The 115,343-nt window shown below is 61.0% G+C and carries 92 protein-coding genes and 1 riboswitch (1 of these 93 running past the window's edge); of the genes, 30 read left to right on the plus strand and 62 right to left on the minus strand.

Annotated features, from left to right (window positions below; genetic code table 11):
* The 3 genes from BTIS_RS03030 to BTIS_RS03040 form a co-directional block, all read left to right on the plus strand.
* Positions 1 to 963 (plus strand): glutamate ligase domain-containing protein (locus tag BTIS_RS03030; protein WP_245819240.1); only part of this gene is annotated, 963 nt, incomplete at its 5' end.
* 16 nt (positions 964 to 979) lie between these two features.
* Positions 980 to 2,218, plus strand: a complete 1,239-nt coding sequence (locus tag BTIS_RS03035; protein ID WP_094662535.1) for a carboxylate--amine ligase — start codon at positions 980 to 982, stop codon at positions 2,216 to 2,218.
* A gap of 192 nt (positions 2,219 to 2,410) precedes the next feature.
* On the plus strand, positions 2,411 to 3,127 hold the full coding sequence (locus BTIS_RS03040) for an aspartate/glutamate racemase family protein (RefSeq protein WP_094662537.1): 717 nt from the start codon (positions 2,411 to 2,413) through the stop codon (positions 3,125 to 3,127).
* Positions 3,128 to 3,225: 98 nt separating this feature from the next.
* Here BTIS_RS03040 and smc read toward each other — a convergent pair whose 3' ends face one another.
* Both smc and BTIS_RS03050 read right to left on the minus strand, forming a co-directional pair.
* Positions 3,226 to 6,783 (minus strand): chromosome segregation protein SMC, encoded by a 3,558-nt coding sequence (gene smc, locus BTIS_RS03045; protein WP_094662539.1) that lies wholly within the window; start codon positions 6,781 to 6,783, stop codon positions 3,226 to 3,228.
* Positions 6,783 to 8,198: a bifunctional folylpolyglutamate synthase/dihydrofolate synthase gene (locus BTIS_RS03050; RefSeq protein WP_094663058.1), complete on the minus strand. Its 1,416-nt coding sequence runs from the start codon at positions 8,196 to 8,198 to the stop codon at positions 6,783 to 6,785. The genes smc and BTIS_RS03050 overlap by 1 nt, the downstream gene beginning before the upstream one ends.
* Positions 8,199 to 8,441: 243 nt before the next feature.
* Between BTIS_RS03050 and BTIS_RS03055 the strand changes: the two genes are divergently transcribed.
* The 3 genes from BTIS_RS03055 to BTIS_RS03065 all read left to right on the plus strand — a co-directional run bounded on the left by BTIS_RS03055 (position 8,442) and on the right by BTIS_RS03065 (position 10,939).
* The gene (locus BTIS_RS03055; protein WP_094662541.1) at positions 8,442 to 10,055 is read left to right on the plus strand and encodes an aminopeptidase P family protein; all 1,614 of its coding nucleotides are present in this window, start codon (positions 8,442 to 8,444) and stop codon (positions 10,053 to 10,055) included.
* 2 nt (positions 10,056 to 10,057) lie between these two features.
* Positions 10,058 to 10,555, plus strand: coding sequence for an NUDIX hydrolase (locus BTIS_RS03060; protein ID WP_094662543.1), 498 nt, complete (start codon positions 10,058 to 10,060; stop codon positions 10,553 to 10,555).
* A gap of 102 nt (positions 10,556 to 10,657) precedes the next feature.
* The gene (locus tag BTIS_RS03065) at positions 10,658 to 10,939 is read left to right on the plus strand and encodes a hypothetical protein (RefSeq protein ID WP_094662545.1); all 282 of its coding nucleotides are present in this window, start codon (positions 10,658 to 10,660) and stop codon (positions 10,937 to 10,939) included.
* A 54-nt stretch (positions 10,940 to 10,993) separates the two neighbouring features.
* Here BTIS_RS03065 and BTIS_RS03070 read toward each other — a convergent pair whose 3' ends face one another.
* Entirely contained in the window at positions 10,994 to 12,292 is a 1,299-nt protein-coding gene (locus BTIS_RS03070) for an ROK family protein (RefSeq protein WP_094662547.1), read from the minus strand.
* 274 nt (positions 12,293 to 12,566) lie between these two features.
* Between BTIS_RS03070 and BTIS_RS03075 the strand changes: the two genes are divergently transcribed.
* Positions 12,567 to 14,093 (plus strand): xylulokinase, encoded by a 1,527-nt coding sequence (locus BTIS_RS03075; RefSeq protein ID WP_094662549.1) that lies wholly within the window; start codon positions 12,567 to 12,569, stop codon positions 14,091 to 14,093.
* A 170-nt stretch (positions 14,094 to 14,263) separates the two neighbouring features.
* Here the strand turns inward: BTIS_RS03075 and xylA are convergent, their stop codons facing one another.
* The 16 genes from xylA to BTIS_RS03155 form a co-directional block, all read right to left on the minus strand.
* Positions 14,264 to 15,610, minus strand: coding sequence for a xylose isomerase (xylA, locus tag BTIS_RS03080; RefSeq protein WP_094662551.1), 1,347 nt, complete (start codon positions 15,608 to 15,610; stop codon positions 14,264 to 14,266).
* A gap of 189 nt (positions 15,611 to 15,799) precedes the next feature.
* Positions 15,800 to 17,491, minus strand: coding sequence for an ABC transporter substrate-binding protein (locus tag BTIS_RS03085; protein ID WP_094662553.1), 1,692 nt, complete (start codon positions 17,489 to 17,491; stop codon positions 15,800 to 15,802).
* 281 nt (positions 17,492 to 17,772) lie between these two features.
* Entirely contained in the window at positions 17,773 to 19,404 is a 1,632-nt protein-coding gene (locus BTIS_RS03090) for an ABC transporter substrate-binding protein (RefSeq protein WP_094662555.1), read from the minus strand.
* A 286-nt stretch (positions 19,405 to 19,690) separates the two neighbouring features.
* Positions 19,691 to 21,430 (minus strand): dipeptide ABC transporter ATP-binding protein, encoded by a 1,740-nt coding sequence (locus BTIS_RS03095; protein WP_094663060.1) that lies wholly within the window; start codon positions 21,428 to 21,430, stop codon positions 19,691 to 19,693.
* Between the two features lie 2 nt (positions 21,431 to 21,432).
* A complete protein-coding gene (locus BTIS_RS03100) occupies positions 21,433 to 22,560 on the minus strand; it encodes an ABC transporter permease (RefSeq protein WP_094662557.1) in 1,128 nt (375 codons plus the stop codon).
* A 1-nt stretch (position 22,561) separates the two neighbouring features.
* Positions 22,562 to 23,668 (minus strand): ABC transporter permease, encoded by a 1,107-nt coding sequence (locus BTIS_RS03105; RefSeq protein WP_094662559.1) that lies wholly within the window; start codon positions 23,666 to 23,668, stop codon positions 22,562 to 22,564.
* A gap of 198 nt (positions 23,669 to 23,866) precedes the next feature.
* Positions 23,867 to 25,495, minus strand: coding sequence for an ABC transporter substrate-binding protein (locus BTIS_RS03110; protein ID WP_094662561.1), 1,629 nt, complete (start codon positions 25,493 to 25,495; stop codon positions 23,867 to 23,869).
* A 316-nt stretch (positions 25,496 to 25,811) separates the two neighbouring features.
* Entirely contained in the window at positions 25,812 to 26,630 is an 819-nt protein-coding gene (locus BTIS_RS03115) for a YhjD/YihY/BrkB family envelope integrity protein (RefSeq protein ID WP_169713050.1), read from the minus strand.
* A 74-nt stretch (positions 26,631 to 26,704) separates the two neighbouring features.
* Positions 26,705 to 27,487 carry a TlyA family RNA methyltransferase gene (locus BTIS_RS03120; protein ID WP_094662565.1) on the minus strand — a complete coding sequence of 261 codons (783 nt, stop codon included), beginning with the start codon at positions 27,485 to 27,487 and terminating at the stop codon, positions 26,705 to 26,707.
* The gene (locus BTIS_RS03125; protein ID WP_094662567.1) at positions 27,484 to 27,717 is read right to left on the minus strand and encodes a hypothetical protein; all 234 of its coding nucleotides are present in this window, start codon (positions 27,715 to 27,717) and stop codon (positions 27,484 to 27,486) included. Before BTIS_RS03125 ends, BTIS_RS03120 begins: the two co-directional genes overlap by 4 nt.
* A gap of 10 nt (positions 27,718 to 27,727) precedes the next feature.
* Positions 27,728 to 28,804: an HAD-IIA family hydrolase gene (locus tag BTIS_RS03130; protein ID WP_094662569.1), complete on the minus strand. Its 1,077-nt coding sequence runs from the start codon at positions 28,802 to 28,804 to the stop codon at positions 27,728 to 27,730.
* A 36-nt stretch (positions 28,805 to 28,840) separates the two neighbouring features.
* Positions 28,841 to 30,838 carry a tetratricopeptide repeat protein gene (locus BTIS_RS03135; RefSeq protein WP_094662571.1) on the minus strand — a complete coding sequence of 666 codons (1,998 nt, stop codon included), beginning with the start codon at positions 30,836 to 30,838 and terminating at the stop codon, positions 28,841 to 28,843.
* A complete protein-coding gene (tyrS, locus tag BTIS_RS03140) occupies positions 30,835 to 32,145 on the minus strand; it encodes a tyrosine--tRNA ligase (RefSeq protein ID WP_094662573.1) in 1,311 nt (436 codons plus the stop codon). Before tyrS ends, BTIS_RS03135 begins: the two co-directional genes overlap by 4 nt.
* A 129-nt stretch (positions 32,146 to 32,274) precedes the next feature.
* The gene (locus BTIS_RS03145) at positions 32,275 to 32,607 is read right to left on the minus strand and encodes a rhodanese-like domain-containing protein (protein ID WP_094662575.1); all 333 of its coding nucleotides are present in this window, start codon (positions 32,605 to 32,607) and stop codon (positions 32,275 to 32,277) included.
* A gap of 130 nt (positions 32,608 to 32,737) precedes the next feature.
* Complete coding sequence (locus BTIS_RS03150; protein ID WP_094663062.1) at positions 32,738 to 33,547, minus strand: molybdopterin-synthase adenylyltransferase MoeB; 810 nt, start codon at positions 33,545 to 33,547, stop codon at positions 32,738 to 32,740.
* 155 nt (positions 33,548 to 33,702) lie between these two features.
* Positions 33,703 to 34,032, minus strand: coding sequence for a putative heavy metal-binding protein (locus BTIS_RS03155; RefSeq protein WP_094663064.1), 330 nt, complete (start codon positions 34,030 to 34,032; stop codon positions 33,703 to 33,705).
* A gap of 92 nt (positions 34,033 to 34,124) precedes the next feature.
* Positions 34,125 to 34,224: riboswitch (TPP riboswitch) on the plus strand.
* Between the two features lie 191 nt (positions 34,225 to 34,415).
* Here BTIS_RS03155 and thiS point away from each other — a divergent pair.
* The gene (gene thiS, locus BTIS_RS03160) at positions 34,416 to 34,610 is read left to right on the plus strand and encodes a sulfur carrier protein ThiS (RefSeq protein ID WP_094662577.1); all 195 of its coding nucleotides are present in this window, start codon (positions 34,416 to 34,418) and stop codon (positions 34,608 to 34,610) included.
* A gap of 84 nt (positions 34,611 to 34,694) precedes the next feature.
* Positions 34,695 to 35,561, plus strand: a complete 867-nt coding sequence (locus tag BTIS_RS03165) for a thiazole synthase (RefSeq protein WP_375137726.1) — start codon at positions 34,695 to 34,697, stop codon at positions 35,559 to 35,561.
* 37 nt (positions 35,562 to 35,598) lie between these two features.
* Here the strand turns inward: BTIS_RS03165 and BTIS_RS03170 are convergent, their stop codons facing one another.
* The 16 genes from BTIS_RS03170 to BTIS_RS03245 form a co-directional block, all read right to left on the minus strand.
* Complete coding sequence (locus BTIS_RS03170; RefSeq protein WP_420807005.1) at positions 35,599 to 36,558, minus strand: putative ABC transporter permease; 960 nt, start codon at positions 36,556 to 36,558, stop codon at positions 35,599 to 35,601.
* Positions 36,555 to 37,160 (minus strand): HD domain-containing protein, encoded by a 606-nt coding sequence (locus tag BTIS_RS03175; RefSeq protein WP_094662581.1) that lies wholly within the window; start codon positions 37,158 to 37,160, stop codon positions 36,555 to 36,557. Before BTIS_RS03175 ends, BTIS_RS03170 begins: the two co-directional genes overlap by 4 nt.
* A 242-nt stretch (positions 37,161 to 37,402) precedes the next feature.
* Complete coding sequence (locus BTIS_RS03180; protein WP_094662583.1) at positions 37,403 to 39,133, minus strand: FAD-dependent oxidoreductase; 1,731 nt, start codon at positions 39,131 to 39,133, stop codon at positions 37,403 to 37,405.
* A 149-nt stretch (positions 39,134 to 39,282) separates the two neighbouring features.
* Positions 39,283 to 39,849, minus strand: coding sequence for an alkyl hydroperoxide reductase subunit C (ahpC, locus tag BTIS_RS03185; RefSeq protein WP_094662585.1), 567 nt, complete (start codon positions 39,847 to 39,849; stop codon positions 39,283 to 39,285).
* A 142-nt stretch (positions 39,850 to 39,991) separates the two neighbouring features.
* The gene (gene argH / locus BTIS_RS03190; RefSeq protein WP_094662587.1) at positions 39,992 to 41,470 is read right to left on the minus strand and encodes an argininosuccinate lyase; all 1,479 of its coding nucleotides are present in this window, start codon (positions 41,468 to 41,470) and stop codon (positions 39,992 to 39,994) included.
* Positions 41,471 to 42,167: 697 nt separating this feature from the next.
* The gene (locus BTIS_RS03195; RefSeq protein ID WP_094662589.1) at positions 42,168 to 43,406 is read right to left on the minus strand and encodes an argininosuccinate synthase; all 1,239 of its coding nucleotides are present in this window, start codon (positions 43,404 to 43,406) and stop codon (positions 42,168 to 42,170) included.
* An 84-nt stretch (positions 43,407 to 43,490) separates the two neighbouring features.
* Positions 43,491 to 44,063: an arginine repressor gene (locus BTIS_RS03200; protein ID WP_094663068.1), complete on the minus strand. Its 573-nt coding sequence runs from the start codon at positions 44,061 to 44,063 to the stop codon at positions 43,491 to 43,493.
* A gap of 10 nt (positions 44,064 to 44,073) precedes the next feature.
* Positions 44,074 to 45,048, minus strand: a complete 975-nt coding sequence (gene argF, locus BTIS_RS03205; protein WP_094662591.1) for an ornithine carbamoyltransferase — start codon at positions 45,046 to 45,048, stop codon at positions 44,074 to 44,076.
* A gap of 120 nt (positions 45,049 to 45,168) precedes the next feature.
* Positions 45,169 to 46,458, minus strand: coding sequence for an acetylornithine transaminase (locus tag BTIS_RS03210; RefSeq protein ID WP_094662593.1), 1,290 nt, complete (start codon positions 46,456 to 46,458; stop codon positions 45,169 to 45,171).
* A complete protein-coding gene (gene argB, locus BTIS_RS03215; protein WP_476565253.1) occupies positions 46,451 to 47,371 on the minus strand; it encodes an acetylglutamate kinase in 921 nt (306 codons plus the stop codon). The genes BTIS_RS03210 and argB overlap by 8 nt, the downstream gene beginning before the upstream one ends.
* A gap of 138 nt (positions 47,372 to 47,509) precedes the next feature.
* A complete protein-coding gene (gene argJ, locus BTIS_RS03220; protein ID WP_094662597.1) occupies positions 47,510 to 48,679 on the minus strand; it encodes a bifunctional glutamate N-acetyltransferase/amino-acid acetyltransferase ArgJ in 1,170 nt (389 codons plus the stop codon).
* Positions 48,676 to 49,770, minus strand: coding sequence for an N-acetyl-gamma-glutamyl-phosphate reductase (gene argC / locus BTIS_RS03225; protein ID WP_094662599.1), 1,095 nt, complete (start codon positions 49,768 to 49,770; stop codon positions 48,676 to 48,678). Before argC ends, argJ begins: the two co-directional genes overlap by 4 nt.
* A gap of 142 nt (positions 49,771 to 49,912) precedes the next feature.
* A complete protein-coding gene (locus BTIS_RS03230; protein WP_094662601.1) occupies positions 49,913 to 50,623 on the minus strand; it encodes a DUF4190 domain-containing protein in 711 nt (236 codons plus the stop codon).
* A 103-nt stretch (positions 50,624 to 50,726) separates the two neighbouring features.
* Positions 50,727 to 53,345 carry a phenylalanine--tRNA ligase subunit beta gene (gene pheT, locus BTIS_RS03235; protein WP_094662603.1) on the minus strand — a complete coding sequence of 873 codons (2,619 nt, stop codon included), beginning with the start codon at positions 53,343 to 53,345 and terminating at the stop codon, positions 50,727 to 50,729.
* A 6-nt stretch (positions 53,346 to 53,351) separates the two neighbouring features.
* A complete protein-coding gene (gene pheS / locus BTIS_RS03240; RefSeq protein ID WP_094662605.1) occupies positions 53,352 to 54,419 on the minus strand; it encodes a phenylalanine--tRNA ligase subunit alpha in 1,068 nt (355 codons plus the stop codon).
* Positions 54,420 to 54,497: 78 nt separating this feature from the next.
* Positions 54,498 to 55,400, minus strand: a complete 903-nt coding sequence (locus BTIS_RS03245; RefSeq protein WP_094662607.1) for a TrmH family RNA methyltransferase — start codon at positions 55,398 to 55,400, stop codon at positions 54,498 to 54,500.
* Between the two features lie 194 nt (positions 55,401 to 55,594).
* Here BTIS_RS03245 and BTIS_RS03250 point away from each other — a divergent pair, with 194 nt between their 5' ends.
* The 3 genes from BTIS_RS03250 (at position 55,595) to BTIS_RS03260 (ending at position 59,178) form a co-directional block, all read left to right on the plus strand.
* Positions 55,595 to 57,280, plus strand: coding sequence for an FtsX-like permease family protein (locus BTIS_RS03250; protein WP_094662609.1), 1,686 nt, complete (start codon positions 55,595 to 55,597; stop codon positions 57,278 to 57,280).
* Between the two features lie 180 nt (positions 57,281 to 57,460).
* Positions 57,461 to 58,111: an ABC transporter ATP-binding protein gene (locus BTIS_RS03255; RefSeq protein WP_245819289.1), complete on the plus strand. Its 651-nt coding sequence runs from the start codon at positions 57,461 to 57,463 to the stop codon at positions 58,109 to 58,111.
* Between the two features lie 212 nt (positions 58,112 to 58,323).
* A complete protein-coding gene (locus BTIS_RS03260) occupies positions 58,324 to 59,178 on the plus strand; it encodes a MurR/RpiR family transcriptional regulator (RefSeq protein ID WP_094662613.1) in 855 nt (284 codons plus the stop codon).
* A gap of 190 nt (positions 59,179 to 59,368) precedes the next feature.
* Here BTIS_RS03260 and phnX read toward each other — a convergent pair whose 3' ends face one another.
* The 9 genes from phnX to BTIS_RS03305 all read right to left on the minus strand — a co-directional run bounded on the left by phnX (position 59,369) and on the right by BTIS_RS03305 (position 71,420).
* Positions 59,369 to 60,151 carry a phosphonoacetaldehyde hydrolase gene (gene phnX / locus BTIS_RS03265; protein ID WP_094662615.1) on the minus strand — a complete coding sequence of 261 codons (783 nt, stop codon included), beginning with the start codon at positions 60,149 to 60,151 and terminating at the stop codon, positions 59,369 to 59,371.
* Between the two features lie 426 nt (positions 60,152 to 60,577).
* Entirely contained in the window at positions 60,578 to 61,783 is a 1,206-nt protein-coding gene (locus BTIS_RS03270) for a 2-aminoethylphosphonate--pyruvate transaminase (protein WP_094662617.1), read from the minus strand.
* A gap of 182 nt (positions 61,784 to 61,965) precedes the next feature.
* Positions 61,966 to 64,800: an extracellular solute-binding protein gene (locus BTIS_RS03275; protein ID WP_211279418.1), complete on the minus strand. Its 2,835-nt coding sequence runs from the start codon at positions 64,798 to 64,800 to the stop codon at positions 61,966 to 61,968.
* A gap of 3 nt (positions 64,801 to 64,803) precedes the next feature.
* On the minus strand, positions 64,804 to 65,604 hold the full coding sequence (locus tag BTIS_RS03280) for an ABC transporter ATP-binding protein (RefSeq protein ID WP_094662619.1): 801 nt from the start codon (positions 65,602 to 65,604) through the stop codon (positions 64,804 to 64,806).
* A gap of 390 nt (positions 65,605 to 65,994) precedes the next feature.
* Positions 65,995 to 66,705: a TenA family protein gene (locus BTIS_RS03285; protein WP_094662621.1), complete on the minus strand. Its 711-nt coding sequence runs from the start codon at positions 66,703 to 66,705 to the stop codon at positions 65,995 to 65,997.
* Between the two features lie 23 nt (positions 66,706 to 66,728).
* Complete coding sequence (locus BTIS_RS03290) at positions 66,729 to 67,574, minus strand: energy-coupling factor transporter transmembrane component T family protein (protein WP_245819247.1); 846 nt, start codon at positions 67,572 to 67,574, stop codon at positions 66,729 to 66,731.
* Positions 67,571 to 69,121, minus strand: coding sequence for an ABC transporter ATP-binding protein (locus BTIS_RS03295; protein ID WP_245819248.1), 1,551 nt, complete (start codon positions 69,119 to 69,121; stop codon positions 67,571 to 67,573). Before BTIS_RS03295 ends, BTIS_RS03290 begins: the two co-directional genes overlap by 4 nt.
* A 3-nt stretch (positions 69,122 to 69,124) precedes the next feature.
* On the minus strand, positions 69,125 to 69,745 hold the full coding sequence (locus BTIS_RS03300; protein WP_094662623.1) for an ECF transporter S component: 621 nt from the start codon (positions 69,743 to 69,745) through the stop codon (positions 69,125 to 69,127).
* Positions 69,746 to 70,049: 304 nt separating this feature from the next.
* Positions 70,050 to 71,420, minus strand: coding sequence for a dipeptidase (locus BTIS_RS03305; protein ID WP_094662625.1), 1,371 nt, complete (start codon positions 71,418 to 71,420; stop codon positions 70,050 to 70,052).
* A gap of 78 nt (positions 71,421 to 71,498) precedes the next feature.
* Here BTIS_RS03305 and BTIS_RS03310 point away from each other — a divergent pair, with 78 nt between their 5' ends.
* From BTIS_RS03310 to glnA, 4 genes are all read left to right on the plus strand, one after another.
* Complete coding sequence (locus BTIS_RS03310; protein WP_094662627.1) at positions 71,499 to 72,110, plus strand: DUF3043 domain-containing protein; 612 nt, start codon at positions 71,499 to 71,501, stop codon at positions 72,108 to 72,110.
* 200 nt (positions 72,111 to 72,310) lie between these two features.
* Positions 72,311 to 73,762 (plus strand): dihydrolipoyl dehydrogenase, encoded by a 1,452-nt coding sequence (gene lpdA / locus BTIS_RS03315; RefSeq protein ID WP_094663076.1) that lies wholly within the window; start codon positions 72,311 to 72,313, stop codon positions 73,760 to 73,762.
* Between the two features lie 183 nt (positions 73,763 to 73,945).
* The gene (locus tag BTIS_RS03320) at positions 73,946 to 74,674 is read left to right on the plus strand and encodes a DUF4191 domain-containing protein (RefSeq protein WP_094662629.1); all 729 of its coding nucleotides are present in this window, start codon (positions 73,946 to 73,948) and stop codon (positions 74,672 to 74,674) included.
* A gap of 273 nt (positions 74,675 to 74,947) precedes the next feature.
* Entirely contained in the window at positions 74,948 to 76,396 is a 1,449-nt protein-coding gene (gene glnA / locus BTIS_RS03325) for a type I glutamate--ammonia ligase (protein ID WP_094662631.1), read from the plus strand.
* A gap of 115 nt (positions 76,397 to 76,511) precedes the next feature.
* Here glnA and BTIS_RS03330 read toward each other — a convergent pair whose 3' ends face one another.
* The 5 genes from BTIS_RS03330 to BTIS_RS03350 form a co-directional block, all read right to left on the minus strand.
* Positions 76,512 to 76,730: a helix-turn-helix domain-containing protein gene (locus tag BTIS_RS03330; protein WP_094663078.1), complete on the minus strand. Its 219-nt coding sequence runs from the start codon at positions 76,728 to 76,730 to the stop codon at positions 76,512 to 76,514.
* 5 nt (positions 76,731 to 76,735) lie between these two features.
* Positions 76,736 to 77,734, minus strand: a complete 999-nt coding sequence (locus tag BTIS_RS03335) for a rolling circle replication-associated protein (RefSeq protein ID WP_143248853.1) — start codon at positions 77,732 to 77,734, stop codon at positions 76,736 to 76,738.
* 213 nt (positions 77,735 to 77,947) lie between these two features.
* A complete protein-coding gene (locus BTIS_RS03340; protein ID WP_094662635.1) occupies positions 77,948 to 79,318 on the minus strand; it encodes a zonular occludens toxin domain-containing protein in 1,371 nt (456 codons plus the stop codon).
* Positions 79,318 to 79,572, minus strand: coding sequence for a hypothetical protein (locus BTIS_RS11825; protein ID WP_094662637.1), 255 nt, complete (start codon positions 79,570 to 79,572; stop codon positions 79,318 to 79,320). Before BTIS_RS11825 ends, BTIS_RS03340 begins: the two co-directional genes overlap by 1 nt.
* A 101-nt stretch (positions 79,573 to 79,673) precedes the next feature.
* Positions 79,674 to 79,991: a hypothetical protein gene (locus BTIS_RS03350; RefSeq protein WP_094662639.1), complete on the minus strand. Its 318-nt coding sequence runs from the start codon at positions 79,989 to 79,991 to the stop codon at positions 79,674 to 79,676.
* Positions 79,992 to 80,758: 767 nt separating this feature from the next.
* Here BTIS_RS03350 and BTIS_RS03355 point away from each other — a divergent pair.
* A complete protein-coding gene (locus tag BTIS_RS03355; protein ID WP_143248855.1) occupies positions 80,759 to 81,412 on the plus strand; it encodes a hypothetical protein in 654 nt (217 codons plus the stop codon).
* A gap of 62 nt (positions 81,413 to 81,474) precedes the next feature.
* Here BTIS_RS03355 and BTIS_RS03360 read toward each other — a convergent pair whose 3' ends face one another.
* The 5 genes from BTIS_RS03360 to BTIS_RS03380 form a co-directional block, all read right to left on the minus strand.
* Complete coding sequence (locus BTIS_RS03360; protein ID WP_245819249.1) at positions 81,475 to 82,536, minus strand: tyrosine-type recombinase/integrase; 1,062 nt, start codon at positions 82,534 to 82,536, stop codon at positions 81,475 to 81,477.
* A gap of 904 nt (positions 82,537 to 83,440) precedes the next feature.
* A complete protein-coding gene (locus BTIS_RS03365; protein WP_094662645.1) occupies positions 83,441 to 85,498 on the minus strand; it encodes a cation:proton antiporter in 2,058 nt (685 codons plus the stop codon).
* A gap of 253 nt (positions 85,499 to 85,751) precedes the next feature.
* A complete protein-coding gene (locus BTIS_RS03370) occupies positions 85,752 to 86,786 on the minus strand; it encodes a universal stress protein (RefSeq protein ID WP_158216819.1) in 1,035 nt (344 codons plus the stop codon).
* Between the two features lie 325 nt (positions 86,787 to 87,111).
* Positions 87,112 to 88,590 carry an amino acid permease gene (locus tag BTIS_RS03375; RefSeq protein ID WP_094662649.1) on the minus strand — a complete coding sequence of 493 codons (1,479 nt, stop codon included), beginning with the start codon at positions 88,588 to 88,590 and terminating at the stop codon, positions 87,112 to 87,114.
* Positions 88,591 to 89,398: 808 nt separating this feature from the next.
* Positions 89,399 to 90,814 carry an MFS transporter gene (locus BTIS_RS03380; protein WP_094662651.1) on the minus strand — a complete coding sequence of 472 codons (1,416 nt, stop codon included), beginning with the start codon at positions 90,812 to 90,814 and terminating at the stop codon, positions 89,399 to 89,401.
* Positions 90,815 to 91,205: 391 nt separating this feature from the next.
* Here BTIS_RS03380 and bglB point away from each other — a divergent pair, with 391 nt between their 5' ends.
* The 9 genes from bglB (at position 91,206) to BTIS_RS03430 (ending at position 102,692) form a co-directional block, all read left to right on the plus strand.
* Positions 91,206 to 92,312, plus strand: coding sequence for a beta-galactosidase BglB (gene bglB, locus BTIS_RS03385; protein WP_094662653.1), 1,107 nt, complete (start codon positions 91,206 to 91,208; stop codon positions 92,310 to 92,312).
* 196 nt (positions 92,313 to 92,508) lie between these two features.
* Positions 92,509 to 93,318, plus strand: coding sequence for a gluconate 5-dehydrogenase (locus tag BTIS_RS03390; protein ID WP_094662655.1), 810 nt, complete (start codon positions 92,509 to 92,511; stop codon positions 93,316 to 93,318).
* A 281-nt stretch (positions 93,319 to 93,599) separates the two neighbouring features.
* Complete coding sequence (locus BTIS_RS03395; protein ID WP_094662657.1) at positions 93,600 to 94,238, plus strand: RpiB/LacA/LacB family sugar-phosphate isomerase; 639 nt, start codon at positions 93,600 to 93,602, stop codon at positions 94,236 to 94,238.
* A gap of 483 nt (positions 94,239 to 94,721) precedes the next feature.
* On the plus strand, positions 94,722 to 96,362 hold the full coding sequence (locus tag BTIS_RS03400) for a glycoside hydrolase family 28 protein (RefSeq protein ID WP_094662659.1): 1,641 nt from the start codon (positions 94,722 to 94,724) through the stop codon (positions 96,360 to 96,362).
* A gap of 258 nt (positions 96,363 to 96,620) precedes the next feature.
* On the plus strand, positions 96,621 to 98,177 hold the full coding sequence (locus BTIS_RS03405) for an MFS transporter (protein ID WP_140556249.1): 1,557 nt from the start codon (positions 96,621 to 96,623) through the stop codon (positions 98,175 to 98,177).
* A gap of 266 nt (positions 98,178 to 98,443) precedes the next feature.
* A complete protein-coding gene (locus tag BTIS_RS03415; protein WP_094662665.1) occupies positions 98,444 to 99,400 on the plus strand; it encodes an alpha/beta hydrolase in 957 nt (318 codons plus the stop codon).
* 126 nt (positions 99,401 to 99,526) lie between these two features.
* On the plus strand, positions 99,527 to 100,666 hold the full coding sequence (locus BTIS_RS03420) for a pectinesterase family protein (protein WP_211279419.1): 1,140 nt from the start codon (positions 99,527 to 99,529) through the stop codon (positions 100,664 to 100,666).
* Positions 100,656 to 101,927, plus strand: coding sequence for an alpha/beta hydrolase family protein (locus BTIS_RS03425; protein ID WP_094662667.1), 1,272 nt, complete (start codon positions 100,656 to 100,658; stop codon positions 101,925 to 101,927). The genes BTIS_RS03420 and BTIS_RS03425 overlap by 11 nt, the downstream gene beginning before the upstream one ends.
* 51 nt (positions 101,928 to 101,978) lie before the next feature.
* Positions 101,979 to 102,692: an SGNH/GDSL hydrolase family protein gene (locus BTIS_RS03430; RefSeq protein WP_094662669.1), complete on the plus strand. Its 714-nt coding sequence runs from the start codon at positions 101,979 to 101,981 to the stop codon at positions 102,690 to 102,692.
* Positions 102,693 to 102,709: 17 nt separating this feature from the next.
* Here the strand turns inward: BTIS_RS03430 and BTIS_RS03435 are convergent, their stop codons facing one another.
* Positions 102,710 to 103,768, minus strand: coding sequence for an endonuclease domain-containing protein (locus tag BTIS_RS03435; protein WP_143248856.1), 1,059 nt, complete (start codon positions 103,766 to 103,768; stop codon positions 102,710 to 102,712).
* Positions 103,769 to 104,154: 386 nt separating this feature from the next.
* Positions 104,155 to 104,997, minus strand: coding sequence for a sugar phosphate isomerase/epimerase family protein (locus tag BTIS_RS03445; RefSeq protein ID WP_094662674.1), 843 nt, complete (start codon positions 104,995 to 104,997; stop codon positions 104,155 to 104,157).
* A 210-nt stretch (positions 104,998 to 105,207) separates the two neighbouring features.
* Here BTIS_RS03445 and BTIS_RS03450 point away from each other — a divergent pair, with 210 nt between their 5' ends.
* The gene (locus BTIS_RS03450) at positions 105,208 to 106,098 is read left to right on the plus strand and encodes an AraC family transcriptional regulator (protein WP_094662676.1); all 891 of its coding nucleotides are present in this window, start codon (positions 105,208 to 105,210) and stop codon (positions 106,096 to 106,098) included.
* 78 nt (positions 106,099 to 106,176) lie between these two features.
* Here BTIS_RS03450 and BTIS_RS03455 read toward each other — a convergent pair whose 3' ends face one another.
* Positions 106,177 to 107,322, minus strand: a complete 1,146-nt coding sequence (locus BTIS_RS03455) for a glycoside hydrolase family 88/105 protein (protein WP_094662678.1) — start codon at positions 107,320 to 107,322, stop codon at positions 106,177 to 106,179.
* A 36-nt stretch (positions 107,323 to 107,358) separates the two neighbouring features.
* Between BTIS_RS03455 and BTIS_RS11830 the strand changes: the two genes are divergently transcribed.
* Positions 107,359 to 107,496: a hypothetical protein gene (locus BTIS_RS11830; RefSeq protein WP_158216820.1), complete on the plus strand. Its 138-nt coding sequence runs from the start codon at positions 107,359 to 107,361 to the stop codon at positions 107,494 to 107,496.
* 16 nt (positions 107,497 to 107,512) lie between these two features.
* Here BTIS_RS11830 and BTIS_RS03460 read toward each other — a convergent pair whose 3' ends face one another.
* Positions 107,513 to 109,141, minus strand: coding sequence for an MFS transporter (locus BTIS_RS03460; RefSeq protein WP_094662680.1), 1,629 nt, complete (start codon positions 109,139 to 109,141; stop codon positions 107,513 to 107,515).
* Positions 109,142 to 109,576: 435 nt separating this feature from the next.
* Complete coding sequence (locus tag BTIS_RS03465) at positions 109,577 to 110,149, minus strand: TetR/AcrR family transcriptional regulator (RefSeq protein ID WP_158216821.1); 573 nt, start codon at positions 110,147 to 110,149, stop codon at positions 109,577 to 109,579.
* A gap of 183 nt (positions 110,150 to 110,332) precedes the next feature.
* On the opposite strand from BTIS_RS03465, the gene BTIS_RS03470 reads away from it, so the two are divergent.
* The gene (locus tag BTIS_RS03470; RefSeq protein ID WP_094662684.1) at positions 110,333 to 111,619 is read left to right on the plus strand and encodes an NADH:flavin oxidoreductase/NADH oxidase family protein; all 1,287 of its coding nucleotides are present in this window, start codon (positions 110,333 to 110,335) and stop codon (positions 111,617 to 111,619) included.
* A 30-nt stretch (positions 111,620 to 111,649) separates the two neighbouring features.
* On the opposite strand, the gene BTIS_RS03475 is transcribed toward BTIS_RS03470, so the two are convergent.
* Positions 111,650 to 112,501, minus strand: coding sequence for a substrate-binding domain-containing protein (locus BTIS_RS03475; RefSeq protein WP_094662686.1), 852 nt, complete (start codon positions 112,499 to 112,501; stop codon positions 111,650 to 111,652).
* A 5-nt stretch (positions 112,502 to 112,506) separates the two neighbouring features.
* Positions 112,507 to 113,523: a LacI family DNA-binding transcriptional regulator gene (locus BTIS_RS03480; RefSeq protein WP_094662688.1), complete on the minus strand. Its 1,017-nt coding sequence runs from the start codon at positions 113,521 to 113,523 to the stop codon at positions 112,507 to 112,509.
* Positions 113,524 to 113,776: 253 nt separating this feature from the next.
* Here BTIS_RS03480 and rhaM point away from each other — a divergent pair, with 253 nt between their 5' ends.
* Entirely contained in the window at positions 113,777 to 114,091 is a 315-nt protein-coding gene (gene rhaM / locus BTIS_RS03485; protein WP_094662690.1) for an L-rhamnose mutarotase, read from the plus strand.
* 5 nt (positions 114,092 to 114,096) lie between these two features.
* Here rhaM and BTIS_RS03490 read toward each other — a convergent pair whose 3' ends face one another.
* On the minus strand, positions 114,097 to 115,343 hold the 3' portion of the coding sequence (locus BTIS_RS03490) for an MFS transporter (protein WP_094662692.1). 322 nt of this gene lie beyond the right edge of the window; the window shows 1,247 of its 1,569 coding nt (coding positions 323-1,569); its start codon lies off the right edge, out of view; the stop codon is at positions 114,097 to 114,099.

Raw genomic sequence — 115,343 nt, forward strand, 5'->3', positions numbered from 1 at the left:
GCCTACAAGGTCCACCGCGTGCACGGACTGACCTTCGACGTCGGCGCCTTCCTCAACATCAGCCCCGACCACATCAGCCCCATCGAACACCCCACCTTCGAGGACTACTTCCACTGCAAACGCCAGATCATCGCCAACAGCCGCGCCATGGTGATCGGCGCGGACAGCGACCATCTCGGTCTGCTGCTGCAGGCGGCCGAACAGCACGACGCGCCGACGACGACGTTCGGCATCGACGCCGCGGACGGCGGCCATGAATCGCAAACCCACGTCGACATGATCATGACGCCCGATCCGAGCCGCAAGACCGGATTCGACATCACCTTCCACGACGATACGCAGTCGTTCGAACTGGACATGCTCGGCGAATTCAACTTCCTCAACGCCGCGGCGGCCGTGGCGATCGCACACCGCGCCGGCGTACCGTTCGACGATCCCGCGATGCACGCGATCGAACGCGTGCAGGTCCCCGGCCGCATGGAACGGTTCGTGGGGGACGACGGACTGCACGTGTACGTGGACTTCGCGCACAACTACATGTCCACCAAGGCACTGGTCGACGAGATGCTGCGCGTGTACGGCGAGCGCCATCCGCGCATCACACTGGTGGCCGGCACGACTGGCGGCAAGGCGATCGACCGGCGTGAGGGAATCGTCAAGGGCGCGCTCGGCCGTGCGGAATCGTTCATCTTCACGCTGGATGATCCGAACTTCGAGGACCCGCGCAAGATCTGCGAGGAGATGGCCTCGTTCGTCAGCGACGAATCGGCCGAGGTGCAGATCATCGTGGATCGAGAACAGGCGATCGTCACCGCGATCCGCGAAGCCCGCGAACACGCGGAACGATTCAACATCGTGCTGGTGATCGGCAAGGGGCATGAGACCCGCAACATCATCGATGGCAAGGCCGTCTACTGGCCCGGCGACGCCACGATCGTGCGCCGCGAGCTCGGACTGAACTAAGGAGAGAACAACCACCATGGCGAAGAAATTCCAGCCGATTCTGCTGGGCAGCGACATCAATGTGTACGGCATGGCCCGTGCATTCCACGAGGAGTACGGCATCGTATCCGATGCGTACGCGTACTTCCAGCTGAGCCCGACCAAATTCAGCAGGATCGTCAACGTGCACATTGTGGATGACTTCAATAATTTCGTGAAGTTCCGCGATTTCATGCTTGATCTGGGCAAGCGCATGAAGGCCGAGGACCCGGACCGTACGCTGCTGCTCATCCCCTGCGGCGACGTGTATGCGAATCTGCTCAGCCAGTGCGGCGACGATCTGCGCAAGTACTTCGTCTACAACACGCTCGATATCCGCCTGTCCCGACGTCTCGCCTACAAGACCACGTTCTACGAGATCTGCGAGCAGTACGATCTGCCGCATCCGAAGACCCGTTCCCTGACCGCCGACGAGGTGCGCGCCGGGGAATACCGCAACCTGCCGTTCGACTATCCGGTGGCCATGAAGCCGGCGAATAGCGTGGAATGGCTGGGCATTGACTTCGAGGGCCGTCGCAAGGCCTACATCTTCAAGGACCCCGCCGAGTTGGAGACGATCATCACGCGGGCCTACGATGCCGGCTATACGTCCGAAATGGTGATCCAGGACTTCATCCCCGGTGACGACAGCCGCATGCGTGTGCTCAACGCCTACGTGGACAGGCATCACCGCGTGCGCATGATGTTCCTCGGCCATCCGCTGCTCGAGGACCCCTCCCCCGTCGCGGCGGGCAACTACGCGGCCATCATCCCCGACTACAACGAGGAGGTGTTCCGCACCATCAAGGCGTTCCTCGAGGACATCAAGTACGAGGGCGTGGCCAACTTCGACATGAAGTACGACGAGCGCGACGGCAAGTACAAGCTGTTCGAGATCAATCTGCGCCAGGGCCGATCCAGCTACTTCGTGACGCTCAACGGGTTCAATCTGGCCAAGTACTTCGTGGATGATCTGGTCGAGGATACGCCGTTCGACGGCGATACTGTGTTCGGCCGCGGCTCCAAGCTGTGGCTGGAGATTCCGCGCTCCATCTTCACCGGCTACGTGGCTGAAGGCGATGACAAGCGTCGTGGCGAGGCCATGCTCAAGTCCGGCGACTGGGGCACCACGCTCGAATACTCCAAGGACATGAATCCGCTGCGATGGCTCATGATCCGTCACATGTTCTCCATCTACAAGAAGAGCTACGCCAAGTACTTCACGGTCAAGCAGTGACGCGATCACGCAGTGTCCCGCATGCCGCGTGATCGTTTCGTAACGGGATCCGGCCGGTGACCGGAAGGTTGCCGGCTCGTGATCATGCCACTGCTATCATTGCTTCTCAGGCAAATTCGAATCAACGCGCGACTGCAACATCTCGAATCGTCCCGATGCCGCAGGAAGCAGACAAAGGCAAGTGGAGCATACATGAAACGACCGTTTTTCGCTGTTCTGGGCGGCATGGGATCCCTGGCTACCGAAAGCTACGTCCGTCTGGTCAATCAGGCCACGCACGCACACCGCGATCAGGACTTCCTCGACTACGTGGTATTCAACGACGCCAGTGTGCCGGATCGCACCGACTTCATTCTCGGCCGCAGCGACGAGGATCCCTTCCCCGTGATCGCGGATGACATCGAGAAGGCGACCGCCATGGGTGCCAGTTTCATCGTGCTCACCTGCAATACCGCCCACTACTTCTTCGACCGGTTCCAGGCACTCACCGATGTGCCGATCATGCACATGCCGCGTGGCGCGGTGAAGCGCATGAGCCGCCTGTACCCGGCCGGTGAGTACCGCCGCGTGGGCTTCATGGGTACCGAAGGCTCCCGTGCCTCGGGCGTATACCGCAAGGCCGTTGAAGAGGCCGGATACGAGTTCGTGGAACCGGATGACAGTCTGCAGCACCGCGTGGATTATCTGATTTACCACGATGTGAAGGGCACCGGAGATCTCAATCGGGAACGCTACGAGGCCGCCATCACCACCATGCTCGACTATTACCAGTGCGATACGGTGATCCTCGGGTGCACCGAGCTGTCCGTGCTCAACGAGGCGTTCCCGATGCCTGACAAGCCGATCATCGACGCGCAGGCCATTCTGGTGGATGACACGGTCGCCCGTGCCAAGAAGCTGCGCGGATAGGAATGAACAGGGGCCGCGTTCAGCACTCATGCCACTGACGAAAAAATGGTAGGACGCTCACTTCCGAGCGTCCTACCATTGTTGTTTTCGGCTATTCCCTACTGATCGAGGTGTTGATCGAGCTTCTGGCTCACCACGGCGGTGACGCCGTCGGCGCGCATCGTCACGCCATACAACGCATCGGCAATGCCCATCGTGCGCTGCTGATGCGTGATGACGATCAGCTGGGCGTGCTCACGCAGCTTCTCGAACGCCTCAAGCAGACGCGTCAAATTCACATCGTCGAGCGCCGCCTCCACCTCGTCCATCACATAGAACGGACTGGGACGCGCGGTGAAGATCGCGAAGAGGAACGCCAACGCGGTCAGCGAGCGCTCGCCGCCGGACAGCAGACTCAGCTGACGGACACGCTTGCCCGCCGGACGAGCCTGCACGATCACTCCTGAATTCAGCGGGTCGTTCGGATTGTCCAGCTTCAGCGTGCCATGACCGCCGGGGAACAGTACCCCGAACATGCTGGTGAACGCCTCGGCGGTGTCGTCGAACGCCTTGCGGAACACGTCGACCATGGTGGTGTCCAGCTGCTGGATCAGGGACATCAGATCGTCACGGGAACGGGACACGTCGTTGCGCTGATCGTTGAGGTACTGGTTGCGTGCCTTGAGCGCATCGTATTCCTCGGTGGCGAGAGGATTCACCTTGCCGAGTTTGATGAGATCGCGTTTGGCCCGTTCCAGCCGCTGCACCTGCTCGTCACGCACGTAGTCGGTCTCGCCGTCCGGGTTGCCTGTCTCGTCCAATACCGGTACCGGTTTGTCGGGACCATAGTCGCGCACCGCTTCCTCGAGTGTCATGCCCAGACTCTCGCCGATGCGTGACTCCAGCTGCTCGTAGTCGGACGCCATGCGCTCGCGGTTCATATCAAGACCGTGTTCCCGACTGCGTAGTTCGGCCACGCGGGGCTCCAGCCGTCCGCGACGTTCCCGAAGCTCGGCGAGCTCGTCGTCGTTTCGTGCCGCGGTCCGTTGCTCGGCCACGCGGCGCTCCTCCACCTGTGCGATGCGCAGGGCCAGATCCGCGGCCACGGCCTTGGCACGATCGGCGACACGCGCCGCCTGAGCGGCCTGCGACCGGCGTTTGTCGTTGAGCGCCTCGAGTCTGGCACGACGCTGCTCGGCCTGACGGGCATTGTCCCGCAACAGATCCGCCTGACGGACAAGGGACTGGACCTGACGCGACGTCTCGTTCCAGGCCATGGTGGCGGCAAGCTCGTCGTTGCGGGCGACGGTCAGTGCCTGTTCCAGTTCATGTTCGCGTACGCTCAGTTCATCGATATCCGAGTGTGCGTCCTGAGGGGAGTCCATGGATGCCAGTGCACGGTTGAGATCATCGAGCCTCAGTGCATGCGACCGCTGTCGCTCGTCGATGGTGGCGGCCTTGTCGTCCAACGCCGTCAGTCGGGAACGTAGTCCAGACGTTCGTTCCACCGCTGTCTGCAATCGCTGACGGGACTGCTGGATCTGCAGACGACGTTCGGCGAGACGATTCTGTTCGGCCTGCACACGGTCGGACGCCTGCCGTTCCTGCTCACGGGCCTTCGCCAGATCAGTGTCCAGTGAGGCAAGCTCGTCGGACAGTCCGTCCGCCTCGGTCAGGGCGCGATTGCGACGGGCCGCCAGACTCAGTTCGCTCTGGGCAAGCACCGTACCGCCCATCGCCGCCACATCGTCACGGAACAGCTCCCCGTCCATGGTGACCGCCGCACGCCAGCCGTGTCGTACGGCTTGCATTGCCTCGTCATGTGAGCGAACGGCCGCCACGTCGACGAGGAGTCGTCGTACGGCACGGACCGTGCCATGGGCGGTGTCGGCATCCGCATTCGGATTGGTGTGAATGAGATCAGCGGCACTGGTGATGGCGTCGACGGCGTCATCGACGAGATCGTCATCATCACCATCGAGTGTTCTCAGTAGGACGGCCCTGCCCAGTCTGTCCGACTTCGCACGGGTCAGCGCATGCTCCATATTTGTCTCATCGGCCACCACGATCGCACCGGCGAATACGTCGAGTGCATGGGACACGGCCTCCTCCCAGCCGTCTTTCACCTGAATGAAGTCGGTGAGGCGTCCCAGTGCACCCGTCTGCGGGTCCTGCTCCAGAGCACCGGCCGCATTACGCCCGTCGAGCGTGTCGGCGAGTGCATCGGCCTTGGCCTTGAGCGAGACGATGCGGGTCTCCACCGTGCGATGCCGGTCCTCAAGTTCCCGAACCTTCGCCTGGGTCTGGCCAAGTACGGTACGGGCCGCGGTGAGCGCGGTGCCGTCGGGTTCGTCGTTCTCGGGCGTCTGGCGTTCAAGCTCGTTCTGTTCGGCGAGCGCGGCGTCCAGCTGAACGATCATGGCATCCCGTTGACCGGCGATGTCGTTGCGCTGGGCTGCGGCGGACTGCATCAGGGCTTCCTCACGGGCGATGAGCTCGCGCAGCTGCGCGATACGTCCTTCCTTCTCGCGGGTGCTGTTGCGCAGTTCCGTCATGGTCTGCCTCAGTGAGGCAAGCTGCCGTTCCAGATCGGCACGATGCTCCTGCGCATGGGTGAGGGTCTGCTGCTCGGCATCCGCCTTGGTGCGCTGCTCGTTGGCCTGAGTGGTGAGTTCGTCGGCTCGACGGTCAAGCAGTTCCGGGTCCTCGCCCATGTTCTCGGTGATTTGTCCAAGCAGTGATCCGCGACGTTCCTCGGCCAGCGAGGCGAGTGATTCCAGTCGTTCATGAATCTGACTCATCTCATGCCATGCGGTGGTAAGGCTGGCGATGGTCGGCGAGGAGGCTCGGGAGGCGGCCTCCATCTGCTCGATACGGATTTTGACTTCGGCCAGCGTTCGCTGTTCGTCGGCGAGTTCGCCTCGAACACGGGTGAGCTCCTCACGATTGGCAGCTCTGCGTGCGATCAGCTGCGTGGCGTCGTCAGCCATGATTCGGCTTTGCGCGTCACGTATGGACACCTGAATGGCATCGGCCTTGCGCGAAATGCGCGCCTGGCGTCCGAGTGGTCCCATCTGGCGTCTGAGCTCGCCCAACAGATCGTCGAGTCGGGCCAGATTCGCCTCGGTGGCGGTGAGCTTGCGTAGCGCGCGCTCCTTGCGCTTGCGATGCTTGAGGATACCTGCCGCCTCTTCGATGAATGCGCGATGCCCGGCGGGGTCGGCGTGCAGGATACGGTCGAGCCGTCCCTGACCGACGATCACGTGCATGTGTGAGCCGAGCCCGGTGTCGCTGAGCAGCTCCTGGATGTCGAGCAGACGACACGGGGTGCCATTGATCTCATATGCGGAGCCGCCGCCGCGGAACATGGTGCGGGAGATCGTCACTTCCGTATAGTCGATGTCGAGCACGCGATCGGTGTTGTCGATGGTGAGCGACACCTGTGCACGGCCGAGTGCCGGACGGGAGGAAGTGCCGGCGAAGATGACGTCCTCCATGGAGGTGCCGCGTAGATTCTTCGCCCCCTGCTCTCCCATGACCCAGGTCAGTGCGTCGACGATATTCGACTTGCCGGAACCGTTGGGACCCACCACCGCGGTGATGCCGGGCTCGAAACGCAGCGTGGTGGCGGATGCGAAGGATTTGAAGCCCTTGAGCGTGAGTTCCTTAAGATACACTAGGCGCGCTCCGACTTCGGTTTGGCGAGGTCGGCGTTCGGCTGTTCCTTCAGCAGATGACGGGCGTCACCGGCGGTGACGAAGCTGCCGCAGACGAGAACGCCCTGACCGTAGCCGATGCCGGTCTCGTCCGATTCATCGGCGAGATCGACGGCAGCCTGAATGGCGTCGGGCAGAAAGTCCTTGCGGATGACACGATCGGGACCGAACACGTCGATGGCGATCTTCTCAAGGTCCTCGGCGGGCATGACACGGCTCGTCCACGAGTTCTGGGTGACGACGATGGTGTCGAGCATCGGTTCGAGTATGCCGAGCACGGACTCCACTTCCTTGTCGGCCATCATGGAGACCACACCGATGAGGTGCTGGAAGGAGAAGTTCTCCTCGATTGCCCCGCGCAGCGCGGTGACCGCCTGAATGTTATGACCGCCATCCACGATGATCGTGGGTGAGGTACGAACCACTTCGATGCGGCCGGGCACCTTTACACTGCCCAGCGCCTCGGCCACCACGTCGCCGTCCAGAGGGCCGTTGACGGGGATCACCACTTCGGCCGCGGCGAGCGCGGACAGGGCGTTGTGCGCCTGGTGCTCGCCGAACATGGCGATCGGAACCTGTTCGTATACACCGTTGGGAGTGCGCAGCGTCGCCACCTGTCCTCCGACGGCGGGCTGCCGGGAGACGACCTCCATCTCCTGTCCGTCGCGAACCAGCCCCTGGGCGCCCTGTTCGCGTACGGCGTCCTCGATGATCGGCAGTACGGTCTCGTGGGTTTGCGGTCCGACGATCACGGTGGAGTTGGGCTTGACGATGCCGGCCTTCTCTCCGGCGATCTGCTCGACGGTGTCGCCCAGCCACTGCATGTGGTCCATATCCACTGGGCCGATGATCGACGCGTCCCCATCGAGCACATTGGTGGCGTCCCATCGGCCGCCCATGCCGACTTCGACGACGGCCACGTCCACAGGGGCGTCGGCGAACGCCCAGATCGCCATGGCGGTGAGCACCTCGAAGAAGCTCATCTTCGGTCCGCCCTGTTCAACGGATCTGGCGTCGACAAGGTCCACGAAATCCTTGATCTGATCCCAGATGTCAACGAACTCATCGTCGGACAGACGCTGTCCGTCGATGCAGATGCGTTCGGTGATCGACTCCACATGCGGCGACGTGTACAGGCCGGTGCGCAGACCATAATGGCGGCAGATCGATTCGACCATGCGAGCCGTGGATCCCTTGCCGTTCGTGCCGGTGATGTGCACCACGCGGAACGACTGCTCCGGGTGTCCCAGCAGGTCCATCATCATCGCCATGCGATCGAGTGTGGGGTCGAAATCGTGCTCCGGTGCCCGCTTCATGATCGTACGATACACCTCGTTGAGGCTTGTTCCTGCAGTGTTCGGATGTTCGAAAGACATACCCTGTGCCTTCATGCCCTTTCCGCGTGTCACGTCTGAATGATCCGATGCGCGAACCATCGCCGCACATCGATGCTCGATGTATTCTAGGCAATCGCTGTGACCACGATCACACATACGCGACGGGCGTACATCGTCAAACGGCAACACCATGATATTTGGCGGCATTCGCATGAGGCATCTTCTAAGATGAACGGTAGCAATGCAGGATCTGCATAGGCATTCATCGAAAGGAGCGGCGTGATGTCGGCAAGCGACGAGGCGCGGAACGCACAGGCGGCGAAACGATACGAGCAGGACGAGGAGGAGCTGAACGCACAGGCGGTAGGCGAGCGTGTGACCAACCGAACCCTCTCCCCCCGATCGGCGTCGTTCCGCCAGTTCATGACCGAAGGCTGGGGTGCGGTGGATCCCGGTGTCACCTCGCTCGAATCCAGCTCCTATATTCCGGCGCGTCTCGAGGCGCTGGGCAAGCGTTTCCCGGGCAGCCGCATCATCATTCCGGCGGGCCAGCCCAAGACGCGCAACAACGACTGTGACTACGCGTTCCGTCCGGACACCACGTTCGCCTATTACACGGGTCTGGGCGAGGATTATGAGGCGGGTGCCGTGCTGGTGCTCGACCCGGTGGACCCGAACGGCGAGGAGGCCAAGGAGGGCAGGACGCACACCGCCACGCTGTTCCTCAAGCCACGCGCCGATCAGACAACCGAAGACTACTACCGTTCCGGCTATGGCGAGTACTGGGTGGGCGCCCGCCCGGGCCTCAAGGAGTTCACCACGATGACCGGTCTGGCCACGCGTGACATTTCGCAGCTCGAGGACGCCCTGTCCAAGGACGTCGGTCCGGAGGACGGTGCCGTGCAGCTGCGCGTGGTGCGCGAGGCCGATCCGCAGCTTACCTCCGAGGTGGAGCGCATCCGCGAGCAGAACGGCTGGTCCGATCCGGATCGCAACCGTGCCGCCGATGATCGTCTGCACGAGTACGCGGCCGAGGCCCGCATGGTCAAGGACGAGTATGAGGTGGGTGAGATCCGCAAGGCCGTGGCCGCCACCAAGCGCGGATTCGACCGTATGCTCACCGCGCTGCCCGGCGCGCTTGACAAGCCGCGCAGCGAACGCATCCTTGAGGGCGCGTTCAACGCCAACGCGCGCGAGGAGGGCAACGACGAGGGCTACGAGACGATCGTGGCATCCGGAGCCCACGCGGCCACACTGCACTGGATGCGCAACACCGGCAGCATCGCCAACGGCGACCTGCTACTCATCGACGCCGGCGTGGAGGTCAACAGCCTGTATACCGCCGACATCACCCGCACCTTCCCCACCAACGGCAGGTTCACGCCGTTCCAGCGTCGCCTGTACGAAGCCGTGCTCAAGGCGCAGCAGGCCGGTTTCGATGCAGCCGTGCCGGGCGTGACCTACCGGCACATCCATGACGCAGTGATGCGGTCGATCGCCGAGTCGCTCCATGAGTTCGGCATCCTGCCGGTGAGTGTGGAGGAGTCCCTCTCCCCCGAAGGCCAACAGCATCGTCGATGGCTTGCCTGCGGCGTGGCGCATCATCTGGGCCTTGACGTGCATGACTGCGCGCAGGCGCGGTTCGAGTCGTATCAGGAGCGTCCGATCACGCCGGGAATCACGTTCACCATCGAACCGGGACTGTACTTCAAGGAGAACGACCTGCTCGTCCCGCCGGAGTACCGTGGCATCGGCATCCGCATCGAGGACGACGTGCTCATGACGGAGAACGGCCCCGAATGGATCAGCCACGATATTCCGAAGCAGCCCGACGACGTCGAGGCATGGATGGCCGAGCGCGCCGCGGCCACTGATTCCACCGGCAAGGAGCACTGATCATGGCGACGCCTAAGTTCATTCTCGAACTGCGCAAGAAAATCGGCCATGACCCGCTGTGGCTGATCGGCGTATCGGCCTATGTGGAGGATGCCGATGGTCGCGCACTGCTCGGTCGTCGCAGCGACACCGGCGAGTGGGCCATGGTGTACGGCATCAACGAGCCCGGCGAGGAGCCCGCCGTCACCGTGGTGCGCGAGGTGAAGGAGGAGACCGGCGTGGACTGTGTGCCCACCGATCTGGTATCCGTCAAGTCGTCCACGCAGATGATTGCCTACGGCAACGGGGACCAGGCCATGTACATGGATCATCTGTTCGTCTGCAGACTGGCCGATGACGGCAACACCGATCCGTTTGTGGGCGATGACGAAAGTCTGAACGTCGGCTGGTTCGACGTCAACGATCTGCCGTCCCCTCTGGCCGCCACCACGGTGGAACGCATGGGCTATGTGCGTCAGTGGAAGGCCGGAGACGGCCGGGCCCTGTTCTCGCTGCAGTAGTCGACGGTCTCACCAGTCACGATATTCAATTCCGTGTCCGTCTGATCATTCATTGAACGACGGACACGCATATTTCCCGGGACATCCCCAAGAAAGGAACCCATGTCCGTTCTCACCATCATCTTCGGCATACTCACGTTCGTGATCGGCGTGCTGTACGCATCGCTGCCGACCAACGTACGCATGATGGACCGCTCCCAGATGATCTTCTCGATGGCGCTGGTGACCCTGCTCATCGGCATGTTGGTCTGCATGTATTTCGTCGGTTCGGATTCCGAATCCTGGATCGTGCTGATCGCCGCCGTGGTGGGATACGTGGTCGGTCATCTGCGTCCGATCAACGATTTCCTCGCCTCGCACTGGGACATCTTCGATTTCCGCTGATCACGTTGCCGTCGGTCGAACCCTCGACCGACGGCAACGTGATCGGATATCCATTCAGATATCCAAATAATCCATCGGCCGTTCGATAAGCCGACGTAGGCCGAAGGCGGCCGCACCTCGCAAGGCCGGGCGCTCCAGGGAGGAGCATGACAGCACCCGCAGATTGAACGCATGTCGGGCGAGCACCCATGGTATGACCCGTTCACGCAGGCGGGCGGCGAGATCGTCGCCGAACACGGACCAGAATCCACCGAGCACGATCGTGTCCACATCCAGCATGTTGATGGCCGACGATGCGGCCGACGCCATGGCGCTGAGTGCCTGATCAATGGCGTACACCGCACGGTCGTCGTCGGCACGCCACCGGTCGTGCAGCTCCTTCACGTAGCGTCCCTGCACGGCCTCGTCGCCATCGGCTATGCCGGCGTTACGCACCAGTTCCCGTCGACCGGCGTACATCTCCAGACAGCCACGACGCCCGCACCGGCATTCGGGGCCGTTCATATCCACGGACACATGGCCGATCTCTCCGGCGAATCCGTGGTCGCCACGGACCAGCGACCCCGCACGTACGAACGCCCCGCCCACGCCGACGTCGGTGGAGATGTACAGGAACGAATCCTCCGGGGACAGCGTCTCGTCGGGCCGGGACTCGGTCGAGGAACGATCGGCATGCGTCATCTCCGCCACATCCTTGACCTGTGCCGTCGGACGGCATGAGGCATATCCGGGGATCTGCGCAATGGCGGCAAGATTCGCTTCATTGTCGGATACCGCCTCCAGTCGGCGCATCACCTCGAAACGATGCAGGTCCAGATTCTCCCAGCCGAGATTCGGTGCCATAAGCAACCGCTGATCACCGTCTTCCAGTTCCGCGATCAGACCGGGAAGCGCCAGCCCGGCACCCACGATCCGATAGTTGCGGCGTTTGAGGGTGGCCTCCACCGGACGCAACAGCTCGTCGAGCGCAGCGAATGCGTCATCGGGCGTCGTGCCGGTCATCGATTTGTCGATCCACTCCTCCATCACGGTCTCGCCGGCGATATCAGTGACGGTATAGCCGTAGCCGTCGGTGTTGATCTGCATGCCGATCCCCACCCAGCATCCGGGACGGAACGCCAGCGGAGTGCTGGGGCGGCCGTTCCCCGTTTTCTGCTGCGGGTCCAGCTCCTCCACCACCTCGTTGGTGAGCAGGATGTCGGATAGCAGCGACATGGTGGCCTTGGTCAGTCCGGTGGACTTGGCCAGTTGCGCACGACTCATCGGCGAGACCGATTGCAGCAGCGTGGTGAGCACCACCGACAGATTGTGGTTGCGCAGGTCGTCCTGATTGATGCTTCTCGATCGTGGCATGGCTGTCCTCTTCGGCTCCTCGGTATATGGATAGCGGCATGGACCTTTCCGCCGCCTATGTGTCCGGCGCACCACTGGATGCTGCGGTATTGAATGCTGTCGAACAACGTACTTCACATACCCTACAACATGTTCGTCCTGTTGTCCTCCACGCACGTGCGCTGTGCATCGCCCCACCCCATTATTTAGTTTTTTCGTCTAATTAATTGGTATACTAGAGGTCGATATCCAATGTCAACGCATTGGGGACGGCATACACGATTTAGGAGCGGTTATGACGACAAGGATTCTGGTAGCCGGAGTCGACACATCCACGCAATCATGCAAGGTACGCGTCACCGACGCGGCGACAGGCGAACTCGTACGATTCGGCTCGGCGAAACACCCCGACGGCACCAGCGTGGACCCCGAGGCATGGTGGCACGCATTCCTCGAAGCCGCGGAACAGGCCGGCGGGCTCGACGACGTATCTGCGATCGCCGTCGGCGGACAGCAGCACGGCATGGTCCTGCTCGATGAGCACGGTGCGGTGATCCGAGACGCGCTGCTCTGGAACGACACCCGTTCGGCACCGCAGGCGGAAGCGCTGATCCGTCGCCTCGGAGAACCCGACGCACAGGACGACGAACCGGCAGGCAACGACGATGAATCGATTCATGCACGCGGCGTACAGCGCTGGGTGAAGGCCGTGGGCTCCTCCCCCGTCGCCTCGTACACGCTGACCAAGGTGGCGTGGGTCGCCGAACACGAACCGGAGAACGCCGCGCACATCGCCGCGATCTGTCTGCCGCACGACTGGCTGAGCTGGCGCATCGCCGGCTATGGACCGGTCGCCGATGGCGAGGACGCCCATCTCGACGCGCTGTTCACCGACCGCTCCGACGCTTCGGGTACCAGCTATTTCGACGCCGCGACCAACGAATACCGTCTCGACCTGCTCGACATGGCCCTTGGACGCCATGACGTGATTCTGCCCCGAGTGCTCGGCCCGACCGAAGCCGCACCGGTCAAGGCTTCTTCACAGGTCGCCGGCAGCGAAGTCAATGGAGGATGTCTGCTCGGCCCGGGCGGCGGCGACAACGCCATGGCATCGTTCGGCCTGTCGATGAGCGTCGGCGACGTATCGGTGTCGCTCGGCACGTCCGGCGTTGCCGCGGCGATCGCCGAACGACCGGTCTACGATCTCACGGGTGCGATCAGCGGATTCGCCGACTGCACCGGCCACTTCCTGCCATTGGCCTGCACGATCAACGGATCGCGTATTCTTGACGCCGGACGTCATGCCCTCGGCGTGGACTACGACGAACTTGCCACGTTGGCGTTCGCATCCAAGCCCGGTGCTGGCGGCATCACGCTGATCCCCTACTTCGACGGCGAGCGCACACCAAACCGCCCTGGCGACACAGCGCGCCTTGAGGGCCTGACGTTGGCGAATACCACTCGCGAGAATCTGGCGAGGGCGTTCGTGGAGGGACTGCTGTGCTCGCAGCGCGACTGCATCGAGCTGGTGCGCGCGCTCGGCGCCCGCATCGACCGCATCCTCCTCATCGGAGGAGGCGCGAAATCACCTGCCGTACGCACACTTGCCCCGGCCGTGTTCGGCATGGACGTGACGCTGCCCGCCACTGACGAATACGTCGCCATCGGCGCAGCCCGCCAGGCGGCCTGGGTACTGTCCTGTGCCGGCACGAATTCGAAGGCGACGACCGAGCCACCGGCATGGAAGACGATGATCGAAGGCATCGAATCCGCCGAGCCGACCCCGCAGGTCTACGAATCCTACGCGCGCCATCGCGGCTAGGACCCTGCCCGCTCGCACAATGCCCGGAAACGTCTCCTTCAATGGAGGGCCGGTTCCGGGCATTCCCATATCACCAAACATGTGCCCAAAACATGAAAAGCCCGGTACGTGCCACAATGGACGCATACCGGGCTTCCCTTATGGGACAACGGTTTTCAGACGGTCAGACATCACGCTTCGGCGAGCGCGTCGATGATGTAGTTGTTGATCGTTGCCTTGACCTGCTCGAGGTGGTCGGACTTGGTGGCGGCGCGCAGTTCGGCCTGGGTCTTGTCGAGGCTGTACTCCTCGAGGGAGGCCAGCGTCACCTTGCCGGATTCGATGTCGGCACCGATGCCGGACTCGTAGGAGCTGTAGCGGTCGGCCTGCAGGTCCTCAATGTAGTGGTCCTCGTGCATCTTGGCGGCGACAAGCAGACCGGCGGCGTAGGAGTCCATGCCGACGATGTGGGCGCGGAACAGGTCATCCGGGGCGAAGGACGTACGACGCGGCTTGGCGTCGAAGTTCAGGCCACCGTGGGGGCCGATGGAGCCGTTGGCAAGCACCTCCCACATCACGGCGACGCAATCGTAGAGGTCCGACGGGAACTCATCCATGTCCCAGCCGATGAGCTTGTCACCCTGGTTGGCGTCCAGCGAGCCCAGAATGCCGTTCTCGCGGGCGAATCGCACTTCGTGCTGGTAGGAGTGGCCTGCCAGATTGGCGTGGTTGCCTTCGAGGTTCAGCTTGAACACGTCGTCCAGATCGAAGGTCTTGAGGAACGCGAGCGCGGCGGCGGCGTCGAAGTCGTACTGGTGGCTCGTCGGCTCCTTCGGCTTCGGCTCGATGAGGAACTGGCCATCGAAGCCGATCTCCTTGGCGTAGTCGGCGGCGAGGTGGAAGAGCTGCGCCATGTGGGCCTGTTCGCGATGCATCTGCGTGTTCCACAGGTTCTCGTAGCCTTCGCGGCCGCCCCAGAACACGTAGTTCTCGGCACCGAGGCGCTTGGCGATCTCCAGGCTCTTCTTGACCTGTGCACCGGAGTAGGCGAAGATGTCTGCGAACGGCGAGGTGGCGGCACCGGAGACGAAGCGCGGGTTGGTAAACAGGTTCTGGGTGTTCCACAGTAGCTTGACGCCGGTGGACTTCATGTTTTGCTCGATCTTGTCGACGACCTTGTCAAGGTTGTCGTTGGTCTCGCGCAGCGTGTCGCCTTCGGGGGCGACGTCGCGATCGTGGAAGCAGAAGTACTCCACGCCGAGCTTGGTGTAAAACTCGAAGGCGTAGTCCACCTTGGCGAGCGCCAGATCCATCGGATCGGTGTACCTGTCATACGGACGCTCGGCAGTGCCATCGCCGAAGGGGTCGACCAGACGCTGATCGAAGGTGTGCCAGTAGGCGACCGCGAAACGCAGCCAGTCCTTCATCTTCTTGCCGGCAACCATCTTGTCGGCGTCGTAGTAGCGGAAGCCAAGCCCCTCCTTGGCGCCGCCCTTGCGTCCGACGTACGGGATCTTGTCGATGTTCCACAGTGCCATGAGAACTCCTTTGCTCTTGTCGTCTCTTGCCGTCGGGATCTGACCCGAATCACGGCAATACGTCTGCGACGGTAGGTCTGCGTACCTTCCATCAGGAACATTCATATAGTAAAACCATCGAATAATGTTTGTCAAATCAAAAAACTTATTGCCGGCTGGAGTCGTCCACACTCAGGGCAATCCTTGGGACTACTGCTTCGTCACTGACGCGTAGCGGAATCGGAACGAGGCGTCGAGCGTCACGCCGGAAACGTTCGTGCCGGTCACGGCCACCTGAGCACCCTGCAACAGCGGAATCGTCGACAGATCACCGGTCTCCAGCTCCTGGATCCGCTTGAGCAACGCCTCGCGCTTGGCGGAATCCTGCTCGCCGGCCTGCCGTGCCAGCAGATCATCCATCTGCGCATTGTGATAACCGTTGCTGGGATAGTTGTCGCTTCTGAAGAACGGGGACAGGTAGTTGTCCGGATCCGAATAATCCGGGAACCAACCCAACTGATAGATCGGGTACGAACCATCCGAGGTCTTGCTGACCACACGATCCTTGGTGTACTGGGTCCACTCGGTCTGCTGCAGATCCACCTTGAACAGACCGCCGTTCTCCAGCTGCGTCTTCACCGCCGCATACTCATCGGTCGATGTCGCACCGTAATGATCGGTGTTGTACTGCAGCTTCAGATCGACCGGGGTATCGACGCCGGCCGCCTCCAACACCTGCTTCGCCTTCTCCACACTCGGCTTGCCATTGCCATCACCATAGGCAGCCTTCAACGTATCATCATGACCGGCAAGACCATCCGGAATGAACGAATACAACGGCGTATACGTACCCTTGTACACGCCGTTCGCCAAGGCGGTGCGGTCCACCAAGTGTGCGACCGCGCGGCGCACGGCCAGGGCCTTGTTCGCATCGGCGTTCGGCTGCGACTCGCCATACGGCATGATCTTCATATTGAAGACCAGATACCGTTCCTCGCCACCGGGCCCGGTGACGACTCGTACATTGGCATCCTTGCGCAGGTCGGCGATATCGGTCGGGGTGAGCGTTCGATACGCCACATCCACCTGACCCTGCTGAACGGCGAGTTTGAGATTGGCGGGGTCGGCGAAGTACTTCACCTGGACGCCACTATTCTTCGCCGGGGTGAGGCCACGGTAGGTGGTATTGCGTCGGTAGATCGCCGACTCGTTGAGTTTGAAATCGGTCAATGCATACGGTCCGGCGAAGGCGTTGGATGCGACGATGATCGAATCCTCCGTGAGCTTGCCTGCGCTGAACGTCTGCTCGTCCACGATCGGACCGGCCGGCGATCCCAGCACCTGTTTCAGCGTCACGTCATTCTTCACGGCATCCCTGATCACCACGGTGGTATCGTCCGGCGTTTCGACCGACTGGATATTCGCCAGCAACGGCAACGGACCGTTGGCGCTGCCGATCGTACGGATGCGGTCGAGCGAGAACTTCACGTCGGAGGAGGTCAGATCATGACCGTTGGCGAACTTCAACCCGGACTTGAGCTTCACCGTGAACTCACTGCCATCCGCACTCCACGAACCATCATCGGCGGCGATATCCGGACTCATATCGGACTTGCCATAGTTCGGCGAGAACAGGAACGGATAGATCTGCATGAACACGGCATACGATCCGGTCTCATACGTGCCTGCGGGATCAAGCATGTTCACCTTGTCGGTGGTGCCAATGGATACGACGTCACCCGAAAGGGCGGCATCGTCCCGCACTCCCCCACAGCCCGACAGCACCAGCAGAACCGTGGTCAGCAATGCCACAACCGCGATATGCGACCGGGTGGATCCTTTCCACTGATTCTCCCGCCCCCGTTTCGAGGCGCCCTGTTCCACCACCAACTGTCTTGACATTCCGCATCCCCCATGTACACGTCGTCATCCCTGTGACGGCCAAACATCATTATCACGCATTCGAATGGCGCCGAAGGTCATATCGATATACGGAAAACCGATATCGCCGTATAACGCCCAAATGCCGACTCAGAACATGAGAGATGTCCCACATGGCGGGGATACGTGGTCGGTGCATCATCACAACAATGGGTGTGGCTGATCCCACGAGATACCACCCGTGGGATCAGCCACACCCATTGTTGTGATGATGTGCCGAGGAAAAACCGGTTTCGGTTTCGTCAGCTCTTGGTCACCGACGCGTAGCGGAAGCGGAACGAGGCGTCGAGCGTCACGCCGGAAACGTTCGTGCCGGTCACGGCCACCTGAGCACCCTGCAGCAACGGGATCGTCGACAGATCACCGGTCTCCAGCTCCTGAATCTGCTTGAGCAACGCCTCACGCTTGGCGGAATCCTGCTCGCCGGCCTGCTGGATGATCAGATCGTTCACCTGCTGGTTGGAGTAGCCGTTGTTGACAAAGTTGCCGTCACGGAAGAACGGGGACAGATAGTTGTCCGGATCGGAATAATCCGGGAACCAGCCAAGCTGATAGGCGGGGTATGAACCGTCCGAGGTCTCGGTGACCACGCGTTCCTTCTGGTACTGGGTCCACTCGGTCTGCTGCAGATCCACCTTGAACAGGCCGCCGTTCTCCAGCTGGGACTTGATGGCCGCGTACTCGTCGGCGGAGCTCGCACCATAGTGCTCGGCGTTGTACTGCAGTTTCAGATCGACCGGGGTGTCGACTCCAGCCGCCTCCAGCACCTGCTTCGCCTTCTCCACACTCGGCTTGCCATTGCCGTCGCCATAAGTCGCCTTCAACGTATCATCATGACCGGCAAGACCATCCGGAATAAACGAATACAACGGGGTGTAGGTGCCCTTGTACACGTTCTCCGACAACGCCTCACGGTCGATCAGATTGGCGGCGGCCTGGCGCACGGCCTTGGCCTTGTTCGCATCGGCGTTCGGCTGCGACTCGCCATACGGCATCACCTTCATGTTGAAGGTGATGAAACGCTCCTCACCACCAGGGCCATTGACCACCTTGACCTTGCTGTCCTTCTTGAGGTCGGCGATATCGGTCGGCGTGAGCTGGCGGTAGGCGACATCCACCTGACCCTGCTGGATGGCAAGCTTCAGGTTGGAGGCATCGGCGAAGTACTTCACCTGCACGGTGCTGCTCTTGGCGGGGGTAAGCCCCTTGTAGGAATCGTTCTTGGCGTAGGCAAGCGCCTCGTTGAGCTTGAACGAGGTCAGCTTGAACGGACCGGCGAAGGCGTTGCCCTTCACAATGGTGTCGGCGTCAGTCACCTTGTCGGCGCTGAAGACCTGCTCGTCCACGATCGGGCCGGCCGGAGACCCCAGCACCTGCTTCAGCGTCACGTCGTTCTTCACGGAGTCCTTGATCACCACGGTGGTGTCGTCCGGGGTGTCGACGGACTCGATGTTGGCAAGCAGCGAGGACGGACCGTTCTCATCGTTGATCGTCTTGATGCGGTCGAGCGAGAACTTCACATCGGAGGAGGTCAGATCATGACCGTTGGCGAACTTCAACCCGGACTTGAGCTTCACCGTGAACTCACTGCCATCCGCACTCCACGAACCATCATCGGCGGCGATATCCGGACTCATATCGGACTTGCCATAGTCCTGTGCGAACAGGAACGGGAACACCTGGATCTGCACGGCATAGGAGCCGTTGTCGTAGGAGGCGGCCGGGTCGAGGCTCACGATCTTGTCGGTGGTGCCAATGGTCACTGTGTCGCCGGACGACGATGTTGACGATCCGTTGTCCTTGACGCCGCACGCGGTCAGCGACGCCACAGCGGCCACGGATACCACAGCCGCTCCGATCTTCTTGATATTCATAGGGTTCGTCTTCCTCCTGACGTTCCCGCTGGGGATGTGCGGGATTGCCTTGACTATCCGCTTCCCATGTTGCGTCTTGGTTTCTCCTTCGTTAGGGGAAGCGACCGAACAGATGACGATTGTTTCCGATGGGAACGATAGACATAAGGAATGGCATCATACGAGAAAGGCCCTCGTCCACGATGGGACGAGGGCCTTGTCCACGGTCAGAATTCGGGATCCGTCGTGAGCCATCCGGAATGCATCACGCGAATCGAGGACCACCCCGGTGGTAATCCGCTGGTATCTACTTGTTCTCCTCGGCGAGCAGCGCGTGCAGCTGGGCACGATGCTCGGCCTGCTCACGCGGATCCGGGATCGGCAGCGAGGCAAGCAGCTTCTTGGTGTACGGATTCTGCGGGTTGCTCAGGATCTGATCGGTGTCGCCGTGCTCCACGATCTCGCCCTGATGCATCACCATCACACGATCGGCGAGCATGTCGACCACTGCAAGATCATGGGTGATGAACAGGCACGCGAAGCCGATCTCCACCTGCAGGCGCTTGAACAGCTCAAGCACCTTGGCCTGCACGGACACGTCCAATGCGGAAGTGGGCTCGTCGGCGATCAGCAGCGGCGGCTTGAGCGCCAGGGCGCGGGCCAGCGAGGCCCTCTGACGCTGACCGCCGGACAGCTCGTGCGGGAAGCGGTCCATGTACGCCTTGGGCAGCTGCACCATCTCGAGCAGCTCCTCCACGTACTTGCGGGCGGCGGCGAGCGAATCGTACTTCTTGTGTACGAGCAGCGGTTCGGCCACGTTCTGCGCGATAGTCATCAGCGGATTGAACGAGCTGCCCGGGTCCTGGAACACGAAACCGATATCGGCGCGCTTCGGCTTGAAATCGCGCTCCTTGAAGCCCCTCATCTCCATGCCGAGCACGTTGAGCGAACCGCCGGAGATGCGCTGCAGGCCGGCGATGGCACGACCGGTGGTGGACTTGCCGGAGCCGGATTCACCCACAAGACCCACCACTTCGGAGCGGTGAATGTCGAAGTCGATGCCCTTGACGGCCTTGAAATCGGGCTGCATCAGGTGACCCGGATAAGTGATCTCCAGTCCGCGGGCCTTGACGGCGATGGGCTGGGTGCGCCAGTCGACCTTGCGGTCGACCACATTGCCGTTCTCATCCTTCACGACGAGCTTCTGACCGATGCGAGGCACGGCGGCCAGCAGTCGCTTGGTGTAGTCATGCTGCGGAGAGTAGAAGATCTGCTCCACGCTGCCCTGCTCCACCACATGGCCGCGGTACATCACGATCACGTCGTCGGCCACGTCGGCGATCACACCCATGTTGTGGGTGATGATCAGCACGGAGGCGTCGAATTCGTCACGGGCCATGCGGAGCAGATCGAGGATCTCGGCCTGCACAGTCACGTCGAGTGCGGTGGTCGGCTCGTCGGCAAGGATCAGTCCAGCGTTGAGCACGAGCGCCATGGCGATGACGATACGCTGCTTCTGACCGCCGGAGAACTGATGCGGGTAGTAGTCGATGCGGGTCTCGGCGTCGGGGATGCCCACCTTCTTGAGGATGTCGATGGACTTGGCGCGCTGCTCGTTCTTGTCGGTGATGCCGTGGGCGCGCAGGCCCTCGGCGATCTGCCAGCCGATGGTGTACACGGGGTTGAGCACCGAGTTGGGCTCCTGGAACACCATGGCCGCCTCTTCGCCGCGCATTTCACGCAGCTGCTCGCCGGAGAGCGAAAGCACGTCCATCTCCTTGGAGCCGTCACGGCTCTTGAGGTAAATGGCACCGGAGGTGGATGCCGTCTCGGGCAGCAGCTTGAGGATCGAGCGGGCGGTTACGGACTTGCCGGAGCCGGATTCGCCCACGATGCCCACGATGGACTTGCGCGGGATGGTGAGGTTCACCTTGTCCACGGCCTTGATCGGACCGGCGTCGGTCACGAAGGAGACGCTCAGGTCCTTGATCGACGCGAGATCGCCGTCGTTCACGGCGTCGGCGTTCTTCTTCACGGAATCAGCCATGATCATTCTCCCTTGCTCGCGTTGGACGTGGATTCGGACTGGGTGTCGGCGGCCTTCGTCTTCGGATCGGTGAAGACGACCTCGGCGGCATCCTTCTGCGTGGAAGGATCGACGGACGTGTCCTCGATACTGCCGATGACCTCACCGGCGGACTTGCGGGCACGCAGTCGCGGATCGGCGAGATCGTTGAGGGACTCGCCCACCAGCGTGATGCCGAGCACGATGAGCACGATCGCCACGCCCGGGAACACGGCGGTCCACCAGATGCCGGCGGTCACGTCGGAGACGGAGCGGTTGAGGTCGTAGCCCCATTCGGCGGCGGCCGTCGGCTCGATGCCGAAGCCGAGGAAGCCCAGACCGGCGAGGGTCAGGATGGCTTCGGAGGAGTTCAGCGTGAGGATGACCGGCAGCGTACGGGTGGAGTTCTTCAGCAGGTGCTTGGTCATGATGCGCCAGGTGGGGGCACCGATCACACGGGCGGATTCGATGAACGCGGATTCCTTCATACGCACGACCTCGGCACGGATGGTGCGGAAGTACTGCGGAATGTAGACCACGGTGATCGACAGACCCGACGACAGTATGCCCGCCCACAGGCCGGACTGGCCGCCGGAGATCATGATGGCCATGAGGATGGCAAGCAGCAGGGACGGGAAGGAGTAGATGGCGTCGGCGATGACCACGAGCACGCGGTCGACCCAACCGCCGAAGTAGCCGGAGACGAGACCGAGGATCACGCCGATGAAGATCGAGCAGACCACGGCCACGAGGATGGCGATGACGGCGGTACGCGTACCCCACACGGTACGGCTGAACACGTCGAAACCACCGACGGTGGTTCCCCAGATGTGCTCGGCGCGCGGTGCGGACTGCGTCGGGAAGGACTTGCCACTGGCATCCTTGATCTGCGAGTAGCCGTAGGGCGCGATCAGCGGGGCGAAGATGGCGACCAGCAGGAAGAACGCGCACAGCACCAGACCGGTGATGAGCATACCCTTCTGCCAGCCGACGGCGATGCGCAGCTGCTTGACGATGGGCAGCTTGGCGAAGAACGACTGCTGGTTCTTGGCCTTGAGTTCGGCGAGGCGATCGTCGCCGGGAACGGTGGGCGCGGAATTGGCGGCGGTCATGTCAGTACCTCACTCTCGGGTCGATCAGGGCGCTGATCACGTCGACGATGAAGTTCACCACCGACACGATGATCGCGATAAGGATCACGATGCCCTGCACGGCGGTAAAGTCACGCGCCTTCAGATACGTGGACAGCATGAATCCGAGACCCTTCCACTCGAAGGTGGTCTCGGTGAGCACGGCACCGGCGAGCATCAGGGCGATCTGCATGCCCATCACGGTGATGATCGGGATCAGGGCCGGCTTCCAGGCGTGCTTGCTCAGCAGACGCTTCTCGGAGACGCCGCGGGAACGGGCGGCCTCAACGTAGCCGGAGGTGTAGGTGCTGATCACGTTGGTGCGCACCAGACGGATGAACACGCCTGCGGTCAGCAGACCCAGGGCCAGTGCTGGCAGCACGGCATGCTGGAGCACGTCGAGCAGCACGGTCATGTCACCCAGCTGCAGGGCGTCCACGATGTACAGGCCGGTGGGCGAGACCAGACGGCTGAACTGCATTTCGGAGGCCAGCGAGGACCGTCCGGAGCTCGGCAGCCAGCCCAGCCACACGGAGAAGATGAGCTTGAGCAGCAGACCCAGGAAGAACACGGGGGTCGCGTAGCACAGGATGGCGAAGGTGCGGATGCCGGCGTCGACGGCGCGATCACGGCGGCGGGCGGCGATACGGCCCAGGCCGATACCGACGATCAGCGCGATGATGAGGGCCAGAATGGCCAGTTCGAAAGTGGCGGCACCATAGCGGGTGAGAACGGAGATCACCGGCTGGTTATCGGTCAGCGTGGTGCCGAGGTCACCGTGGAGCAGTCCACCGAGATAGTCGATGTACTGCACGATGAGGGGCCGGTCGTATCCGGCCGCGTGGATTCTGGCCTGCAGTTCCTGCGGGGTCAGTCGTCCGCCGAGGGCGGCGGTGATGGGGTCACCGGTGGCTCGCATCACGAAGAACACGATGGTGACCAGAATGAAGATGGTGGGGATGATCAGCAGGAATCGGACGATGACGAATCGGAAGAACCCGCCGGATATCCTGTTTTTCTTGGGTTTCTCAGGAGTGTCAGCCGCTGCGTTCTGCGACTGATCGTTGAGAGCTTGGGCTTTCGACGCCACTCGTTTCTCCTTGGGTCGGTGCCCCGATTGTCACGGGGCCTTTACTGGGTAAAGGGGGATGTCCGGCACGCGCCTTGATGGGCGGCGTCGGGCATCCCCCTTGCAATATATGTGCAACATCGTAGTCCCGCTATGTTTCACGAACATGATGCTCTCGTGATCATGACGGCGGGACCTCGACGTTCACATGGGTCAGCCTCAGGACTTGGTCACGGAGGCGTAGCGGAAGCGGAACGAAGCGTCGAGCGTCACGCCCGAGATGTTCGTACCGGTCACGGCCACCTGCGCACCCTGCAGCAGCGGCAGGGTGGAGATGTCCTCGGTTTCCAGCTGCTGGATCTGCTTGAGGAGCTCCACGCGCTTGGCGGAGTCCTGCTCGCCGGCCTGCTGGACGATCAGGTCGTTGATCTGGCTGTTGGAGTAGCCGTTGTTGACGAAGTTGCCGTCACGGAAGAACGGGGACAGGTAGTTGTCCGGATCGGAGTAGTCCGGGTACCAGCCCAGCTGGTAGGCCGGGTAGGCGCCATCGGAGCTGTCGGTGACCACGCGTTCCTTCTGGTACTGGGTCCACTCGGTCTGCTGCAGATCCACCTTGAACAGGCCGCCCTGCTCGAGCTGGGACTTGATGGCCGCGTACTCGTCGGCGGAGCTCGAGCCATAGTGCTCGGCGTTGTACTGCAGCTTCAGATCGACCGGGGTGTCGACGCCGGCGTCGGAGAGGATCTTCTTGGCGTTGTCCACGCTCGGACCGCCCTTGCCGTCGCCGTAAGCGGACTTGAAGGTGTCCTCGTGACCGGTCAGGCCATCGGGGATGTAGGAGTACATCGGGGTGTAGGTGCCCTTGTACACGGTGTTGGCCAGATCCTCGCGGTCGATCAGGCTGGCAACGGCCTGACGCACGGCCTTGGCCTTGTTCGCATCGGCGTTCGGCTGCGACTCGCCGTACGGCATCACCTTCATGTTGAAGGTGATGAAGCGCTCCTCACCACCGGGGCCGGTGATGACCTTGACCTTGTCGTTCTTCTTGAGGTCGGAGATGTCGGTCGGGGTGAGCGTACGGTATGCCACATCGACCTGTCCCTGCTCGATGGCCATCTTCAGGTTGGAGGCATCGGAGAAGTACTTCACCTGCACGGCGTTGTTCTTGGCCGGGGTCAGACCCTGGTAGGCGTCGTTCTTGGCGTAGGCCACAGCCTCGTTGAGCTTGAACGAGGTCAGCTTGTACGGACCGGCGAAGGCGTTGCCCTTGATGATGGTGTCGGCGTCGGTCAGCTTGTCGGCGCTGAAGACCTCTTCATCGACGATCGGGCCGGCCGGGGAGCCGAGAACCTGCTTGAGGGTCACGTCGTTCTTCACGGCGGAGTGGAACACCACGGTGGTGTCGTCCGGGGTATCGATGGATTCGATGTTGGCGAGCAGCGAGGACGGGCCGTTCTCGTCATTGATGTTCTTCACACGGTCGAACGAGAACTTGACGTCGGAGGAGGTCAGGTCATGACCGTTGGCGAACTTCAGACCGGACTTGAGCTTCACCGTGAACTCCGTGCCGTCCGCGTTCCAGCTGCCTTCGTCGGCGGCGATGTCCGGGCTCATCTCAGACTCATTGTAGTTCTGGGAGAACAGGAACGGGAACACGTTGATGATCACGGCAAAGGAGCCGTTATCATACTGGCCAGCCGGGTCGAGGCTGACGATCTTGTCGGTGGTGCCGATGGTGATGGCATTGGAATCCGCGGAGGACGCGTCATCCTTGACGCCGCCGCAGCCTGCGAGCGACGCGATCGCGGCGACGGACACGAGCGCCGCGAGAATCTTTTTACTCTGCACGAGTACCTCTCTTCGTTTGTTTCCTTCCGCCGTCTCCGGCGGCCTGAACGTCACAGACCATGGACGGCGGCGCGATACGCACATCGACCAGGCCATATCAGGGTACAAAAGTACAAATAAGTGTTATAGCGAATGCCTAGGATATTTATAGGTAACATCTCACCATACGGTAGGGTTGACGGAATATTGCGGCACGGTGAACTCGGCGATGATCGCGACTCCGCGATCCGCTACGCCCACAGCGGAAACTGGGACGGGCAGACGGACACGAGCGACCAATGCGCGGCCGATATCGCTGTTCCGTATCGGTTTGCAGTCACCGCGTCCCCATCAGGGTGGGATCGTTCCGGCATTCGGCGATGAACGCCGCACAGATCATGATCACCTGTGCCACCAGATTGAACCAGATGAGCACGCCGATGATGGCGGCGAACGGCGCGAGCAACGGATTCCGTGACGCACCTCCCAGCAGTCTGGTGCCGAACAGCTGCATCACCGTGAGCGTCACCGCCCCGAGCACGCAGGCGGCGATCATGAACCGACCGGCGTGAATATGCGAAACCACGCGGAGCAATAGTATGAACAACAGGAAATTCAATACCAGACCGGAGCACAGACCCACAAGATCCAAGGCAAGCGAGCCGGCGAACGAATCTCCCGGAATACCCAGCCATGTCAGCAGTGTGCGCATCAGACCGCTGGAGACGGTACCGGCAACAGTGGAAAGAATGAACAGCAGTGCAACCATCATGATGGCGGCGGTGTCACGCAGTCGCGCCTTGACCAGATCGACGTCATCCTGATAGTCGTCGAACATGGACTGCACGGCGGTGCGTAACGAATCCATCCACCCGGTGACCGTCCACCAGAAGATCGCGACGGTGACCAGACCGGTCCACGTGAACGTGTTCGATGCCTTGGACAACGCCGACGCGGACATGAAGGTATCGGCACTACCGGGAATTACCGTGTCCACCGTCTCGATCAGCAACCGCTGCAGCTGCTCGTTGCCGATGACGATCACACCGGCAAGAGACAATACCATCCATACACCGGCGAAGAACGCGAACAGCAGACCGTAGGCCAGACCGTTGCCCATTAGCGAACCGCGATGTGACAGATATCGGTCGACAATACGACCGGGCAGTGATCGTTTCCACCAACGTACTACTGGTTCAATCCGCTCCCCCGGCGATGCATTCACGTCAATCACGCTGCCGCCGAGTTCGTGTCCGCCATGTCCTCGTTCGCGGTTGTTCCGCCCCGCAGCCACAGCAGGTACTCGTGGTTGCCATGCGTGCCCTCGATGGGTGAATCGGCCGTGGCCATGACTCGCAGACCATGCTCACGAGCGCAGGCGACGACCCGGTCCAACGCGCCTCGTCGCAGCGACTCGTCTTCCACGATGCCGTTCTTGCCGAGATTGCCGCGCCCCACCTCGAACTGCGGTTTGACCAGCAGCACGATATCGGTCTCCGGCCCGACGATGGTCGATATCACCGGGATCACATACGTCAGCGAGATGAATGAGACATCGGAGACAATCATGCGCGGCGTGAATGGCAGATCCTCCGGATGCACGTCACGAATATTCACGCCGCTCATCTCGATCACTCTGGGATCGGACGCGATACGGGGGTCGAGCTGACCGTGACCCACGTCAAGCGCCACAACATGCGCGGCGCCGAAGCGCAGCAGCACGTCGGTGAACCCACCGGTGGATGCGCCGACGTCAAGGCAGTCGGCCCCGTCGGGGCGGGACAGCCCCTGAGGGCCGAATGCCTCGAACGCCCCCACCAGCTTGTAGGCGCCCCTGGAGACGTAATCATCGTCGGGTGCGATGGCAATCGTCGACGTATTGCCGACCGTCGTCGACGGCTTGACCGTGATCACGCCATCGACGGTCACGGAACCCTGTCGGATCAGACGCTGCGCCTTGGATCGGGACAACGCCAGACCTCGTTCGACCAGTTCCTGATCAAGTCGGCTCATGATACGGTCCGGAGCCCGTCAAGCTCCGCCTTCAGCTGGTCAAGCGTGGAACGGTACGCGGCGATCTGCTCATCAAGCGAACGATCGTTAAGATCGGCCAGACGAGGAAACACCGTCACGACGTCGATGCGGCCGTCGGTTGGCTCGGCGACCGCATCGGTCACGGCATGATCACGCATATCATCACGCATGTCACGGGAATCGGTTGATGTCATATCGGTTGATGTCATGAAGGCACCCTCAGATATGGAATTCGGGAATGGTCAGAGCGTCCGGCTCCACACCGGAATCAAGCACCTGCCAGACCGCGCAGCATGCGGCACGCAGCGCATCCAGCGACGACAGCGCCGCATCGGCGTCACCGTTCTCCCGCACCTGCAGGACACCGTCCACGACATGGGCCACAGCATCACGGCACACCCAGAAACCATCATCCTGCCGCAGCACCTGCGGATGCGGCTCGTTCAGACCGCGCAGATCCTTGGCGATGAACGTGGGACGCAGCACCGGATCGGCAAGCACGATCTCGTTCGGCTTGGACACGCCCGTGAGCACCACCAGCGAATCATAGCCGCCACGGTTTCCTGCCTCGATATCCGTGTCCAGACGGTCGCCGATGGCAAGGCACTGATCCTTGGCAACCGGCTCAACGCGCTCCCCGGACGTTTCGGCAAGGGAATCGGCCACCAGCTGACGGGCCTCGTCATACATGGCGGATTCCGGCTTGCCCGCCGACCCCGCCGGCTGATGGCCCACCGCTTCGATCACCGCGTTGACCAGCGACCCGCAGCCCGGCGCGATGCCGAGCTCACGGGGAATGGTCAGATCACGGTTGGTTACCAGATACAGGGCGCCACGCTGGGCGGCGAACGCGGCGGATGCCAGCTCGTTCCACGTGATCTCCGGGTACCATCCCTGGATCACGGCCGCCGGTTCATCCTCCACGCGGTCGACCAGCGTCAGCCCGGCGCGGGTCACCTCCTCACGCAGATGCGGTGCGCCAACGGCCAGCACCTTGGCACCCGCCGGCACATGATGCGCCACCATACGGGCGGCCACCACCGAGGAGGTGATGACCTGCCACGGTTCGACGTCCAGACCGAATCCGCGCAGCTGCTCGGCGACCACGGCCTGGAATCGCGACGAATTGTTCGTCGTGTACTCCATGAGCATGCCCGCCGACTGTGCCTGTCGGATGGATTCCGAAGCATACTCCACCGGGTTCTTGCCCCGGTAGACCACGCCATCGAGATCCAGCAGCGCCAGTCGATACCGCTCGCTGATCGAAATGTCCGTGCCCTTGATGTACTGCGTCATGCCGTTCCCCTCGTGACTGCCGTGATATGACTGCCGTTATTCAGCCTGTTCGTCGCCGGATTCGGATTCCGAGGCATGCTCATCGCCGTCGCCGGTCTCCCCGTCTTCCATACCGTCAACGGCGTCCGGATCGGAGGGGTCGGCATCGGCGTCAGCACCCTGCTGCGTTTCCTTGGCGGGGAGGGTCTCCTCGTCATCGGCGTTGCGCGGGTTGTCGTCGTCCGTGTCGTGCTCGTCGAGTTCATTGACGGTGGAGGACACCACGTCGACCTCATCGGAAGTCACGTCATCCTCGTCGGAGACAGCGTCGGAATCGGCATCCGAATCCTCGGATTCCTCACCGTTCTCGCCGTTGTCCTCGTCGTCGGATTCCCCATCCTCATCATCGAACGCCGTCGGGTCGATGCCCAGACCTTCGAGCAGCTCGTCATCGATGTCCTCAAGATCATTGTCGATGATCTCGTCGCCGTTATCCTCGGCATCCGCGTACTCGTCCTCAAGACGGCCCACGAGATCGTCAAGCTTGGCGGCGTCCTCGGCACGACCGGCCTGCTCGAGGAAATACTGCTCCGCCTGCACCGCACGCATGCGGTATTCGCCGGAGATGCCCTTGGACCGACCGATGGTATGCACCATATCGATGGCCTTGTCCCAGTTCCCCAGATCGGCATACGCGCCGGCCACCACAAGGAACATCTCGGCCTTGGACTCGCCACGCAACAGCTTGGCGTCATCCGACATGGCCAGTTCGATGGCCTTCTTCGGATTATCCAGACCACGCTCGCAGTCGGCCATGAACGGCAGGTAATCCACATAGCCGTTCATACGGTATGCGGTGCGGAACTCGCGTAGTGCGAGCTTGTAGTCACCCTGGCGGTAGGCCACCAGAGCCAGCGTCTCACGGGTCATATCGATGCGCGAGGCCTGATGGGCGATCCACTTCGCATGCTCGAGCGCCCACTCCGGATCGCTTTCCTCAAGCGTGTATGCGGCCAGCATGTGCAGGCCGATGTTCTCGGCATGCTCCTTGCTCAGGCCACGCAGACGCTCGCGCTCATCCGGCGACAGCATGTACCATTCCAGGCCCTTCGGCATCTTGGGCTCGTTGGGACGGCGAGCCGTGTACGGATTCTGCGACGGATACGACACGGTACCGTCGGAGTTACGACGGCCACCCTGATAGAAGGAGTGAGAGCCCTTGCCGTCACGGTCGTACTGACTGCCTCGATCGTGACGCTCACCGCCCTTGAACTCACGCTCATCATCCTTGGCGTAACGAGGATTGCGCGGTTTGTCGTCGAACGAACGACGAGGCTTGCGATCATCACGGTGGAAGTCACGACGGTCGCCATCACGACGGAAATCACGACGGTCATCCCTGCGATCATCACGGCGATCGCGATCACCACGGAAACCGCCGTTGCGATCATCACGGTGGAAGTCACGACGGTCATCACGACGGTCAAAGCGGCGCTCACCATCACGACGGAAGCTCTTGCGTTCGCCATCGCGACGGTCATCCCTGCGGTCATCACGACGGAATTCACGGCGGCCCTCGAATCGACGATCGCCACGCTCACCATCATGATCGCGGCGATCGAAACGACGGTCATCATGGTGGAAATCGCGACGGCCGCCATCACGACGATCATCACGACGATCGAAGCGGCGTTCACCGTCGCGGCGATCGAAACGACGCTCACCATCACGACGGAAACCGCCGTTGCCACGGCCGGACTGGCCGTAGCTCTTCTTGTAACCGCCCTTGTAGCCGCCGCGGGAATCCTCGCCGTCACGGCCCTCGCGACGATCGCCATGATCGTCGTTATAGCGACGGAACTCGCCGTCACGCTGGAAACGACGGCCACCGCCGTTGCCGCCACGGTTGCCATAGCCGCCACGGCGATCGTCACGGCCGCGACCGCCGCCGAACGACTTGCCGCCACGGTTGCCGTAGCCGCCGTTGCCACGGCCCTTGCCGTAGCCGCCGGAATGTCCTCCGCGTCCCGCGGAATGATTACGTTCTTCGCTCATCGAGTCTCCTCCACTGCTGCCAATGCCTTCTTACCGCGGCGAAGCAGGGCGAAACGATCCTGCAGGAAATCACCGTCGGTCAATGTCTGTTCCTGATCTTCCACACGTGCGTTATTGAGGTACAGTCCGCCGGACTTGATCGCACGACGGGCCTCAGACGCGGACTTGAACAGTCCAGCCGCCGCAGCCACGTCGATGATGCGCTCGCCTGCACCGGCCTGCGGGAATGCACCGTCCACCTTCAGACCCTCCAGAGCGGCCTCAAGCGTGTCCTCGTCAAGCGCGGTCAGATCACCGCCGCGACCGAACAGCGCGGCCGCCGCATCGATGGCCGCCTGCGTGGCCTGCTCGCCGTGCACGAAGCTCGTGACTTCCCACGCCAACGTGCGCTGGGCCTCGCGAGCGCCAGGATTCGTACGGCTCTCCTCCACCAGGCGTTCGATCTCGTCCTTCGGCAGGAAGGTGAACGCCTTGAGCAGGCTTTCCATCTCCACGTCGGGGCGGTTGAACCAGAACTGGTAGAACTTGTACGGGCTGAGCATGGTGGCGTCCAGCCACACCGCGTTGCCTTCGGACTTGCCGAACTTCTTGCCCTGCGCGTCGGTGATGATCGGGCTGGTGAACACGTTCACGCTTTCGCCGCGCACCTTGCGGATCAGATCGAGTCCGGAGGTGAGGTTGCCCCACTGGTCGGAGCCGCCCAGCTCCAGCGTGCAGCCGTATTCGTCGAACAGGTGCAGGAAGTCATTGCCCTGCAGCACCTGGTAGCTGAACTCGGTAAAGGAGATGCCCTCCTCGGAGTTCAGGCGACGGGCCACGGTGTCCTTGGCGAGCATGGTGCCCAGACGGAAGTTCTTGCCCACGTCACGCAGGAAGTCGATCACGCTCATCTCGGCGGTCCAGTCGTAGTTGCTGACGAAGCGCACGGGATTGTCGCCGTCCGTCTTCAGGAAGCGGCCGATCTGTGCCTTGAGACGATCGGCCCATCCGGCAACGGTCTCCTTGGGGTTGAGCGTGCGTTCGCCGGACTGGCGGGGATCGCCGATCAGACCGGTGGCGCCGCCGACCAGTGCGATGGGATGATGGCCGGCCTCCTGCAGATGACGCATGTTGATCAGCTGTACGAGGTTGCCGATGTGCAACGAGGCGGCTGTGGGGTCGAAGCCGCAATAATAGGTGATGGGATCGCCGTCCAGAGCCGCGGCGAGCTGCTCTTTGTCAGTGGATTGATTGACCAGACCGCGCCATTCGAGCTCTTCGAGAAGAGAATCGAACCCCGCTTCCTTGTAGCTTCTGACCTGAGACATGTGTTCCCTGTCACTCCTCAATCGTGTTGAATATTGCTGGGTCCAGCAACACTACAGTCTCTCAGGACATCGCGACAGTGCGAATCGGCCCCGCCTGAGCGAATTCACACCGATCCGACTATACGGCGGCTATCCGCACTGGGCGAGATACCGCTCGTACGCCTGGAAACCACCGGTGAGATTCACCGCGTCGTAGCCGCGGTCCGTCAGCAACTGCGTCACTTCCTCGCTCCAGCTTCCCTCGCTGCAATACACGATGACCGGCTTGTCCTTGGGAACGGTACGCAGCACACGGGCCAGCGGATCGAACGGGGCGTTGATCGCGCCGTCAATGCCGTGGGCCTCCACCTCATGCGGTTCACGCAGGTCCAATAGCGTAACCGTGGAGTAGTCCAATGCGGCGAACTCCTCAGGAGAAATCTGCCGTATCTCGTCCTCGTCGAACATGTCGTTTCCGATCATCGGTTTCGTTTCCCCCCTGCGATCACATTGGTTGATGGTTGAGTACGTGATGAATGATGAATGTGGCTGATGGCCAGTGGGCAATGAGCGTGTAGACGATTCGCCCCGGTAGATCGCACGGTCAGATCGCTCAGATCGCACAGGCCGGTTGCACATACCGGTCCGGATCGAGCGAGGTGATCGTCGGATGGTCGCCGCAGACCGGGCAGTCGGGCTCCCGTTCCGGCAACGGCACCGCGCGAATCCTCATGGTGAGCATGTCGACGGTCAACATCCGCCCGGTAAGCAGATCCCCCGTCCCTGTGATCATCTTCACCACCTCGACGGCCTGCAGACTGCCGATCACGCCCACGGCGGCTCCCAGAACGCCGGCCTCCTTGCAGGTCGGTACTTCACCGGCCGCCGGCATATCGCGGAAGATGCACCGATAGCACGGCCCCCGCCCGGGGACGTAGTCCATGACCTGCCCGGCGAATTGCACCACGCCGCCGTGCACGAACGGTTTCCCGGCGAGCACGCAGGCGTCGTTGATCAGAAACTTGGCGGCGAAGTTATCGGTGGCGTCCACCACCACGTCGTAGTCGGCGATCAGTTCGGCGGCGTTGCCGGCGTCGAACATGGTCCGATGCACGTTCACCGTCACATCCGGGTTCAGTCTGACGATGCTTTCTTTCGCGGATTCCGCCTTGGACGTGCCGACCCTGTCGGAGTCGTGGATGATCTGACGCTGCAGATTGCTGACGTCCACCACGTCGTCATCCACGATGCCGAGTGTGCCCACGCCGGCCGCCGCCAGATACAGGGCGACCGGGGATCCAAGACCGCCGGCTCCGACGATCAGCACCTTCGCCGCCAGCAGACGCTTCTGTCCACGCACACCCACGCCCTTGAGGATCAGATGCCGCGCGTACCGGTCGATCTGATCGTCGGAAAGCGTGATGCGCGGTTTCGCCGTGGTCGTCTGCTGCGTCTGCTGCGATTCCATGAAGTCGTTCTCCCTTGCGCCCATATGCTCAATCGTTCAACATCTTGAATTCACGGCTGGACGGAGTCCTCGGCCGACGGCACGGAAACGCAGCTGTCATCCCGCGCCGTTCAGGCCTTGGCGGCGAGCTGGACCGCGGTTCCCGATGCGGTGACCATGAGCATGTCGCCCTGGCCAAGCACCTCGTAATCGATGTCCACGCCCACCACGGCATGGGCGCCGAGCGCGGAGGCGCGCTGCTGCATTTCGGCGAGCGCCTCCTCGCGCGCGTTGACCAGCTCGTTCTCATAACCTTGGCTGCGGCCGCCGAACACGTTGCGCAGGCCAGCTCCGAGATCCTTGAGGATGTTCACACCGGAAATGACCTCGCCGAACACAATGCCGTAATAGCCGGTGATGGTGTAGCCCTCGACGGTGGGGGTGGTGGTGACGATCATGATATTCCCTTCGATCGGTGTTCCCTGATTCGGGAACCGTATTCCCACCTTACCGTGTTCGGCGCGCCGGCGTCTGCACGAGCAGGTAGGGTGATTGGTGTACGAACGGGAGCCGTAGGGCTGAGAGGAAGCTTCGCTTCGACCGTGGACTTGATGCGGGTCATGCCGCCGTAAGGAATCGTCATCGATTGCGCAACGCAGTGCATGATCATCACTCCGCATCATCCATGGTGGATTATGGAGTTGCTTTGCTATTCATTCCAACGATTCCGTATCCACGACGATAATCGAATATGGCATGACGGGTTCATGAACGGGCGCACCACGCAGGGTACGGCTTGGTTTCGTGCGCCCTTTTTTCATATACGCCGAGTTTGGAGGAACTCATGCAGGTCAATGGAGAACAGGTCACGCTGGATACGCCGGTCAGCGTCGCCGACTATCTGGAGTCGCACGGTTACCGTGCCGAACGAGTGGCCGTGGAGCTCGACGGTGCCATCGTGCCACGGGAGAAGCGTGCCGATGTCATGCTCACCGATCAGTCGGTCATGGAAATCGTTCAGTTCGTTCAGGGAGGCTGAGTTCGCGCGGTTCGTACACCGAACGTCGCGTTCAGCATCATTTCATTCCGTTATCAATCTCCGTCATCAATCAAGGAGCCAATCATGATCCCCAATCCCGTCACCGAGGAATCCGTAGCCGCCACTCCCCTGCCGCCGCAGCCCGCGGTCACGAATCCGGTGGGCACTGCAGCCCCCATGCCCGAAGTGGTCGACAAGCCGCTGAATCTTGGCGGCCATGAGTTCGAGTCCCGCTTCATTCTGGGATCCGGCCGGTATGATCTCAATCTGATCAAGGCCACGGTGGAGCATGCCGGCACGCAGATCGTCACGATGGCGCTTCGTCGTGCACAGACCACGGAAAACAGCGTGCTCGATTACATTCCCGAGGGCATCACCCTGCTGCCGAACACGTCGGGCGCCCGTAATGCGGAGGAGGCCGTGCGCATCGCCCGACTGGCCCGCGAGGTGTGCCACACGGATTTCGTGAAGGTGGAGATCGAGCATGAGACCAAGTATCTGCTGCCCGACAACGCCGAGACGATCCGCGCCACGGAGATGCTGGCGAAGGAGGGATTCGTGGTCATGCCGTACATGTTCCCTGATCCGATCGCAGCCCGTCAGCTGGAGGAGGCCGGTGCCGCCGCGGTGATGCCGCTTGGTTCGCTGATCGGTTCGAACATGGGTCTGCGTATGCGTGACTTCATTCGCATCATCATCGACAATGCGAACGTGCCGGTGATCATCGACGCGGGCATCGGACGTCCGAGCCAGGCCTGCGATGCGATGGAGATGGGTGCCGATGCCGTGATGGCCTATACCGCCGTGGCGAGCGCCGGCAACATTCCGCTCATGGCCCGCGCGTTCAAGGATGCGATCGCCGCCGGACGTGCCGCCTATCTGGCCGGTCTTGGCAAGGTGACCGAAGGACAGGCTGTGCCGTCCAGTCCCACCACGGGATATTTGCACTGATGCGCTGATGCACTGATAGTCGTTCTGTGCGGCTGTATCACCGATCGTTGTCGCAACGATCGCGATCATCATGTTTGCGATCGTTGCGATTCAGCATCTCACGCAGCTGCTTGATCGTCTCGCCATAGTCAACGGATGTCATGCGGGGGAACGAGCGGATCATACGTTTCTGCTGTGCGTTGAGCGCATTGGTAAGCGTGTCGTACAACCGGCTGATCCCCTGCACGCGCGTGACCAGTCCCGGCAGATCGGGAAGGTTGTCGGCAAGATCACGCATCCGGTCCGCGGCGGCTCCCTTGTACGACTGCAGTCGTCCCGCGGCGGCGTCACTGTATCGTTGCAACGCCTCGATCGGGTCGAGCGCATAATCGCCCAGTCGTTCGCGGATGATGTCGCGGCTGTGTTCCAGTATCTGGGAGAATTCGGCCAGACGCCGGGCGAAGCCGCTGAGGCCGATCACGGTGATCAGGAAGTCCACGAGGATCGTCACCATCAGCACCGCGATGATCGTATGGAATAGCGGCAGCGGGATCATCGCGGTCCATTGTTCCACCCACGGCTGGGCCACATCCACGATCAGTACGCCGAATACGCCGAATATGATCGCGCCGATCAGGCAGATACGTCCGTTGATATTGAATCTGAAGTGCGAGTAGTCCCACCATCGTGCATGGAACGCCTTCTCCATCACCCATGACGTCACGTATTCGAGTACCGATGCGCCCACCGCACCCAGCAGGAACATGGTCACCAACGACATCGGCGTGTCCTTGAGCGGGGTGAGTACCACGATGGCGACCACCGCGCCGGTCCCATAGATCGGGCAGAGCGGTCCGTTGAGGAATCCGCGGTTCACGAACCGCCGTTCCTGCACGGAGACGAGTATCGTCTCGTACACCCAACCGAGGAAGCTATAGCACACCGCCCAGAAGAACAGACACTCCAGATACAGGATGATGCCAGCCGTTCCCGCGTTCGCAGTCACGATCTGATTCACCGAGTCCCCTCCTGCGACTCGGCCTCCCCCCGCGAATCTTGTTCATGAGAAACGGATGCGGAACGAACGGATGCGGGATCGACGCCGGCGGTCAGGGCCAGACGTTCCGGCACCGGGGCAAGCTGCGGTCTGGAGAATCTTGCCAGGGAGAACGTCTCACGGGTGGCGCTGATCTTGTCCGCCATGGTGACCAGATAGCCCTCGATGTACTTGGGCGGTATCGGCGTGAGCGGAAACATGTGGCGCAGGATGGAGTTCCGTTCCACCTCGTTGAGTTCAAAATCCTGCAACGCGTTCATCAGCGCGCGACGCGGATGGGTGAATCCATGGAGCTTGTGCGATCCATCCCCGTCGTAATGCCAGTCGTACAGGAAGTAGTCGTGCAGCAGCGCGGCACGGACCAGCGAGCGCAGATCCACATGCCGCCACAGATGCAGGCGGTCGGCGAAGTACACGGCAAGACAAGCCACACGAACCGAATGCTCGAACGTGGTTACGGCTCCATGCTGATAGCAGTGCTTTTCGATGCTCATCCGCTCGTTTTCCAGTACATCCCGTCCGTATTCATGCACGATTTGCCGGATTCTCTGACTCGTCAGCACAATAGCCCCTTTTTCGGATTCGAATGTCGACGGTATTGGTCGGCTCCTGATCGATTATTGGTCATTTTGATTGTAAATGACCAATATCACCGGGGTATTCGTTCGTGCGGATGATTCTGAAGACGAGGCGGATGATTCATACGATTCGGATATGATTCCGCCCCGGTCTCCTGCTCTGGAAATAGCCAGGAGAACGGGGCGGAATCACCACGCCACAGTGTTCATTTGGGAGCGCTACGGCATCATGCCGCTTCGCAGGCGGCCACGAGCTGCTCGAGCGTCTGGCTGCCGAACAGGATGTCGCCGCCGTTGATGGTGGTGGCGGGCACGCTCATGATCCTGCGTTCCTTGCGCAGTTCAGGGAAGAGCCCCAGATCGATCATCTCGGCGGTCACGTTCGGGTTCATGGCGGCGATGTGCTGACATGCGGCCACCACGTCTGGGCAGAAGTGGCAGGTGAGGGAGACGCCGATCTCGATGTGCGTCTCCGGCAGTGCCTTGATGCGTTCGGCGAGTTCGGGGTCCACGCTCTGGCCCGGGCCGGCGATGTTATAGACGGCGAGAACGAGCGAATTGACCTCATGACCGGTGGGGATACCGCTGAACTTCACGCCCGTGTATTCGCCATTGTGGTCGAGCAGCACGAAGACCGGGTAACGCACGATGGCGGTCTTGTCGATCAGCGTCTTGCCTTCGTCGGAGTCGGCCGCCACGCTGCGGTAGTGCAGGTGGTCGTGCATGGATGCGAATTCCTTGGCAAAGCTGGCGAGTTCGATGCTCGGCTGACCGCCGTCATCCACCTGCAGCAGGGTCACGTCCTCGGTCAGACGGTTGAAGATGCCGGCCAGCTGCTGCTTCATTTCGGCGCTGAACCATACGCCCTTGTGCTGCGGCACGGACGGGGAGTCGGAGAGCGTGCTGGTCTGTCCCACGGTTGCGGACTTTGCGGACTTGGTCTTGGATTCGGATGCGGTCTTGGCCTCGTCGGCCTTCTTGGCAACCGTCTTGGGTACCACGGGTATGCCGAGACGCTTCTTCTCGGCGGTCACGTACTCTTCGGCACCGGTGGCCGCGATCGCGCCGTCGGATGCGGCGGTCACGATCTGGCGCAACGGCTTGGAGACCACGTCGCCGGCCGCGTACACGCCGGGGATGTTGGTGCCCTGCCACGAATCGACGGTGATGTAGCCGCGGTCGTCCTTGGCGAGCACGTCAAGGCCGGCGGTTTCGGGCTTGGTGCCCACGTAGATGAACATGCCGAACACGTTGTCGCCGTCCTCGACATGGTAGTGGGTCTTCTCACCGGTCTTGTTGTTCACGAACGTGGCGTCGGTCAGATAGTCGTCGCCGTCGAGGGATTCGACCTCGGTGTTGTACAGCACCTCGACCTTGGGGTTGTCGAGCGCGCGGGCCGCGGTGAGTGGCGGGCAGGAGAACTGCGATCCACGCACGAGCACGGTCACCTTGCGTGCGTAGCGGGTGAGGTAGTCGGCTTCCTCGGCGGCCGCATAGCCGCCGCCGACCACGAACACCTGCAGTCCGCTGAACAGCTCGCCGTCACAGGTGGAGCAATAGGCCACTCCCCTGCCGCGCAGCTTCTGTTCTCCGGGGATGCCGAGCTGACGGGGCTGGGCACCGGATGCGATGATCACGGCGCGGGCATGATAGTCGCGGTTCTTGCCGTGCAGCACCTTCACCTCGCCGTCGAGCTCGTACGCGGTCACATCGTCATGGGCGATTTCCACGCCGAAGCCCTCGGCCTGCTGCTTCATCAGGTTCATCAGGGCGGTGCCCTCGATCTCCTTGATCGCCGGATAGTTGACGACCACGGAAGTGGTGGTGACCTGACCGCCGACCTGATCCTTTTCAATGATCAGCGTGTCCATGGTCGCTCGTCCCGCGTAGATGCCCGCGGTGAGTCCGGCGGGACCACTGCCGACGATGATGACGTCGTAAATGTGTTCGTTGCTCATGATTTGATTGCTGCCTTACTGCTGAAAAAGGCGCTCGAATATGATTCGGGCGCCTTAAAAACGTATTGTCACAACCACTGATGGTGGTAATTGCTGACGTTTGTGCTATCGACGATGATCGACGATTGATGTTCGATGATTATCGACGATCAGATCTTGCCGACGAGGTCGAGGCTCGGAGCGATGGTGTCCTCACCCGGGTGCCAGTTGGCCGGGCACACCTTGTCGCCGTGCTCACGGACGAACTTGGCGGCCTCGAGCGTGCGCAGGATCTCCTCGGCGTTGCGGCCGATGCCGTTGTCGTTGATGGTGTAGGACTTGATCTTGCCTTCGGGGTCGATGATGAACACGCCGCGGAAGGCCAGACCGGTCTCCTCGTCGAGCACGCCGAAGAAGCGGGCGAGCTTGCCGGCCGGGTCGGCGAGCATCGGGTACTTCACCTTGGCGATGGTGTCGGTGGCCTCGGCCCAGGCCTTGTGCACGAACTCGGTGTCCTCGGAAACGGAGTAGACCTCGGCGTCGGCTGCCTTGAAGTCGGTGTAGTGATCAGCCAGATCACCAAGTTCGGTGGGGCACACGAACGTGAAATCGGCCGGGTAGAAGAAGATGACGGACCAGTGGCCCAGCAGGTTCTGCTTGGACACGGTTTCGATTTCGCCGTCGTGGTAGGCGTTGACGGTGAAATCTTCGAGCTCGACGTTGATGAAGTTGCTCATGCACATTCCTTTCCGAAAAGGTCGCGATCGGTACGACCATTGTGCTTTCCCGCCCAGTCTATCCGACCATGATTCACGTTCGTCGGAGAAACGCGGCGGGCGGAATGATCATGAGCAACATCACATTTGGGCCCGATGAATCCTAGCGCAGCACTTCGCTCGGGGACTTGTAGGCGGAGCCGTCCGACTTGGAGTCGGCGAACAGCTTGAGCGGTTCCACGGTGGCCTTGGCGTCCACGATCTGCTCACGCACGCGACCGTAGGCGGTGCCGCCCTTGCCGTTACGCGAATCGACGGAACCACGGCTGGAGAGCACTTCGCGCACCTGCGGCGCCTTGTCGGCGGGCAGGAAGTCGGCGAACACACCGATGAAGTCATCGTCCGTGAGATCCCACAGCTCCTGGCCACGACCTTCGGCGATCTTGACGCAGGCACCGGAAAGCTCGTGGGCGTGACGGAACGGCACACCGTTCTTCACCAGCCATTCGGCGATGTCGGTGGCGAGCGCGAAACCGGTGGGGGCCTCGGCCTCGAGACGGTCGGCGTCGAAACGCATGGTGGCGACCATGCCGGTGAAGGCGGGCAGCAGCACCTCGAGTGTGTCGACCTGATCGAACACGGCTTCCTTGTCCTCCTGCAGGTCGCGGGCGTATGCGGTGGGCAGGCCCTTGAGCGTGGCGAGCAGACCGGTCAGGTCGCCGATCAGACGACCGGACTTGCCACGGGCGAGCTCGGCGATATCCGGGTTCTTCTTCTGCGGCATGATCGAGGAGCCGGTGGAGTAGGCGTCGTCGAGCTTGACAAAGGCGAACTCCTGCGTGTTCCAGATGATGATCTCCTCACTCAGACGGGAGATGTCCACACCGGTCATGGCGGCGATGAACGCGAATTCGGCCACGAGGTCGCGCGACGCGGTGCCGTCGATGGAGTTGTCGGTCACGCGGGAGAAGCCGAGCTCACGGGCCACGGCCTCCGGGTCGAGACCGAGCGTGTTGCCGGCGAGCGCTCCGGAGCCGTATGGGCTGGCGTTGATGCGCTTGTCCCAGTCGATAAGGCGCTGGATGTCGCGGATCAGCGGCCATGCGTGGGCCATGAGCTGGTGGGCGAGCAGCACGGGCTGGGCGTGCTGCATGTGGGTGCGGCCGGGCATCACGGTGTGGCCGGCGGCCTCGGACTGCTTGATCAGCGCGTTGACGAGCTTGATGAGCTCACCGGCGATCACGCGGGAGTGGCGGCGCAGCCACATGCGGATCAGGCAGGCGATCTGGTCGTTGCGGGAGCGACCGGCGCGCAGCTTGCCGCCGAGTTCGTCACCGGCGATGTCGATCAGTCCGCGTTCGAGGGCGGTAGCCTCGTCCTCGTCGTCCTCGATCGGCGTGAATTCACCGGAGTCGACGCGACGCTGCAGTTCGTCGAGCGCATCCTCCATGCGCTTGAGCTCGTCGTCGGTCAGCAGTCCGGCGCGACCCAGTGCGCGGGCGTGGGCGCGGGATCCGGCGATGTCATCGTCGGCCAGACGCCAGTCGAACTGGGTGGACTTGCTCAGACGAGCCAGTTCGGGCGAGGGACCGGAGGTGAATCGGCCGCCCCACAGGGCGAGGTGTTCGGACTGCTCAGCCATGCATGTTCTCCTTACGTTGATTCTTTGTGAGCCTCGTGAACCGTATGATCCGTGATGGGATCATCAAGGGTTTCATACGTTTTTGACCGTCTGCCAGCCTATCAGCGCGCGGCTACATCATGCAGCGACGCCACGATTGCGCATCGTGATATACGGATACGCAGCAAGGAACGATGAATAGAGCTGTTTGGTACTACTCTGCCACATGCGATGGCAGAGTATGCAGATACCACATCAATCTGCGAACTGTGCCACAAATCGCTGTCACACAGCGCATAATCCTTGTTTTCGCCTGTTCTCTGCCACACAATGATGGCAGAGAACGACAGCTATCGCCTCCAGTGAATTTCCTGCCATCATCCGCCGAGTATGTGATGCGACAACCGGCCCAGATTCCCATGTTGAAGGATGAAATACCGGTCTGGCAAGGCGAAAACCGTGGCAAAGAACAGACAAATAACCGATTTGATTGATTCTCTGCCAAAGACCGTGGCAGAGAACGTCATAGTGTGGGTATCACGTATTCCCTGCCACGAAAGTCATGACTTTCGAGACTTCGACTCAACAATCACGATCCCAACGACGACTCATGCGACTTTCACGGACCGAAAGAAGCGACCCCAACAACAAAGATCCCCCTCGCTTTGCGAAGGAGATCTCATAAGGATGACAGGATTCAGCCGAAGCCGCAACCGGATCACTCCACGGCGTTGTCCGGGACTTCGATGCCGTTGCCGAACTTGACGTCGCGGGCGGCGGCCACACGGCTCGGCAGACCGTAGATGTCGATGAAGCCGTTGGAGGACTTCGAGTCGAAGCTGTCGCCGGAGTCGTAGGTGGCGAGGTTGTAGTCGTACAGCGAGCTGTCGGAACGACGACCGGTCACCACGGCACGACCGCCGTGCAGCACCATGCGGATCTCGCCGGACACGTACTTCTGCGTGTCTTCGATGAACGCGTTGAGGGACTGGGTGGCAGGGCTGAACCACTGTGCGTCGTAGACCAGTTCGCCCCAGCGCTTGTCGATGTCGCGCTTGATGCGGTGCTGCTCACGCTCGAGGCAGCAGTTCTCCAGCTCCTGATGGGCGGTGATGAGGGCCACGGCACCCGGGGCCTCGTACAGCTCACGGGACTTGATGCCGACAAGACGGTCCTCGATGAGGTCGATACGACCGATGCCCTGGGCACCGGCGCGACGGTTCATCTCCTCGATGGCCTGCAGCGGGGTGACGTCACGGCCATCGATCTTGACCGGGATGCCCTGCTTGAACTCGATGACGACCTCATCCTCGACCGGCGGGAAGGCCGGATCATCGGTGTAGGAGTAGCAGTCCTTGGTCGGACCGTTCCACGGATCCTCGAGGAAGCCGGTCTCGATGGCACGGCCCCACACGTTCTGGTCGATGGAGTACGGGCTCTTCTCGGTCTGCACGATCGGCAGCTTGTGCTCCTTGGCGAACGCGATCTCCACGTCGCGGGTGAGGGCCAGATCACGGATCGGGCTGATGGCCTTGAGCGTCGGGTCGATGGAGGCGATGGACACCTCGAAACGCACCTGATCGTTGCCCTTGCCGGTGCAGCCGTGGGAGATGGTGTCGGCACCGAACTGGTGGGCGGCGCGCACCAGGTGCTTGGAGATCAGCGGGCGGGAGATGGCGGAGACCAGCGGGTACACGCCTTCGTACATGGCGTTGGCCTTGAGGGCCTTCATGCAGTATTCCTCGGCGAACTCGTTGCGCGCGTCCACCACGTAGGCTTCGACGGCGCCGCATGCAAGGGCGCGCTGCTTGATGGTCTCGAGGCTTTCGCCGCCCTGACCGACGTCGAGGGAGACGGCCACGACATCCTTGCCGGTGCGCTCCTTGAGGTACGAGATAGCCACGGAGGTGTCAAGACCTCCGGAATACGCCAGGACAAGACGCTTGTTGTCTGCCATTGGTTGCCTTTCTTATGATTACATCCTTATGCATCAATTATATGCAATGGTCTGTATATTTATGCACTCCGGTGAGTCGCACGGTCAGCGACCGCCGTCATTCGGATCCCGATCGCCTTTGTCGCGAGTCTGGGAGGCCAATGACAGCAACCATTCGGAACGCCCTACGGCCATGTCATCATCGGTGCAGATTATTAATACCGTATCATCCCCGGCAATGGTGCCGAGAATACCGTCAATGGGGTGCTTGTCGATCACGCTCGCCACATACTGTGCGGCACCCGACGGGGTGTGCACCACCACGAGATTGCGCGCCACGGCCACCGACGTGACCAGTCCGGACAGTACCCGGGACAGCTGCTGCTCGATCTTCGCCCCAAGCTCGGCATGGGAGGAATGATCCTCGGCATGATGTGAACTCGGACCACCGATGGCGTAGGCCATGGCTCCCCCGGCCACGCGAACCTTGACGGCGTTCATCTCGTCAAGGTCACGGCTCAGCGTGGCCTGGGTGACCGCAATGCCCTGGGCGGCGAGAATGCCGGACAGCTGCGACTGCGAAGTGACGGTGTGTGAGCGCAACGCCTGTTCGATGGCGCTCAGGCGTGCGGCCCGCGTGGTCGGACGCTGCAGCGACGGCGTGTCGTCGTCGGTCATGCGACCCATATCAGGCGAGCTCGCCAAGCAGGGAGGGATCCTCACGCTGCCACGCGATCAGCCAGGTGAGCAGCGCCTTCTGCGCGTGCAGACGGTTCTCGGCCTCGTCCCATACCACCGACTGCGGGCCGTCGATCACCGAGGAGGTGACCTCCTTGCCGCGGTAGGCGGGCAGGCAGTGCTGGAAGAGCGCATCGGGCTTGGCGTACGACATGAGCTCGTCGTTGACCTGGTAATTCCAGAACGGCTTGGAACGGATGGCGTATTCGGCCTCCTCGCCCATGGAGACCCACGTGTCGGTGAACACGCAGTCGGCGTCGGCCACGGCCTCCTTCGGATCGGTGGTGACGAGCACCGAACCGCCGTTGGCTTCGGCGATGCGCTTGGCGTCGGCCACGATCTGCGGATCCGGCAGGTATCCCTGCGGCCCGGAGACACGCACGTTCATGCCGGCGGTGGCACCACCAAGCAGGTAGGAATTGGCCATGTTGTTGGCCGCGTCACCCACGTAGGCGATGGTCTGTCCGGCGAGCGCGTCAACACCGCCGCGATGCATGGCGATGGTCTGCAGGTCGGCGAGCACCTGGCAGGGGTGGAACTGGTCGGTCAGCGCGTTGACGACCGGGCAGGTGGCGTACTTGGCCATCTCCTCCACACGATCCTGTCCGAAGGTACGCCAGACGATGCCGTATGCCATACGGGTGAGCACACGTGCGGTGTCGGCCACCGGCTCGCCTCGGCCGAGCTGCGAAGAGGACTTGTCGATCACGAGCGGATAGCCGCCGAGTTCGGCCACGCCGATCGAGAAGCTGGAGCGGGTTCGGGTGCTGGGCTTGTCGAAGATCACGGCAACGGCCTGCGGACCTTCGAACGGGCGAGCGTAGAAACGGTTGAGACGGAACTTCTCCGCCAGCTTGAGGATCTGCTTCTGCTCCTCATGGTTCACATCGTCGTCGCGCAGCATGTGCCGCAGTTCGTGGGCCATTGCGTTCTCCTTAGTTTGATTGTTCTGGACAGTGGACGGTGATAACAGAAATAACGATGTCTGCCGGATCCGTCCGTGGTTCCGGCAGACATGACGGTGATGGAAATGGGGTTCGTTCGATCAGTCGTTGGGCAGATCGGTCGGGACCTTGGCCAGAACGCTCAGGCACTCGTCCACGTCCTGCTCGCTGACGATCAGCGGCGGCGCAAACCGCAGGGCGTTCGGTGCGACGGCATTGACGATCAGACTGTGTTCCAGCGCCCATCCGGCCACTGCGTGGGCGCACGGGTGGCTCAGCTGCACGGCGTCCAGCAGGCCACGGCCACGCACCTCGCCGTACAGCGGGTTGTCGAGCGCCGCGAGTCCATCGCGTAGCTGCTTGCCGCGTGCCTCGGCGTTGGCGAGCAGGTCGTCGTCCTCAATGGTCTTGAGCGTGGCGAGAGCGGCGGCTGCACCAAGCGGATTGCCGGCGAAGGTGGAACCGTGCGAGCCCGGGGTGAACAGGGAGGAGAGTTTCTCTCCGAAGGCGATCAGGCCGCCCATCGGGAAACCGCCGGCGACGCCCTTGGCGAAGGTGATCGCGTCCGGGATGACGCCGCCACTCAGGTCCTCGCGCTGGAAGGCGAACCATTCACCGGTGCGGCCGATACCGGTCTGCACCTCGTCGATGATCAGCAGAGCGTTGTTCCTGTCGCACAGTTCGCGCGCGGCCTTCACGTAGTCGGCACCCAGCGGCACGACACCTGCCTCGCCCTGGATGAGCTCCATGATCACGGCGGCGACCGGTCCCTTGCCGTAGCGGCCCAGGCCGGTTTCGTTGAAGGCTCGCTGCAACGACTCCACGTTGCCGGCCTCCACGAATTCGACGGCAGGAACCAGCGGCTCGAACGGCTTGCGGATCACGGGTTTCCACGTGGCGCTCAGCGCACCGAGCGTACGACCGTGGAATCCGTGGGTCATGGCGAGAATACGGGCCGGCTTGCCGCCGATGTCGGGCAGCGCGCCGTGCAGGGTGCGGCCGTAGAGCTTGGCGAGCTTGATCGCGGCCTCGTTCCCCTCGGCTCCGGAGTTGCCGAAGTACACGTGCGATCCTTCCGGCGCCCCGGCGAGCTCGATCAGCTTAGATGCCAGTTCGATCTGCGGTTCGGTGGCGAAGTAGTTGCTGGTGTGTCCCACCTTGGCGGCCTGCTCGGCAATGGCCTTCACCCATGCGGGGTGCGCATATCCGAGGGCGTTCACGGCGATGCCACCGAGGAAGTCCAGATATTCGTTGCCGTCGACGTCCCAGATTCGGGTGCCCTGACCATGATCCATCACGCGCAGAGGCGTGCCGAATACGTTCATGTGCACGTTCTTGTAGGAGTCCAGCCACTTGGCGTCGTTGGCACCCAGCGTTTCCTTGTCAGACATAGTTGTAAGAGCTCCTCATTTCGATGCCATCCGCGGGGATCACCATTGTGCCGATACCCTGCGTGGTGAAAATCTCGTTCAGAATGGAGTGCGGCTTACGACCGTCGATGATGTGGGCCTCTTCCACACCACTGTCGAGCGCTCGCACGCATGCTTCCATTTTCGGCCGCATGCCGGACTCGAGTTCGGGCAGCATGTCGCGCAGATTCTCCACGCCGATGCGACCGATCAGGGAGTCCTTGTCGGGCCAGTCGGCGTATAGACCGTCGACGTCGGTGAGAATGACCAGCTTACGGGCACCCAGCGCGCCGGCCAGTGCGGCCGCGGCGGAGTCGGCGTTCACGTTGAGCACTTCGGTGGGATCGTCCTCGTTCGGAGCGACGGATGACACCACGGGGATGCGTCCTGCGGCGATCAGGTCCTCCACCGCGGAGGCGTCCACGCTCACCACATCGCCCACAAGGCCGATGTCGGTGGGCTTGCCGTCGATGATCGGCTTGCGCTGCATGGCGGAGAACAGTCCGCCGTCCTCGCCCGACAGGCCGACCGCCATCGGTCCGTGCGAGTTGATCAGACCCACCAGTTCCCTGGACACCTTGCCGGTGAGCACCATGCGCACCACGTCCATCGCCTCGGGCGTGGTGACGCGCAGACCGCCTTTGAACTCGGACTTGATGCCCAATGCCTTGAGCATGTTCGAGATCTGCGGGCCGCCGCCGTGCACCACCACCGGGTGAAGTCCCACCTGGCGGAGGAACACCATGTCCTCGGCGAAGTTCTGCTTGAGCTTCTCGTCCACCATGGCGTTGCCGCCGTACTTGATGACGATGCGCTGGCCGTAGAACTCCTCAAGCCACGGCAACGCCTCGATCAGCACCTCGGCCTTCTGGTCGGCGCGCAGATCGGTGTGCACATCGAAATGGAATCCGGGTCCAACCACCGTTTTCGTCTCTGCCTTAACCACAGTTCAGTCCTAGTTCAGTCCTTGTTCGTTCAGTTCGTTATCGTGTCGTGTCCAATGCCGTTGCGGGGTATGCCGATCCGCTGATCGTCACGACTCGTAATCGGCGTTGATGTGCACGTATTCGTGCGTCAGGTCGTCGGTCCACACGGTGGCCTGGCTGTCACCCTCGCCCAAGTCGATGTCGAAATGCACCTCGCGCGGGGTCATGTCGACCTCGGAGCGCGGACGTCCGGGCTTGCCACCGTCGCACACGCGCACGCCGTTGACGTCGACGGTCACATTGTTCGGGTCGTACGGAGCCACGTCGGCGGGCACGGTGCCGAGAGAGGAGACCACGCGTCCCCAGTTCGGGTCGTTGCCGCACACCGCGCACTTGAGCAGGTTGGATGCGGCCACGGCACGGGCGCAGGCCAGCGCGGCGTCCTCGCTGGTGGCACCGGTCACGGTCACGCGGATGTCATGGGATGCGCCTTCACCGTCGCCGATGATCTGACGGGACAGCGATGCGCAGGCCTTGGCGACCATGGCGTCGAATTCATCCTCGTCCGGCTCCACGCCCGAAGCGCCGGATGCCAGCAGCAGCACGGTGTCGTTGGTCGACATGCAGCCATCCACGTCGATGCGGTTGAACGACGTCTCCACACCGGCCGACAGCGCCTTGCGCGCCTGCTCGGCGGTCACCTTGGCGTCGGTGGTGATCACGCACAGCATGGTGGCCAGCTGCGGGGCGATCATGCCCGATCCCTTGACCATGCCGCCGATGCGGTAGCCGGCACCTTCCAGAGCGACCGTCTTCTTCTTGGTGTCGGTGGTCAGAATGGCCTCGGCGGCCAGTTCGCCGGCTTCGGCGGACTCGGACAGCGCGTTGTGCGCCAGTTCAACGCCGGACAACACGTTGTCAAGAGGAAGGAGATCGCCGATCATGCCGGTGGAGCACACCGCGATGTCGGTGTCGGCCACTCCCAGCAGCGAGGCGAGCTCGGCGGCGGTGTCCGCCGACTGGCGGTATCCGGCCTCACCCGTACAGGCATTGGCGCAACCGGAGTTGAGCACCACGGCCTTGATATGGCCATCGGCCACGACCTTGCGCGACCACTGCACGGGTGCCGCGCAGAAACGGTTGGCGGTGAACACGCCGGCCGCCACGTCAAGCGGGCCGTCGTTGACTACGACGGCCATATCCTTCTTGCCTTCCACGGCCGAGATGCCGGCCGCCACTCCACTTGCGGAGAATCCCTTTGCGAACGTCACACTCACGGTGCTACTCCAATCGTCGTCAGTCCAGTGCTTTCGTCAAGTCCAAGCGCGATGTTCAGCGACTGCACCGCCTGACCGGCGGTTCCTCTGTTGAGGTTGTCGATGGCGCTGAACGCCAGCAGTCGTCCCGCCTTGCGGTCCACCGCCACCTGAATGTGCGCGGCGTTCGATCCGATGATGTTGCCGGTCGCCGGCAGGACGCCTTCGGGCAGCAGGATCATGAAATGCTCGTCCGCGTAGGCCTTCTCCCATACGGAACGGATTTCGGCATCGCTCATGGCAGCCGCCTTCGCGGTCAGCGGGGCGGAGACGGTGGACAGGATTCCACGCGCCATGGGTGCCAGAATCGGCGTGAATCCGAGCTTGAAGCGTCCGGCCTGATCAGCGGACAGACCCGCGGCATGGGCGAAGTTCTGCAGGATCTCGGGAATGTGGCGATGCGTGCCGCCCACACCGTACGGGACCGCGGATCCCAGAGCCTCGGCGGCCAGCAGGTTGGTGCGCTTGAGGTTCTTGCCGGCACCGGAGTATCCGACCACCAGATCGGCCACCAGACCATCGGGCTCGACCAGGCCCTCCACGATGCCGGGCTGCATGGCCAGCGTGGTGCCGGTCACGTTGCATCCGGGGCCGGCGATGCGCGTGACGCCCTTAAGGTTGTCGCGCTGACGCAAATAGGAGCCGTCGGCAGCCTTACCGCGGATCAGCTCGGGCATGCCGTACGCCCAGTGTTCGTAGAAATCCCCGCCATAGTAGTCATCCCAGGCGGACTGCTCTTCGAGACGATGATCGGCGCCAAGATCGACCACCACGCTGTTGGGGTCAAGCTGGGCGGCCAGCGCGCCGGACGCGCCGTGCGGCAACGCCAGAATGATCACATCGTGACCATTGAGCACTTCGGGAGTGGTGTCCTCTACGGTCAGATCGGCCAGTTGCGGAATATGCGGCATATGCTTGCCGAGCTTGTCCCCCACCGAGGAATGGCCGGCCACGCAGGTGACCCGCATGTTCGGATGCGCCGCGAGAATGCGCAACGCCTCCCCTCCTGCATATCCAGTGGCTCCCGCCACCGCGACCGTGTATTGAGCCATGTCATACCCTCTTTGACTTGCGTTGTTTTGCAATAGCGCCGATTATACACACTATGCAGACCAATGCATAATTATGCATTTCACATAGCAGGCATATTCACACTCCATATGCACCGTGCACTTATATGTACCACCGGGATTGTTACACCGAGGTTCCGCCGTCCGTGCCGCCAGTGCCGCCGGTCGAATCCAGACCGTACATCTGCAAAACAAGCTGCGTGGGGTCCATGCCCGTCACCATCAGATACAGGTCCAACGCTGTCACAAGAAGTCCCATGATCACGGCGGCGACAGCCAATCCACGACCCTTCATGTGGAATCGTCCGGTACGCCAGATGGAGAACGCGCCGAGAATCACCGGCATCACTGGGATGCTGATCAACGCGCTGACGAAGGCGACGATGGCAGCCGAATCCCATCTGCCATACAGAGGATTCTGATTCGGATCATTCATATCGATGCCGTTCCAGTAGTCCGGCACATACCCGTTTCCCCGACCACCGTTCGGATACTGCGGATACTGGCGATATGGGGACTGTGGCTGGCCTACGCCACGCCAATCGGAATCCGGCGACTGCGGGGAACCCGGCCAACTGGAATATCCATTGCCAGCCCCGGGATTTCCGTCGGCTCCGTTCATCATGTCATCAGGCGACTTGCCGGACTGGTCCTCCGAACCGTCGGATTTGTCAGGCTCCGGCGCACCATACACGTAAGGATTCCAACCCGGATATCGACTGGCCATCTGACCGTACTCGGGCTGGGCATACTGGCCGTACTCGGGCTGATCGACACGCCCGGAGCCATCGGACTGACTCGTATTGTGATCGGTATTCTGCGGGTTTGAATTCATGTCTTCCTTACCTAGCAGCGGATTTGCATTGTTTCCTGAACATCCACTGTACGACCATACAAAAAGGCCCCCAGCAAATTCAGCCGGGGGCCTTAGCGAGCGATCAGGCGCGCAGCTGGGCGCCCAGAGCCTCGGCCTTGTCCACGATCGCCTGTCGGATCGCCTCGCTATCGGAGGAATCCAGCGTCTTGGACGGGGAACGGAAGGTGACGGCGAACGCCAGCGACTTGGAATCCTTGCCCACCTGTTCGCCGGTGAAGACGTCGAACAGTTCGATGGACTCGAGGTTCTCGCCAGCCGCCTCGCGGATCACGTCCTCAAGCTCACGGGCGGTTACCGAGGTAGGCACGGTGAACGCCAGATCCTGATGGACCGGCGGGAACGTGGCGATCGGCTTGGCCTGCACCGGCTTGTCGTCGAGCGCGGGCAACAGCGCCGTGAGGTTGAGCTCCATGGCGGCGGAGTGCTCCGGGAAGCCCAGTGCCTCGTTGACGTGCGGATGGAACTCGCCCACCTCGCCCACCTTGGTGCCGTCGGGCAGGGTCACTTCGGCGTAGCGGCCGGGATGCCACGATGCCGGCACCTGATCGGCAGCGGGCTGGCGGAGACGCAGATCGGCACCCAGACGTTCGGAGATGCGGGTGACGACCTCGACCGCGTCGGACCAGTCCACATCGCGGGACTCACCCAGCCAGCCGGCGTCAACCGCCTTGCCGGTGAGGATGGCGGCCGTGTGCAGCGGCTGATCGGGCAGACCGGCGTCAAGCGCCGCAAGCTGCTCGTCGGTCGGCTTCACGCCGCCCGGAAGCGCCGGAATGGCCGGAGCGTCCGGATTCCACAGGAACACATGACCGGTCTCGAACAGGCTGACGTTCTGCAGACCACGACGGATGTTGCGCTGCACGGTCATGGCGAGCGTCAGCAACAGCGAACGGCGCAGGAACGGACGGTCGCCGGCGAGCGGATTGGTGATCTCCACGCTGATCGGCTTGATGGCCTTGTCGTCAAGGGCGAAGGCCTTGTAGTCGGCATCGCCGACGAACGGATAGCTCAGCGTCTCCACCAGACCGTACTGGGCGAGCGTGTTGGAGACCCAGCGCTGACGCTGCTGCTCCAGGGTCAGTCCCGTACGACCGGAGGCCGGGACCGGAGGCACACGCACCGGAATCTCGTCATAGCCGACGAGTCGAGCCACTTCCTCGACCAGATCGCACGGCTCGGTCAGATCCGGACGCCAGGTCGGAGGCTGCACGGAGAACTCGCCGTTGCCGCCACCGCCCACGTGGCAGCCGATGTCAGTGAGGATATCGGAGATCGTGTTGGTGTCGAGTTCCAGACCGGAGACTCGCGCCACCTCGCTCACCTTGAAGCGGATGTCGTGCGGACGCGTGGTGGCATTGTAGTCCACCGGGGTCCTGGAGCCTTCGCCGGAACCGTAGCGGGTGAGCAGTTCGACGGCCATCTCCACTGCCGCAGGCTGCAGCTGGGTGTCCACGCCGCGTTCGAAACGACGGGACGCCTCGGACGGGGTCTTGTGACGACGCGCGGAACGGGCGATCGACACCTGATCGAAGTGCGCGGCCTCGACGAAGATGTCGGTGGTCTCGCTGGTGATCTCACCGTACAGACCGCCCATCACACCGGCCAGGCCCAGAATGCGGGAGGCGTGCTCACCATTCGGGGAATCGGTGATCAGCAGGTCTTCGGGGCTCAGGTCATGCTCCTTCTTGTCGAGCGTGGTGAGCTTCTCTCCCTCACTGGCGCGACGCACCACGATCGGGCCTTCGATCTTGTTCAGATCGTAGGCGTGCAGCGGCTGGCCAAGATCGAGCATCACGTAGTTGGTCACGTCCACGGCCAGGGAGATCGAACGCATGCCTGCGCGAATCAGACGACGGCGCATCCAATTGGGGGTGGGGGCGTTCGGGTTGAAGTCACGCACGATGCGGCCATAGTAGCGGTCGCAGCCGGGCACGCCGTGAATCGGATTGTTGTCCTCGACCAGCACCTCCATATCCTTCACCGGGGCGGCACCGTCGACGGGCTTGGCCTCGTGCGGGGCCTTCTCGTTCAGCTCGATCACCGGATCGGTGAACACGGCCTTGGTGGAGTGGTGGTATTCGCGGGCCACACCACGGTAGGAGAACGCGTAGCCACGGTCCGGAGTGATGTTGATCTCCAGCACGGGATTGTTCAGGTGCAGCAGCTCCATGGCGTCGTCACCGGGCTGCAGCGCGTCATACTCCTGCTTGGAGAAGCCGTATTCGCGCAGCAGGATGATGCCGTCATGGCTGTCACCAAGTCCAAGCTCGCGTTCGGACGCGCACATGCCGTTGGAGATGTGACCGTAGGTCTTGCGCGGCTCGATTTTGAAATCGCCGGGCAGCACGGCACCGGGCAGCGTGACGACCACCTTTTCGCCGGCGGCCATGTTCGGTGCGCCGCAGATGATGCCACGGGGCACCTTGTTGCCGTTCTCGTCAGTCTCGTTGAATTCGTCACCGACGTCCACATGGCACCAGTTGATGGTCTTGCCGTTCTTCTGCGGTTCGGGGGTGGCGTCCACCACGTAGCCGACCACGATCGGGCCGGTCACCTGGGACTGGTGGATCTCCTCTTCCTCGAGGCCGACGCGCACCAGATCCTTGGCGAGCTGCTCGTAGGTGAGGTCTTCGGGAATCTCGACATGGTCCTTGAGCCAGTCGATATCGATCATCGGCATGTGAAATCACTCCCCCATCGCGAACTGTTCGGAGAAACGCACGTCGCCTTCCACGAGGTCGTGCATATCGTTGATGTCATGACGCAGCAGCAGCGTGCGCTCGATGCCCACGCCGAACGCGAAGCCCGAGTACACGGTCGGGTCAAGACCGGCGGACTTGAGCACGTTCGGGTTCACCATGCCGCAGCCACCCCATTCGATCCAGCCGGGGCCGCCCTTCTTGTCGGGGAACCACAGATCCAGCTCGGCACTCGGCTCGGTGAACGGGAAGTAGCTCGGGCGCAGGCGGCTCTTGGCCTCCGGGCCGAACATGGCCACGGCCAGCTTGTCGAGCACGCCCTTGAGATCCGCCATGGTCAGGTGCTTGTCCACGGCAAGCGCCTCGCACTGGTGGAAGACCGGGGTGTGGGTGGCATCCAGCTCGTCGGTGCGGAACACACGACCGGTGCAGGCGATGTACAGCGGCACACCGCGAGTGATGAGGGCACGGACCTGATCGGAGGATGTCTGCGTGCGCATCACCATGTTGGAGCCCACGAATCCGGCGGCGTCCTTGGCCTGGTTGCCCTTGATGTAGAAGGTGTCCTGCATCTGACGGGCAGGGTGGTCGGGACCGAAGTTCAGAGCGTCGAAGTCGTACCATTCGGTCTCCACCTCGGGACCGTCGGCGACCTGCCATCCCATGGAGATGAAGAAGTCCTGCACGTCCTCCATGAGCTTGGGCAGCGGGTGACGCGCGCCGAGCGGATGACGGCGCACAGGCTGGGTCATGTCCACGGATTCGGCGGCGAGCTTGGCCTTCTCCTCGGCGGCCTTGACCTCCTGCTCCTTGGTTCCGAAGGCACGACCGAAGTCGGCGCGCAGCTTGCCCATCAGCTTGCCTGCGTCCTTCTTCTGGTCCTTCGGCAGGGCTCCGATTGCCTTGCTGGCCTTGGTCATCGCCGAATCGGCTCCGGCGTACTGGGTCTTGATCGCCTTGAGTTCCTCCAGGGTGGAGGCGTTCTTGATCTTCTCGATGCCTTCGGCGACGGCTTCCGTCACCGCTTGGGCATCAAAGGTTGCAACATCTGCCACAGGGACACCTTTCCGTTGGCAAAATTACGCTTACACAACAACTGTCCCATACGATTTTGCCCGCATGGGACGCCAAATTCACATTGTTCTCATATGACTAGACATAGCCAGCGAGTACAGCAGCACCGCGGCGCTGGTCGCCAGATTCAATGATTCCGCCTTGCCATATATAGGGATGGAGACGATGCCGTCGCAGTCCTCGAGGATGGCCTCGTCGAGTCCTCGCGCTTCGTTTCCGAACAAAATCGAACGTACACTGTGCGATTCCGTCTGGCCCTTTGCCAACAGCCGCGGCAACGGCACGGGGGTCAGCGATTCGGTGCCACGTACATCAGCGGCCAGCACTTCGCCATCATGCTTCCGGTTCCACGTCAGCAGGTCCGCGACCGAGGCACGAAGCACGGGGATATGGAACAACGACCCGGCGGTGGAACGGATCACCTTGGGACTCAACGGGTCCACGCAGTCGTCGACGAACACCACGGCCGATGCGCCGGCGGCGTCGGCGGTGCGGATCACCGTTCCGGCGTTGCCGGGGTCGCGCACCTGCCAGAAGGCCGCGATGGTCAGCGGCGCGTCCGCGTCATGCTGCAATCTGCCGGGATCCATGTCAACCAGTCGGCCGATCATGCCCTCGGATGACGCCACGGCGGCAATGCCCTGTGCGTCGCCGCTGATCGCGGCCATCACGCGTTCGGTCACATAGTGCACATAGATGCGACTGCGATCGCCGGATTCGTCGGAGAACACGGTCGAGGCGATCTCCGCGGCGCGCGCGCTGGCGGTGTTGCCGTCCTCGTCGATTTCGATATAGAGGTCCTGCACGATCTCCGGACGCAGTTCGACGGCCTCCCGCACGGCCTGAGGCGCTTCGATCAGAAAGCGGCCGGACTTGCGCCGCGCCTTGGTTTTGGCAAGATCGGCCACGCGTCGAATACGTTCGGCGTTTGGATTATCCAGAATTCCCTTGGTCAATGGCATAGCCCTCACTGTAGCCCATCCATACCCCCGACCATTCAGCGGATATTCAGTTTTCTCCCGGTGAACACGACTGACATTGCCGGATCGCTTCGAGGCATCCGCCAGTGCCCATTCCGACTGCGCAGGCACGCTAGGAACCGTAATCGCGGACGAACGGTTTCCGCGACCCTATCCATGACCCGAGGAAAATCGATATGTTCATTGTCAAGAACGCCTGGCGATCAGTAGTGCGCAACAAAGGGCGCAACATCCTTATCGTGGCAATCGTGGCGATCATCGCGGCCGCCGCGACGATCGGCCTGTCCATCCGCGACGCGGCCCAGACCGCACGTGACGAGGGACTTGCGAACACCGAGGTGACGGCCACGATCAGCCTCGACCGTGACAAGCTCATCAGCGAGGCACGACAGAACGCCTCATCAGGCTCCGACGATTCATCTGATTCCAGCGGCGGGCAACCGGACTTCGACGCCATGCGTTCGGCGCTCGACCAGAGCTCGCTCACCCTCGCCGACTATCAGAAGTACGCCAAGGCGTCCAGCGTGAACGTCACCACCTACTATTCGGAGGAGACCGGTGTAAGCGCCACCGACGACTTCCAGCCGGTGGAGACGTCCACGTCCTCGAATGCCTCGGATTCGTCATCCGGCACGTCGTCCGATACCTCAACGAACACCGATGGCAACCAGCCCGGAGGACCCGACGGACAGCAGGGCGGACCGGGCGGTTCCATGACGCAGGGCGATTTCACCCTCACCGGTTTTTCGTCGGACAAGGCCATCGCCAACGCCCGCAACGGCTCGTTCACCATGGTGGACGGAGAGGTGTTCGGATACGACTCCTCCAGCGACGGTCAGGCAATCATCTCCCAGTCCCTTGCGGAATTCAATAATCTGAACGTGGGCGATACCATCACCGTGGCCGATCCGTCGGACTCGTCGAAGACGTACACGCTGACCATCGTGGGCATCTACAAGAACTCGTCAAGCGAGAACACCACGGCCGCCGGGCCGATGGGCGGCACCAGCCAGGACGCGGCCAACGCCATCTACACCTCCGTCTCCACGCTCAAGTCGCTCGGACTTGACTCCGACACCACGTCCTCGTCCGACTCATCCAACGCCACCCAGCTCAATTTCACCTACGTGCTCGGCAGCAAGGACGATTACGAAACCTTCAGCAACGACGTGAAGAACGCCGGCCTCGACGACACGTACACCGTCTCCTCCGCGGACGTGGAACAGTACGAGTCCAGCCTCGTTCCGCTGGACAACCTCGCGAAGTTCGCGCTCACACTGCTCGTCATCGTGCTCGTTGTGGGCGCGGTGGTGCTCATCGTGATCAACCTGTTCAACATCCGCGAGCGCAAGTACGAGGTGGGCGTGCTCACCGCCATCGGCGTGAAGAAAGCCAAGGTGGCGGCACAGTTCGCGATCGAGCTGCTCATCGTCACCATGATCGGCATCGCACTGGGTGTGGCCGGCGGAGCCGCGGCATCGGTGCCCGTGTCGAACGAGCTGCTTGCCCAGCAGGTGTCCTCGCAGCAGTCCGAAGCGCAGAGCCAGCAGGAGCAGTTCGGCCGCAGCGCCGACATGGGAGGACCGGGAGGACAGTCCGCCGGATCGAATGATTCCGGCGCATCCGGCACCGATTCGTCAGACAATGACTCCGCCAACGGAACCGCCGCCAACGCGCCCGGACGCCCCGGTGGCCTGACGCGCGCCACGAACTACATCACCACGGTGAACGCCACGGTGAACTTCGCGGTGGTGGCGCAGATGATCCTCATCGGACTGGCGCTCACACTGTTCTCCGCTCTGGTCGGCATCATCTCCGTGATCCGGTACGAGCCACTGCAGATCCTCGCCGATCGATCCTGACGGCATCGCACAACCACAATCATTCATGAAGCCATGAATATGAACACGAATAAAGGAATCATCATGACGGAACCTGCAATCACCGAGACCACAGCCACTGCGGAACAGACGGAACAGGACATAACCGTGACGGATCGCGCAACCGATCACGCAACGGATCGCAGCGACTCCCCCGTCCTCATGCTCGACAACGTGTCCTACTCCTACACCAAAGGCGGCAAGAAGGTCATCCGCAACCTGAGCCGATCGTTCGAAGCGGGCAAGGTGGTTGCGATCACCGGACCGTCCGGAGCCGGCAAGACCACTGTGCTCTCACTGCTGTCCGGACTCACCTCCCCTACCGAGGGACGCATTCTGTACCGCGGCAAGGATCTGGCGAAGGCCGACCGATACCGCTACCGCAGCCATGACATCGGCGTGATCTTCCAGAGCTTCAACCTGCTGCCGTCGCTCAGTGTGGAGGAGAACATCATCCTGTCCATGGACGCCAGCGGCAAGCAGTTCACCCAGCCCAAGCACGACATCGCGATCGGGCTGCTCGCCAAGGTGCGACTGGCCGAAGAGTATGCAAAGGAACGCATCCTGCATCTGTCCGGCGGAGAACAGCAGCGAGTGGCCATCGCCCGTGCGCTGAGCTACGACCCCGACGTGATCATCGCCGACGAGCCCACCGGCAATCTCGATCTGGGAACGCAGGACGACATCATGGCCATCTTCCGGGAGCTGGCCCACACGGAGGGCAAATGCGTGATCATCGTGACACACAGCCCCGATGTGGCGAGCCAGTCGGATGAGGTGTTCCAGCTTGCCGCACTGCGCCGACAGCGGTGACGTCACCGGACCCCACCGCCTTGGCCCCGCGACCACTATTCGGTCGCGGGGCCAAGCACGTTCATGAACAGTTCACCCAACGTCCAGATTGTCTGAGTCGCTCCGATAGATTATCCGGCTATGCTTTCCGCAGACGCAGTGATGGAAGTAGGAAACAGCAGTAGGAAACAAGCGACGACAGGGTTGACAAGGGAGCGGAAGCGGGCGCTTTGATGGACGTGAAACAACGGATCAGCAATATCTACACCACGTTGCGACCAGCGGAGAAGTCCGTGGCATCATTCATTCACGAACATTACGACGATATAGGCAACCTGACGGTGGCGCAACTGGCCGAAGCCGCCGAAGTGAGCCAACCCACCGTGATCCGGTTCGCCCGCAAACTCGGGTTCAACGGCTACCGCGAAATGCGATACGTGCTCAACCACCCCATGGAGGACCCGCAGGCGTTCGAGCCGCTGGAAGGATACGACCTGCATCCGTGGGACGGCATCGACGACGTTCCCGCCAAGGCCGTGACGGGAGCGAAGGCGATGCTGGACGAGATGATGCAGTCGCTGTCCGTCAAGGAGTTTCACAAGGCCGTATCCATGATCGCTCGCGCACGCATCGTGGACATCTACAGCGTGGAGGACTCCGTCACCCCGGCCGAGGATCTGCTCACCAAACTCACGTATCTCGGTCTGCAGTGCCGCATGCACACCGACGTCTATCTGCAGCAGATCTCAGCCGGTCACCTCACCGACGCCGACGTGGCCGTGGCGTTCTCCTACTCCGGCAGTTCCGAGGACACGGTCAAGGCGCTGCGTCTGGCCCGCAATCAGGGTGCCGGAACGGTCGCCATCACGAACTCCACAGGCACGCCGATCGTCAACTGGGCCGACGTGTGCCTGCACGCCGGACACGGCGAGCGCACCATCTACGGCAACGCCATCTTCTCGCGCATCTCCCATATCGCGATCGTAGACATGCTCTACATGGGTGTGATCCTCAGCGACTACACCCACTACTCCGCGGCGTTGGACGATTCCGGACGCTACATCAGGGACAAGGTCTTCCACGGGTAAGTCCGCGAGAGAGTCCCACAGGCGACGGATCGGCGAGAGCACGAGAGCAGTAAGAGCCGCCTGAGAATATCAGCGAAGCAAACGCCAAAACTGGAGTCCACGCGAAACCTCACGTTGAAACGTGGTTTCGTTTGGACTCCAGTACGCCATCGGCACATGACCGACAGACGGACGCGATCACTATCAGGAATCAGGCGATCTGATCCAGCAGCGTCGGCAGTTCGGACATCGTGGAGATCACCGCGTCGGCACCGGCGGCGACGAACGCCTCACGGGCCTTGGTGCGGGCGGCGTCCTTATCGGCGTCGGACAGCGCCTCGAACTCGGTCTGGCTCATCGCCAGCTGCGAGCTGCCCTCGATCACACCGATCGTGAACACGCCGGCGTTCTTGCCTTCGCGAATGTCGGACAGGGTGTCGCCCACCTTCACGGCGGCGTGCACGGACGAGACGCCCAGCTTCTCCAGGTTGCGGAAGATCATGTACGGATAGGGACGACCGAAGCCGTTCGTACCGTCGGGGCTGATCCAGAAGTCGGGATCGTAGCCGTTCTCCTTGGCCTTCGGCACCACGATCTCCATCATCTTGTCGGTGTAGCCGGTGGTCGAACCGATCTTCAGGCCACGGTCGCGCAGCGCGGCCACGGCGTCAAGCACACCCGGCTTGGGATCGGCGTAGTTGTCCAGAATCGACAGCAGCTTCGGCTCGAAGTGCGCGTACACGTCGTCCACGTCCTTGTCGGTCGGGGCGGCGCCGTGCTCCTCCTCCCAGGCGCGGGCGATGCGCTCCATGTGCAGCATCGTGTTGATGTGATCGTGCTTGAGCATGCCCATCGGCTTGCGGGTCTCGTCCATCGTCGGATCGATGCCGAACTCGCGGAATGCCTCCTGGAAGGCGCGGACGGGGGCGAAGCAACCGTAGTCGACGGTGGTGCCGGCCCAATCGAAGATGACGGCCTCAAAACGCTTGGTCATGATGGTTCCTTTGGTTTGTTGGGTTGATATTGGGAAGAACTTGTTGGGAAAATCAGGGAAGAGGTTTGGGGAGATCTGTTGGAGGGTATCCGGGTGCGGTTCGGGTACCGGTGGGGTGTTTGGATTCCGTGGGGGTTGATATCGGGCGGGATTCGGACGGTGAAAGTGACGCTGCGCGGTGGGGGTGGTGGGCGACATGTGGTGCTTGATACACTCAGGGCCGCTCGGCCTCGCTCCGGGATTTGCTCGCAGAGCGTAGCAAATCCCTTCGCTGATTACGATCAAGCACCACATGTCGCCCACCACCACGGTTGACCTTTATGCCGTTACCCCGGTGGTATCGGAGCTCTCGGCTTCAAGAGAAGGCCCTGAACACCCATGACACCTGTCAGCGCGTTGTGAGAAGCGCCGTGGGAGGGATGGGGATCAGGCGGCGAGCTTGACGCCCATGGGGGCGGCGGCCTTGATCGGCTCGCCGGCCTTGTCCATCGCGGCGATCGCGGCGGGGACGGAATCGGAGCCGGTGGCGGCCTCGAGCAGACCGCGCTCCCCCATGTACAGGGCGAGCAGCTCGGTCACCTTTTCGATGTCGTCGGCGTAGATCTCGCCGATGTTGCCCAGACGGAACGTCTCCTCATCGGTCAGCTTGCCCGGGTAGATCGCGTAGCCGCGCTCCTTGATGAACTCGTACATGTCGTGGAAGTCGAAGCTCGTGCCCTTCGGGTAGAGGAACGTGGTGATGATCGGGCCCTGATGGTCGGTGAGGAACGTGGAGAAGCCCAGCGCCTTCATGCGGGCGATCAGCAGATCGTTGTTCAGCTGGTAGCGGGCGGAGCGCACGGGGATGCCGCCCTCCTCGAACATCTCGTCAAGCGCCTTGGAGAAGGCCAGCACCACGTGGGTCGGCGAGGTGTAGCGCCACTTGCCGTTCGCCTTCTCCAGCGTGTTCCACTGGTCCCACAGGTCCAGGGACAGGCTGCGGGCCTTGCCCTTGGAGGCTTCCAGCTTGGCCTTGTTGCAGATGATGAAGCTGAATCCGGGCACGCCCTGGATGCACTTGTTCGCCGAGGAGACCAGGAAGTCAATGCCCCACTCGGCCACCGGAACGTCCACGCCGCCGAAGGAGCTCATCGCGTCCACCATGAACGTCTTGCCATGCTCCTTGGCCACCTTGGCCACGGCCTGGATGTCGTTGAGCAGACCGGACGTGGTCTCGGAGTGGATCATCGACACATGCGTGATCGCGGGATCGGCATCGAGGTACTCGGCCACCTTGGCGGCGTCCGGGATGCGATCGTAGGGCTCGGCGTACTGGGCGTACGCGATGCCGGCGTGCTCGCAGATCTTCACCTGACGATCGCCGTACGCACCGTTGGTGCACAGCAGGACCTTCTCATCCTTGCCGATCACCGAGGTGAGCACGCTTTCCACACCGAACGTGCCGGAACCCTGCATGAGCACCACCGTGTACTCTTCCGGATCGCAGTGGGCAAGCGTCAGCAGCTGACGGCGGATCTTCTGCGTGATCTGCTGATAGTCCTCATCCCACGTGCAGTGATCGAACAGCATCTCCTCCTTGACGGAACGGGTCGTGGTCAGCGGTCCGGGGGTAAGCAGCTTGTAATCGTTCATGATGTGTCGTCCTTCTCTTGGATTGGTGGATTGTTGTTGACAGTTGGATTGCATACGACGAGCCGATGCATGGTGCCTGACGCACTGTCATGCATCGGCTCGTCGCTCAGCTGACGGTGAGCGTGAATGTCACGTCACGGATTCAGCGTGTTGTGTGGATGGGTTGGGTTTGGTTCAGGGTCTTACTTTGCAGCGCGCTTGCAGGCTTCGGAGAAGTCCTGATGCTCCTGCAGCAGATCCACCGTCAGCGGCTTGTCGAAGGTCTTCGGATACTTGGATCCGTTGGCCGGAGCCTTCTCGCCCTGATAGAGCGGCGTCGGGTAGGTCTTGAGCAGCTCGGCACGGCCCTTGTCGATGATCACACCGGCCATCTGCTGGGCCATGGGGTTCGTCTTGTCCCCCTTGTCGATCACGGCCACCGACTCGGTGAGGGAGTAGTTGCCCTCCTCCGGGTCCACGTAGTCGATCGGCAGGCCCTTGGCCTTGTCCGCGGCGGCCTGATGACGCAGACCAAAGCCCACGGCCACCTCGCCCGAACGGACGGACTTGAGCGGACCGGAACCGGACTGTTCGAGGTGCGGGCCGGCGTTCTTGTAGATGTCGGTGAGGATCTGCCTGCCCTCGTCACCGGTGCCGTAGGCACCCACGACGGCCTGCACCATCAGCCAGCCCGTGGAGGATCCCTCCATGTCCGGTACGGAGATCAGACCGGCGTACTTCGGATCGGCGAGATCCTTGAAGCTCTGGGGAACCGGCACGCCGGCCTCCTTGATCGCCTCGGTGTTGTAGAAGATCGCACCTTCCTGGGCGGTAGTGGGGCTGCGGTAGTCAGGGGCCTTGGTGTTCTCCGAGTCTCCGAGCAGCTTCGACTTGACGTCGGTGAGCGGCTGGAACATCTGGTTGCGTTCCTGCGCGGAGTCCACGTAGTAGGAGCTCATGGTGATCATGTCGGCCTCGAGGCTCTTGCCCTCGGCGAGCATCTTGCCGCCGAGTTCGGAGGTGCCGAAGCTCTGCATGATGTACTTGTCCTTGAATCCGTTGGCGTCGAGCGCGTGCTCGAAGGCGGCCACGGCCTCGTCATCGGCGTTCGTGTAGATCACGACCTGCTGGCTGGCTGCGGCGGTGCCGGAGAAGGCGCCGAATCCGAAGGCCACGAGGATGGCGGCGACCACACCGGAGGCGACGCCCTTGACCACGTTGCGGCTGCGGGCACGCGGGTTGTTGATGGGCGGCAGCTGGAAGCTGGCGGCCTGCTCGGCGGTAGCCTTGACGCCCTGACGCACGGCGGCGGAGGCGGCTTCGGCGACCTTGACCTTGGCCGGCCTCTTGCGGGTGGCCAAGGCGATGAGACCCTTGACCACGAGGTTGGTCACCAGGATGAGCAGCGACAGCGCGAAGATGTCGTCGAACTTGGCGAGGTGCTGCAGCGCGGAGATCTTGGTGGTGATCACCTGGGTCTTGGCGCCGGTGAGGAACACCACGGCAGAGATGGTGACCATCGCGTTGACGAAGTAGTATCCGAACACCTGCAGCACGGTGGGCAGCGCGTTCGGCGTGACCACGCGGACGATGGTCTTGAACCAGCTGTCACCCATGAGCTTGGCCGTGGTCTCCCACGAGGCGTTCATCTTCGACAGCGAGTCCTTCATCATCTGATACGGGGTGGCGAAGTAGTGCACCACGTTGGCCACGATCAGGATCCAGAACGTGTTCTGCATAGGCGTGCCGGAGAAGGCGAACAGGAACGCGATACCAAGCACCATGCCAGGCACGGTGTTGATGATCGAGCTGATCGAGTCCACGAAGCGCTTGGCCGCGGCGGGCAGCTTGCTGCGGGAGGTGATCAGACCGGCGGCATAGGCGAACAGGCAGCCGATGATGGCCGTCATCACGGCCACGTACACCGAGTTGGTGAACACCTGCATGAGCTCGCTGGTGGTAAACAGCGCGGCGATGTGCGACATCGTGAAGTTGAGCTTGAACGGCCACATCTCGACGAACGGGATGAGCAGGATCACGGCGAACACGGACAGCACGCACACCAGGGCGATCACCGAGGCGATGCCGCAGAACGCATCACGCTTCTTGCCTTCGGGCAGGTCGATCTGCGAGACCTTGGAGTAGCGGATCGAGAAGCGCTCGAGCACGGCCATCAGGATGATGGAGATGATCGACGGGATGAGCATGAACACGGCAATCACGGCACCACGGTTGAAGTTCGGGATGCTGCCGAGCATCTGGTTGAACAGCGTCATGGCGAGCACATCGTAGGTGCCGCCGACGGAGGTCGGAATACCGTAATCGGTGAAGCTCAGGAAGAAGCTCTGGATGAACGCCACGCACATGGTGCCGATCAGTGGTCGTACCACGGTCATGAAGAAGGTCTTGATCGGCTTGTCGCCCATGATGTGCGAGACGATGATGAACTTCTTGTCCACGAACTGGAAGCTGTTGTTGATCAGCAGGAAGCAGGTGGGCATGGTGTAGATCACGTAGCCGATGAGCAGGCCGTTGAAGCCGTAGATGTCGAACAGCTGGTGGCCGAACAGCTTGGTGATCAGACCTTCCTTACCGAAGGAGTAGATGATCGCGAAGCCGTAGGTGATGGTCGGCAGCAGCATCGGCACCTGGGTGAGCAGGGCGAGCGCCTTCTTGAACTTCGGCGGCAGGTTGGTGCAGTTCACCGTGTAGGCCAGCAGGAAGGCGAGCAGCACGGCCACGAGCGCGGACGCGGACGCCACCTTGAGGCTGTTGAACACGGATGTGAGGAATTCGGGACGGGCCAGAATGGCGGAGTAGTTGGCCATGGTGGCCGCGCCGCTTCCGGTCTGGAAGGACTTCATGATCACGAGGACCATGGGGATGATGAGGAAGCCGATGAAGGCCACCGTCACCACGACGAGCAGAGCGGTGAGCTCCGGCTGACGGTTGCGTCGGGCCAGTTGCTCGTGATAGGGCAGCGGTTCGGGCGTGATGATCTTTTTCTGCGCGCCCGCCTGAACGGATTCGACCGACATGACTCAGGCCTCCTGACCGGCGCCGGCCAGCACGGGCTGCTTGGCGTTCACGCCGTCGGCGTCGTCCTCGAACAGGGAGTAGATGTTGTTGCGCTTGACCTCCAGCTGGTGGAGGATGAACTTGCGCACGAACTCGCTGGCGGGGTGGTGGATGATGTCGTCGGGGGAAGCGAACTGGGCGATCTTGCCCTGGTTGAGGATCAGCACCTTGTCGCTCATCGTGCAGGCCTCTTCGGGATCGTGGGTCACCATGATGGTGGTGAGGTTGTACTGTTCCACGATCTGCTTGATCTTCTGCTTGATCGATTCCTTGATCACGCCGTCCAGTGCGGACAGCGGCTCGTCGAGCAGCAGCAGCTTCGGCTTCATCACCAGGGTGCGGGCAAGCGCCACACGCTGCTTCTGGCCGCCGGAGAGCTCGTCGATCTTCTTGTTGAGGTGCTCCTCGAGACCGAGCAGGCTGATCATCTCCTTGATCTCCTTTTCGGTGGAGATGCCGGGGTTGTTCTTCAGACCGTAGGTGATGTTTTCGTAGGCGTTGAGGTTCGGGAAGAGTGCGTAGTCCTGGAACACGATGTTGAAACCGCGCTTCTCCATCGGCACGTTCGTCAGGTCCTCGCCGTTGTAGAGGATCTGGCCGCTGGTGGGCTGGCTGATGCCGAGGATGATGTTGAGCAGCGTGGTCTTACCACCGCCGGAAGGACCGAGAATAGACATGATCTGGCCGTCTCCGATGGTCAGGGAGATGCCGTTGAGGACGTGGGTGTCCCCGAAGGACTTGGTGATGTCTTTCAGTTCCAACATGATGTTGTCGCCTTTCGCGTCGGATTGGCGGCCGACGCACCGTTGTGTGTTCTATGTCTTTACTGCTACTGCTTGTTCTTCTCTTGAGTGGACTGGTCTGAACCGATCACAGTTATGATTCTTCCATCGGCGTCGGCGACGATGGGGTTACAGCGCTGAAGGTTCATAGAAAGAACGGTGAACAACAATCAAACTTACATGCGTTTTACGTAGTTTTTTGCACAACCGTATGCGGATACGCGTATCTTCGGACTGAACATCAACATCACAACCCAACTCCCACAAGGCCTAAGAGCATAAAACGGCAGACCCTCCGACGTTGTTCCAGTATGTAGAAACGGCGTCGGAGGGGCTGCCGGTTATGCCTTCGCGGTTCGGAACGGGATCGGATCAGGCCAGATCGTAGGCGTCCTCGAAGAAACGCCTCTCCAGATGCACGATCCTGCGGAACACGTCGGCCTCGGGACCGTCCACATGCGCGTACTCGTTGACGAGCGCGATCAGGCGTCCGGTCCAGGCACGGAACAGCTCGCCCTCGTGCAGGTCGACCCAGCCCTTGTGCGCAGGCACCTGCTGGATCACGCCGGCGTCGACCGTGCGCTTGGCCCAGGCCAGATACAGCCATTCCATGCAGCACAGCGCGGTGATGAGTTCCTCCCATGTGCCGTTCACGATCTCGGACAGGTAGTCGCAGTATTCGCGGTTGGCGGGGGTCTGCGGCGCGTTCTCGTACTGCTCGTCGGTCACGTGGTACACCTTGAGGAAGTTGGTGAAGTAGGGGGCCTCCTCGTCGGCGAAGAACTGCGACTGCTTGCGCAGCATCTCCTTGGTCTCCTCGCGCGGGGCCAATGCGATGGCATGGTCCATGATGCCCTGGTTGAAAAACTTGAAGTCCTGGATGAGGTAGGACACGAGCACGTGATCGGGAAGCGTGTCGTCGAGCAGTTCGTTGACGAATCGGGAGTTGATCGCCTTGTTCCAGTCCTCAGCAGCCGACATGTACAGCTGGTCGGCCACGCTTCCGGCCTCGGCGCCGAGGAACGCCCATTCGCCGCTGACGGATGCGGCCGCTTCGGGCACATGCTTGGTGGTTTCGCTCATGATGAGCTCCTTTCGGATTCGGATCAGTTGGAGGTAAGGGGCAGGTTCCAGTAGCCGGTGGCGATGGCGGTGCCCACGGCGATGGCGGGGACGATCAGCGCGATCGCATAGGAGACCCAATCGATGGCGTGCAACTGCGATACGCGGGCCATGGTCCGTGTATCCGACGCGCCGAATCCTCTGGCCTCCATGGCGGTGGCGAGCTTGGTGGCGCGACGGATCGACAGCACCAGCAGCGCGAACGCCTGCGAACAGACACGACGGATCGGATTGCCGTCGCCAAGACCGCGCGAACGACGAGACAGGCCAAGGGCCCGCCAATCCTCCTGCAGCAGCGTGAACATGCGGATGCCGGCGAGCGCGCCGTAGACGAACCGCGACGGCAGGTGCAGGATCTGCACGAGTCCGTCGGCCAGATCGGTGGGGTCGAGTCCGAGCACGAAGATCACACTCGGCACGGCGATCGCCGCCACACGCAGGAAGGTTGCCACTGCCAGATACAGCGATCCATCACTGATCACGATGGCCGCCCATGCGAAGTGCACGGTGCCGCTCGTCCGTCCGTACAGGGCGATGGTGACGAAACTGCCGACCGCGGCGATCCACACCGGCCAGGTGCGGCGCAGGACGACGAACGGGTTGATACCGCCGATCCACAGCAGGATCACGGACAGGGCAAGCTGGATGGAAGCGGATACCACGTCGAGTGTGGTGAACAACGGCAGACTCATGATGAGCGGGCAGATGAATCGGCTGACCGGGTTGAGTCGTGCGATGAACCATGACTGCGAGGCCGGTTTGACACGCTCGTGCCGCTGTTCCGGTGGCGTGACGGTGACGGTCATGCCGGCGGCTTGTGATTCACTCATCGTGCACTCCCCTCGTTTGCGGCCGTTGACGACACGCCGAAGTGTATGGGAATGGCATCCAACGATCGTACCAATGGCTCGTCGTGGGTCACCATGATCACCGTGCAACCCTGATCGCGGATTCCGGCGATCAGTTCCACCATATGGCTCCATGTACGAAAATCCTGACCGAAGGTGGGTTCGTCCATGACGAGCACACGCGGTGCCGCGGCAAGCATGGATGCGACGGACAGTCGGCGCTTCTCCCCTCCGGACAGCGTGTACGGGTTGCCTGCAGCGAAACGCGACAACCGCAGACGCTCCAAAAGCTCATCGGCGATCGCATACGCCTCGTCGCTTTTGCCCATGGATTTCGGACCGATCGCCACCTCGTCGCGCACGGTGTTGGCGGCGAACTGATGCTCCGGCTCCTGGAACACCATGCCGATGCGGCCGAGCAGTTCTCGGCTCTTCCAATGGAATGGTTCGCGCGAGTTCGGTTTAGGAGCCAGATCGGATGCGATAAGCACCTGACCGGCCACAGGTTCGAGCAGTCCCGCCAGCGTGAGTGCGAGCGTGGACTTGCCGGCGCCGTTGGGGCCCATCAGCGCGTAGATGCGACCGCGTTCAAAGTCAAGATTCACATGTTCGCCCAGCGGCACGCCGTTACGTCCGAACGACAGATCCCGGGTGGACAGCACGATGCGCTCGTTTTCGACATCGTCAGTGGTGGCGGTGTCGGCGGTGTCATCATCGTCATCCGTGGGCGGGAAACTCGGAATCGCACGCCCCGGCACCCATGAGCCGCCATCGGCGAGAACATCACCCATGGTGGAGAACACCTCATCGGGCGTACCGTCGGCCAGCACACCGCCTTCATGGCTGTCGCCCGCGGCACCGAGCACGATCACGCGGTCGACCAGATCAAGCCAGACGTCGATATGATGTTCGACCACGACCATGGTCTGACCGGTGGACTCCACGACATGCCTCACCGCATCATGAACCTCACGCACGCCCGGTGGATCGAGATTCGCGGTGGGCTCATCGAGCAACAGCAGACCGGGACGCATGGCCAGTACGCCGGCCAATGCCAGACGCTGACGCTGACCACCGGACAGGTGCCGCGTGGAATGCGTGAGCTCAAGCGATTCAAGTCCCACGATGTCGAGCGACGCCCGGACCCGCTTCCACGTCTCGTCCTTGGGGACGCCAAGATTCTCACAGGCGAAGGCCACATCGTCGCCCGCACGTTCAAGGATGATCTGCGCATCCGGATCCTGCAACACCAATCCGGCCATACCGCGCGCGTCGTTGGCGTCCACTCCCCCGACGCTGAGCGTACCCTCGCGCACACCCTCGTCGTCACTGCCCAGCACGCCGGCCATGGCGGCCATGAACGTGCTCTTGCCGGCACCCGACGCGCCCAGCAGCAGCACGCGCTCGCCGGGACGGATCGTCAGATTCACATGACGCAGCGCGAAGTCCTTGCGGGTGGAATGACGCCAGCCCCAGTCGCGCGCCTCAACGCCGACCGGGGCCGCCTTCTGGAATACGGAATCGTTCACCGATCAGACCAGCGCCTTGGCCCTGCCGGACTCGAAACGGTCGAGCACGCCGGTGGCGGCGATGGCACGCTGCACGAACCACATGAGCAGGCCGGCGATCACGGCACCGGAGATCAGCGTGGTCACCAGATAGGACAGACCGTAGGTGCTAAAGAAGCCGATGCCCACGCGGCTGCCGAACGGGGAGAACTCGAACAGGTAGTTGCCGAAACCGGACAGCAGACCGGAAAGGGTGGCGGTCAGCGGGTTCCACACGCGGTAGCGCACCACGATGAAGATGATCTCGGCGAACACGCCTTGGACCAGACCGATGATGATCGAGCCGCTGATGCCGAATACGCCGCCGGCGCCGATGATGTATTCGATGCAGGCCGCGATCAGTTCGGCGTAGATGGCCGCGCCGGGCTTGCGCACGATGATGGCGGCCAGCGGACCGGCGAACAGCCAGAAGGCGCAGACCAGACCGTTGAAGCCAGGGAGCACGGCGTCAAGGGCGGTGGTCGGGATCTTGTAGATCAGATCCCAGCCGGCGAAGATCACACCGGATGCGACCGCGATGATGGATGCGACGACTATATCGACTACGCGCCAGCGCAGATTCGCCTTGGCGATGGTTTCAGACATGTGAGTTGTGCCTTTCCTCTCCATGGGGAACGCCGGTTGCGTTCCGCCACAAGGCACGGGAAAACGAGAGACATCCGTGCGCCGGCATTACCCGGTATACGTTCATACGGTCGAAGCAGTGCTTCCTCTCAGCCTTCGCATTCTGTGGGATATGCGAAAGCCCCCGTGTCCGAAGCTGATACTACACGGGGGCCTTACAAAGTGCAATGGTCAATTCCGCGAAATCATGGGAATTGTCGATGAACGGTTCCGTAGATCTACGTAGTTCACCATGATTGGCGGAACGACCGCACGTAATTTTGGGTTACCGGGCGAGCTTGCCGAGAATCAGCGCCTCGGCGAGGATGTTCTTCTTCAGACTCGGCAGGTCGATGGACTCGTTGGGGCTGTGCGCGTTGGCTTTCGGGTCCTCGGGGCCGGTGACCAGCACCTGCGCCTGGGGGAAGATACGCTGCAGTTCGGGGATGAACGGGATGGATCCGCCTTCGCCCTTGTTCGCGGGCTCCACGCCGAACGCCTCAGCCAGCGCCTCCTCGGCGTCCTTGACGGCGGTGCAGTTGGGGTCCATGGCCCAGCCCTTGCCGTTCTCCAGCGACTCGACGGTCACTTCGGCGCCAAACGGGGCGTTTACCTTCAGGAACTCGGCGAGCGCGCGCTGCGCCTCCTCGGGCTCCTGGTTGGGCGAGGTGCGCATGGACAGGCGGAAGCGAGCGGAGTCGGCGATCACGTTGAACGAGCCGTCCACGGGATGCGCATCGAAGCCGATCACGGTCACGCTGGGCTTGGTCCACAGACGGGAGGCGATCGAATCAGTGCCGGCGAGACGATAGCCGGGCACCACAGCGGCGTCGGCGCGCAGGGACTCCTCGTCAAGATCGCGCTGGAGTCCTCCGATCGGCTCCTCGGCGAGCAGGCCGGGCACCACGAGGTTGCCGTCCTTGTCATACATGGACGCGATGAGCATGGATGCGAGCGTGTTCGCGTCGAGGATCGGACCGCCGAACTGGCCGGAATGCACGGGGTGGCCGAGCACGCGCACGGTCACGTCCACGCAGGTGTTGCCGCGCAGGGAGGTGGTCAGACTGGGGATCTCGGCGGACCAGTTGCCGGAATCGGCCACGATGATCACGTCGGATTCGAACTCGGCGGCATGCTCTTCGATGAACGGGATGAAGCTGGGCGACCCCATCTCCTCCTCGCCTTCGATGAACACCTTCACGTTCACACCCAGATCGTCTCCAAGGGCGTGCAGCGCGCCGGAGTGGATGGCGATGCCGCCGCCATCGTCGGCCGCGCCACGGCCGTACAGACGACCGTCGTCCTTGGCGGTGGCGACGAACGGATCGGTGTCCCACTCCTTGGGATCGGGAACCGGCTGCACGTCATGATGGGCATACAGCAGTACAGTGGGCGCCTGGGGATCCACGATGCGCGAACCGACGACCTCCCACGCACCGGGCGTGCCATCCGGGTTGCGCGACTGGACCACGCGAGCGTCCACGCCCTCCTCACGCAGCACCTCGGCCACGAATTCGGCGGAACGCTTCATATGATCGGCGGTGATGCCCAGCGCCGACACGGATCCCAGTGCGATCTTCCGGGATAGCACGTCAACGACCCGCTGCCAGTCCTGATCCACGCGGGAGCGCAGCTCGTCGAAACCGACCTGTGCCATATAATCATCCTCCTTGGCGATTGGTGTCATGTGGCTGTATAAACCCTATGAGTCTAGGCGTCACCGTAACCTGCTCGTATGACATGGAACCCTTTCAAACGTTCTGAAGACAAGGAAAAGGCCGAACAGACGCCGGAAGAGACGCCGCAGAGCAACGGCAAGAAGAATCGTCCCACTCCGAAGATGAAGGATGCGCAGGCCGCCAAGATCCGCCCGCTGGTCCCCAAGGACCGCAAGGCGAGCAACAGGGCCGCCCGGCAGAAGATGCGCGCGAAGCAGGACGCCGAATACGATGCCATGAAGACCGGCGATCTCAACCACATGCCCAAGTCGGAGCGTATCGACTACCGCATCTACATCCGCGACTATGTGGACGCCCGTTGGAATCTGGCGGAGTTCATGATGCCGTTCGTCATCATCATGCTGTTCTGCTCGATCTTCGTCACCTCGATGTACCCGCAGCTGACACTGTGGCTGATGGTCATCATGTACGCGTACTTCATCGTCGCGATCATCGACATCGCCGTCATGTGGCGCGGACTGAAGAAGAAGCTCATCGCCAAGTACGGTGAGAAGTCCGTCGCCAAGGGCACACGCTCGGGCAGCTACGCGTGGTCCCGCGCCATGCAGATGCGCCGTTGGCGTCTTCCCCGCCCGCGCACGCAGAAGCGCGGCCAGTGGCCGAACTGACCGAACCGGCCGAACCGATCAGGAATGAGACTCAATTGGTCTGAACCTGATCTGAGCCGCGAGCGAAACCCGCCCGTTACGAACAGCCACGTCGTCGTCCAGCTTCTATGCTGGATACGACGTGGTTTTTCTGTATCACAGTACTAATATCATCAATGCGTGCATGCGCGGTTCACCGACACAAAGGAGCTGACGTGACCTTGGCAACCGAATTCGATGTCGTCGTCGTGGGAGCCGGACCCGGAGGATACTCCACCGCACTGCGGGCGGCCGAACTGGGACTGTCCGTGGCGCTGATCGAACGCGACGAACGTCCCGGAGGCACCTGCCTGAACCGTGGATGCATCCCCACCAAAGCGCTGATCACCGCAGCCAGAGCCGTGGAACAGGCACGCGCCGCCGAACGGTATGGCATCACCATACGAGTGGAGGACGTGGACTTCGGTCGGTTGGCCGACTACCGGGACCAGAGCGTACGGACCATGACCGAAGGCCTCGCCGGTCTGCTGCGCTTCCGAGGGATCACCACGATCCAGGGCACGGCCAGTATCGAACCCGAATCAACGGATGCCGACGACATGCATACCGTGTTCGTGACGCTGCAGGACGGATCGATGCGCAGCATCACCACCCGTCATATCGTATTGGCCACGGGATCCCGCCCCCGCCCCCTACCGACGACTCCGTTCTCGCAGACCGTGCTCAGCTCCGATGAAGCGCTGACGCTCGACACGTTCCCCAGTTCCGCGGTCATCATCGGGTCGGGTGCCATCGCGCTTGAATTCGCAAGTCTGTGGAACGCCGCCGGAACGCAGGTCACCCTGCTGGTTCGTCGGGGAGGCGTGCTGTCCCATTGGGACCGCCGGGTAAGCGCCACCCTAACCCGTGAACTCAAGCGTCACGGCATCACCGTGATCAACAACACCAACGTCGACGAGATCGAGACCGGCGTGAATCTGGGCGCGACCGTACGATACACCCGCACCGTCGGCCATACCACGGAACAGGGAGTAGCGGCAGCGGAAATCGTGCTCGCCGCCATCGGACGCACACCCAACACCGATGCCGACTGGTTCACCGGAACCGGCATCGCGCTTGACGATGCCGGATTCGTTCATACCGACGATATGGGACGCACCACGGTACATGGCATCTGGGCGGTGGGCGATATCACCGCCGGTCACCAGCTCGCCCACCGCGCCTTCGAACAGGGCATCACCGTGGCCGAGGCCATCGCCGGACTCGATCCCGCCCCGGTTGACGAGGCCACCGTTCCGAGCATCGTCTTCTCCTCCCCCGAGGCCGCATCCGTTGGCCTGACCAAGGCCGAGGCCCAGGCGCGGGACGGCTATACCGAGGTAACAGAGACGATCTATCCGATGATGGGCAATTCCCGCACCATGATGATCGGCGAAAACGGATCGATCACCGTGGTCAGCGCGGTCGATACCGCAAGCGGCGATCGCGTGGTGGCCGGCATCCACATGGTGGGCCCGGAGGTCTCCGAAATCGCGTCCGAGGCGGAGCAGATCGTCGGCGGCAAACTGCCGTTGAGCACGGTCGCACGACTGATCCACCCGCATCCCACGTTCTCCGAAGCGCTGGGCGAGGCACTGCTCAAGGCCGACGGCAGGCCGCTGCATATGCGGTAGACGCCCCAAGGACGACTCCGAATCCACGGTTGAAACCCGCGTCTGAGCCTTATCTGGACACGGCGTTTCATCCCGCAGCAGACCACTTGGCAGAAAGTCAAGTACACTATTTTCCAGCAAACCCAAAGACGACAGACCGAAAACGTGTGCCGTCGTCAGGTCAAGGAACAGTCAAAGGACATCATGGCAGACAACGAGAAGACCGAGAAGAAGGCAAAGAAGCAGGGCACGATCAGCCAGATCATTCAGATCTACAAGTTCACCTACGCGGATGACAAGCAGCTGCCGTTCCTGATCGCAGGAGGCATCATCCTGCCGATCATCGTGGCGGCGGCCGCATGCGCCATCCTCCACGTGCACTGGATCACGTGGATCTTCACCATGATTCTGGGCGTCATGGTGGGCCTGCTGTTCGGCACGATGATCCTCACCCGCCGCGCCGACAAGGTGGGCTACCGCCAGATGGAAGGCAAGCCAGGTGCCACCGGAGCCATCCTCAATGGCATCACCAAGGCCGGCTTCTCCTTCCCGCAGGAACCGATCTGGATCGATCCGCGCACCAAGGACGCCATCTGGCGTGGCACCGGCCGCACCGGCGTATATCTGGTGGGTGAAGGCGACTACGGTCGTGTGATGAAAGCCATGAGCCACGAGGAGGCCAAGATCAAGCGCATCACCCGCGGATCCGACATCCCGATCATCAAGCTGTCCGTGGGCGACGGCGAGAAGCAGGTGCCGCTGAGCAAGCTGCAGAAGACCGTGATGCGCCAGAAGGTGAAGCTCACCAAGTACGAGCTCGACGAGCTCAACGGTCGTCTGCGCACCCTGCAGTCCAAGAACACCATGGGCGTGCCGAAGGGCATCGACCCCACCAAGATGCACGTCAGCCGCAGGGCCATGCGCGGCAAGTAAAGACCAGTCAGCAGCATTCGTTCGTTCCGTTCGTCGGCATTCTCGTCAGACAGCGGGAGGAACGGACATCACGGCATGACGAAGGCCGGGACACCATCTCATATGGTGACCCGGCCTTTCTTGTATCAGGTCACCGTCGACTCCGCATAACCATGCGTCTTCCGAGCCGCAGGTTTCGCTTCACGAAACATTCTCGTAACTCAGCGGCCCCCTAGGGGAAATATCGAAGAGTATCTTCAACTTACGTAAGTTCTCATTGATAAAGGAGCGACTGTGGCAGAGAATAAGATTTTCGCCCACACCCCTGAGGAAGTCGAAGCGCTGATCAACAAGGAAGGCATCGAGTATGTCTCCGTCCGCTTCACCGACCTCATCGGCGTCCAGCAGCATTTCACCGTGCCGGCCAGCGAGTTCACCGACAATGCCTTCACCGATGGCATGCCGTTCGATGGCTCTTCGGTTCAGGGCTTCCAGGCCATCAACGAATCCGATATGAAGCTGATCCCGGATGTGACCACGGCTTACGTCGACCCGTTCCGCAAGCACAAGACCCTGAACGTCGCGTTCTCCATCGTCGACCCGCTGACCGACGAGCCGTACTCGCGCGACCCGCGTCAGGTCGCGGCCAAGGCCGAAGCCTACCTGAAGTCCACTGGCGTTGCCGACACCGCCTCCTTCGCTCCTGAGGCCGAGTTCTTCATCTTCGACAAGGTGCGCTTCGAGAACACCATGCAGCGTTCCTTCTACGAAGTGGACTCCATCGAGGCTCCGTGGAACTCCGGCGTTGACACCGAAGAGGACGGCACCCCGAACATCGGTTTCAAGAACCGTGTCAAGCGTGGCTACTTCCCGGTTCCGCCGATCGACCACTACCAGGATCTGCGCGACGACATGGTCGCCACCCTGCAGCAGGTCGGTCTGCAGCTCGAGCGCTCCCACCACGAGGTCGGCGGCGCTGGCCAGCAGGAGATCAACTACCGCTTCAACACCCTGCAGCACGCGGGTGATGACCTGATGAAGTACAAGTACGTGGTCCACGAGGTTGCCGCACTCAACGGCAAGTCCGTGACCTTCATGCCGAAGCCGATCGCCGGCGACAACGGCACTGGCATGCACTGCCACCAGTCCCTGTGGAAGGACGGCAAGCCGCTGTTCTACGACGAGAAGGGCTACGGCGGACTTTCCGACCTCGCCCGCTGGTACATCGGCGGTCTGATCAAGCACTCCTCCTCCGTGCTTGCCTTCACCAACCCGTCGCTGAACTCCTACCACCGTCTGGTCCCGGGCTTCGAGGCTCCTGTCAACCTGGTGTACTCCGCCCGTAACCGCTCCGCCGCCATCCGTATTCCGCTGGCTGGTACCTCCCCGGCTTCGAAGCGCATCGAGTTCCGCGCTCCGGATCCGTCCTGCAACCCGTTCCTCGCCTTCTCCGCCCAGCTCATGGCCGGTCTCGATGGCATCCTGAACCACATCGAGCCCCCGGAGCCGGTCGACAAGGACCTCTACGAGCTGCCGCCGGAAGAGCACGCCGGCATCAAGCAGGTCCCGAGCTCCCTCGCTGAAGCCATGGACGCCCTGGAAGAGGATCACGACTTCCTCTCCGCCGGCGACGTGTTCACCGAGGATCTCATCGAGACCTGGATCGACCTCAAGCGCGGTGAAATCGATCAGGCTCGTCTGGCCCCGACTCCGCTTGAGTACGAGCTCTACTACCACATCTGATCAATTACCCTTAGAATCGTTGGAATTTCAACTATTCTGTTTACAAGGGTAGCCAAAAGGTAGCCATTGCTTGGCAAAAAGAAAGCCCCTGAGATGCATGTCTCAGGGGCTTTTGCTATGCGACTTCCGATAGGTCGGTGGGTAGTGCGGCCACCCAGTCGTCGAGGTCTGTCCTTCGTATGCGAATCGTGGAGGACCCGGCGTAGCATTCCTGCAACAGATGGTTCTTCACCTGCGCGCGGATGATCTTCTCGGGGATGCCGGAAAGCGCCGAGGCTTCGGGAATGGTGAGCGTCAACCGGTCTGCGAGAGGGACAACCGGCGTATACTGCATGGGCTTCATCTCCTTACGATCTTGGTTGTAAGGTTCAGCTGCCTGATTTGCTCATAGGTGGTGCATTGGGCTCGGGCGGCGTTGTACTGGTCTTCGGTCATCACGGTGAGCCGGTCGGCGTGTCGTCGGCCGTCGGCCGTGATACCGTGAATCATCTGGATCATGATTTCCCGGGGAATCCATGTCATGATGCCCTTGAAGGCACTCATATCGGGGGCCGTGCATCGCAGCATCCGCCGCGCGCTGACGATGGCGTAACGCCGCTTGTCCGGGTCTTTGCGGAGCCGTGCCCGGCTGATGCACCAACGCCGTAGCTGGCGACGCAGCACATGGAACGTGTGCAGGTCCAGACGGTAAAGCATGGTATCTGCGACCGGCAGTTTGCGGTCGTGCCCCCACATGCGACCGGGTCCCGCCCTCCAGTCATAGGGCATGTTGTCTAGTTGCCGTTGGTAGTGCCTCACACCGCGACTGGCGTGCTTGGCGCAGTATGCAGCCCACCCTTCACCGCCGTCGATGCACCGTACGTCCTGCGCCTGCGGCAGCGCCGCTACATCATCAGCTTTGAGTAACGCCACCCACCTGCCGATGACCATCCGCCACACCATGGTGTCGTCCACGATGTAGGTCCGGCGGTATCGCTCGAACGAGTCGCCGAACCACATGATGCAGTGCAGGTGCGGTGTACCCTGTGCCGTGAACTCCAACACCCAGTAGTAGTGCAGCAAAGCCCGGCGTTTCAGGTATCCCAGCAGGCGATCCAGCCACCGGTGGAACTCGTCAGGCGTCACACGGTTCATGGCTTCGGCGGGAATTGTCAGCGTGACCGCGTAGGCAGTGCCGGGCATGATATCGAAGTCGATGCTTTGCAGGTACTGGGTGTTGCGTCGGGAGACCCCCGGAGTCCAGCCGCGATTAGCCGGCCGCGGTAGCGGATCCCGTTCAGGCTGATATTTCGGCGGATCGGATTCAGTCTTGTATCCCGGAATTGGCAGCTCCATCATGGACGTGGCCGAGCTGCCGTGTCGTCGTATTTGCAAAATGGGCATAGTGGCCCCCTCCCCTGCGGGCCAAGAATTTGATGAAAAATGAAGCCTAATATCAAGAAAAGGTGCAACGGTTGGCGCTCATGTCGTGGGCGGCGTCTCCCGCGCGGCTCCTCACGCCTTCGGCATCGTCACCACGCTACCGGCACCGCCCACGGCAACGCCCGACTGTCAGCCGCCTGAGACGGTCATCTTGGAATCCCGTTCTTCGAGGGCATGACGCGCATCCGATACGGACATGTAATCGAAACGCACGTATGCCAATCGTCCTTCGCCGTTTTCGGTGACGGCGAGACCGGGCTGGTCGAAGCGTATGCCACGCGGATCCGCCTCGCCTTCGTCCGGCAGTTCGCCGAGAACGGCCATGACGGACTCCTGCCGCCGGACACGCAGACAGATGCGACGGGCGATGTTGTCGCGAAGACGGCTTGGAATGGCGTCGATCGTAGGCCGTTGGGTCATCAGCAGCACGCACCAGCCGGCGGACCGGCCACGGGTGATGAGCTGCCAGACCGCCTGTTGAATACGAGCCAGCCGTGTCTTCCGTTCCCGATCGGTCTCCCCCGTACCCAGCCAGAGTTGGCATTCGTCGAGTACGACGAGATTCATGGGGGTTTCGGGAGTTGGCCCGTGATGCCAATAGTCGGGATCTGTGGCGTCCCATGGATGCCGTGCGATGGACTCGTTCATGGCGTCCACGAGCGTTTCCAGACGGTCCGCGACAGTCTCATAGTCGATGGCATCGTTGATGTAGGTATCCGCATACGGACGGCACCAATCCCATTCCATGCCACCCTTGCCATCGAGGACATGAACGCGGGCCAGCGGCGACAGCAATAGTGGCAGTACGAGCATGATCGCGCCGGCTGATTTGCCGGAGCCGGACTCCCCCGCCAGCAGGACGCCGTTCAACTCTCTGAACGACAGAGTGGCCGGTGAGCCGTCCTCCCATATGCCATACCGCACCGAGGCGTCGGAGCCCATGGGAGGGACCGTCTTCACCACATGGACGGTATCGGTGACCGCAGGCGGCTTGGACTCGGCAAAAACTGCACGGAAGCTGCCAGGGCCAAGCTCTGACACCTCGGCCCAGCCGAATCCCAATGCGGGGAGACCGGTATCGACTTTCTTACGGATTCGGTCAAGCGTCATCCCCGCACGAGGCACAGTGAACGTCAGAATATGCCCATCCCAGTGTGTCCGATAGTGGGAATCGTCATCCGGAGCGATGATTTCGAGTTTTACGAGAGCGTCGCGGCCGCTGCGGGCATTGAGCACGACGGCATGAATGAGGTCCGCGCCGGGTGCAATATGCCACAGCCATCGGTGAGATATCCCGGCGACGCCTAGCAGCACTGCCAGTGCGATGAGACCGCAGAGCAGACCGGCATCAGGAGCCAGCAACCAGCCGACTATCAGCCATGCTGTCGATATCATCGCCCCCCATACGGCACGGATTCGATACCGCAGATCCACGAATGGGTACCATATGGAGACCGCCAGCAGTAGGATCGACAGCAGCACGATGACGATGATGCTCATCACAGCCCTACCAGCCGCCGGACGTCGTGGACCAGATCCGTCGCATCGGCCAGCCACGCCGGATCCCACAGCGGCGTCCATGCCGCCACCAGCCAATCGGCCCAGTGCACCATAGCCGGCAAAACCGCGATCAACAGCAGCAGGCGCGGCACGATGCAGCAGATGCTAAACCATAGCCATGAGCACGTGGCATAGGTGAGTTTGAGGAAGGCGCGAAGGGTTTTTGTTTCGCAGAACCCGTCATATACCGCCAACAGATCGTCAAAGCATTTATAGTTAAAAATGATGATCCTCCTTTTGTGTGTGGTAGGGATTCATCGGGTGGCGGGTGCGCCAACACCCGCCACCGTCATTTTCAGATGGCGGTGTCTACCGGTTCGATGGCATCAGCCCAGATGGTGTGGCTGCGACTGCGATCACCCCATGTGCGCAGACGCGGGTTCACGAGCTCGACCGGAGTACCGAGCGCGATCGAAGCCGGCGTGGCTGTGGTTTTGACGGTCATCTGCTCCAGTCGGTGCGCCCCGCCACCAAAAATTGTGACATTGTAAATGTCCTTGCCGTTTTCCGCGACCGAGATTTCATCAGTGGGTTTGCCGTCCCTATAGACACGTGCAGGAACGGCACCCCCGTACACGAACATCACATCCGAGGTATCCAGACCGAATTCCATAACACATCCTTTCGTAATCGTTGTGTTTTCAAGGGATTTGCCGCGCGACACGTCTATCATGTCATGCCCTAAACGCTTTCTCCGGGCCCTTTTTCCAGCAAATTCCCAGATACAATACTGAGTCGGTCTGCACATAAAAAAACCTAACAGGCGTTTTGTGCTTCAAAGTTTTCCAAAGCCGCCAGTTTTTCTAAGTGCTAGACTGAGTCGGTCTGCATATATGATATTTTGGTTGTTATTATTGTTTACTTAGTCGTAACAAAAAAATCCCCGAATGGTTTTTCCTCCGGCGTGGCGTGTGGTATTAATCAGTATCCGATAAAAACTAGCGCAGGGCCACGGTGTCGTGACCCCTTGCTTCTAACTGACCATGGAATATCAGCCTGCCATCCGCCTTGCACGGCCTTTTTCGTCCCAAAGACGACATCCATGATTCCGTCTAACGTCAGGATCATAGAGATCAGCTAGCGACTGGCCGGACGACCCGATTGAAAGGCACAAATTTTACTTGCACCCTACACGAATCTGTTAACATTATTTATATGTTCTTCTATAAAGACTATGCGCAGTACATTGATTCACTGTCGAATTCGCTTGTCCGCATCGATCACAATGAATATCTTCTAAAAGGCCCCCGTGAACGGATAATATACGTATACGATAATCGTCCGTTATCCTCTCTCCATATTGGGGAGCATTTTAAAATTACCCTCAATCACTCCAAAAAACGTATGGTGTCACGACTCACAGGATATGTTTGGAGGCCAGTGGATAAAGCAGATACAGGCTGCGCCGTCTCATACAATGGAACAGCTTTCGGAGCTTTCCATCCATATGAAATTTTAGACCTCGAACGAGCAATGTCCAGAATCGGATGGAAGCTGTGGCTAGATTGTAGTTTCAATAGCTGGTACGCTGAAAAATGGCCGGCAACAGTCATACACACCGCAAACCCCAATGCGCTAACTCGCATGACCGAGATCATTTCTAAATACAAAACTTGGCCCATATCGGGAAGTCAAATCATCGAAGACGAAAAGAACGAAGAACATAATGCATGGCTGAGATTAATCAGAAAACACATCAAGACCGAAGGCGTTAATATCGAGGCAGCAATCAAACTTTACCTGCCCGAGGGGAGTGACCGTATCAATAATTTCATAAGCAGCCATTCCACATGGCGCGGAGACTGCACAGTCAAACTAGAACCTCCACGAAAGGGATCAAAAGCTAAGCCTAGGCCCTACATCGAAACCGACGATGGCAAAATCGTATATATCTCCCGAGTACGACGCAAAGAATACCCTCTGCTAATGAATAACATCGGACAGAAAATATACGTAAGCGCATATCGCAACCTAAACACGGCCACAGGCACCTATGAATATAATCTCATCCTCGCACCATACTTCGACAATTAGCTATCACCGTCATTACCTGATACTTATTGACGATTTACGAATCCAAAACGCACCGGCAATAACTAATCTATTGACAGCATCGCTGCAATCTCCGAGGTGGCCTTCAACATATCCGCCGTAGACACGTGTGTGTACACGGTATCGGTGACCGACACCGAAGCATGACCCATGATGGACTTACGCACGGCACTGTTGAGCCCCAGTTGCATCATGGCGGTGGCGGCGGTATGGCGAGCGGAGTGGGGTACATAGTGGCCTTCGATCTGGGCATTGCTCAATGCCTTAGCAAAATGAGGTTCCTCATCCGCCTGCCTACGTAGATGCTTGCCATCGGCACCGACGAACACGAGATCATCCGGCCGTAGATTGCCACGGGCCTTGATGAATGCCAGCAGCTCTACAGCGAGCGATTGCGGGAGAGGAATCACTCGATAACCGCTGTTTGTCTTCGGCGGCACAAGATATGCCGAATCCTCAAGATAACGCACGGACATATCGGCGGGAAAATCACGCTCGTCCTCCGAAAACTCCTGCAACTGCTGACGCACGACAATACAGCACACACCATCTATCATCTGCACCTCGTCAACGGTCAGGCCAAGCCGTTCACCCTGACGCATACCCAGCTCGAATGACAGCCGCCACATGAGGTGCCACATCGGATCAGTCTCGGCATCAATAAGTGCACGTGCCTGTGCGGCACTCAACGTGGAACGGGTGGCGGGACGTACACGTGGCGGCGTCGCACGGTCAGCAGGATTGTACTCGATTATGCCTTCCTTCACTGCATCATCCAACGCCTTATGGAGAGTCCGCCACGCGCTACCAGCCGTTCCACTGGACTTGGGATTGCGGGGAGGTACGGAATCCGGGTCCCCTTTGGTAATCCACTGTTCCATAGCCCGAAAATGCTTGGGTTGCAGCTGGTGGAGTCGCACGCCGCCTATTGACGGCTTGATATCGGCGTTGACCACACTTGAGTACGTCTTCCATGTCTTAGGACGCAGGCGCGGCTTAACAAACTCTTTCAGCCAGCGGTCGAGCCAATCCCCCAACATCGGCGATGTCCTGTTAGGCAGCTTACCGGAACGTTGATATTCACGTACCGCCTCATCCAGACGCATACGTGCAATCGCCTTCGTCTTACCACGCCGCTTCAGCACACGACGCTTCCCCGTAGCAGGGTCAGGAGGCAGAGCGAACGTAGCACGGAACCCATCACCATCAGCACAGCAAGCATATTGACGCATGTATCAAAGCATATCCCACTGGGATACAAAACGGGATACACAAGTGGCCATTCATAGACATCTATAGTCACCTACAGCAAACCACCAAAGCTTTTGGAACTGTTGGAATAAAGCCATTTAGTCTGAAAAAACAACACTACGGTCAAATCACTAAAATCAGATACCACATCTGATCGGGTTTGTCGGATTCGGCGTCAGTGCTGTCAGTGCTGAGTTAGCAGTGAATCCGGCAGAACGATAGTGCACGGTAGTGCAGGAAACGAAGGCCTGCTGGCATCATTCCGATGTCAGCAGGCCTTTGTCGTATCTAACGTGGCATGCCGCGGCGCCAAACGAGAAATTCTTTTTTCGATTCTCTGTCGCTTGGCAGAGAACGAGCAAACGCCATGATTTTGTATTCTCTGCCACACCGTGTGGTAGGGAATACAAATACAAGCGTTTTTGGGCTTCCCTGCCAAGAAATCGTGGCAGAGAAGCCCAAATCCACGCAATACGGCGTTCGGTGCCACGCGGCCGCGGCACAGAACGCCATCACATCACTATTTCGCATTCCCTGCCACGATCAGCATGTCAATCAGCGCAATATCAGCGACCGTAAGCCGCTCATGCGGCAAATCTGGCGGCATAATCCATGGAAATCCGTGGCAGAGAACGCGGAAAAGTCCAGATTGCGCATTACGTGCCAAACCGCGTGGCAGAGAATGCCCATATAGGGCCTCAAACCATTCTCTGCCACGCCCACCGCAAGCGACGTAGGCACCCCGCGCGGACCACAACGTCAGATTGCGGTCTCAGCCATGATCAGGTGGACGTTCATACGCATGATCCTGGCGTCGGACCGGGTGATCTCGCCGTGCTCCAGCATCTCGCGAATGGTATCCAGTTCCATGCGCAGGGCATTGGCGCGCACGGCCTTCAATCCTGCGGGCTCCGTCGTGGAACCATTGATCGGTATACCCTTGCCCTCGATCTGATTGAGTCCCCTGCGGTATTCGACGAGCAGGTCAGTCACCACTTCCACCGCGGTATAGCGTTTGTCGAGCAGCACATCATCCAGACGATCGATGACATGGTTGTACAGCGGCACCTGCACCTTGCGAATCGACGCGGTACGCTCCGCCTCAATCGCAGGCGTGTACTGGGCGATCATCGCCCACGTTCGCCGAACGCTTGGCATGAAACGCCGACGCAGACGCGCCAAGCGGAAACGCAAACCACCAGGATAGGGGTTATCCGATTCAAGCCGGGACAGCGAGCTCTCCACATGATCAAGCAGATACTTTGCCCCCTGGATCTGGGTCTTGGTTTCCTGATCCGGATGCACCACGCTTTTACGTGACGCCAGCATGTCCTGCAGCCAGTCGCGTTCCCATTCCAGCGTCTGGATACGCAGTTTGTTCGCATCCTCAAGGGTCGAGGTCGGCAGATTCGTCTCCACACGACGAATTCGATCGTTGTATCCCCTGAGCACCTGCGTGGTGGCGGCATGGGTCTCTGGGGTATCGACGTCGACGATCTTCGCGATCGTACGTCGCAGCATGTCGATGTCGCGCTTGGCCCATTCCTCACGGGACGAGTCGGCCGGCTTGGGAGACAGCAGCGGCAGCATGATGTTGGCCATCAGAATCGAGATGATGATGTATCCGGAAACGATGAATATGATGATGTCTCGCACCGGCACGCTGGCACCGGAATCGATGGAATATGGCAGCGAGTACGCCATGGCGAGCGATATCGCGCCACGGGGGCCGCCAAAGGTCATCACCACCGCGGAGTGCCAACGCTGACGTGTCATTTTCCTGCGCAGTCCGGTGGTGGTGTCCTTGGCGATGCGCAACGTGCATGCGCACCAGATGAATCGCAGGATCAGCGTCATGATGGTCAGCAGCACGACCAGCCCCAGAACCACCCACAGGTTGACGCGATTGTCCTCCACGATCGTGCGCATGGCCAGCGGCAATTGGATGCCGAGCAGCACGAACACGGTGCCGTTGAGCAGAAAGTCGACGAACTGCCAAACAGAGTTCGAGACGAGATTGACACGGGCGACATCGCCGCCCACGCCCTTGTGCGGGAAGGTGATCACCACACCGCAGGCCACGACGGCCAGCAGGCCGGAGATGCCGAGCCCTTCGGCGGCAAGATATGCGCCGAACGGCAGGAAGAGCTCCATGAGTATGCGCATGGTCACGTCTTCGAAATTATGCCGGCGCATGGCGAGGATCATGCGGTCGAACACCCATCCGATCGCCGCACCCACAACCGTGCCGAGCAGGAAGCTGAGCAGCACCTGCGCCCCGAAGCTTGCCGGCGAAAAATGCCCGGTCGCAAGCGCCACGAGCATGGTCTGAAATCCGACGAGGCTGACGGGATCGTTGAGCAGACTTTCGCTCTGCAAGACCGACTGTTGCCTCGGCGTGAGTTTCACCACGCCTTCCAATTGCGCCACGGAGACCGCATCGGTGGGGCTGATGATGGCACCCATGGCCACTGCCGCCATCATGGGAATTGCAGGCCAGAGCGCATGGAGTGTGACACCGCTGAGTATCATCAGCGCCAGCACCAGTCCCACGGCAAGCGACAATGACAGATTGAGATCCTCGGCCAGCGCCTTGCGATTGATGCTGCGCGATTCCAGATAGAACAGCGGAACGATGAAGAACAGCATGAACATGTCCGGCTCGAACCTGAAATTGGGCAGCGCCGGAGTGAAATACCAGAGTATGCCGAACGCGATCTGAATCAGCGGTGTTGAGATCTTGGGAAGGAAACGACTGAGGAACGACGACACCAGCACTGCGAACAATATTTCCGCCACCAGCACCGCATTGCCCATGTCCCCCGCGCTCCTTGATCCCCAACCATTCCGGTATTCCGGACCTTATTGCCGCGACGGCCTCGACAGTCGCCACGGCCTCATTGTCATGCTATGGGATTCATCACACGGCAGGGCGCATCCTTACGGCTCACGTATGCAAAACTCGCGTTTGCATACGGTTTCCTAACGGCACTTGATAGAGATACCTTCTATACAGGCACCCCCGATCCGTATCATCCCCGTATCAAATAGCCCTCGTATTGTCTGGCCATCAGTGGACGATCGTGACCGGGCATTCGGAAAAGTCAAGTACCCGTTTGACCAGCGCACTGGGATCATGATCGTGCTCCGTGGATTCGCCGGATCCCACAACCAGCCAGCACGCGTGGCGTGACGCCTCGAGCAACCCACGACATGCGGGAAGTTGGAACGCCTCGGATTGCACGGTCAACTCCGCGGGAATGTTGACCTCCGCGACGGCATCGGCCACGAACCGTTCAGCAAGAATCTGCGCCCCCTTGTCGGACATGGCCTTACGGCCGGTGATTCGCGTCATCTGGTCCATCTGCCAGCAGAAGACGGCGTGCAGGGAACGATGGTTGATCATGGCCTCGCGTATGCCGAATGCCAATGCGTGCTTCGATGATTCCGATCCATCCATGCCCACGACGATCGGCCGATGTTCCGGGTCGAGATGCGGATCCTGATGCGGATCCGAGCTAGGGCGAACGTCCACATTCGACAGCGTCCGCCTCGTATTCGCGTTTGCATTCGCGTCCATGACGACGCCATTGGTCGCCGACGCCAGCGTCGCGGTTTCCGACATGTCGGACAGCTCGTCGGTTTCGTCCTCGATGCGGACCACGGTGACGGGGGTATCCGTGGCCCCAGCAACCGAGGCGTGCAACGATCCCATAATCCAACGGGGCACGACGCCCATGGACCGACGGGCCAGCACGATCTGCTGGGCGCTGCCGCCCAACCGCAGCAGCGACGCGTATTCCGTGGCCTTCACCGAAGTAAATTTGAGATTCCGACGGTCGAAGCCGATGCGTTCGTAGCGGGCATCCACCCATTGGATAAGATTGCGCTCGATGTCATGACGGGCGTCCCGCCATTCCTCATCGTCATGCATGTGATCGGTGCCCGTGGACCATGACGGGGTCCAGCCGAATACGGCATTGACGGTCTGCCCCGTTTTCGCGGACTCGCGCATCGCGAAATCCAAAGCCGTATAGGAATCGTCGGTGCCGTCGACGCCAACGACGATATCGGCGTCGACGGATTCTGGCCGATACTCTGGCATGTCTGCTTTCCCCTCCCGCCGAAGCGACATCGATATCGAGTATCGATCGGCGCGCCGGCGAAGAATGATGTCGACTCTATTGGATCGAAATCATAGGGCCTGCATCGCGACATCGGAAATCCATACCCCCTACCTCTAACGTGTTCATAACACCCTCTACCCCCTAGAGTTACAGAAAGGACTGTGTTTTCAACGAAAAATCGGTGCGACTGCATGGCAGCAGTCACACCGATTCGTGATGAATGGACAGATTGGACAACCGGAATGGACGACCAGACCAAACAGCCGGAAAACCAGTATCCCAACCAGCTCTAGCTAGCTCCAGCTAGCTCTGCTTGGAACCAGACCGCACCCGAAGCACCAGCGTCCGGATCCAGTACACCGCGTAGCACAGCACGATGATGACGATCATGTAGATCAACGACGGGCGCATGGATTCATAGACCGCCGACAGTATGATCGTACCCACGCTGAGGATCAACGTGACGATCGGCACCACCGGCCATGCGGGCGTGTGGAACGACAGCTCGTCCACGCCGCGGCCTTCCCTCTTCATCTCCAGACGGAAGCGGATCTCGCAGACGGCGAGCACCACCCACACGATCACGATGGCCAGACCAGCGCTGGACACCAGCGCCAGATAGATCACCGACGCGGCGGTGACCGACGACAGCAGCGCCAACAGACCGCCGATCATGGCCGTGCACAATGCGATCAGCGGCACACCGTGCGAGGTGGTACGTGAGAACACGCGCGGGATCATATGCTCGTTCGACAGCGACCACAGCATACGCGTGGACGCGTACAGGCCGGAGTTGGCGGCCGACAGAATGGCCGTAAGCACCACGAAGTTCATGATGTCGCCGGCGAACGGCAGACCGATCGCATCGAAGACCAGCACGAACGGGCTCTTGTCCACGCCGGCGTCCTGCCACGGAATCAGCGCCGACATCACCACGATCGAACCGATGAAGAAGATCGCCAGACGCCAGAAGGTGGTGTGGATGGCCTTCGGAATGTTCTCGCCCGGATCCTTGGTCTCCCCTGCGGTCACACCCAGCAGCTCCGTGCCAGCGAACGCGAACACCACCGTGGACATTGTGGAGAACACGGGAGCGAACCCGTTGGGGAATATGCCGTCATTGACCAGATTGGTCAGTCCCGGCGCATGCGAGTAGCCTGCGATCGGCAGAATACCGACGATGGCGAGCAGACCGATGGCGATGAACGCGATGATCGACACCACCTTGATGCCGGCGAACCAGAATTCGGCCTCGGCGAACGATCGCACGGACAGCGCGTTGAGCGTGAAGATTAGTACGATGAACAGTGCGCTCCACGCCCATGCCGGCGAGTTCGGAAACCACTTCTGCATGATCAGACCGGATGCGGTGAATTCGGAACCGAGCGCACCCATCCACGCGAGGAAGTAGATGATGGCGATGGTGAAACCGGTTCCGGGTCCAATGAACCGTCCGGCGTACACATGGAACGAACCGGTCTGCGGCATGGCGGTGGCGAGTTCACCCAGGCACAGCATGACCATATATACGTTCAACGCGCCGACGGCATAGGCCAGAATGGTGCCGATCGGACCAGCCTGATGAATGGTGTAGCCGGAACTCAGAAACAGTCCGGTGCCGATCACGCCGCCGAGCGCGATCATCATCAGATGACGCGTCTCCATTTTGCGCTGCAGCCCGACGTGTTCGCCGGTCGCCACGTCCACGCCCTGATCCTGGCTCAACGATACGGCCGTTTGCGCCGATGTGGAATTCGATGCGGGCCCTGAAGCCGAAGTCATGCACCCTCCCCCTTTTTTCGGTTTTCGGATACGGCCTGAATGCCGACCATCCGGATACAATCCGTTCAACTGTATGTCGGCGGCAATGGCCGTATGGCGGCTTGGCTATAGGCCTTATCTATGGCAGGTTATGGGAATGACGATGGCGGGGGTGGTTTTGCCATTCGTGAATCGCGTTTCATTCAATTCGCATTCGACACCCACAGAAGGCGCACGCCAACACGGCATAAAAAAATCCCGCCACACCGGGCGAGACCACAACATCAGACAAGCGGGATGAGTACGGACGCCGTTGGCCGTATCCCCTGACCATTGATTGTTCAGCGTGATTGTGAGATCACTTGGCTGAGATCACTTCTCCTCGAGCATCTGGTGACCGAGTTCGGTCATGGTACGAGCCATGGAGTCGTTCACGTAGGTCAGCTCGGAGAAGCCAGCCATAGCAAGACCACGCATCATGTTTTCCTTGAAGGACATTGTCATTACCTCTTTCCATAGTGTCGGCGTTGCCGCCGGTTGATTCCTTGCCATCCCGGGATCCTCATCCCGCGGTGGCAGTCCATAATATAGGACCATGCGGTAATGCTTGCGTAAACAATATCCATCATTTGCCGAACTCGGCAACAAACCGCAGTTCGAGCACCGATCTCGCGCAAGAAAACATAGGAATTAGGTATTGACTCGGCTCCTATGAGCGCCTTCGGAAACGAAAAATCACAGAACTCGATAGTACCGAGAATTGGGCGTTGGAATTCCAATGGTCTATTTTCGGTACTATCGAGTTCTGTGATTTTCAAGCCGTCGTTCGCTACACTTCAGTCTTGGCGCGGTCCTCGGCGAGGATACGCTCGGTCTCGGCGATCTCCTTCTTGCCCAGCGGGTACCAGAAGGCGAGAATCAGCGCGGCGACGCCCAGGCACACCACCGGCAGCAGCGTGGCCAGAGCGTACACACCCTGCACCGTACCGGCCGACTGGACGACGGCGTGGCCGGCGGTGCTGGACTGGTACCCGATGAGACCAAGCAGGACGCCGCTGATGCCATTGGATGCGGCCTGTCCCATCTTACGGGCCCACGAGTTCAGGCCGTAGATGGTGCCGTCCTCGCGGATCTTCGTAATGGCCTGATGATGGTCGATCACATCGGTGATGAACGCCCACACCATGAGGTTGAAGTAGCCCGCGCCGATCGCACCGAAGAACATAAGCACCAGGTACACACGCCAATCGGTCAGGTGCACGAAGTACATGATGCCGTAGATGACGACAGCGAAGACCAGCGTGACGACGGCGGATTCACGCTTGCCGAACCTCTTGGCGATGCCGGTGGCGAACGGGGCGAGCACGAGCACGGTGATGTAGTTGAACATCACGGCGATGGCCATGCCGGTCTTGTTGTGGAAGTAGGTGTCGAACAGATAGGTCTGGTTGATGGACGCAAGCTGCTGGTTGATCACCACGAAGAAATCGGTGACGATGAGGGCGAGCAGGGCGCGGTCCTTGAACATGGATGCGACCATCTTCTTGGCGTCGAGCTTGCGACCGGCCTGCACGTTGGTGCGCTCGGTGGTGCAGCGGACGGTGATCTCATAGGAGATCCACGCCAGAATGCCGCACACGATGGCGATGATGAAGAAGCGGGTGCCGGAAATCACCTGCTCGCCGGCGACGTTGGTCTCGTACATGAACAACGGGATCATGTAGCCGGTCAGGGCACCGGCGATGGCGGATCCTGTGGAGCGGAACGTCGACAGCGACGCGCGTTCATCGGACTTGGCGCTCAGCGCGGAGGCCAATGCGCCGTAGGGGATGTTCACCGTCGACAGGAACACGTTGAACAGCACGTAGGTCACGGCGATGTACGCCACCTTGGCGGGCAGGGCCCAGCCGGCAACCACCGGCAGGAACAGCATGATCGCCACGATGATGAACGGGTAGCGGAAACGACGGATCCACGGACGGAAACGCCCCTCACCCGGTTTGACCGCGCTTTCGTCGGCCTTGTTGCCCACATACACATCCACGAACGCGTCGAAGATCTTGGTCAGCATCATGGTGATGCCCACGATGGCGGCGGGCACGCCCAATCCGTCCGTGTAGAACTTGAGCACGAATCCGTTGACCAGACCAAGAATAAAGCAGTTGCCGACATCGCCGAACATGTAGCCGATCTTGTCTTTGAGACCAAATGGCGGCAGCGACTGCGCCTTGTTCGTTGCAGACATAATTCCTCCCGATACGTCCTTGTATGCACATGCGCTCCCGCGCGCACCATGCAATCGGATAGTGTGAGTGCGTTGTTGGATTTCGGTTCTTCCGTGAGCCGGTATGGAACAATCTAGCAGTGATGAACATCACAGAGGCGGCAACGATTATCAAAACATGATAAGAAACTACCTGTTTTTGACATCCGCGTATGTTCGATCATCGTGTATCAATATTCAGTAGTTTTGCAATGAAAGCTTTTACAACCGACTCTTCTATAGCGCAAATATAGACAGTCTCATGTCAAAAACTGTCAATTTATCCTTACTCAGCGATCGACGACATTCGTAGACTGAAAATCGTCACACGTACCAACGGCATCAACGTCGATACCAAGAAAGAGGAATCCCGATGACGGAAACCACCACAGACAAGCCCACACGAGAGCTCATCCAGAGCAAGATCGATCTCATGATCGACAACCTCACCACCATCAACGACGCCGACGGCAAGTTCCTGCTCCACTTCGGCGACATCGTCGTCGATGACAAAAGCTGGAAGGTCTGGAACTGGCCGCAGGGCGTGGGCCTGTACGGCATCTACAAGAACTACAAGCTCACCGGTAACCCCAAGGCACGCAAGGTGGTCACCGACTGGTTCGACAACGCCCTCGCCGAGGGATCCCCATCCAAGAACGTGAACACCATGGCTCCTCTGCTCGCCATGGGCTGCCTGTTCGAGGACACCGGTGACACCCGATTCCAGCCCTACCTTGATCAGTGGGCCAAGTGGGCCATGGAGGACATGCCCCGCACCACCGGACGTGGCATGGCGCACATCACCTACGAGGATCCCCACTACGAACAGCTGTGGGATGACACCCTCATGATGACGGTGATGCCGCTCACCAAGATCGGCCGCCTGCTCGACCACCCGGATTACGTGGAAGAGGCCAAGTACCAGTTCCTCATCCACGCCGAATACCTGATGGACAAGAAAACCGGACTGTGGTTCCACGGCTGGAACTTCAACCGCCGCGACAATTACGCCGGAGCCCTGTGGGCACGAGGCAACTGCTGGATCACCATCGGCATCCCCGAGTTCATCGAGATCGCAGGACTCAAGAAGGGCGATCTGATGCGCGAATGGCTGATCACCCTACTCAACCGTCAGGTCGAGGCATTGGCCAAACTGCAGGACGAGTCCGGCATGTGGCATACGCTGCTCGACGACCCGAACTCCTACGTGGAATCCTCCGCCACCGCCGGCATCGCATACGGCATCCTCAAGGCCGTGCATCGCCGCTACATCGACCCGAAATACGCAGCCGTCGCCGAAAAGGCCATCAAGGCATTGCTCGGGCAGATCGACGAACACGGCGAAGTGCAGAACGTCTCCGTGGGCACCGGTCTTGAGGACGACCTCGACTACTACCGCACCATCGACAAAACCGCAATGCCATACGGGCAGTCCCTCACCGTGCTCGCCTTCACCGAGTACCTCGTGTCGTTCTGCTGACACGCCTCACGGACTACCCCATAGTTGCACAATAACGTTTTGTTGCGTAGTATCATGCAACAAAACTTGGCAACGAAATATTCAACACCTGCGTAGTATTGTGTATTTCGCAAGGGGAGTTTCAACGACGAACCAACGACCAGCCATCAACAACAAGCCAAAACAACACCAACCGCCACAACAGAAAGAAGGAAACATGGCAGAAGGATTCTCCATGGACAGCTTCTCCCTCAAGGGCAAGCTCGCCCTGGTGACCGGCGCCACATACGGCATCGGCTTCGCCATCGCATCCGCCTACGGGCAGGCAGGCGCCGAAATCGTATTCAACGATCGCGACGAGGCCAAGATTGCACAGGCCGAGAAAGACTACGCCGCCCTCGGCATCACCGCCCACGGCTACAAGTGCGACGTCACCGACGAGGACGCCGTCCAGGCCATGGTCAAGGACATCAACGACAAGTACGGCGTCATCGACATTCTGGTGAACAACGCGGGTATCATCAAGCGCATCCCGATGACCGAGATGAGTGCGGCCGACTTCCGTCAGGTCGTCGATATCGACCTCAATGGGCCGTTCATCGTGTCCAAGGCCGTCATCCCCGGCATGATCGCCAAGGGCCACGGCAAGATCATCAACATCTGCTCCATGATGAGCGAGCTCGGCCGCGAGACCGTCTCCGCGTACGCCGCCGCCAAGGGCGGACTCAAGATGCTCACCCGCAACATCTGCTCCGAATACGGCGAGGCCAACATCCAGTGCAACGGCATCGGCCCCGGCTACATCGCCACCCCGCAGACCGCGCCCCTGCGCGAACGCCAGGCCGACGGCTCGCGCCACCCCTTCGACCAGTTCATCATCGCCAAGACCCCCGCCGCCCGCTGGGGCACGCCCGACGACCTCAAGGGCCCCGCCGTGTTCCTCGCCTCCGACGCATCCGACTTCGTCAACGGACACATCCTCTACGTTGACGGCGGCATTCTCGCCTACATCGGCAAGCAACCGTGATGACGGAGCGTTTTCGGCCTTACGGCGGGCTCGACGTACCGTTGTACGCCTTCGCCCGGCGACGGCCGAAACCACACACGTCATCGTGATTGGTTGGATGATGGAGCGTCGTCTGCGTTGCGGAGGGATCGACGTACCTTTGTACGCCTTCACCCTCCGCGCCTTGACGACGCACGCATCATCCGAACAGCCATTCCGGCCCGGACCCCGCACATCGAACGGGAAACGGACGGCAATCACACCACTCCACTTATCAAGTCACATCAGCAAAGGAACACATCATGCGCATCGCGCTCATCAACGAGAACAGCCAGGCCGCGAAGAACGGCGTCATCTACGAGGCACTGAAGAAGGTCGCCGACGAAAAGGGCTTCGAGGTCGACAACTACGGCATGTACGCGGCCGACGACGACGCCCAGCTCACCTACGTGCAGAACGGCATCCTCGCCGCCGCCCTGCTCAACACCGGCGCCGCCGACTTCGTCGTCACCGGATGCGGCACCGGCGAGGGAGCCATGCTCGCCCTCAACAGCTTCCCCGGCGTCATCTGCGGCCACGTCGAGGACCCCCTCGACGCCTACACGTTCGCCCAGATCAACAACGGCAACGCCATGGCCATCCCCTTCGCCCTAAAGAACGGCTGGGGCCAGGAACTCCAGCTCAAGTACATCTTCGAGCAGATGTGGCTCGAGGAGCCCGGCAGCGGCTACCCCAAGGAACGCGTCGTACCCGAACAGGCCAACAAGAAGATCCTCGACACCGTACGCGAGGCCGCCTACCGACCCCTCGTCGACATCTACAAGGACCTCGACCCCGCCCTCGTCAAGGGCGCCTTCGCCGGCCAGCACTTCAAGGAACTCTTCGAAGCCAACGCCAAGGACGGCGACATCAAGGACTACATCCTCAGCCTCACCGACTGAGCCCCGCGCCGCCACGCCGCCATCTCACGCGCCGCGGCCCTGCCGCCCGCCATACCGTTACGTGGGCCGCGGTACATCGTACGTAGCGTTATGTGGGCCGTCGGCGGCCCACATAACGTTGCGTGGAAATCGTTGCAATATCAACGGTTTAGCGTGTGTGTTACGTGGGCCGCCGACGGCCCACGTAACACATGGCGCGGCCCACGTAACGCTAGGTGGGACACGACGTCGGGTATGGGCATGGTACAGGTATGTAGACACGACACTTTCTTCTCAGCTTTTGCAGATCGGTTATAGGACCGTCGTGCCCTGAAGGGGCGCGGCGGTCTTTTTGTTATCTGATTTCCGGCAAACATTGGCAACAAATATTTTATTTTCTGCAACATAGGAATACATTGATGCCATCAATAGTGATATATCACTGTGCAACACTTTTTGCACGTTCAATGCGATGACGCTGGACGAAAGGAAAGGGATACGGTCATGCAGCTCAATGTCGTATGGAAATGCGCGCGTGCCGCCGTTGTCGAAATCACGGAAGACAGCGTGTACCACACCGAAAATCTCTGGGATATCTATATCAACGACGAATTCTACGGCAAAACCGACACCGTGGAGACATACATCGACGGTCTTGAGCCGCTGACCACCTACTCGATCCGCTACGAATGCAGCACAAACGAAACCAATGACAACACAGCGGACGATTTAGGCAACAACAATACTGAAACAAGAAACGAAGCCGTCACCACCGTAAGCGGCATCCTTGTCACAGACGACGAGACGTTCACCCTCAACGTTCGCGATTTCGGCGCGGCGGGAGACGGCGAGCGCGACGACACGATCAGCATCCAGGCCGCCATCATGAGCTGCCCCGCACACGGTCGCGTGCTCATCCCCGCCGGCGACTACCGCCTCAAGAACCTGTTCCTCACCAGCGGCATCTCGCTCGAGCTGGCCGAGGGAGCCACGCTTCACGCCCGTCACGATCGCGAGAATCTCGCCTACCTGCCGGATACCATCGAAGGCAAACCCGGCGCAGGCTATGCCGGCACGAATCTGCTGCCCATGGGCCGTTGGGAGGGCGAGGGCATGCCCATGTTCTGCGGCATTCTCTCCGGCATGGCGGTCCACGACGTCACCGTGTACGGCCGTGGTGTGATCGACGGCGGAGCCAACGCCAACGATGACAACTGGTGGCATGATCCCAAGACCATCCGCATCGCCGCCCGCCCCCGCATGATCTTCCTGAGCGACTGCGAGCGCATGGATTTCGCCGGTATCACCGTGCGCAACTCCCCCAGCTGGAACATCCACCCGGTGCTGTCGCGCGATCTTGGCTTCTGGTGTCTGAACGTCGAGGGCCCGAAGGTCTCCCCCAACACCGATGGTCTCGATCCGGAATCCTGCACGAATGTGACGATCAAGGGATGCCATTTCTCGGTGGGCGACGACTGCATCGCGGTCAAGAGCGGCAAGATCGGCATGCCGCGCGAACTGCGCCCCGCCTGCCGCAATCTGCTGATCGACCAGTGCTATATGCACGACGGTCATGGATCGGTGGTGTTGGGCAGCGAGGCGGCCGGCGGCATTCGCGGCCTGATCGCCCGCAACTGCCTGTTCGAACGCACCGACCGCGGGCTGCGTATCAAGACCCGTCGCGGTCGTGGCAAGGACAGCGTCTACGAGGCGATTACCTTCGATCACATTCGTATGGACGGGGTGCTCACGCCGTTCGTGGTCAACTCGTTCTACTACTGCGATGTTGACGGCAAGACGGAGTATGTGCAGGATCGCGGCCCGCGTCCGGTCGACGAACGTACGCCGAAGGTGGCGTCGTTGATCTTCAATGACATTGAGGCGACGAACTGTCATGCGGCGGCCACGTACATCACCGGCCTGCCGGAGAGCAAGGTCGGGCGCGCGGAATTCCACAACGTGCATGTGACGTATGCGCAGGATACACAGCCTGCGCGACCCGCCATGGCGAGCGGCGTGGAGCCGATGGTGCGTCAGGGCATCATCGCGCAGAACGTGGAACGCCTGGTGCTTGACGACGTGACGATCGATGGTCAGGACGGCGACGAACTGCAGCTGACCAACGTGGATCACGTGGAACGGTAACGCTACGACGCATTCCATTCAGAAGTGACGTCGGTAGCGCAATCCCGCTACCGACCAATACCATCGACGTCTCTATCGGCTATTGATATCGACGTCACCACCATCACCATCAATCTTGTCTGGACGTCTGACCGTTTGCGCCACCCGTCCGGGCGGGCGTCATCCGATTCGGCATGGAAGCCGGGATGACGCGCGCGGTCATAGATGATCGCGCATCCAGCACACACCACAACTACAACCATCACAGGGGAACACCGTATGTTCAGCAAAATCGGCAAGAAGCGGAAGATCACACTGTGGACGCGCATTGGATTCGGTATGGGCGGCATGCTCAGTTCCGGCGCACTGACCTTCACCCACACCTATATGGTGCTTTTCATCTCCACCGAGGCTGGCCTGTCCGCCGGTGAGGCCGCCATCATCGCTTCGGCCGCGATCTATCTCGATGCCATACTGGCACCGCTTATGGGCTTCATCTCCGACAACTTCTACAACACGAGGGTCGGACGCCGATTCGGACGCCGTCGATTCTGGATTTTGCTTGCCATTCCGATGATGGTCGCCGAACCGTTGATCTTCCTGGTTACGCCGTTCGGTTTCGGCTACTACCTGCTGTGCTACATCGTGTACAACATCGGTTACTCCTTCGCATCCACCTCGCTTGGGCCGCTGACCATCGAGATGACCGACAACTTCGAGGAACGCAGTTACCTGACCGGAACCAAGCATCTGTTCGGCAATGTCACCGGCTTCCTGATGGCGTTCCTGGTGGCGTTCGGCTTCGGCATTTTCGGCGAGAATAATCCGCATTCCTACTTCATCATCGCCTGCATCAACGCCTCGATCATGGTAATCGCCTTGCTGGGCGTCTATCTGAGCACGTGGGAGCGCACACCCGAAGAGGTGGCACAGGAGAAGATCGCCAATGTGGGAGAAGCCATCAAGAAGCTGTTCATCGATATCTTCTCCACGTTCCGCAACCGTTCGTTCCGCCGCATTCTGTATGTGCAGATGAGCGCCAAGTTCGCCGCCAACGTGTGGAGCGCCTGCTACAGCTATTTCATTGTGTTTACGCTGGGCATTCCGAAGTCCTTTGCTTCGGCGTCCGAGACGCCGGGCAAGGTCGTGGCCATTGTGTGCATCGCCGTGTGGATCGCGTGGCTGGCCAAGAAGGGCTTCCACCAGCCGTGGTATGCCGCCGTGCTTGGCGCCGCCACCTGCATGGCCGTGTTCATCGGTCTGGGTGTTGGTCAGTTCACCGACATGATCCCCGTAGCCGCAGTGATGGTGGCATACCCGATCGTGTTTGCCGTGTGGAAGTTCTTCTACGCCGGCTTCCAGTACCTGCCCGACGTGCCGCTGAACTACGTGCCTGACATTGATGAGCTGATCACGCTGCGTCGCCGTGAGGGCATCTACTCTTCCGCCCAGCGTCTGGTGAACCAGCTGGTTCAGGGTCTGATCACCACGGTGTTCGGATTCCTGCTGCTGGCGTCCGGCTTCATCAGCACCAAGGATGGTCAGACCGTGGAGCAGCCGATCACCGTACCGATCACCGTCTCGCTCACCCTGCTTGTCGGATGCTGCTGCATGTTCGTGCTGTCCGCATTCTTCGCCCGTAATCTCAAGATCGACAAGGACACCTGCGACATCGTCACCGGCGAGGTGGAGCGTGTGAAGGCCGGCGGTCTGATGAAGGATGTGGACCCCAAGGTGAAGGCCGTGTGCGAGGAACTGTCCGGTCTGCCGTACGAGCAGTGCTTCGCGCACAACACCATCGGTTATCAGGAGGAGGAGATCAAGCCCGCCGCATGATGGAGGACGACCGGAATCCTTCGGATATGGTTCGGCGTGCCCGTTGCAGTCGCGGGTGCGCCGAACCTGCAATATTCGACTTCACCATGTTGCACATGACCGCAATTACGCGTGAGATCACGGTCATGGATGACGTCGACGACGATCAGCCATCGGCTCCCGACCGCCTCCCGACCGTTGTACGCCGATCCTTGATAGGTTGTTGACGGGGAACGGCCTCAGCACCCATCCTCACAAGGAACGATCAACCTCAACGGAGAACAATCATGAACCTTGCCGATCACTCCATCAAGAACTCCCTCGTCACGCATTCCACCATCGAGCACGCCGTCACCCTGCCCGTGCTGGGCAACGGTGCAACACTGACCACGTATTTCCTCAATGATCCGGCTGACGGTACCGCGACCGAATCGACCGGAACTCCCCGACCGCTGGTGGTGATCACCCCTGGCGGCGGATACAATCACCTCTCCACACGCGAGGGGGAGCCGATCGCCCTGCGCATGAATCAGGAGGGATTCCATGCATGCGTGCTGCGGTACAGCGTCTCCCCCGCCGTATGGCCTCAGTCGCTGTTGGAGCTCGCCGCAACCGTGGCATGGTGCCGAACCCACGCCGAGGATCATGGCATCGATCCCGACCGGATCATTCTCTGTGGCTTTTCCGCCGGTGCGCATCTGGCCGGATGTCTGGGTACGATGTGGAACGAACCGTGGATCATTCAACGACTGAACAAAGTACTCGGCAGCACGCACGATACCGTTGACGGCAGCGATACCAACGACGCCGGCGACACCAACGGACTTGGCATCACTGGACTGCATGACATCACCACGGCCGACATCCGTCCCAATGCGCAGATCCTGTCATATCCGGTGATCACGTCCGGCGAATTCGCCCATCGGGGTTCCTTCACATATCTCACCGGCGGCGACACCAGCCTCGAACCGGAACTGTCATTGGAAAACCGCGTGAACGGCGACACCGCACCGACCTTCATCTGGCATACCGCCACCGACAGGACGGTACCCATGGAAAACAGCCTGCTGTTCGCCGGAGCACTGCATCGCCACGGCATTCCGCTGGAACTGCACATCTTCCCCAAGGGCGACCACGGCATCGCACTCGGCACGGAGGCGACCGCCATGCCCGACCACGATCACGTGGAACCGCAGGTGCAGTACTGGCCGGAGCTCGCCGCCAACTGGATCCGGGCACTGTAGTCCTGCGATCCGCATCGCACCAGTACTGGCGGCACCGGCACTGACAAACTCGGCCCACTGCCGTCACCCCGTCCGCCATCATCGTCACATACCACCGTCATGTTCACCAGCAAAGGAGATCCGTTCATGGAGATTGCGAATCCTTACGACCGTATCGGTCATTCCACTACGACGATCGTGGTGTCGCAACACGGTGATGGTGACTGCGTGACCATCACCGAAGCCCTGCATCGAGCGGCCGAGATGCGCGAGCACAACGGAAACGGTATGGTTCTGCGACGGGTGGCGGAACGGCCCACGATCGAACCGATTACGATACGCATTCGGCCTGGCGTGTATCGCGAGCGAGTGGAGGTCACGCTTCCCCATATCGCGTTGATCGGCGACGATCCGCGCACCACCACGATCGTGCTCGGACTTGGTGCCCGCATGCCCGCCAATGCCAGCACGATTGGCAACACCGACGATGGCACGGCCGACAGTACGATTGGCAACACCAACGACAGCACGCCGTTGGGAACGTTCCGCACCTATACGATGCTTGTCGACGCCGATCATGTGACGCTGCGGAATCTCACCATCGCCAACGATGCCGGCGACGGTCGTGACGTTGGACAGGCGATCGCGTTGTACGCGGATGGCGATGAACTGCTGGTGGAATCCTGCCGCATTCTCGGCCATCAGGACACGCTGTTCACCGGGCCATTGCCACCCAAGGAACTGCAGCAAGGCGGGTTCATCGGCCCCAAGCAGTTCGCGCCGCGTCGGGTTGGGCGGCAATGGTATCGGCAGTGTCTGATCGCCGGCGATGTGGATTTCATCTTCGGTGGGGCCACGGCGATGTTCGAGGATTGCGAGATCCGGTCGCTGAACCGCGACATGGATGTGAACGGGTATGTCACGGCGGCGTCGACCCCTGAGGGACGGGTGTACGGATATGTGTTTCGTGGGTGCCGATTCACGGATGACGGATGCGCTCCGGGCTCGGTGTATCTGGGCCGTCCATGGCGAGATTTCGCGCGCGTGGCGCTGGTGGACTGCGAACTGGGCGCGCACATTCATCCCGATGGCTGGTGGGATTGGGACAAGCCGCGTGCTCATGACGGGTCGCGACTCTCCGGTTTGGGATTGCATGGGCCGGGGTTCGATCCCAACTGTTGGCCGGATTGGACCTTGCCGAATGATCCGGCGGGCTTGGCATGGTATTCGCCCGAGCATGTGCTGGGGGAAGCGGGGATGACCGTGGGAGGACCAGATGAGCGGTAACGAGCCCGGCCGTCCGGAAGCCGGCGGACAGCGCAGGGATCAGGATTCGCATGGCAACGGCCGCACGCTGCATATCGACCGATATTACGACTCGCTGCCCGGACTGCTACGACGGTTCGACCGGGTGAGCCGGCAGGCGGCATTCCATGGTGTTTCGGCAGAGGAGACTGTGGCACCGCAGACCGCGACACGGGAGACTGCGACACAGACGATGGCGCAGGAGTGGATGGATTGGCGCGACGATCTGCGCACGCGGTTGCGGTCATTGCTCGGACTGGATCTCATGGAATCCTGTCCACTCGATCCGCAGCTCGTGGAACGTAGCAGGGTTCGCGCTGCCGACGATGCCGGCGAATACGGCGATATCATTCGTGAGAAGATCCTGATTCAGGTTGAGCCCGACGTATGGATGCCCTGCTATGTGCTGATCCCCGATCGTCCGCGCACCGGCGATACCGGGAAGGCATTGTGCTGGATCTGTCCTCATGGTCATCAGGGCGGTGGCAAGTACAGCGTGGCCGGAGTTCGTGGAATTCCCGCGATCGACGATGCCATTCAACGATTCAACTACGACTATGGGCTGCAGCTAGCCCTTCGTGGATATGTGACGCTGTGCCCGGACGCGCGTGGCTTCGGCGAGCGCCGTGACCGAAGACTCCAGCGCGATGATGAGCGTTCGTTCCTCCGCGGCACCTGCGCGCAGCTGGCGCATATGGCCGAACCCTTGGGGCTGACCGTTGCCGGCATGCTGACCTGGGATCTCATGCGTCTTGTGGATTATGTGGCCGAGCGCGGAGAGTGGGACATGGCGTCGCTCGGCTGTTTCGGATTCTCCGGCGGCGGCATGCAGACCCTGTGGCTGGCCGCGCTGGATGATCGCGTTCGACGCGCGTTCATCAGCGGGTACATGTATGGGGTGCGGGATTCGCTGTTGACGATGAATGGCAACTGCAGCTGCAATTACGTGCCTGGACTGTGGAACCTGGTGGACATGGGTGATATCGGATCGCTGATTGCGCCACGGCCGCTGGTCGTGCAATCCTGCATCGAGGATCATCTCAACGGAGTTCGCGGCATCGTCAATGCCGATGAGCAGGTGGCCATCATCCGGAATGCCTATCATGTTCTTGGCGAGGATGCTCAGCTGATTCATCTTCATGCCGAAGGAGGCCACCATTTCGAACCGGCAGGCGTGTGGGACGCCATCGCCGAATCGGATCCCGCATCGACATCGCCGCACATCACGCGTCCGACCGTATGAGGGCGGGAAAACCAGGCCGACAAGGCTTTAACACAAGGATTGGAGAGTCGTATGACCATCGCAGCAGCAGGGATCTCAGCAACATCAGGCCATCTTCTGACACGGGATTGGGCGCACACCACCATCAACTGTCTGGGTGATTCCACCACGTGGGGTGACGTCGGCACCGGCGACGGCGGCCCCGCCATCTCGTGGCCCGTTCACCTGCAGCGACTGCTCGGAGCCGGCACCGTACGCAATTACGGCATCAAGGGTTCCCGCATCGGCGTCAAGGCGGATCGCGATGACAGCTTCATCGAACGATACGAAGCGATGGAACGCGATGCCGACATCGTGCTGGTGCTTGGCGGCGTCAACGACTTCAACCGCGAGGTGCCGCTCGGCGAACAGGGAGACACCGACGTGCACACCTTCCATGGGGCCGTCGACACCCTGCTGCGCGGACTGGTCCGCATGTATCCGCATGGCGAGATCGTGGTCATGACGCCCTGCAAGACCGGCGGAGTGCCGGCCAAGGCACTGCCTGCATTCGATACCCCCAACGGGCTGGGACTGGTGGAGGCCGACTACGTTCAGGTGCTGCGCGCCATAAGCAACCGGTACGGCATTCCCGTAATCGACCTCTTCAACGATTCCGGCATCAGTCCGCTGCTGCCGGAACACAAGCCCCATTACATGCCCGACGGCCTGCACTACTCCCCCGCCGGCTATGAGCGTCTCGCCCGCCGCATCGCCTCCCAGCTCCTTCCCCTCCTTGCGTTCTGAGTCCTGAGCCGGCACATTCACAATGGCATTGCGGTAAGGCGGAAATTCACATGCATGCCTCGTGTGGCCAGATATCTGCCGACCATGAACGCGAACAGGGATCGTGCACTGTCATCGCAAAGATTGTCTGCGGTGACGACCATCACCACCCATCCCTGACTTCGCAGCAATTCCCGCTTTTCCTGATCGCGTCTCCATTGCGTCTTATCCGTACGATGCTGGTCACCGTCGTACTCCACAGCGACCTTGACGTCAGGCCATGCCATATCCAGGGTCATTTCAACCCCGGACTGGAATGTGACACCCGGAACCACGTAATTAGTTTCGGGGTCCGGGATCCCATAGGTCGTCAAACACAATCTGGCCAACGTCTCCATCGGGGACATCACCCCGGTTCTGCACAAGGCCAACGCCTTGATGCAGTTGCGTTTCCCAAGAAACCGCTCACCATTGTTCACGAACTCGATCATGGCGTTTCGAATGGCATGAGCGTCCGTGTCGGGAGTTCCACGGTCTCGGGACAGTGTGGTAACCACCGCATCCGCCAACGCCACAAGGTCCACAAGCGCAATACGCGATGACATCTGTGCCCAGGTGTGGATCAGATCAAGCGCATACACATACTGATTGATACGTATGCACGAATCGGCGGTCAGTCGTTTCCACACGTGCGCCTGCAAACCCGAACCTCGCACACGCTTGTCCCATGAACTCGAGACCGTGTGCAATCGCTCATCACCGACACTGGTAGACGCGACGCCCGACGGCACCGGAACCGCCTGTAGGACCAACGACGTCGTCATGCCAAACAATATCGTGGTTCCGGCGCTCTTCGCCGCATCCGTGCAACGTCGAATCATATCCTGTCTACGGTCGGCCAAGGATACGCTCATGGCAGCATTGCCACGATCATATCCGCCTCCATCATTCATTGTGGTCATCATGAAGCCACCGTATGCACGCCAATCGTCGGATGTCATCACCGGATGGGCAATGTGGTCGAATGTGAAATTGCCGTATATGGAATTGCAGTGGCAGAGAATACAGCAAAGACGCATTCCGACGTTCTCTGCCACGGCCTCTGGCAGAGAATACGACAATGAGGGTTTTTATTATTCTCTGCCAGCCCAAAAGGATCATTTCAAGCAATTCAAGGCTGGTATTCCCCACAACAACACCAAAATATGAACACTATCTCATTGTGTGATCAATATGTTGGGAGCCCTTGTGGCAGGGAACGAAGAAAAGGTCCTGTGGAGCATTCTCTGCCAGCAGTTGTGGCAGAGAATGCAGAAATACGTCGCCGTCGCGTTCTGTGACATCAATCCGCGGCAGAGAAGAGGGAAAGACCCCGTTTTTTCGTTCTCTGCCACGCCGACTGGCAGAGAACGAAAAATATCGAAAAATCATCATTCCCTGCTACGCCACATCCCACTCCCATCCCCCGATTCCGCCAGCACGATCACAACGCCCCATACCGCTCGACGGTGCGGGCGATGGCCTCGTTTTCGGTCTGCTCAAGGATCACGGGGATCCACGGGCGAGCGTCAGAGACATGTTCCAGCACACCGCGCACATCCATCACGCCCTCATCCACGTTGCACCGGTGAATACCGGCCTCATCCACGGTGAAGTCATCGATATGCACCGCCACGATGCGCTCTCCGAATCGGTCAAGCGCCCGCCTGGTCAGCTCCACCTGGTCGAGACCGTCCACGGTACGTCCGGTCGGCGTGGTGTAGGCGGTGGGATCGAACACAATGCCCAGATACGGGGAGTCAACATCAGTCAGCAGACGCTCGGTGGATGCCAGATCGTGGATCGGATGGTTGGCACCCGGCTCAATGCCCACGATCGTACCGAACCGCTCGCCGGCGTCCACCAGTCGCCGGATCGCCGACAAGGCCTTCTGGTACATGGCTTCGGTAAAGTTTTCCTCGGTGAACCGCCCGGGCTCGGCGTCCACGGATCCGGTTTCGCTGGCCACCACGGGCGCGCCGAAGAACCGGGCGTGGGCGAGATACGTCTCGAATTTCCGCAGCAGCATCTCCCGCGTCTCACCATCGGGGTGGGTCATGTTGATGTAGCAGCCCAGCACGGCGATGTCCACGCCGGCGTCGCCCAGCACGCGACGGAAGCGCATCCCCATGCCCGGATTGATCCTGGCCGCATCGGCAAGATCGGGGAATTGACGCGGCAGCGCGAGCTGCACATTGTGCACGCCATAGCGCCGCAACCCGGCCGCGAGCTTCTCCACGGTATCGGCATCGGTCACGTCATGGCCACGGGCACCGAAGTTGATCATTGGAACCTCCATATCAATTGGGCTACACGTTGAATTATCGAGTCACAGCGAGTCACAGCATCCGGCAGATGATTCGATCGTAGACTCCCGTAGCAACCCCAGCTATGTAATGCTGTACAGATATTGACGAATTCCTATCGATTCTTGCAGTGTCATATATAATGTTAGCTAGCTTTTCAGTCGCTTCTACCAAGTTGGGATGGCATTGCAATGGCGCAGCAGGAACGACCGCAACGCGCGGTGATCGTCAATTCGATGATCTCGGATCGCTTCGAGATCTACCACGTGGACTCCCAGGTGGTGGAGCACGCGCAGTTGCACTACCACGACTTCCACGAGATCAACTGCGTGCTGCAGGGCACCGGCGTGTTCCATCTGGGCGGCAACGAGTACGCCACCGAACCCGGCACGGTCACCTTCGCCCACAGCAACGATCTGCATAACATCGTGCGACAGTCAAGCAACTACTACGAACGCGCCTACATCTACGTGCGCGACGAGTTCCTGACGTCCCGTTCCACCGCCAACACCGATCTGACGACCTGCTTCAACGACAATGGCAAACCGACCAGCCGCGTGATCCGCATGGATCCCGAAGTGCTGCGCCGTCAGATCGTCAGACTCGACGAGCAGCCGGATGGCTCCTACGGTTCGGATCTGGCATACGAGCAGCGCTTCCTCGAGTTCATGGTGGAACTCAACAAGGCCGTGGCGAATTCCGCCAATGACGTGACGCCGAGCAACAAGCCAGTGTCATCGCTGATCGTCAATGTGATGGAGTACGTGAACGAGAACCTTGCCGGAGACTGTTCACTCGACGCCATCGCCGACCGGTTCTACATCAACAAGTACTACCTGTCGCGCCAGTTCAAAAAGAACACCGGTCTGAACCTGCACGAGTTCATTCTCAAAAAGCGCCTGCTGCGGAGCAAGGAGCTGCTGCGCGAGTCGGGCAGCGCGCAGAACGTCTACCGGCAGTGCGGCTTCGCCTCGTACACGCATTTCCTGCGATGCTTCAAGCAGGAGTTCCACATGACCACGAAGGAGTTCCTCAGCCGCAACGACAGCATCGACGTGGTGCATTTCGCCGCGCACGAATAGCGTATAGCGCCCGCGCGGCACACGCACACACCGCACGCACATCACACACCGCACGCCCCCACCGCGCTCCGCCGCGACTCAGCCAGCCTCCTTCCCATGCCGTAGCGTCTCGATGTAGGCGAGCACGAGCGGCGCCACGCCCTTGGCGTCGTTGCGCACCTTCGGCTCGCGCATATAGTAGTCGAACGTGCCCTCGCGATGGTCCGTGTTGCCCAGCCCCGCCACCAGACAGATGTTGTCAAGCGTCAGTCTGCCGTCCTCCTCGCTGAGACAGGTGTCGCAGATGCCCGCGAACGCCTTGCGCCCGTAGTCGTAGTAGCGTTCGTCGAGCACGCCAAGTCGCGCGCCCTTCATGATGGCGTTGGCGAAGATCGCAGAGCCCGACGTTTCGAGATAGTTCGGCGCGATTCGCCCCAGATTGATCACCTGGTGCCACATGCCCGTATCCGGATCCTGATACGGCAGCATGGCGTCGATGAGTTCGACGAACATGCGTCGCAGTACGTCGCGCTCGCCGCTCATGCTCGCAGGCATGAGCTCCCAGGTGTCGATGAGCGCCATGGCGAACCAGCCTTCGGCCCGCAGCCAGAAGTTGGCGGACAGTCCGGTCACCGGGTCGCACCAGAACTCCTTGCGCGAGGAGTCGTAGGCGTGGTAGTAAAGCCCGTTGCGCTCGTTGCGCATGAGTTCGCGCACCACCTCGAACTGGTGGATCGAGTCGGCGCATGCGCGCCCGTCGCGGAAGCTCAGCTCGTACTGCATGTAGAACGGCTGTGCCATGTACAGGCCGTCGAGCCAGATCTGGTTGGGGTAGATGAGTTTGTGCCAGAAACTCCCCTCCCTCGTGCGGGGCTGATGCTCGAGCTGCCCGCGGATGACGTCCATGGCCTTGCGGTACCTGTCCTTGCCGGTGATGGCGTACAGCTGGTGGAGGGTCTTGCCGGCGTTGACGTTGTCGAGGTTGTATTCCTTGGGATCGTAGTATTTGATCGTGCCGTCGTCCTGTACGAAATAGTCGATGAACCGGTCGGCGAAGTCGAGGTAGACGTCCTTGCCGGTGATCTCATACAGTTCGATCAGCGCTTTGATCATGCATCCGTCGATATAGTTCCAGGTGTTGGGCTTGCCGGCGCGGATCTTCTCGATGTTCCATGCCGGGGCCTGCGGGGTGCTGGTTTCGATCAGCTGATGGATGTAGGTGTTGAGAATGCGGGAACTGCCCATTCCGATGCCTCTTTCCGTTGGACGACGAACACTACGATGGACGACACGATGGACGTGTATGGCAAAATGACGACCGGCGGCAAAGGTGAAAATGGAAGGGAAACCGCCGGTCGTCAGGTATTCGGTTATGGTTATTCAGTTGTACGGATATTCAGTTATGAGTCACGTGTGTGAGCGCGGCCGTGGTGGATCAGACCTCCTCGACCTGCGTCGGCTTCACGCCGAAGTTCATCTTGCGACGCTCGGGAAGCTCTGCCTTGATGCGCTCCAGCTCTTCGGGGGTGTGATAGCCGATGGTGTTGTGGCCGAAGCAGATCTCGTACTGCACGCCGGTGAGCTCCTCGCAGATGCGCTTGACTTCGGGATCGACGTCCTCCATGCGTCCGCCTGCGGCGATGCGGGCGCATTCGGCGATGGCGATCTCGTCGTTCTTCTTGTCCATCTTCATCAGCTTGGCGGAGAGCATGCCGAGCAGGCTCAGTCCACCCACGCCGAAAATGAGCACAAGGACGATGGTGGTGTGTACTGCCGCCGGCTGGTCGGCTGCGGCCACCTGCTTGTCGGCGGTGGATTCGATGAATCCGGCGGCGGACAGAGAGATGCCAAGGATGGCCACGACGGCGGAGTTCATGAGCTTGCCGCACAGGTGCATGGCTGCGGAGAAGGTGCCTTCGCGACGGCGTCCGGTGACGATCTCGTCGGCGTCGGCCACGAACAGGTAGGTCTGCCACGGGATGTAGTACACGGCGCCGGTGCCGAGACCGAACACCACCACGATGGAGGTGATGGCGACCATGCCGGCGGCGGACGCGGCGTCGAGGTGGAAGATGCCGCAGCATGCGTAGGCGATGGCACAGGTGACGATCACGCATTCGGCGATGATGTAAGGCTTGCGGAAGCCGATCTTGGCGACCAGCGCCATCGCGGCCACGGTGGACACGACCTGCAGGATCGGGCTGAGCGACTGCCACCAGGAGGCGTTGGACTTCTGCAGCATGAGCACGTAGACCACGTAGTAGGAGAACGTGGAGTTGAACAGCCATTCGGCGCCGAAGCCGAACAGGTACATGCCGAGCAGGTGGCGGAAGGTGCGGATGCGCAGCGTGGAGAAGATGTCGACGAACAGCTTCTTGACGGCTTCGATCGGGTTCTCCACCTTCTCCATGGTGGTGGCGTCGACCGGACGCTCCCATGTGGTCAGGTACACGGAGAGCATGGCGAGCGCCATGATGACGCCGAACGCGAGTCCCATGTAGAAGAATGCCATGGGGTTCTTCTCGCCGAAGGTGACGAAGAAGATGCCGGGCAGGGATGCGGTGAGGAAGTTGGCGCCCTTGCCGAAGATGGAGCGCAGACCGGACATGTAGGTGCGTTCCTTGAAGTCGGAGGTCATTTCGGCGGGGATGGCGTCATAGGGGATCATGACCATCGTGTAGATGAGGTTGTAGCACAGGTAGATCACGAAGTAGTACCAGAATGCGCCGGGGATGACGATCCACATGAGCGGGTTGAGTACGCCGAGCACGGGGACGGCGAGCAGGATGAAGAAGCGGCGGCGACCGAATTTGCGCCCCAGCCAGGTGTTGTTGAATGCGTCGGAGATGAATCCGGCGATGGGGTTCATGACAACGTCAGCGATGAGCGCGAATGAGTAGATGAAGGTGGCCTGGGCCATGGTCAGACCGCAGTAGGTGGTGTAGAAGATCGTCAGCCATGAGGCGCTGATCGCTAGCGCGCCGGAGCCTACGAGATTGCCCGCGCCGTAGCCGAGACGTGTGACCAGCGTGATCCGACGCTTTTTGCCGGTGTTCTCTGCCATGTGTTCTCCTTTGAAATCCTTACGAACGATCCGCCGCTGCGCCGCATGCCATCGTTGCATGACGCTTGTTGTCTTCGCGGCGACCGTGCCGTTGTTGGTTGCAATCCTATGTTGCATAAAACGAATCGATATGTTTTGTTGCCATTGTTTTCATTGTTTTTGTTGTCATATTCAAATATCCATGTTTCATCACTGAAACCATTGATATTCCAACAATAATCACAGGTCACGCCAAACGCAAGGTCATGAAAAGCCCTTACAACACTCGACATTAGTTGCATATTCAGAAGAACGTTTCTTTATTTCGTTGCATATTTTCACACTTACTGAAGCAACAAAAAGGAGCCGTGCAACACGGCTCCCCGATCCGCCCAGGCCAGCATCCATCGTCAGAACGCCCCGGCCGAGCTCACCCCGCCACCCCTCCCGACGGAATCACTCCACGCCGTCAAGCAGGGCATGGGCATATCCGTGGAGCTCGGACCGCGTAAGTCCATGACCACGCAGATACGACCACTCAAGCACCAGCATCAGGACGTTCGCATAATGGTCGGCGACCAGTTCCACAGGCAGCGAATGCCGCTCCGCATCAACGCAGGAGCGCATCAGCTCGCGGGAACGGCGCGTAATGTACGCACGAAGGCTGGCGAACATCGGACCGCCGACCGGATTGTGATCAAGAACGCCTTCCAGCATGGCCGCATTGCCCTCGAGCACATCGGCCATCATGTCGAGCGCGACATCCACGCGCCGCGCAGGTTCCGTCGACTCGAGATCGTCGATCCGCATCCGTCCGGACAACGCGATCCAGCAGTAGTTCAGCAGATCATCGCGATCGTCGAAGTAGTTGTAGAACGTGGCGCGCGGGTATGAGCTGCGCTCGCAGAGCTCGTTGATGCTGATTGACGCAAGCGGCTTGGTCTGCAACAGCTCCATCATCGCACCGGAGAAGGCTTCGAGCGTGCGCACGGCGCCGCGCGACAGCTTTGCATCCAGATCCTTTTTCATACGTTCCCTCCTGTGTTCGGCACACCCAACGATTCGGCGTGTCGCCATGCATGACAATGGTTTCACCCTATCCCATCGTCCAGAATTTTACAAATGTCCAAATTTGAATTATCGTAAATTTTAGACAGTTGCAAAAGATTGGTCAACTGATTACCAGTCACATGACATGAAACGGAGGACCCCATGACCCAGCACACCCCCAACGTCGCCGAACCCCTTACCCTGCCCTGCGGCGTCACGGTAAAGAATCGCTTCTACAAGTCGGCCATGAACGAGGCGATGGCCGGGCGCGACTGCGCCCCCACCAAGGAGCATGCGCATCTGTATCGCACCTGGGCCGACGGAGGCACCGGCATACTGGTCACCGGCAACGTCATGGTCGACCGCACACAACTCGGCGAGCCGGGCAACGTGGCCGTCGAGGATGAACGCGACATCGACATGCTCCGCCGCTGGGCCGCCGCCGGAACCCGGAACGGAGCCCACTGCTGGATGCAGATCAATCACCCCGGCCGGCAGTCCCCCATCACCATCAACCAGCACCCATACGCGCCCAGCGGAGGCAAGCTCAATGGCGAATACGGACGGTTCTTCGCCGAGCCGACCGCGCTCACCATCGAACAGATCCACGACATCGTGCGCCGCTTCGCCACAACGGCGAGTATCGCCAAAAAAGCCGGGTTCACCGGCGTGGAGATCCACGCGGCACATGGCTATCTCATCAGCCAGTTCCTCTCCCCCGAAGACAACCGGCGCACTGACGAATACGGCGGCGGCATCGAACATCGCGCACGATTCCTATTCGAGGTGTTCGATGCCGTGCGCAAGGCCGTCGGCCCGAAATTCCCGATTGCCGTCAAGCTCAACTCCAGCGACGTGCCGATCGCAGTGAAGGTCGACGAACGGGGGGCCTTTGCCGGCTTCGACGAGGATGAATCCATCTGGGTCATGAAACAGCTGGAACAGCGCGGCGTGGATCTGATCGACATCTCCGGCGGCACACTGGAAAAACCCGTCATCCAGACCAACAGCGGCGCGATCGAGGACCATCGACGCGGTGTATACTTCACCGAATTCGCCAAGCGCATCAAAGGGGAGATCTCCGTCCCGGTGGCGCTGACCGGCGGATTCCGCAGCGCACACGACATGGAGCTCGCGCTGACCGAGGGCATCACTCAGATGATCGGCATCGCGCGGCCGCTGGCGCTCGTCCCCGATCTGCCGAATCGCATCATTCACGACCATTGGAACGGAACCGTCGACCTGCCGTGGGTGACCACCGGATTCAAGGCTCTTGACCGCGCATTCGGCGGCATCCTCGTCATCAGCTGGTTCGAACTGCAGATGAATCGCATCGGCCGCGGACGCCGACCGAATCCGCGAATCGGCGGAATGCGCGCCCTATGCTTCGCGATCGGCAAGCATGGCCCGGCGGCGCTCACGCCGCGACGCCGCAAGGGACACCAGTGAGCGGAAGCAGCCAGCGCCCCGCCGCAAACGCTAGCGCGTGGATCGGCGCAGGAGGATCGGGGACTCACGCTGGAAGCACAGCGGCTCGCCCACGGGATCGTGGATGCGTCGGGCGAGCAGATCCACGGCGGCGCCGGTGATCCATTCGAGGTTCGCGTCCACCGTGGTCAGCGGCGGCACCATGTGCGCGGCGTCGTACACGTTGTCGAAGCCGACCACCTGCACGTCGTCGGGGATGGATCGGCCCAGCTCGCGCAGCGCGAACATCGCGCCGATGGCCAGCGGGTCGTCCAGGCAGATCACGCCGTCGAAATCCACGCCGGAGTCGGCGACCTGCATCATCGCGCGGTATCCGGTGCCGATCGTCCACCCGGACGTGGTCACGCCGATCAGTCGCGGATCAAGCGTCACGTCGTGTGCGCGGCACGCCTCCAGCACGCCGCGCACACGATCCCAGCCACGGGAGCGAACGGCAGGGTCCACGACACGCCCGTCGAACACCCCCTGCGGGCCGATCAACGCCAGCCGTCGGCTACCCTTGCGAATGACCAAATCGGTGATGTTGCGCCCATCCGCCACGTTATCGGCCAAGACCTGATCGACCATGCCCGACGTCGGGCACAATCCCAGACAGACGATCGGAAACGGCTGACGGAACGCGTTCGGGCTCACCTCGTCGCCGCCCACCAGATAGAGCAGCATACCGTCACACGCTCCACGGCGGGTTTCCAGATAGTCGTTCGCGGACAGACCGTAGTCGTCCTGATACGCCACCACATTGACCCGATATCCGCTTGCGCGTGCGGACGAGATCACCGCCGACGCCAGTTGGGCACGATACGGCCTGGTCACCGTGGGCATGGCAAGCTCGATCACACACATCGTTCCTACTCCTCCGATGAGCCGTGGAACCCGCCAAGGCTGTCGCGCACCGCCAGTGACGACGGCACCGCGGCGTACGACGCGAAGTCCTCGGTCACTCCCCCGGCCATGCGCCGCAGCAGCAGGCGGGTGGCGTTCACGCCGAGCGCGTTCGCCGACATGCGGATCGACGACAGCGGCGGCGTGCTGGTCTGCGCGGTCACGTCGTCGTTGAATCCGACGATCAGATAGTCGCGCGGGCATTCAAAACCCCGTTCACGCATACGTGCCATGAACCCCAGTGCCATCGCATCGTTGAACGCCATCACGGCACCGGTGGGATCCTCAAGATACTTGTCCACGTACGCGACCCCACCCTCAAACGTGGGTTCGCCGGGCCACAGCTGCACGACCTCAAGCCCCTTGCGCTCGCATGCCGACTGCAGTTCGCGGAATCGAGCGCCGGACGACCATACGGAGTTCGGGCCGGACAGGTAGGTCACCCGGGTACGGCCTCGCACGGCGAACAGGTCCGCCGCCTGACCGATGCCCGTAGAGATGTCGACCACGATGCTGGTCACGTTGCGCACGTTACGGTTGGTGACCACCAGGGGATGGTCCTCGGCGTAGTCGCGCAGCATGGGGTTCGACATCTTGGGCGACACCATGATCACGCCGTCGACCAGGCTCATGGTCTTGTCAAGCACCATGCGCTCCCAGGCGACGCTGTCACGGGATTCGGCGATCACCAGACCATAGCCGTGTCCGAAGCATTCGTTCTCCACACTGTGCACGATGGCCGCGGCATACTGGTCGGTCACATCAGGCACGACGATGCCCACAAGATGGCTCGACGAATCGGGCCGTGCAGCCGAAGTCTGCTCCTCGGCGGACGGCAGCTTGTATCCCAGACGCTCGGCCACACCGACGATGCGCCGAGTGGTCTCCGAGCTCACGCGATCCGTGGCACTCAACGCACGGGAGACGGTGGACGGGGAGACGCCGGCTGCCTTCGCCACATCACGAATCGTGACCTTCTTCATCGCACATCCTTTGCATGGTGTCGTCGTATGACGCCAACCGATAGCACAACAACTTCCTCGAAAAGTCTATCGACAGTCTACCGCCTCACAGCAATCGGCATCGTATGCGAATTACGGCAGGAAAGGCAAGAACGGATAGTCGTCCGACAATTCATGATATTTAGGCACGGGTTCGTTCGCGTTCCGTTCTGCCTACGATGCGGAGGAGACGACATCGCCGTCCCGATCACGCAAACCGTCCAAAGGAGGACCGATGATCCGCAAAACGTTCACAATGCATCTATACCCCGGCATGGTGGAGGAATACGCCAAGCGCCACAACGAACTCTGGCCGGAGATGAAGGCCATGATCCACGAATACGGCGGGCACAACTACACGATCACATTCGACGATCGAACGAACACGCTGTTCGGCTACATCGAGGTGGAGGACGAGGACCTCTGGGCGCAGTCCGCGGATACGCCGATCAACCGCAAATGGTGGGATTTCATGGCTCCGGTGATGGCGACGAATCCCGACAACTCCCCCGTGTGCGAGGATCTGCGCGAAGTGTTCCATCTCGACTAGCGCAACTACACACCACCCCAGCAGCGTTCGTACGGCTGGCCGGTGAGCCGCTCGACGGTCTCACGCACATGTGGTTCCACATCATCCTTGTTGCCGCCGTCCTTGAGCCGTTCGATCTCATGCAGCACGATGAGGTCGCTACGCTGGTCGAGCGTGAACCGGCGGGACACGATGAACGCGATGATGAAGCCGATCGCCAGCCATCCCAAGCAGACGAACGCCACCGCGTTCACCGCGGACGACGACTGGGCACCCGACTGGTCCGGTTTGAATCCGGAAAACGCAAGGAACGCGCCCACGCCCATCGATGCGAGCCCGGAGAAGATGAATCGCAGGAACGTGGTGATGCCCGAGAAGATCGACGCGCGATTACGCCGGGTCACGATCATGTCCACGTCGGGAATGAACGGGAACACCAGCCACGGCACCGTGCCGGCCAGCGAGCGGAACACGAACCAGATGATCGCCGACACGATCACGTACGCGGTCCATACGCCTTCGGGCAGCACCGGCTCCAAACGCCACGAGACGAACAACAATCCCAGACCGATGAGCGCGCCCGTGTAATCGACCGCATACAGGTTGCGAGGGCCGATGTGCACGAACAGCCATCCCCACAGCGGCTTGAAGAATTCGGCGATCACGGCGAACGACAGCAGCATGGACGCGAACGCGGCCGTCTTGCCCAGATCGAACACCACGAAATACACGAAACTCTGCGTGAAGATGTCCATGAGGGTCAGACAGATCAGGTACAGCGTGATGTGCACGCGGAACGTGGCGATGCGGAATGTGGACGCGTACTCGGCGGCCACGTGACCGATCGCCTGCATGATCTCACGCGCACCGCGCCGATGTTTGGCGGCGCGGCGACGGGCGAGCTCGGCCTCGCCGAATCCCGCCTCCTCGGGGGTGAGCTCCCAGGTCAGACGCGACGATGTGAACGTGACGATCGCGAACGCCACGGTGACGATGGTCACGAACGTCTGATACGAGTAGGCGTGCCACTCCCCCAGCCAGGTGAGTATGGCCGTGGCGGCGAACGGGATGATCACGCCGGACATGCCGGAAACGAACATGCGCACGGTCGACAGCAGCGAGCGCCCGGCGAAGTCGCGGGTCATCTCGCCGGGCAGCGACGAGTAGCAGACGCCGAACATCTGCTGCAGCGTGACGTACAGCACGTAGACGAAGAAATACAGCACCTTGGGCATGCCGGGGATCCACATGAGCAGCGTGACCAGCACGAGCG

Origin of the sequence: Bifidobacterium tissieri (assembly GCF_002259645.1) — a bacterium.
Classification (GTDB): domain Bacteria; phylum Actinomycetota; class Actinomycetes; order Actinomycetales; family Bifidobacteriaceae; genus Galliscardovia; species Galliscardovia tissieri.

Bases quoted from the DNA above. Each gene is read 5' to 3' on its own strand.
- BTIS_RS03400 (WP_094662659.1), top strand. From the start codon at position 94,722: ATGCAGCTCAATGTCGTATGGAAATGCGCGCGTGCCGCCGTTGTCGAA.
- BTIS_RS11830 (WP_158216820.1), top strand. From the start codon at position 107,359: ATGGACGACACGATGGACGTGTATGGCAAAATGACGACCGGCGGCAAA.
- BTIS_RS03415 (WP_094662665.1), top strand. From the start codon at position 98,444: ATGAACCTTGCCGATCACTCCATCAAGAACTCCCTCGTCACGCATTCC.
- BTIS_RS03070 (WP_094662547.1), bottom strand. From the start codon at position 12,292: ATGCCACGATCGAGAAGCATCAATCAGGACGACCTGCGCAACCACAAT.
- BTIS_RS03360 (WP_245819249.1), bottom strand. From the start codon at position 82,536: ATGCGTCTGGATGAGGCGGTACGTGAATATCAACGTTCCGGTAAGCTG.
- BTIS_RS03390 (WP_094662655.1), top strand. From the start codon at position 92,509: ATGGCAGAAGGATTCTCCATGGACAGCTTCTCCCTCAAGGGCAAGCTC.
- BTIS_RS03250 (WP_094662609.1), top strand. From the start codon at position 55,595: ATGTTCATTGTCAAGAACGCCTGGCGATCAGTAGTGCGCAACAAAGGG.
- BTIS_RS03330 (WP_094663078.1), bottom strand. From the start codon at position 76,730: ATGCAGTATACGCCGGTTGTCCCTCTCGCAGACCGGTTGACGCTCACC.
- BTIS_RS03445 (WP_094662674.1), bottom strand. From the start codon at position 104,997: ATGATCAACTTCGGTGCCCGTGGCCATGACGTGACCGATGCCGATACC.
- BTIS_RS03040 (WP_094662537.1), top strand. From the start codon at position 2,411: ATGAAACGACCGTTTTTCGCTGTTCTGGGCGGCATGGGATCCCTGGCT.
- BTIS_RS03350 (WP_094662639.1), bottom strand. From the start codon at position 79,991: ATGGAATTCGGTCTGGATACCTCGGATGTGATGTTCGTGTACGGGGGT.
- BTIS_RS03460 (WP_094662680.1), bottom strand. From the start codon at position 109,141: ATGGCAGAGAACACCGGCAAAAAGCGTCGGATCACGCTGGTCACACGT.
- BTIS_RS03200 (WP_094663068.1), bottom strand. From the start codon at position 44,063: ATGACCGACGACGACACGCCGTCGCTGCAGCGTCCGACCACGCGGGCC.
- BTIS_RS03455 (WP_094662678.1), bottom strand. From the start codon at position 107,322: ATGGGCAGTTCCCGCATTCTCAACACCTACATCCATCAGCTGATCGAA.
- BTIS_RS03095 (WP_094663060.1), bottom strand. From the start codon at position 21,430: ATGGCTGATTCCGTGAAGAAGAACGCCGACGCCGTGAACGACGGCGAT.
- thiS (WP_094662577.1), top strand. From the start codon at position 34,416: ATGCAGGTCAATGGAGAACAGGTCACGCTGGATACGCCGGTCAGCGTC.
- BTIS_RS03270 (WP_094662617.1), bottom strand. From the start codon at position 61,783: ATGAACGATTACAAGCTGCTTACCCCCGGACCGCTGACCACGACCCGT.
- BTIS_RS03125 (WP_094662567.1), bottom strand. From the start codon at position 27,717: ATGACATCAACCGATATGACATCAACCGATTCCCGTGACATGCGTGAT.
- argC (WP_094662599.1), bottom strand. From the start codon at position 49,770: ATGGCTCAATACACGGTCGCGGTGGCGGGAGCCACTGGATATGCAGGA.
- ahpC (WP_094662585.1), bottom strand. From the start codon at position 39,849: ATGAGCAACTTCATCAACGTCGAGCTCGAAGATTTCACCGTCAACGCC.
- BTIS_RS03300 (WP_094662623.1), bottom strand. From the start codon at position 69,745: ATGTCTGAAACCATCGCCAAGGCGAATCTGCGCTGGCGCGTAGTCGAT.
- BTIS_RS03035 (WP_094662535.1), top strand. From the start codon at position 980: ATGGCGAAGAAATTCCAGCCGATTCTGCTGGGCAGCGACATCAATGTG.
- BTIS_RS03370 (WP_158216819.1), bottom strand. From the start codon at position 86,786: ATGCCAGAGTATCGGCCAGAATCCGTCGACGCCGATATCGTCGTTGGC.
- BTIS_RS03085 (WP_094662553.1), bottom strand. From the start codon at position 17,491: ATGTCAAGACAGTTGGTGGTGGAACAGGGCGCCTCGAAACGGGGGCGG.
- BTIS_RS03060 (WP_094662543.1), top strand. From the start codon at position 10,058: ATGGCGACGCCTAAGTTCATTCTCGAACTGCGCAAGAAAATCGGCCAT.
- BTIS_RS03230 (WP_094662601.1), bottom strand. From the start codon at position 50,623: ATGAATTCAAACCCGCAGAATACCGATCACAATACGAGTCAGTCCGAT.
- BTIS_RS03420 (WP_211279419.1), top strand. From the start codon at position 99,527: ATGGAGATTGCGAATCCTTACGACCGTATCGGTCATTCCACTACGACG.
- rhaM (WP_094662690.1), top strand. From the start codon at position 113,777: ATGATCCGCAAAACGTTCACAATGCATCTATACCCCGGCATGGTGGAG.
- BTIS_RS03100 (WP_094662557.1), bottom strand. From the start codon at position 22,560: ATGACCGCCGCCAATTCCGCGCCCACCGTTCCCGGCGACGATCGCCTC.
- BTIS_RS03065 (WP_094662545.1), top strand. From the start codon at position 10,658: ATGTCCGTTCTCACCATCATCTTCGGCATACTCACGTTCGTGATCGGC.
- BTIS_RS03050 (WP_094663058.1), bottom strand. From the start codon at position 8,198: ATGTCTTTCGAACATCCGAACACTGCAGGAACAAGCCTCAACGAGGTG.
- BTIS_RS03320 (WP_094662629.1), top strand. From the start codon at position 73,946: ATGGCAGACAACGAGAAGACCGAGAAGAAGGCAAAGAAGCAGGGCACG.
- BTIS_RS03285 (WP_094662621.1), bottom strand. From the start codon at position 66,705: ATGAGCGAAACCACCAAGCATGTGCCCGAAGCGGCCGCATCCGTCAGC.
- BTIS_RS03195 (WP_094662589.1), bottom strand. From the start codon at position 43,406: ATGGCAGACAACAAGCGTCTTGTCCTGGCGTATTCCGGAGGTCTTGAC.
- BTIS_RS03145 (WP_094662575.1), bottom strand. From the start codon at position 32,607: ATGATCGGAAACGACATGTTCGACGAGGACGAGATACGGCAGATTTCT.
- BTIS_RS03425 (WP_094662667.1), top strand. From the start codon at position 100,656: ATGAGCGGTAACGAGCCCGGCCGTCCGGAAGCCGGCGGACAGCGCAGG.
- BTIS_RS03165 (WP_375137726.1), top strand. From the start codon at position 34,695: ATGATCCCCAATCCCGTCACCGAGGAATCCGTAGCCGCCACTCCCCTG.
- BTIS_RS03475 (WP_094662686.1), bottom strand. From the start codon at position 112,501: ATGTGTGTGATCGAGCTTGCCATGCCCACGGTGACCAGGCCGTATCGT.
- pheT (WP_094662603.1), bottom strand. From the start codon at position 53,345: ATGCCGATGATCGATATCGACTGGCTCAAGGACCATGTCGAGATTCCC.
- BTIS_RS03430 (WP_094662669.1), top strand. From the start codon at position 101,979: ATGACCATCGCAGCAGCAGGGATCTCAGCAACATCAGGCCATCTTCTG.
- BTIS_RS03120 (WP_094662565.1), bottom strand. From the start codon at position 27,487: ATGAGCCGACTTGATCAGGAACTGGTCGAACGAGGTCTGGCGTTGTCC.
- BTIS_RS03180 (WP_094662583.1), bottom strand. From the start codon at position 39,133: ATGAGCAACGAACACATTTACGACGTCATCATCGTCGGCAGTGGTCCC.
- BTIS_RS03055 (WP_094662541.1), top strand. From the start codon at position 8,442: ATGTCGGCAAGCGACGAGGCGCGGAACGCACAGGCGGCGAAACGATAC.
- BTIS_RS03305 (WP_094662625.1), bottom strand. From the start codon at position 71,420: ATGGCACAGGTCGGTTTCGACGAGCTGCGCTCCCGCGTGGATCAGGAC.
- BTIS_RS03090 (WP_094662555.1), bottom strand. From the start codon at position 19,404: ATGAATATCAAGAAGATCGGAGCGGCTGTGGTATCCGTGGCCGCTGTG.
- BTIS_RS03380 (WP_094662651.1), bottom strand. From the start codon at position 90,814: ATGTCTGCAACGAACAAGGCGCAGTCGCTGCCGCCATTTGGTCTCAAA.
- BTIS_RS03245 (WP_094662607.1), bottom strand. From the start codon at position 55,400: ATGCCATTGACCAAGGGAATTCTGGATAATCCAAACGCCGAACGTATT.
- BTIS_RS03340 (WP_094662635.1), bottom strand. From the start codon at position 79,318: ATGAGCATCATCGTCATCGTGCTGCTGTCGATCCTACTGCTGGCGGTC.
- BTIS_RS03130 (WP_094662569.1), bottom strand. From the start codon at position 28,804: ATGACGCAGTACATCAAGGGCACGGACATTTCGATCAGCGAGCGGTAT.
- argH (WP_094662587.1), bottom strand. From the start codon at position 41,470: ATGGCTGAGCAGTCCGAACACCTCGCCCTGTGGGGCGGCCGATTCACC.
- BTIS_RS03310 (WP_094662627.1), top strand. From the start codon at position 71,499: ATGACATGGAACCCTTTCAAACGTTCTGAAGACAAGGAAAAGGCCGAA.
- BTIS_RS03365 (WP_094662645.1), bottom strand. From the start codon at position 85,498: ATGGGCAATGCGGTGCTGGTGGCGGAAATATTGTTCGCAGTGCTGGTG.
- BTIS_RS03405 (WP_140556249.1), top strand. From the start codon at position 96,621: ATGTTCAGCAAAATCGGCAAGAAGCGGAAGATCACACTGTGGACGCGC.
- BTIS_RS03480 (WP_094662688.1), bottom strand. From the start codon at position 113,523: ATGAAGAAGGTCACGATTCGTGATGTGGCGAAGGCAGCCGGCGTCTCC.
- BTIS_RS03255 (WP_245819289.1), top strand. From the start codon at position 57,461: ATGCTCGACAACGTGTCCTACTCCTACACCAAAGGCGGCAAGAAGGTC.
- BTIS_RS03075 (WP_094662549.1), top strand. From the start codon at position 12,567: ATGACGACAAGGATTCTGGTAGCCGGAGTCGACACATCCACGCAATCA.
- tyrS (WP_094662573.1), bottom strand. From the start codon at position 32,145: ATGTCTCAGGTCAGAAGCTACAAGGAAGCGGGGTTCGATTCTCTTCTC.
- BTIS_RS03290 (WP_245819247.1), bottom strand. From the start codon at position 67,574: ATGAGTGAATCACAAGCCGCCGGCATGACCGTCACCGTCACGCCACCG.
- xylA (WP_094662551.1), bottom strand. From the start codon at position 15,610: ATGGCACTGTGGAACATCGACAAGATCCCGTACGTCGGACGCAAGGGC.
- BTIS_RS03465 (WP_158216821.1), bottom strand. From the start codon at position 110,149: ATGAAAAAGGATCTGGATGCAAAGCTGTCGCGCGGCGCCGTGCGCACG.
- BTIS_RS03280 (WP_094662619.1), bottom strand. From the start codon at position 65,604: ATGTTGGAACTGAAAGACATCACCAAGTCCTTCGGGGACACCCACGTC.
- bglB (WP_094662653.1), top strand. From the start codon at position 91,206: ATGACGGAAACCACCACAGACAAGCCCACACGAGAGCTCATCCAGAGC.
- BTIS_RS03210 (WP_094662593.1), bottom strand. From the start codon at position 46,458: ATGTCTGACAAGGAAACGCTGGGTGCCAACGACGCCAAGTGGCTGGAC.
- BTIS_RS03260 (WP_094662613.1), top strand. From the start codon at position 58,324: ATGGACGTGAAACAACGGATCAGCAATATCTACACCACGTTGCGACCA.
- argF (WP_094662591.1), bottom strand. From the start codon at position 45,048: ATGGCCCACGAACTGCGGCACATGCTGCGCGACGACGATGTGAACCAT.
- BTIS_RS03395 (WP_094662657.1), top strand. From the start codon at position 93,600: ATGCGCATCGCGCTCATCAACGAGAACAGCCAGGCCGCGAAGAACGGC.
- BTIS_RS03450 (WP_094662676.1), top strand. From the start codon at position 105,208: ATGGCGCAGCAGGAACGACCGCAACGCGCGGTGATCGTCAATTCGATG.
- BTIS_RS03135 (WP_094662571.1), bottom strand. From the start codon at position 30,838: ATGAGCGAAGAACGTAATCATTCCGCGGGACGCGGAGGACATTCCGGC.
- BTIS_RS03335 (WP_143248853.1), bottom strand. From the start codon at position 77,734: ATGATGGAGCTGCCAATTCCGGGATACAAGACTGAATCCGATCCGCCG.
- phnX (WP_094662615.1), bottom strand. From the start codon at position 60,151: ATGACCAAGCGTTTTGAGGCCGTCATCTTCGATTGGGCCGGCACCACC.
- BTIS_RS03375 (WP_094662649.1), bottom strand. From the start codon at position 88,590: ATGACTTCGGCTTCAGGGCCCGCATCGAATTCCACATCGGCGCAAACG.
- BTIS_RS03470 (WP_094662684.1), top strand. From the start codon at position 110,333: ATGACCCAGCACACCCCCAACGTCGCCGAACCCCTTACCCTGCCCTGC.
- BTIS_RS03275 (WP_211279418.1), bottom strand. From the start codon at position 64,800: ATGTCGGTCGAATCCGTTCAGGCGGGCGCGCAGAAAAAGATCATCACG.